Annotated in this window: 99 protein-coding genes and 3 tRNA genes (1 of these 102 running past the window's edge); 44 read left to right on the plus strand and 58 right to left on the minus strand. The window is 73.1% G+C overall.

Annotated elements, in window-relative coordinates; all coding sequences use genetic code 11:
• The first annotated feature begins 106 nt into the window (after window positions 1-106).
• From ACLQ14_RS13935 to ACLQ14_RS13945, 3 genes are all read left to right on the plus strand, one after another.
• Window positions 107-277 (plus strand): hypothetical protein, encoded by a 171-nt coding sequence (locus ACLQ14_RS13935; protein ID WP_425814006.1) that lies wholly within the window; start codon window positions 107-109, stop codon window positions 275-277.
• Between the two features lie 59 nt (window positions 278-336).
• Window positions 337-660 carry a GNAT family N-acetyltransferase gene (locus ACLQ14_RS13940; protein ID WP_425814008.1) on the plus strand — a complete coding sequence of 108 codons (324 nt, stop codon included), beginning with the start codon at window positions 337-339 and terminating at the stop codon, window positions 658-660.
• A gap of 85 nt (window positions 661-745) precedes the next feature.
• A complete protein-coding gene (locus ACLQ14_RS13945; RefSeq protein WP_425814010.1) occupies window positions 746-1,078 on the plus strand; it encodes a GNAT family N-acetyltransferase in 333 nt (110 codons plus the stop codon).
• Between the two features lie 126 nt (window positions 1,079-1,204).
• On the opposite strand, the gene ACLQ14_RS13950 is transcribed toward ACLQ14_RS13945, so the two are convergent.
• Window positions 1,205-2,881, minus strand: a complete 1,677-nt coding sequence (locus ACLQ14_RS13950; protein WP_425814012.1) for an esterase-like activity of phytase family protein — start codon at window positions 2,879-2,881, stop codon at window positions 1,205-1,207.
• Between the two features lie 142 nt (window positions 2,882-3,023).
• Between ACLQ14_RS13950 and ACLQ14_RS13955 the strand changes: the two genes are divergently transcribed.
• Window positions 3,024-3,218 (plus strand): hypothetical protein, encoded by a 195-nt coding sequence (locus ACLQ14_RS13955; protein WP_425814014.1) that lies wholly within the window; start codon window positions 3,024-3,026, stop codon window positions 3,216-3,218.
• Window positions 3,219-3,309: 91 nt separating this feature from the next.
• Window positions 3,310-3,771: a hypothetical protein gene (locus ACLQ14_RS13960; protein ID WP_425814016.1), complete on the plus strand. Its 462-nt coding sequence runs from the start codon at window positions 3,310-3,312 to the stop codon at window positions 3,769-3,771.
• 553 nt (window positions 3,772-4,324) lie between these two features.
• Here the strand turns inward: ACLQ14_RS13960 and ACLQ14_RS13965 are convergent.
• The 4 genes from ACLQ14_RS13965 to ACLQ14_RS13980 form a co-directional block, all read right to left on the minus strand.
• A complete protein-coding gene (locus ACLQ14_RS13965) occupies window positions 4,325-4,975 on the minus strand; it encodes a G1 family glutamic endopeptidase (protein ID WP_425814018.1) in 651 nt (216 codons plus the stop codon).
• A 906-nt stretch (window positions 4,976-5,881) separates the two neighbouring features.
• Entirely contained in the window at window positions 5,882-6,340 is a 459-nt protein-coding gene (locus tag ACLQ14_RS13970; protein ID WP_425814020.1) for a hypothetical protein, read from the minus strand.
• Window positions 6,340-7,074, minus strand: a complete 735-nt coding sequence (locus ACLQ14_RS13975; protein WP_425814022.1) for a hypothetical protein — start codon at window positions 7,072-7,074, stop codon at window positions 6,340-6,342. The genes ACLQ14_RS13970 and ACLQ14_RS13975 overlap by 1 nt, the downstream gene beginning before the upstream one ends.
• A gap of 153 nt (window positions 7,075-7,227) precedes the next feature.
• Window positions 7,228-7,725: a MarR family winged helix-turn-helix transcriptional regulator gene (locus ACLQ14_RS13980; protein WP_425814024.1), complete on the minus strand. Its 498-nt coding sequence runs from the start codon at window positions 7,723-7,725 to the stop codon at window positions 7,228-7,230.
• Window positions 7,726-7,889: 164 nt separating this feature from the next.
• On the opposite strand from ACLQ14_RS13980, the gene ACLQ14_RS13985 reads away from it, so the two are divergent.
• Window positions 7,890-8,648, plus strand: coding sequence for an SDR family NAD(P)-dependent oxidoreductase (locus ACLQ14_RS13985; RefSeq protein ID WP_425814026.1), 759 nt, complete (start codon window positions 7,890-7,892; stop codon window positions 8,646-8,648).
• 75 nt (window positions 8,649-8,723) lie between these two features.
• On the opposite strand, the gene ACLQ14_RS13990 is transcribed toward ACLQ14_RS13985, so the two are convergent.
• From ACLQ14_RS13990 to ACLQ14_RS14035, 10 genes are all read right to left on the minus strand, one after another.
• Entirely contained in the window at window positions 8,724-9,479 is a 756-nt protein-coding gene (locus ACLQ14_RS13990; RefSeq protein ID WP_425814028.1) for a Clp protease N-terminal domain-containing protein, read from the minus strand.
• Window positions 9,480-9,510: 31 nt separating this feature from the next.
• Window positions 9,511-10,782 carry an RNA polymerase sigma factor gene (locus ACLQ14_RS13995; RefSeq protein ID WP_425814030.1) on the minus strand — a complete coding sequence of 424 codons (1,272 nt, stop codon included), beginning with the start codon at window positions 10,780-10,782 and terminating at the stop codon, window positions 9,511-9,513.
• The gene (locus ACLQ14_RS14000) at window positions 10,763-11,173 is read right to left on the minus strand and encodes a YciI family protein (protein ID WP_425814032.1); all 411 of its coding nucleotides are present in this window, start codon (window positions 11,171-11,173) and stop codon (window positions 10,763-10,765) included. Before ACLQ14_RS14000 ends, ACLQ14_RS13995 begins: the two co-directional genes overlap by 20 nt.
• A 235-nt stretch (window positions 11,174-11,408) precedes the next feature.
• The gene (locus tag ACLQ14_RS14005) at window positions 11,409-11,888 is read right to left on the minus strand and encodes an HIT family protein (protein WP_425814034.1); all 480 of its coding nucleotides are present in this window, start codon (window positions 11,886-11,888) and stop codon (window positions 11,409-11,411) included.
• Complete coding sequence (locus ACLQ14_RS14010) at window positions 11,885-12,736, minus strand: macro domain-containing protein (RefSeq protein ID WP_425814036.1); 852 nt, start codon at window positions 12,734-12,736, stop codon at window positions 11,885-11,887. The genes ACLQ14_RS14005 and ACLQ14_RS14010 overlap by 4 nt, the downstream gene beginning before the upstream one ends.
• The gene (locus ACLQ14_RS14015; protein WP_425814038.1) at window positions 12,737-13,246 is read right to left on the minus strand and encodes a TIR domain-containing protein; all 510 of its coding nucleotides are present in this window, start codon (window positions 13,244-13,246) and stop codon (window positions 12,737-12,739) included.
• 159 nt (window positions 13,247-13,405) lie between these two features.
• Window positions 13,406-15,046: a peroxidase family protein gene (locus ACLQ14_RS14020; protein ID WP_425814040.1), complete on the minus strand. Its 1,641-nt coding sequence runs from the start codon at window positions 15,044-15,046 to the stop codon at window positions 13,406-13,408.
• A 101-nt stretch (window positions 15,047-15,147) separates the two neighbouring features.
• The gene (locus ACLQ14_RS14025; RefSeq protein WP_425814042.1) at window positions 15,148-15,792 is read right to left on the minus strand and encodes a TMEM175 family protein; all 645 of its coding nucleotides are present in this window, start codon (window positions 15,790-15,792) and stop codon (window positions 15,148-15,150) included.
• Window positions 15,789-17,495, minus strand: coding sequence for a phosphoglucomutase (alpha-D-glucose-1,6-bisphosphate-dependent) (gene pgm / locus ACLQ14_RS14030; RefSeq protein WP_425814044.1), 1,707 nt, complete (start codon window positions 17,493-17,495; stop codon window positions 15,789-15,791). The genes ACLQ14_RS14025 and pgm overlap by 4 nt, the downstream gene beginning before the upstream one ends.
• Before the next feature lie 50 nt (window positions 17,496-17,545).
• A complete protein-coding gene (locus tag ACLQ14_RS14035; protein ID WP_425814046.1) occupies window positions 17,546-19,057 on the minus strand; it encodes an MFS transporter in 1,512 nt (503 codons plus the stop codon).
• Between the two features lie 64 nt (window positions 19,058-19,121).
• Here ACLQ14_RS14035 and soxR point away from each other — a divergent pair, with 64 nt between their 5' ends.
• Window positions 19,122-19,634, plus strand: coding sequence for a redox-sensitive transcriptional activator SoxR (gene soxR, locus ACLQ14_RS14040; RefSeq protein ID WP_425814048.1), 513 nt, complete (start codon window positions 19,122-19,124; stop codon window positions 19,632-19,634).
• Here soxR and ACLQ14_RS14045 read toward each other — a convergent pair.
• Window positions 19,600-19,995, minus strand: a complete 396-nt coding sequence (locus ACLQ14_RS14045; RefSeq protein WP_425814050.1) for a type II toxin-antitoxin system VapC family toxin — start codon at window positions 19,993-19,995, stop codon at window positions 19,600-19,602. The two genes, soxR and ACLQ14_RS14045, sit on opposite strands and share 35 nt — an antisense overlap.
• Window positions 19,992-20,258: a type II toxin-antitoxin system VapB family antitoxin gene (locus ACLQ14_RS14050; protein ID WP_425814052.1), complete on the minus strand. Its 267-nt coding sequence runs from the start codon at window positions 20,256-20,258 to the stop codon at window positions 19,992-19,994. Before ACLQ14_RS14050 ends, ACLQ14_RS14045 begins: the two co-directional genes overlap by 4 nt.
• 81 nt (window positions 20,259-20,339) lie before the next feature.
• Between ACLQ14_RS14050 and ACLQ14_RS14055 the strand changes: the two genes are divergently transcribed.
• Window positions 20,340-21,419 carry a M15 family metallopeptidase gene (locus tag ACLQ14_RS14055; RefSeq protein WP_425814054.1) on the plus strand — a complete coding sequence of 360 codons (1,080 nt, stop codon included), beginning with the start codon at window positions 20,340-20,342 and terminating at the stop codon, window positions 21,417-21,419.
• A 24-nt stretch (window positions 21,420-21,443) separates the two neighbouring features.
• Here ACLQ14_RS14055 and ACLQ14_RS14060 read toward each other — a convergent pair whose 3' ends face one another.
• Window positions 21,444-22,358, minus strand: a complete 915-nt coding sequence (locus tag ACLQ14_RS14060) for a hypothetical protein (protein ID WP_425814056.1) — start codon at window positions 22,356-22,358, stop codon at window positions 21,444-21,446.
• An 83-nt stretch (window positions 22,359-22,441) separates the two neighbouring features.
• On the opposite strand from ACLQ14_RS14060, the gene ACLQ14_RS14065 reads away from it, so the two are divergent.
• Window positions 22,442-23,224, plus strand: coding sequence for an LLM class F420-dependent oxidoreductase (locus tag ACLQ14_RS14065; protein WP_425814058.1), 783 nt, complete (start codon window positions 22,442-22,444; stop codon window positions 23,222-23,224).
• 1,277 nt (window positions 23,225-24,501) lie between these two features.
• Here ACLQ14_RS14065 and ACLQ14_RS14070 read toward each other — a convergent pair.
• A complete protein-coding gene (locus tag ACLQ14_RS14070; protein WP_425814060.1) occupies window positions 24,502-25,539 on the minus strand; it encodes a DUF4037 domain-containing protein in 1,038 nt (345 codons plus the stop codon).
• Between the two features lie 266 nt (window positions 25,540-25,805).
• The gene (locus ACLQ14_RS14075; protein WP_425814062.1) at window positions 25,806-26,561 is read right to left on the minus strand and encodes an MBL fold metallo-hydrolase; all 756 of its coding nucleotides are present in this window, start codon (window positions 26,559-26,561) and stop codon (window positions 25,806-25,808) included.
• Between the two features lie 223 nt (window positions 26,562-26,784).
• On the opposite strand from ACLQ14_RS14075, the gene ACLQ14_RS14080 reads away from it, so the two are divergent.
• Window positions 26,785-27,330, plus strand: a complete 546-nt coding sequence (locus tag ACLQ14_RS14080; protein ID WP_425814064.1) for a TetR/AcrR family transcriptional regulator — start codon at window positions 26,785-26,787, stop codon at window positions 27,328-27,330.
• A 101-nt stretch (window positions 27,331-27,431) separates the two neighbouring features.
• Window positions 27,432-29,546, plus strand: coding sequence for an elongation factor G (locus tag ACLQ14_RS14085; protein ID WP_425814066.1), 2,115 nt, complete (start codon window positions 27,432-27,434; stop codon window positions 29,544-29,546).
• Window positions 29,547-29,571: 25 nt separating this feature from the next.
• Here ACLQ14_RS14085 and ACLQ14_RS14090 read toward each other — a convergent pair whose 3' ends face one another.
• Window positions 29,572-30,201 carry a GNAT family N-acetyltransferase gene (locus ACLQ14_RS14090; RefSeq protein WP_425814068.1) on the minus strand — a complete coding sequence of 210 codons (630 nt, stop codon included), beginning with the start codon at window positions 30,199-30,201 and terminating at the stop codon, window positions 29,572-29,574.
• Window positions 30,202-30,252: 51 nt separating this feature from the next.
• Between ACLQ14_RS14090 and ACLQ14_RS14095 the strand changes: the two genes are divergently transcribed.
• Entirely contained in the window at window positions 30,253-31,074 is an 822-nt protein-coding gene (locus tag ACLQ14_RS14095; RefSeq protein WP_425814070.1) for a DUF5926 family protein, read from the plus strand.
• A gap of 238 nt (window positions 31,075-31,312) precedes the next feature.
• Window positions 31,313-32,107 (plus strand): glycosyltransferase family 2 protein, encoded by a 795-nt coding sequence (locus tag ACLQ14_RS14100; RefSeq protein WP_425814285.1) that lies wholly within the window; start codon window positions 31,313-31,315, stop codon window positions 32,105-32,107.
• Here ACLQ14_RS14100 and ACLQ14_RS14105 read toward each other — a convergent pair.
• Window positions 32,046-34,481 (minus strand): hypothetical protein, encoded by a 2,436-nt coding sequence (locus tag ACLQ14_RS14105; RefSeq protein WP_425814072.1) that lies wholly within the window; start codon window positions 34,479-34,481, stop codon window positions 32,046-32,048. The two genes, ACLQ14_RS14100 and ACLQ14_RS14105, sit on opposite strands and share 62 nt — an antisense overlap.
• A 108-nt stretch (window positions 34,482-34,589) precedes the next feature.
• The gene (locus tag ACLQ14_RS14110; protein WP_425814074.1) at window positions 34,590-35,729 is read right to left on the minus strand and encodes a diacylglycerol/lipid kinase family protein; all 1,140 of its coding nucleotides are present in this window, start codon (window positions 35,727-35,729) and stop codon (window positions 34,590-34,592) included.
• Window positions 35,730-35,827: 98 nt separating this feature from the next.
• On the opposite strand from ACLQ14_RS14110, the gene serS reads away from it, so the two are divergent.
• The 7 genes from serS (at window position 35,828) to ACLQ14_RS14145 (ending at window position 43,603) form a co-directional block, all read left to right on the plus strand.
• Window positions 35,828-37,108, plus strand: coding sequence for a serine--tRNA ligase (gene serS, locus ACLQ14_RS14115; protein WP_425814076.1), 1,281 nt, complete (start codon window positions 35,828-35,830; stop codon window positions 37,106-37,108).
• Window positions 37,105-37,929 (plus strand): HAD family hydrolase, encoded by an 825-nt coding sequence (locus ACLQ14_RS14120; protein ID WP_425814078.1) that lies wholly within the window; start codon window positions 37,105-37,107, stop codon window positions 37,927-37,929. The genes serS and ACLQ14_RS14120 overlap by 4 nt, the downstream gene beginning before the upstream one ends.
• Window positions 37,930-37,946: 17 nt before the next feature.
• Window positions 37,947-38,972 (plus strand): LacI family DNA-binding transcriptional regulator, encoded by a 1,026-nt coding sequence (locus ACLQ14_RS14125; protein WP_425814080.1) that lies wholly within the window; start codon window positions 37,947-37,949, stop codon window positions 38,970-38,972.
• Between the two features lie 211 nt (window positions 38,973-39,183).
• A complete protein-coding gene (locus tag ACLQ14_RS14130; protein ID WP_425814082.1) occupies window positions 39,184-40,587 on the plus strand; it encodes an ABC transporter substrate-binding protein in 1,404 nt (467 codons plus the stop codon).
• A gap of 90 nt (window positions 40,588-40,677) precedes the next feature.
• Entirely contained in the window at window positions 40,678-41,658 is a 981-nt protein-coding gene (locus tag ACLQ14_RS14135; protein WP_425814084.1) for a carbohydrate ABC transporter permease, read from the plus strand.
• The gene (locus tag ACLQ14_RS14140) at window positions 41,658-42,599 is read left to right on the plus strand and encodes a carbohydrate ABC transporter permease (protein WP_425814086.1); all 942 of its coding nucleotides are present in this window, start codon (window positions 41,658-41,660) and stop codon (window positions 42,597-42,599) included. Before ACLQ14_RS14135 ends, ACLQ14_RS14140 begins: the two co-directional genes overlap by 1 nt.
• A gap of 104 nt (window positions 42,600-42,703) precedes the next feature.
• Window positions 42,704-43,603 (plus strand): EamA family transporter, encoded by a 900-nt coding sequence (locus ACLQ14_RS14145; protein WP_425814088.1) that lies wholly within the window; start codon window positions 42,704-42,706, stop codon window positions 43,601-43,603.
• Window positions 43,604-43,627: 24 nt separating this feature from the next.
• Here ACLQ14_RS14145 and ACLQ14_RS14150 read toward each other — a convergent pair whose 3' ends face one another.
• The gene (locus ACLQ14_RS14150) at window positions 43,628-44,341 is read right to left on the minus strand and encodes a proteasome activator (protein ID WP_425814090.1); all 714 of its coding nucleotides are present in this window, start codon (window positions 44,339-44,341) and stop codon (window positions 43,628-43,630) included.
• 18 nt (window positions 44,342-44,359) lie between these two features.
• Entirely contained in the window at window positions 44,360-45,349 is a 990-nt protein-coding gene (locus ACLQ14_RS14155; RefSeq protein WP_425814092.1) for an NAD(P)H-quinone oxidoreductase, read from the minus strand.
• A gap of 277 nt (window positions 45,350-45,626) precedes the next feature.
• On the opposite strand from ACLQ14_RS14155, the gene ACLQ14_RS14160 reads away from it, so the two are divergent.
• The 5 genes from ACLQ14_RS14160 (at window position 45,627) to ACLQ14_RS14180 (ending at window position 51,670) form a co-directional block, all read left to right on the plus strand.
• On the plus strand, window positions 45,627-49,670 hold the full coding sequence (locus ACLQ14_RS14160; RefSeq protein WP_425814094.1) for an ATP-binding protein: 4,044 nt from the start codon (window positions 45,627-45,629) through the stop codon (window positions 49,668-49,670).
• 78 nt (window positions 49,671-49,748) lie between these two features.
• On the plus strand, window positions 49,749-50,198 hold the full coding sequence (locus ACLQ14_RS14165) for a roadblock/LC7 domain-containing protein (protein WP_425814096.1): 450 nt from the start codon (window positions 49,749-49,751) through the stop codon (window positions 50,196-50,198).
• A gap of 23 nt (window positions 50,199-50,221) precedes the next feature.
• Complete coding sequence (locus ACLQ14_RS14170; protein WP_425814098.1) at window positions 50,222-50,644, plus strand: DUF742 domain-containing protein; 423 nt, start codon at window positions 50,222-50,224, stop codon at window positions 50,642-50,644.
• Between the two features lie 217 nt (window positions 50,645-50,861).
• Window positions 50,862-51,419, plus strand: a complete 558-nt coding sequence (locus tag ACLQ14_RS14175; protein WP_425814287.1) for a GTP-binding protein — start codon at window positions 50,862-50,864, stop codon at window positions 51,417-51,419.
• A gap of 166 nt (window positions 51,420-51,585) precedes the next feature.
• Window positions 51,586-51,670, plus strand: a tRNA-Ser gene (locus ACLQ14_RS14180).
• A 17-nt stretch (window positions 51,671-51,687) separates the two neighbouring features.
• On the opposite strand, the gene ACLQ14_RS14185 is transcribed toward ACLQ14_RS14180, so the two are convergent.
• The gene (locus tag ACLQ14_RS14185) at window positions 51,688-52,443 is read right to left on the minus strand and encodes an SDR family NAD(P)-dependent oxidoreductase (RefSeq protein WP_425814100.1); all 756 of its coding nucleotides are present in this window, start codon (window positions 52,441-52,443) and stop codon (window positions 51,688-51,690) included.
• 74 nt (window positions 52,444-52,517) lie between these two features.
• Here ACLQ14_RS14185 and ACLQ14_RS14190 point away from each other — a divergent pair, with 74 nt between their 5' ends.
• Window positions 52,518-54,095, plus strand: a complete 1,578-nt coding sequence (locus ACLQ14_RS14190) for a gamma-glutamyltransferase family protein (protein WP_425814102.1) — start codon at window positions 52,518-52,520, stop codon at window positions 54,093-54,095.
• Between the two features lie 28 nt (window positions 54,096-54,123).
• The gene (locus tag ACLQ14_RS14195; RefSeq protein WP_425814104.1) at window positions 54,124-54,780 is read left to right on the plus strand and encodes a uridine kinase; all 657 of its coding nucleotides are present in this window, start codon (window positions 54,124-54,126) and stop codon (window positions 54,778-54,780) included.
• A gap of 9 nt (window positions 54,781-54,789) precedes the next feature.
• Here ACLQ14_RS14195 and ACLQ14_RS14200 read toward each other — a convergent pair whose 3' ends face one another.
• Complete coding sequence (locus ACLQ14_RS14200) at window positions 54,790-58,569, minus strand: LamG-like jellyroll fold domain-containing protein (protein WP_425814106.1); 3,780 nt, start codon at window positions 58,567-58,569, stop codon at window positions 54,790-54,792.
• A 231-nt stretch (window positions 58,570-58,800) separates the two neighbouring features.
• Between ACLQ14_RS14200 and ACLQ14_RS14205 the strand changes: the two genes are divergently transcribed.
• Window positions 58,801-58,889 (plus strand) — tRNA-Ser (locus ACLQ14_RS14205).
• A gap of 35 nt (window positions 58,890-58,924) precedes the next feature.
• Here the strand turns inward: ACLQ14_RS14205 and ACLQ14_RS14210 are convergent.
• The gene (locus ACLQ14_RS14210; protein ID WP_425814108.1) at window positions 58,925-60,985 is read right to left on the minus strand and encodes an MDR family MFS transporter; all 2,061 of its coding nucleotides are present in this window, start codon (window positions 60,983-60,985) and stop codon (window positions 58,925-58,927) included.
• A gap of 84 nt (window positions 60,986-61,069) precedes the next feature.
• On the opposite strand from ACLQ14_RS14210, the gene ACLQ14_RS14215 reads away from it, so the two are divergent.
• On the plus strand, window positions 61,070-62,119 hold the full coding sequence (locus ACLQ14_RS14215) for a zinc-dependent alcohol dehydrogenase family protein (RefSeq protein ID WP_425814110.1): 1,050 nt from the start codon (window positions 61,070-61,072) through the stop codon (window positions 62,117-62,119).
• Window positions 62,120-62,137: 18 nt separating this feature from the next.
• Here ACLQ14_RS14215 and ACLQ14_RS14220 read toward each other — a convergent pair whose 3' ends face one another.
• A complete protein-coding gene (locus tag ACLQ14_RS14220) occupies window positions 62,138-63,511 on the minus strand; it encodes an FtsX-like permease family protein (protein ID WP_425814112.1) in 1,374 nt (457 codons plus the stop codon).
• A complete protein-coding gene (locus ACLQ14_RS14225) occupies window positions 63,508-64,299 on the minus strand; it encodes an ABC transporter ATP-binding protein (protein ID WP_425814114.1) in 792 nt (263 codons plus the stop codon). Before ACLQ14_RS14225 ends, ACLQ14_RS14220 begins: the two co-directional genes overlap by 4 nt.
• Before the next feature lie 226 nt (window positions 64,300-64,525).
• Here ACLQ14_RS14225 and ACLQ14_RS14230 point away from each other — a divergent pair.
• A tRNA-Arg gene (locus ACLQ14_RS14230) sits at window positions 64,526-64,598 on the plus strand.
• A gap of 77 nt (window positions 64,599-64,675) precedes the next feature.
• Here ACLQ14_RS14230 and ACLQ14_RS14235 read toward each other — a convergent pair.
• A complete protein-coding gene (locus ACLQ14_RS14235) occupies window positions 64,676-65,884 on the minus strand; it encodes an FAD-dependent oxidoreductase (RefSeq protein WP_425814116.1) in 1,209 nt (402 codons plus the stop codon).
• Window positions 65,885-66,010: 126 nt separating this feature from the next.
• Between ACLQ14_RS14235 and ACLQ14_RS14240 the strand changes: the two genes are divergently transcribed.
• Complete coding sequence (locus ACLQ14_RS14240; RefSeq protein WP_425814118.1) at window positions 66,011-66,604, plus strand: TetR family transcriptional regulator; 594 nt, start codon at window positions 66,011-66,013, stop codon at window positions 66,602-66,604.
• Window positions 66,605-66,631: 27 nt separating this feature from the next.
• On the opposite strand, the gene ACLQ14_RS14245 is transcribed toward ACLQ14_RS14240, so the two are convergent.
• From ACLQ14_RS14245 to ACLQ14_RS14260, 4 genes are all read right to left on the minus strand, one after another.
• Window positions 66,632-67,345 (minus strand): MBL fold metallo-hydrolase, encoded by a 714-nt coding sequence (locus ACLQ14_RS14245; RefSeq protein WP_425814120.1) that lies wholly within the window; start codon window positions 67,343-67,345, stop codon window positions 66,632-66,634.
• Window positions 67,346-67,419: 74 nt separating this feature from the next.
• The gene (locus ACLQ14_RS14250; RefSeq protein WP_425814122.1) at window positions 67,420-67,932 is read right to left on the minus strand and encodes a TspO/MBR family protein; all 513 of its coding nucleotides are present in this window, start codon (window positions 67,930-67,932) and stop codon (window positions 67,420-67,422) included.
• Window positions 67,933-67,979: 47 nt separating this feature from the next.
• Window positions 67,980-69,479 (minus strand): DUF6297 family protein, encoded by a 1,500-nt coding sequence (locus tag ACLQ14_RS14255; RefSeq protein WP_425814124.1) that lies wholly within the window; start codon window positions 69,477-69,479, stop codon window positions 67,980-67,982.
• Window positions 69,476-70,210 carry an ABC transporter ATP-binding protein gene (locus tag ACLQ14_RS14260; RefSeq protein WP_425814126.1) on the minus strand — a complete coding sequence of 245 codons (735 nt, stop codon included), beginning with the start codon at window positions 70,208-70,210 and terminating at the stop codon, window positions 69,476-69,478. Before ACLQ14_RS14260 ends, ACLQ14_RS14255 begins: the two co-directional genes overlap by 4 nt.
• Before the next feature lie 188 nt (window positions 70,211-70,398).
• On the opposite strand from ACLQ14_RS14260, the gene ACLQ14_RS14265 reads away from it, so the two are divergent.
• Window positions 70,399-71,454 carry a hypothetical protein gene (locus ACLQ14_RS14265; RefSeq protein ID WP_425814128.1) on the plus strand — a complete coding sequence of 352 codons (1,056 nt, stop codon included), beginning with the start codon at window positions 70,399-70,401 and terminating at the stop codon, window positions 71,452-71,454.
• A gap of 24 nt (window positions 71,455-71,478) precedes the next feature.
• On the opposite strand, the gene dinB is transcribed toward ACLQ14_RS14265, so the two are convergent.
• The 3 genes from dinB to ACLQ14_RS14280 form a co-directional block, all read right to left on the minus strand.
• Entirely contained in the window at window positions 71,479-72,744 is a 1,266-nt protein-coding gene (gene dinB / locus ACLQ14_RS14270) for a DNA polymerase IV (protein WP_425814130.1), read from the minus strand.
• Between the two features lie 166 nt (window positions 72,745-72,910).
• Window positions 72,911-73,573, minus strand: a complete 663-nt coding sequence (locus tag ACLQ14_RS14275) for a response regulator (protein ID WP_425814132.1) — start codon at window positions 73,571-73,573, stop codon at window positions 72,911-72,913.
• Window positions 73,570-75,237 carry an ATP-binding protein gene (locus tag ACLQ14_RS14280; RefSeq protein ID WP_425814134.1) on the minus strand — a complete coding sequence of 556 codons (1,668 nt, stop codon included), beginning with the start codon at window positions 75,235-75,237 and terminating at the stop codon, window positions 73,570-73,572. Before ACLQ14_RS14280 ends, ACLQ14_RS14275 begins: the two co-directional genes overlap by 4 nt.
• A gap of 200 nt (window positions 75,238-75,437) precedes the next feature.
• Here ACLQ14_RS14280 and ACLQ14_RS14285 point away from each other — a divergent pair, with 200 nt between their 5' ends.
• From ACLQ14_RS14285 to ACLQ14_RS14305, 5 genes are all read left to right on the plus strand, one after another.
• A complete protein-coding gene (locus tag ACLQ14_RS14285; RefSeq protein WP_425814136.1) occupies window positions 75,438-76,268 on the plus strand; it encodes an ABC transporter ATP-binding protein in 831 nt (276 codons plus the stop codon).
• Complete coding sequence (locus ACLQ14_RS14290; RefSeq protein ID WP_425814138.1) at window positions 76,258-77,145, plus strand: ABC transporter permease; 888 nt, start codon at window positions 76,258-76,260, stop codon at window positions 77,143-77,145. The genes ACLQ14_RS14285 and ACLQ14_RS14290 overlap by 11 nt, the downstream gene beginning before the upstream one ends.
• 47 nt (window positions 77,146-77,192) lie before the next feature.
• The gene (locus ACLQ14_RS14295) at window positions 77,193-78,236 is read left to right on the plus strand and encodes an ABC transporter substrate-binding protein (RefSeq protein WP_425814140.1); all 1,044 of its coding nucleotides are present in this window, start codon (window positions 77,193-77,195) and stop codon (window positions 78,234-78,236) included.
• A gap of 193 nt (window positions 78,237-78,429) precedes the next feature.
• On the plus strand, window positions 78,430-78,921 hold the full coding sequence (locus ACLQ14_RS14300) for a hypothetical protein (RefSeq protein WP_425814142.1): 492 nt from the start codon (window positions 78,430-78,432) through the stop codon (window positions 78,919-78,921).
• Between the two features lie 174 nt (window positions 78,922-79,095).
• Window positions 79,096-79,905 carry an HpcH/HpaI aldolase/citrate lyase family protein gene (locus ACLQ14_RS14305; RefSeq protein ID WP_425814289.1) on the plus strand — a complete coding sequence of 270 codons (810 nt, stop codon included), beginning with the start codon at window positions 79,096-79,098 and terminating at the stop codon, window positions 79,903-79,905.
• Between the two features lie 17 nt (window positions 79,906-79,922).
• On the opposite strand, the gene ACLQ14_RS14310 is transcribed toward ACLQ14_RS14305, so the two are convergent.
• The 8 genes from ACLQ14_RS14310 to ACLQ14_RS14345 all read right to left on the minus strand — a co-directional run bounded on the left by ACLQ14_RS14310 (window position 79,923) and on the right by ACLQ14_RS14345 (window position 93,399).
• Window positions 79,923-80,969 (minus strand): hypothetical protein, encoded by a 1,047-nt coding sequence (locus ACLQ14_RS14310; protein ID WP_425814144.1) that lies wholly within the window; start codon window positions 80,967-80,969, stop codon window positions 79,923-79,925.
• Window positions 80,970-81,085: 116 nt separating this feature from the next.
• Window positions 81,086-84,340: a TIM-barrel domain-containing protein gene (locus ACLQ14_RS14315; RefSeq protein ID WP_425814146.1), complete on the minus strand. Its 3,255-nt coding sequence runs from the start codon at window positions 84,338-84,340 to the stop codon at window positions 81,086-81,088.
• Window positions 84,341-84,410: 70 nt separating this feature from the next.
• On the minus strand, window positions 84,411-86,507 hold the full coding sequence (locus ACLQ14_RS14320) for an MGH1-like glycoside hydrolase domain-containing protein (RefSeq protein ID WP_425814148.1): 2,097 nt from the start codon (window positions 86,505-86,507) through the stop codon (window positions 84,411-84,413).
• A 303-nt stretch (window positions 86,508-86,810) separates the two neighbouring features.
• Entirely contained in the window at window positions 86,811-88,976 is a 2,166-nt protein-coding gene (locus tag ACLQ14_RS14325; protein WP_425814150.1) for a biotin/lipoyl-binding protein, read from the minus strand.
• Window positions 88,969-89,967 (minus strand): hypothetical protein, encoded by a 999-nt coding sequence (locus tag ACLQ14_RS14330; protein ID WP_425814152.1) that lies wholly within the window; start codon window positions 89,965-89,967, stop codon window positions 88,969-88,971. Before ACLQ14_RS14330 ends, ACLQ14_RS14325 begins: the two co-directional genes overlap by 8 nt.
• Before the next feature lie 71 nt (window positions 89,968-90,038).
• Window positions 90,039-91,271 carry an ABC transporter permease gene (locus ACLQ14_RS14335; RefSeq protein WP_425814154.1) on the minus strand — a complete coding sequence of 411 codons (1,233 nt, stop codon included), beginning with the start codon at window positions 91,269-91,271 and terminating at the stop codon, window positions 90,039-90,041.
• A complete protein-coding gene (locus ACLQ14_RS14340) occupies window positions 91,268-92,056 on the minus strand; it encodes an ABC transporter ATP-binding protein (RefSeq protein WP_425814156.1) in 789 nt (262 codons plus the stop codon). The genes ACLQ14_RS14335 and ACLQ14_RS14340 overlap by 4 nt, the downstream gene beginning before the upstream one ends.
• The gene (locus ACLQ14_RS14345; protein ID WP_425814158.1) at window positions 92,053-93,399 is read right to left on the minus strand and encodes an efflux RND transporter periplasmic adaptor subunit; all 1,347 of its coding nucleotides are present in this window, start codon (window positions 93,397-93,399) and stop codon (window positions 92,053-92,055) included. Before ACLQ14_RS14345 ends, ACLQ14_RS14340 begins: the two co-directional genes overlap by 4 nt.
• Window positions 93,400-93,674: 275 nt before the next feature.
• On the opposite strand from ACLQ14_RS14345, the gene ACLQ14_RS14350 reads away from it, so the two are divergent.
• Window positions 93,675-93,824 carry a hypothetical protein gene (locus ACLQ14_RS14350; protein ID WP_425814160.1) on the plus strand — a complete coding sequence of 50 codons (150 nt, stop codon included), beginning with the start codon at window positions 93,675-93,677 and terminating at the stop codon, window positions 93,822-93,824.
• Between the two features lie 78 nt (window positions 93,825-93,902).
• On the opposite strand, the gene ACLQ14_RS14355 is transcribed toward ACLQ14_RS14350, so the two are convergent.
• The 7 genes from ACLQ14_RS14355 to ACLQ14_RS14385 form a co-directional block, all read right to left on the minus strand.
• A complete protein-coding gene (locus tag ACLQ14_RS14355; protein ID WP_425814162.1) occupies window positions 93,903-95,498 on the minus strand; it encodes an MFS transporter in 1,596 nt (531 codons plus the stop codon).
• Between the two features lie 337 nt (window positions 95,499-95,835).
• Entirely contained in the window at window positions 95,836-96,795 is a 960-nt protein-coding gene (pip, locus tag ACLQ14_RS14360; RefSeq protein WP_425814291.1) for a prolyl aminopeptidase, read from the minus strand.
• Between the two features lie 40 nt (window positions 96,796-96,835).
• Window positions 96,836-97,150 (minus strand): DUF4235 domain-containing protein, encoded by a 315-nt coding sequence (locus ACLQ14_RS14365; protein ID WP_425814164.1) that lies wholly within the window; start codon window positions 97,148-97,150, stop codon window positions 96,836-96,838.
• Window positions 97,151-97,167: 17 nt separating this feature from the next.
• Complete coding sequence (locus tag ACLQ14_RS14370) at window positions 97,168-97,689, minus strand: nitroreductase family deazaflavin-dependent oxidoreductase (RefSeq protein WP_425814166.1); 522 nt, start codon at window positions 97,687-97,689, stop codon at window positions 97,168-97,170.
• 59 nt (window positions 97,690-97,748) lie between these two features.
• The gene (locus ACLQ14_RS14375; RefSeq protein WP_425814168.1) at window positions 97,749-98,192 is read right to left on the minus strand and encodes a VOC family protein; all 444 of its coding nucleotides are present in this window, start codon (window positions 98,190-98,192) and stop codon (window positions 97,749-97,751) included.
• Between the two features lie 156 nt (window positions 98,193-98,348).
• Entirely contained in the window at window positions 98,349-101,072 is a 2,724-nt protein-coding gene (locus ACLQ14_RS14380) for a helix-turn-helix transcriptional regulator (protein ID WP_425814170.1), read from the minus strand.
• Window positions 101,073-101,135: 63 nt separating this feature from the next.
• Complete coding sequence (locus tag ACLQ14_RS14385) at window positions 101,136-101,753, minus strand: VOC family protein (RefSeq protein WP_425814172.1); 618 nt, start codon at window positions 101,751-101,753, stop codon at window positions 101,136-101,138.
• A gap of 343 nt (window positions 101,754-102,096) precedes the next feature.
• Here ACLQ14_RS14385 and ACLQ14_RS14390 point away from each other — a divergent pair, with 343 nt between their 5' ends.
• The 4 genes from ACLQ14_RS14390 to ACLQ14_RS14405 all read left to right on the plus strand — a co-directional run bounded on the left by ACLQ14_RS14390 (window position 102,097) and on the right by ACLQ14_RS14405 (window position 108,043).
• On the plus strand, window positions 102,097-103,206 hold the full coding sequence (locus ACLQ14_RS14390) for a thiamine ABC transporter substrate-binding protein (RefSeq protein ID WP_425814174.1): 1,110 nt from the start codon (window positions 102,097-102,099) through the stop codon (window positions 103,204-103,206).
• Between the two features lie 526 nt (window positions 103,207-103,732).
• Entirely contained in the window at window positions 103,733-105,499 is a 1,767-nt protein-coding gene (locus ACLQ14_RS14395; RefSeq protein WP_425814176.1) for an ABC transporter permease, read from the plus strand.
• Window positions 105,496-106,599, plus strand: coding sequence for an ABC transporter ATP-binding protein (locus tag ACLQ14_RS14400; protein WP_425814178.1), 1,104 nt, complete (start codon window positions 105,496-105,498; stop codon window positions 106,597-106,599). Before ACLQ14_RS14395 ends, ACLQ14_RS14400 begins: the two co-directional genes overlap by 4 nt.
• A gap of 61 nt (window positions 106,600-106,660) precedes the next feature.
• Window positions 106,661-108,043, plus strand: a complete 1,383-nt coding sequence (locus ACLQ14_RS14405) for an MFS transporter (RefSeq protein WP_425814179.1) — start codon at window positions 106,661-106,663, stop codon at window positions 108,041-108,043.
• A gap of 9 nt (window positions 108,044-108,052) precedes the next feature.
• Here ACLQ14_RS14405 and ACLQ14_RS14410 read toward each other — a convergent pair whose 3' ends face one another.
• The gene (locus ACLQ14_RS14410; RefSeq protein WP_425814180.1) at window positions 108,053-109,297 is read right to left on the minus strand and encodes a CAP domain-containing protein; all 1,245 of its coding nucleotides are present in this window, start codon (window positions 109,295-109,297) and stop codon (window positions 108,053-108,055) included.
• A gap of 203 nt (window positions 109,298-109,500) precedes the next feature.
• Between ACLQ14_RS14410 and ACLQ14_RS14415 the strand changes: the two genes are divergently transcribed.
• Window positions 109,501-110,382 (plus strand): CPBP family intramembrane glutamic endopeptidase, encoded by an 882-nt coding sequence (locus ACLQ14_RS14415; RefSeq protein WP_425814181.1) that lies wholly within the window; start codon window positions 109,501-109,503, stop codon window positions 110,380-110,382.
• Here ACLQ14_RS14415 and ACLQ14_RS14420 read toward each other — a convergent pair.
• The 3 genes from ACLQ14_RS14420 to ACLQ14_RS14430 are packed head-to-tail and all read right to left on the minus strand — an operon-like array spanning window position 110,372 to window position 113,374.
• Entirely contained in the window at window positions 110,372-111,283 is a 912-nt protein-coding gene (locus tag ACLQ14_RS14420) for an ABC transporter permease (RefSeq protein ID WP_425814182.1), read from the minus strand. The two genes, ACLQ14_RS14415 and ACLQ14_RS14420, sit on opposite strands and share 11 nt — an antisense overlap.
• Window positions 111,270-112,232, minus strand: coding sequence for an ABC transporter ATP-binding protein (locus ACLQ14_RS14425; RefSeq protein WP_425814184.1), 963 nt, complete (start codon window positions 112,230-112,232; stop codon window positions 111,270-111,272). The genes ACLQ14_RS14420 and ACLQ14_RS14425 overlap by 14 nt, the downstream gene beginning before the upstream one ends.
• Window positions 112,229-113,374: a LolA family protein gene (locus ACLQ14_RS14430; protein ID WP_425814186.1), complete on the minus strand. Its 1,146-nt coding sequence runs from the start codon at window positions 113,372-113,374 to the stop codon at window positions 112,229-112,231. The genes ACLQ14_RS14425 and ACLQ14_RS14430 overlap by 4 nt, the downstream gene beginning before the upstream one ends.
• 128 nt (window positions 113,375-113,502) lie before the next feature.
• On the opposite strand from ACLQ14_RS14430, the gene ACLQ14_RS14435 reads away from it, so the two are divergent.
• Window positions 113,503-113,820 (plus strand): DUF4235 domain-containing protein, encoded by a 318-nt coding sequence (locus ACLQ14_RS14435; protein WP_425814188.1) that lies wholly within the window; start codon window positions 113,503-113,505, stop codon window positions 113,818-113,820.
• A 1-nt stretch (window position 113,821) separates the two neighbouring features.
• On the opposite strand, the gene ACLQ14_RS14440 is transcribed toward ACLQ14_RS14435, so the two are convergent.
• Window positions 113,822-114,155, minus strand: the 3' portion of a protein-coding gene (locus ACLQ14_RS14440) for a dihydrofolate reductase family protein (protein WP_425814190.1). It continues 227 nt past the right edge of the window; 334 of the gene's 561 nt are visible here — the last part of the coding sequence; the start codon falls outside the window, past its right edge — the gene reads right to left on this strand; the stop codon is at window positions 113,822-113,824.

Below are 114,155 nucleotides of genomic sequence, written 5' to 3' on the forward strand. Positions count from 1 at the left end.
CTGTCCACGATGTCGTGAGACACCATGCCCGGAATGTCACCCGAAGAAGTGTCCACGATGTCGTGAGACTTCACAGAACGGATGCCGTTCTACTTCGGCGTCAGGGGTGGGGCGACTGTCTCGCGGGGGCGGCGCCGGCAGTTCGGCGCTGTTCTGGCTCGCGACCGTCGCCGCACTGGCAGCCGTCGTCGCGGCGGTCCTGGTCCCTCGGGTCGGGCACCGTGCGGCGGATGCGGAGCAGCAGGCGGGGCTGGAGGAGGCCGTCACGGCGGCCTGATCCGCCCCCGATCCGGACCCGCTTGGTCAGCAGGGCGGTCGAGGGAGCATCATCGGTCCATGGCCCCCTCTGCGCGCACTCCCGACATCGAGTTCGAGGTCGTCGACAACCCCGACGAGTCCCGCTACGAGGCGCGCACACCGGACGGCGACGTCGTCGGGGTCGCGGACTACCGGCGCAGCTCGACCCCCCGCGGACCGCGGATCGTCTTCCCGCATACCTTCGTGCCGCCCGAGCTCGAAGGGCACGGCATCGCGGCGTCGCTCGCGCGGCGCGCGCTCGACGACGCGAAGGCAGCCGGGGCCCGTGTCGTCCCGGTGTGCTGGTTCATCGAGGGCTACATCGAGCGCCACCCCGAGTACGACGCGCTCGTCGAGCGCTGAGCCGGCGACGCCCCGCGCCGTCGGGCGAGCACCCGTGCCCGGCGGTCGCCGGGACGCGGGTGACGCCGTCGGACATGATGGGCGGGTGACCGACGCCGACGCACTGCACCTGGTCGTGACCCACAACCGCGAGCACGAGCGGTACGAGGTCCGTACGGGCGACGGCCGGTTCGCGGGCTTCACCGCCTACTGGGTGCGCGGCGACCGGGTCGTGTTCCTCCACACCGTCGTCAAGGACGAGTTCGAGGGCCACGGCGTCGGCTCGTTCCTCGCGGCCCACGCGCTCGACGACGTCCGGTCCCGGGGGATGCGCGTCGTCGCCGTCTGCCCGTTCATCCACGCCTACGTGGAGCGGCACCACGAGTACGACGACCTCGTCGAGCCCGCCCGGCCCGAGGACCTCGACCCGGACGCCTGAGCGGGCGCCGTCGTCGTCCGACGACTGTCGCCGAGCGTGCGCGCCCCGCCCGACGCGAACGCGACCGTGGCCCGTCCGGTTGCCCGGACGGGCCACGATCTGGTTCTCGGCGAGGGGGGTCCGCGATCAGCGGACGGTGATGGTCACCTTCGCCGAGCGGGGGGCGTCCTTGCCGGACAGCACGTCCTTCGCCTTCGCGAGGTCGACGACGAGGTACGCGCCGTCGTCCTGCACGCCGTTCGGCTGCAGCTTGGTGTGCAGGGCGAAGGGCGGGGCGACGTCCGTCGAGGCCTCGCCGTTCGCGTCGGAGAGCCCGTCGATCCCGAAGTCCGAGTCGTTCGACACGAGCAGCTTGCGGCCGCCGTCGACGAGGTCGATGCCCTCGATCTTGTCGTGGCCGAAGAACCCGCCCGAGGCGTCGAGCTTCGTGACGAGGGCGCCGAGGTCCAGGGAGAGCGACTTGGCGACCGGGGTGACGCCGGCGGCGCGGAGGACCGCGTCGCCGTCGGGGCTCTGGGACTTGTCGGTGAACAGGTACTCGAGCGGCCCCACGCCGGTGCTCGTGCCGGGGACCTCGAGGCCGTAGGTCGCGTCGTAGTGCGCCCCCGCCACCTTCGCGGACGGCCCGATGTCGGTCGCCTTCGACAGGTCGACCTCGTAGACCTTCTTGTACGCGCCGGGCTCGGCTGCGCCGTCGCGCTCGTCGACGAGGAACCGGGTTGCCGTGATCGCTGTGATCTCGCTGACCGCCGTGCCGTTGGTCGCCGGGTCGTCCAGGACGTACGCGTACTCGTGCGTCCGGTGGGTCGCCAGGTCGAACGTGACGATCCGCGTGAACGGGATGTTCTTGCTCTTGGCCTGGTGCGAGGAGTCGATCGTGAGGGCCGCCTGCATGATGCCGACGAGCGTCTTCCCGTCGGGCGTGATCGTCAGGCCCTCCATGCCCTTGTTGGGCTCGCGGAACTTCAGCTCGCGGGGGAGCGACCCGTCGAACGGCGAGAACCGCTCGAGCTCCTTGCCGTTCTTGTCGAAGTGGACGACGAACGGGCCGTACTCGTCGGACACCCAGAACGTGCCGTCCTTCGCCGCTACGAGGCCCTCCGAGTCCAGGCCGTTCGCGGACGTCGGCAGGGCCTTGCCGTCCAGGCCGAGGATCGTCTCGCCCGCGTCGGCCTGCGGGTTCTCGAGCCCGTTGAGGGGCGTGCCGTCCGTGGCCTTGAGCGGGATGGTCCGTAGCAGCGTGGCCTGGCCGTTCGCGCCGAGCCGGAGCTCGCCGATCGACGGTGTGAAGCCGGGCAGCGGCTCGACCTTGCTCCCGTCCGGCCCGTCGACGTTCGGTCCACGGTCCGTCAGCCCGTAGACGACGTCGTCGCTGCCCGGCTTCGCGACGACCGACGAGCCGTACCCGGCGCCCGAGATGTCGACGTCGCCGACCTTCCCGAGCGGGGTGACGTCCGTCGAGTACAGGGTCGCGGCGTCCGTCGTCGTGTAGGTGAAGGAGTCGGTGCCGTGGAAGCCCTTGTCGGGCGTGTAGAGGAACGAGCCGTCGGCCTGCTGTGTGACCGTGCCGTGCGCGGCCTGGGTGCTCGAGACGAGCTGGAGGCCCTTCGGGTCGTTCGCGAGGGGCGTGAGGACGCTCGTCACGCCACCGGCGACCGTGACCTTGTCGGCGCGCGGGGCCGACGACGTCCCGTGCGACGGGGCCGGGTGCGACGGGCGGCCGTGGGCGAGCGCGGGCGCGGCGACGCCCGCGAGACCGAGACCGAGGAGCGCCGCGACCGCGGCACTGCGGGACCTGAGCATGGGGTGACCTCTCGTGCGAGGGGCTCCACCGGTCGGGCGGCCGTCCGTCCGGCGTCGGCGGAGAGCGACGCTCGGACGCTAGGCCGCGCGACGGAGGTCCGGGCGGCGAGCCGGTGGCGGTCGCCTGTCGCGCGGGTGAACGTTGGGCGTCGACGCCGACGCCTGGGCCGCCGAGCGCGACGAGGCCCGCACCGCAGCCATCGAGGCCGACTACGACCTTGCGGACCTGCTGCCCACCCCCGCCGAGGTCGACGGAGACGCCGCCATGTACGCCGCCCGGATGGTCGCCGACCCCTGGCTCGATCCGTGGGGCGCCGAGTCCAACGCGACCTGGTGAACACCGCCCCGGCCTGCCCATCGGCGGGCCCGGGGGCCTACCACCCGCCCGCCTGACCAGCCACGACACCCCGGAGGACACCGTGAGCGTCATGCTCCTTCCCCACGATCACATCGACCTGCTCGTCACCGCGGCCGCCACCTGGGACCTCGAGCTCGGCACCGAACCCGCCGAGCACCCCCTGGGCAAGCGCATCCTGCGCGCCGCCCGGGAACCCGACGTCGTCGGAGCGCTGCTCATCGGCCTCAACGTGCGCGCGTTCCGCGACCGCTACATCCCCGCCACGGCCGCACACGAGCCGGCCCGACTGCGCGAGTTCGAAGGCGAGGCCGGCGAGTACGCCAGCGCGTACACCTACCGCCCGGTCCACCGCACCGACCTCGTCCCCCTGCACGTCCTCGCCGCCGTTCGCGCCTGGCGCTACCAGTGCCTCGACGCCGAGAACTACCGCGAGACCCTCGCCTGGCGCTTCAGCGAACTCATCCGCTCCGCCGCCGAGGACGAGCTGCCCGGCATGGACCTCGCGCCCTTGGCTTGGACCCGCACGTCGTGACAGAGCGACGACGGCCCGGCTCCATGATCAGAGGCCGGGGCCACCAGTCGTCGGGTTGTGCCCAGTGTCCTACGTGCAGCCGGTCGTGCCCACCGTCAAGAGACACGCGTATCCGACCGGCTTTCCGCGGTCATACGCTATGACGCGTGCCCACGCGCCGGCCTCGAGTCGAAGCCCAATCGCCACAATTCCCGACCCATTCACACCTCGAACTACCGTTGTCGTGTACACCGGGCCGGAGCTGGAGAAGACCAGCTCCGGCCCGGTAGAACACGTATTCGAGGATCGGATGTAGTAGTTCGGGTGGACGTCGTGCGCTGCGGCGGGCGGCAAGACTGAAGTCGCACTCGGGTCTCGATCCTCCGCGCCCGCAGGGACCGAGGTCAGATGAGTAGGCGCGAGCGCTACTCGCTCCGCATCGATTTGTGCGCCGCACGCAGAGAGGGTCGGACCGGTAATTGCGTCCTCGCCGCAGCCGCTCAGGAACGGGCCCGCCAGAATCCCTATCGCTACGAGCTCGGCCAAGATCGTCCGCCGTTTCATGCCCCTGATACTAGAAGCCGCAGGCAGGCGAGTCCGGATCGTCCGACGTTCCCCGGTTGTGCCACGTGACATGGAACCCGTCCGCCGTCAACGTATCCGGCGCCGCCATGAGCGTGTTGTCGCCGCAGTTGAGCATCTTCCATGCGCTTGGATTCAGGCCCACCGCGTCACCGCCAGTAACGCCGTCGGACTGATAGGCCTGCGGGTAGCGGATCCATATCGGTGCGGTCTGCGGCAGGGACGGATAGCGTGTACTGCCGAGGGTGGTGTGCGTTGGACGTTCCACGATCCACTCCGCCTGGTTCCCGACGGAGCCCTCGACCTGCTGCTCGGCCCACACACACCCGGCGTCTACATCCCCGCACATTTCGAACTCCGCCCACCCCGAAGCGGCGTCGTAGGCGACAAAGTTGGTCAGCTCCTCGCCGTAGTATGCCGAGAACCCGTCGAGGTCGACCTCGTGTTCCTGCGGGTAGATCTCGTACCAGGCTACCTCCTGTTGGTCCAAAGTGCCCGCATACCAGTATTGCGCCTGCTTGTAGCCATCCTGTACCAGTTCGTCGGTGTTGGAATTTGGGTCCCCAGCGCCCAGGCCGGCCCAAATTGATTCCGCCTCGGAAGTCGCGGGCTCCCACGTCGGCCACGGGTTGTACCACTCCATCGAAGCGCTAGCCGGGTCGGGTAGTGGGACTTGGTATCCGGCCCAGTTGCGGGACGGTGAAGCAGCTTCGGTTGTAGAGGCCGAGAATACGTGATCGGTGGACTTTGATCCCCGGGAAGGGTTTGGGTGAGTTCGATCGGTGATGGTGCAGGTGGTGGATGTCGTCCAGTGGACCTTCCGATTGCCCATCGCCTTCTGGATAAACCTGCCAGCCTGAGCGCGGATGGCAGGCGAAAGATGAGTCGGCGCTAGGTCCTGCGGCGCAACACTGGAGGGGCTGTCGGTCTGCGGCACGACGAGGCGCATACCGGCTGGACAGCCGGCACCACCCGCACGAGTCTGTGCGGCAGCGACGTGTCCTGCGGGAGGGGTCGACAGGGTGGGCGACGGTGTGGCCTCGGCGGGGACGCCAGCGAGCGCGCCGGCTCCAACGGCCAGAACTGCGAGCGCAGAGAGCGAGAGACGAGAGGCGAGGGCCCTCACAAGGTCCCCTTTCTGTATGCCCGCGACCAGGATGCTTCGCGGATGACAACAATGTCTGGCGCAACATAACAACAGTCACGCAACGCCGTCAAGGGCTGCGTCCAAATTCAAGAGTTGGGCCAAGGCTCCAAGGCTGAGCCGGGGGCCGCGACACTCGCCGTCCGCCCCCCCCCTGGCGCTACCAGTGCCTCGACGCCGAGAACTACCGCGAGATCCTCGCCTGGCGGTTTTGCGAACTCATCCGCTCCGCAGTTGCGGACGAACTGCCCGGCACAGACGAGGCACCCGAGCCGTGGACCCGAGTGGCGGGATGAGGAAGAGGGCGGCTCATTCCCCTTTGAGAAGGAATGAGCCGCCCTCTATTCGAATGGGAAGCGTGGAGGCAAAGACTTGGTCCGTCGTCAGTATTGCTCGGTCCAGGTGCTAGATCGGACGCGATACCAAGTGAATCGTCGCGATAGTCGGAGCAAACGCAACGAGATGGCCTTCAGTAATCGTTGAAGCGAAGACCGATATTGTGCCCATTTGCCACCGCAAAGCCAGGCTCACGGAACCGTCAAGGGTAATAGGAACCGGAACGCCTGGACCAATCCTGTCGGCCGGAACGTCGCGGTGGAGGGCCCACTTCGTGATCCGCTCCGGAAGCGCGACGCCGGCATCCGCGAGGACTGCGCCGAGCCCTCCAACGCAAGCTCCGTAGGTACCGAGCAGCCCCTCACTCTCCGCTTCAACGGTGTCGTAGCCAGGCTCGGCGATCGTTACAGCCCAGGCCATGCCGCCTTCGGCCGCCGCGTAACTGAATGCGCCTACCGTCTGGGGAGCACTCTCGATGTGGCTGAACCAGAGACGGCGACGGTGGCCGACGTCCCGGTTGAAGTCCATCAGTTCCCGGTGCCGCTGGAGGAGGCGAGCTTGGTCGTTGAAGCCCTGCTGAGAGTGTCGTACCCGCGGAACCCAAAGTCGCCAAGGAAACGCTGCGACCCGTAGTAGAAGATGATCTGCGCCTTGACCATCGGGAAGACCGTAATGCTGTTCTTCGATCCCCAGGGCTTCTTCACGAGCGTGTCTACACTCATGTCAACCCCACTGGGCGCAGCGCCGCTGCTGTCGCAGATGGTGTCGCTACCACCCGAGACGTTGACGCCACACCAGTACCTCGAGGTCTTAGTCGCGGTAACACCGCCGACGTTTGAAACGGTCTTCGATGAAAGGGTCAATTCCCAAGCGTGCGAACTACCTCCAATTGCTGTCTGCTTCAACTGGAAATCGACCCGAGCCTCGGTATGGCAGTCCGTACCATTTTCAGCGCAGTCTGCGACCGTGAACGGATACCAGTCCGAATAATAGACGTAGTCCGACTTTCGTTGACCCTTGTTCCAGAGCTTGAAGCCATCAGGTGTCGATGACAGCGGTTGGATGGCGGCGCCGTCAGATGCGTCCAGCACTGTCAGCTCGCCGGCTGCCTCCATGCTCGCAATGTCAGCCTCGGTAGCGCTCTCTGGCAGTGGCGCGCCCTCCAGAAGGTAGGAGTGCGACTCCGGGGGAGCTGGCGAGTCCGCGATCGCGGCCGAGGGGACAGCCGTCGCGGCGAAGGCTGTGAGCAGGGTGATGACCACCCGTGAGGTTCGTTTCATGGAGCAGACAGTCCTCCTCTTGATTGGCGGTGTCAATCATTTCGACTGCTGGGGGCGTCCGTGTCCCGGTCGCGGCCATCGGAGGTTTCGAGGCGGCCCGCGCAGCGCGCCTGAGGAGAGCTAATGCGTGCTGGCTCAGCGAGAGCCCGTGGGTGGCGTCCAGCCGTCCTCGTCGCGGATCGCCCGCATGACGCGTCGGGTGATCTCGCGGAGCTGGCGGGCCTGCGCCTGCGTGAGGCGGTCGAGGACCAGCCGGTGGACCGTCTCCACGTGACCGGGGGTGGCCGCGTCGACCTTGGCGCGCCCCGGCTCGGTGAGTGTCGCGAGCGTGAACCGGCCGTCGGCGGGGTCGGTCGAGCGCCGGACCCACCCGTGCGACTCGAGGCGTGTCACCGCGCGCGAGAGACGCGAGAGCGAGCTGTTCGCGTACCCCGCGAGCACGCTCATCCGTAGTGCGCCGTCGGGCGCCTGCGCGAGCGCGTACAGCACGCCGTACTCGAAGTGCGTCAGCTGCGCGTCCCGCTGGAGCTGGGCGTCGAGGGCGGCGGGCAGCCACTCGAGCACGGTGGCCAGGGAGGCCCAGGTCGCGAGGTCGTCGCCCTCGAGCGCGGCGGGGCTGCTGGTGGCCGACATGGGTGCAGCGTACCGGGGTGCTGGCTCCGACGCCGCCGAGTTTCACTTGCTCAGTCAAGTCAACTGGCCTAGCCTTGACTTGACTGAGCAAGTGAAATGACGCCCGAGCGGCGTCCGGACGACGGGACGAGATGGACCTGGGACTGGCAGGCAAGAGGGCCTTCGTGAGCGGCTCGACGCGCGGCATCGGCTTCGCCGTCGCGGAGGCTCTGCTCCGCGAGGGAGCCACCGTCGTGCTCAACGGGCGCGACGACGACGGTGTGCGCACGGCGGTCGCCGCGCTGCGGGACGCCGTGCCGGGCGCCGCGGTGTCCGGGATCCCCGCCGACTTCGAGGACCCCGAACAGGTGCGCCGCCTGCTGGAGGACCTGGGCGACGTCGACGTGCTCGTCAACAACGTCGGCGTCTTCGAGGTCGCGGACTTCGAGCGCATCACCGACGACGACTGGCAGCGCTACTTCGACGTCAACGTCATGAGCGGGGTCCGGCTGTCCCGGCGCCTGCTCGGCGGCATGCTCGCCCGGGGGTGGGGACGGATCGTCTTCGTGTCGAGCGAGTCGGGCGTCAACGTCCCCGCGGACATGACGCACTACGGCGTGAGCAAGGCCGCGACCCTGGCACTGAGCAACGGGCTGGCAAAGCTCACGCGCGGCACGGAGGTCACCGTGAACACCGTGCTCGGCGGGCCGACCTACTCCGACGGCGTCGCGCAGGCCGTGGAGCAGCTCGCGCGGGCGCAGGGCGTGCCGGTCGACGAGCTCAAGAGCGCGATCGCCGCCGGCAACCGGACGTCCCTGCTGCAGCGCTTCATCGAGCCGGCCGAGATCGCCAGCCTCGTCGCGTACCTCGCGAGCCCGCTCTCGTCGGCCACCAACGGCGCCGCCGTCCGCGCCGACGGCGGCGTGCTCACGACGATCGTCTGACCGGGCCCCCAGCCCCGCGAGATATCCCGGTACCTCGGCGGAGGGTGGGCGGGCGCGGGCGCGGGGCCGGACGGGTCAGGCGTTCCCGGCGCGCTCGGCCTGGATCCGTGCGATCGCGGCGGCGACCGCCTCCTCGATCTGCTCCGTGGTGACGCCCAGCCGCTCGAGCACGGCCGCGGCCTCACCCTCGGTGCGCAGCACCCCGAGCAGGAGGTGCTCGGTGCCGACGTAGTTGTGGCCGAGGCGCAGGACGGCGGCGAGGGTCCCGCGGAACACGTCCTCGGCCGACGCGTCGAACCCGATCGCCCGCAGCGCCGCGGGGTCCGCGTGGTCGGCGCCGAGCTCCGGCTCGGGGACCGCGACGCCCAGCGCCCCGCACAGGCGCTCGTCGTCGAGCCCGGCGTCGTGCAGCACCTTCGCGGCGAGCCCCTCGGGCTGGGCGAGCAGTCCGGCGGTGAGGTGCGCGTCGGTGACGAGGGAGCCGCCGGCGAGGGCGCCCGCTGCGGCGAGCGCACGGCGCGAGCGCTGGGTGAACCGCGAGAAGAGCTGCCCCTCGCCGATCGCCTCGCTGCCGCCCCAGCGCGGCACGAAGCGCTTCTGGGCTGCCTGCTTGCTGACGCCCATGCTGGTGCCGATCTGGCTCCACGACGCGCCCGACCGGCGCGCCTGGTCGACGAAGTGGCCGATGAGGGCGTCCGACTGCTCGTCGAGCTGCTGCCCGACGACGACGGCGTCGGTGAGGTGGTCCAGGGCGCTGCCCTCGCCGTGGAGGGCGCGGACGTAGGTGATGAGGTGGTCGAGCGGGACGGGGAACGAGGCGTTGTCGGTCATGCGTCAACCTTAGGTTGACGCCAGCCAGGCGTCAACCGTCCGTTGACGGTGTCCGCAGCGCGGTCGCCCGCCCGTTGAGGTAGCGCTGCTCGACGACGCTCGTCGTGAGCTCGGCGGCCACCTCGTACTCCGCGCGCGCCTCCTCGGTCTCGCCGAGCCGCTCGAGCAGGTGGGCGCGCACGGCGTGCAGGCGGTGGTGGCGACGCAGGGCCCGGTCGGCCCGCAGCGGCTCGACCATCTCGAGCCCGGCCCGCGGGCCCGCGACCTCGGCCACGGCGACCGCGTGGTTCATCGTCACGACCGGGCTCGGCGCCACCTGGTCGAGCATCCCGTACAGCACGTCGATCTGGACCCAGTCGGTGTCGCCCGCCGTCGCGGCCTCGTCATGGACCGCCGCGACCGCCGCCTGCAGCTGGTACGGCCCGACGGGCCCGACCGGCAGCGCCGCCTCGACCAGCGCCGTCCCCTCCGCGATCAGCGGCCGGTCCCACAGCCGCCGGTCCTGGTCGGCGAGCGGGACCAGCGAGCCGTCCGCCGTCGTCCGGGCCGCGCGCCGCGCGTGCGTGAGCAGCATGAGCGCCAGCAGACCCGCGACCTCCCCGTCGCCCGGCAGCAGGCGGTGCAGCTCGCGCGCGAGCCGGATCGCCTCGTCCGCGAGCGACACGTCGACGAGGCCCGTGCCCGACGTCGTCGTGTGGCCCTCCGTGAAGACGAGGTAGAGCACCTGCGCGACGGCGTCCACGCGCCCGGGCAGCTCCTCCGCCGACGGCGGCACGAACCGCGCGCCCGCGTCCCTCAGCCTGGCCTTCGCGCGCGAGATCCGCTGCGCCATGGTCGCCTCGGGGACGAGGTACGCCCGGGCGACCTGCGCCGTCGTGAGCCCCGCGACCGCGCGCAGGGTCAGCGCGACCTGCGACGCCCGTGGCAGCACCGGGTGGCAGCACAGCACGAGCAGGGTGAGCGTGTCGTCGCGCTGCGGGACGGCGCTCGCGGACTCCGCGGACGGCGCGAGGAACGCGTCCGACGGCGACCGCGCGGCCGACATGAGCTCGCGTCGCTCGCGGGCGGAGTCCGAGCGCCAGGCGTCCACGTACCGGCGGGACGCGACCGTGATCAACCAGGCCTTCGGGTCGTCCGGGACGCCGTCGGCACGCCAGGTCCGGGACGCCGCGGCGAGCGCCTCCTGCACCGCGTCCTCGGCGCGCCCGAAGTCGCCGTGGTGCCGCGCGACCGCGGCGAGGACGTCGGGCGCGCACCGGCGCCAGACGTCCTCGACGTCGCGGTCAGAGGACGTCGTCGGCACCGAGCCGCTCGTCCTCGAACACCATCCCGGGACGGAGCTCGACGGTGTCTCCCGGGCCCGCGAACCGGGCCGCGACGGCCTCGGCGCGCTCCCGCGTCTCGCAGTCGATGAGGAAGAAGCCCGCGAGCTGCTCCTTGGTCTCCGCGAACGGGCCGTCGGTGGCGACGTGGTGGTCGCCGTCCCAGCGGTACACCGTCGACGACGCCGGCGACGCGAGCGCCTCGGCGACGACGAACTCGCCGCTCTGGTTGAGCTCGGTGAGCAGCGCGTCGAACTCGCGGTCCATGGCGGCCCGCTGCTCCGCGGGGACCGCCCGCCCCTCGGGCGTGTGGCTGATGGTCGGGTGACCCCACGGGTCGGGGTTGGAGTGGATCAGGACGACGTACTTCATGGTGACTTTCCTCCGTGCGTTCCTGCGGTGCCGGGCGCCGAGCGGCGCCCTTCACCACGGACGTCGGAGCCGGCCCGACGTTCTCGACATCGAGTACCCGGATCCATCGTGTCGTGTCGCGACGGTGCCGCTCAATACTTCGGCTCGTCGGGCGCCAGGACTGGTCAGTATGGCGAGGAAATGCGGCGGTGGTCGACCCCCCGAAGGGCGGACAAAGCGTGGCGCGACCCGGATCTCACTCATCCACAGTCCGGAACTCCTTGATCCCATGCTCATTCCGCCATGAGGCTCGAATGCGTTGCGCAATCCGTCGCGCTTTCGCCAGCGAAATTTCCGGAACGTCGCCCCATTCCGTACCTCCTGAGTCGAGCGTGCCCGCAACGTGGAAATGGACGTGTCCAATGGATTGGCTCGCCGATATCCCGTTATTCTGCCAGACAGATATCCCGGGCCTCTGATAGGCCTCGTTGATCGCGAACGCGGCATGTCGCACTGCGATGCCTAGTGCTGCGCACTCCGAATCCGTTAGTTCGAGGATGGTCATGCGATGCTGGACAGGAATGACTAGGAGGTGCGGATAGCCTCGCTGCTCGCGGGTAACCATAACCGCGGTCGTTTGATCCCTCGCAACAAAAGCATACGGCCGTGATCCTCTGAGATACGCGCAGAACGCACATTCGCGAGCGTTGGGTGCCTCTAGTGCGGAGTCGGTCACGACGGCCTCAGAGAGCGGAGAAATGCCTGCAATTCTAGACGGTCCAGCCGATCGAAGTCGGCCGGGCGGACCACGATCGTCAACTTGTCGCAGACCCTCCTGGTACGGGAAGCAAACATGAACGACATGATGGTGAAGCGGATGGAGTCTTGTGCAGGCATCAGTTGCGAGAGGCGTGACTGGCCTCCGCCGATAACGGGAATTGCGACCGGGGTTCCGTTGGATGTTCGCGACACCTCCGCCCAAAGCGACTCGAGGCTTCGCCAGATCCCGTCGGGAGTGCTCTGGGCCTCGTTATGGCGATTCATTTCGCTGTATGCCAAGAAGTAGATTTGTCGAGGACCATTTCGGAGAGTCGCGACTGTACCGATTCCATATTTGGCAGTCTTTCCGGGCTTGGATATTTCGGACTCCTGGTCCTTCCCGGCGAGCGCGGTGTCGAGCTCACCGTTGAGCCGCTCGACGTCGCCCCCGTAGAGACGACTCAAGGCCTGCCCTTGGACGCTCGTAAGGGCGATTATGTTGGGCACGGATGTGTCAAATGTGTCGCACGTGCCAATCACGAGGTTGCATTGTTGGGCGAAGAGGTCGCCCTTGACTATTTCAACCGTGGTGTTTGGCGAGTTGTAGTCCTGTCTAATCGGCCTTGGCCATGCGCGAATGGTTCCATATGCCATGGAGACGAGCGTGACGACTAGAGCGAGTGGCCATCCTTGGGCGACGGATCGGCCAAGGATGAAGTTGGTGACTTCGAGCAGCACCGCTAGGATGCCCACCGCCGAGAATGCCTCGATGAGGAACGAGCGCCAGAAGCGCCAGGTGCGCAGATCGTGCGCGACGGTGTTCACCTAGAGCCCGAGCCGCGTATAGGTCTCTGACCCGTACTGGTGCGGTCCGGCCTTGTTGCTCGCGGAATGCCCTGGCGCGTAACTGTCAAGCGCGTATTGAATGATCTTTGGTTGAAATGAGACGGAGAGGGTGTAGTAGTCCATATCGAGCAGTGGTGCGGGAATGAAACCCCTGTCGACCGTCCGATCGCCGTCGAGATTCGCGACTACGACCGGCAGGTCAAATTCAATCATGACCTGCACTTCGTGCGCGAGGAAGGAGGTGCCGTCCCCTCCCTTCCTTTTGCCGTCCGTGCTGCCGAGAAGGACAACTTGTTTTGCGTTCTTCATCCGCTCGCGTAAGTTTCGCTTTATCGTATCGGGCTTGCTTGTGTCGCGAGAGATGTAGAGATCATGCGCGTCGTAGAAAGAAAAGTCAATATGCGCGTTATCTCTCCATGCCTCCATCAAGCGGTAGCTGCCGATGTTTTCGCTCGCGAACGCGACGTACGTTTTGTTGCGGTAACTCATCATGTCCCTTCTCGTTGCGGACATCGTGGCCTTGAATCTCCCGCGCGTCAAGGGTGAGAGGGCGGCTCTCAAGATGTCGTCGTCAGGACGCTGTTGCTGGTGGGGGTGTGTTCGCATTTGGCACGCGACCGCGCACAGGCACGGGCAGCGTCGTTGTCGTCAGGCTCCGTGCACGGCGAGGTTCACCAGGTCGGACAGCGTGAAGCGCCCGGGCTCGCGGCTCGGCAGCGTCGGCCTCCACGTCGGGTCGACGGACAGGAACGAGAGCGGGTCGCCGTGGAGCAGCCCGACGAGCACCTCCGCGACGATCCGCCCACCGACGGGGCCGAGGTGCGCGCCGCCCGCGAGGACGTCGGCCTCGCGCAGCACGTAGAACCACAGCGGGGTGTGCCCGGCGAGCCTGGCGCGGACGGCGTCGGGCAGCTCGACGGCGTCGTCGGGGAGCACCTGCTCCGGCGCCATCGGGGTGATCGACATGGCGCGCGCGACGTCCTCGCCGCACGGGATGCCCAGCTGCAGGCCGCGGAGCAGGTTGCGGACCGCGAGCTCCTGGGCCAGCGCCTTCGGCATCCCCGAGACGACGGTCTCGCGCCCGGCCACGGAGTCGGGGAGCGTCGACAGCGGCCGCGCGAGGACGTGGTCGAGCCGGTAGCTGGGCTGCGGGAGGTGCGCGTCCTGGGGGCCGGCGGTGTCGTCGATGCCCGGCAGGAAGTACTTCCACTGGAACCCCCACTCGCCGGGGAGCGTCCGGAACCCGTTGAGGTTGTGGAGGGGGTCCGCGTCGTGGGAGAAGATCGGGATCCGCGCCGCGTCGGTCACGCCGGCCACGGGCAGCGGGATGCGGTCGTTGATCGCGTAGGACGGCCGGACCATCGTGTGGCCGTAGCGGTACGCCGCGACCGAGAACTCGACCGGCATGAACGGCTGCTCCCGCCAGTCGTAGAACCGGAGCCGCGGGACGAGCGTGTCCACCGTGCCGCCGCCCGGGACGGCGTAGCCCTCGGTCGCCAGCACGTCGTCGACGACGGCCTGCCCGACGAGCCGCGGCAGGAAGTCGTGGACGACGACCCACTGGTAGTGCCAGCGGACCTCCTGCTGGGCGAGCTTGAACACGTCGTCGCTGCTGAGCCCGCTGCCGTGGGTGTCGTGCGCCACCCGGTCGACGACGACGTTGTGCAGCCGCAGCATCGCGGACTGGAGCTGGGAGACGACGAGGTTCTCGTCGTTGCGCGGGTCGCCGATGATCGCGATCTGCGTGGTCTCGGTGCGCGGCAGGTCGGGGCCCCGGAACTCGCGGTCCGCGGACACGGCCTTCCCGACGGTCAGGTGGAGGCCGTCGTGCTCGTAGAGGAAGGGCTCGTCGGCGGGGCCGCGACCGTAGACGTTGTCCAGGTCGAACCGCGGGGTGCGGTAGTCGGTGAGCGCGTCGGGGTCGGACTGCCGCGTGAGGCTCGACGCCGGGTCGAACGTGATGTCGTGGTCGACGAACTGGCCGAAGTACGTGTACCCGGCGGGCAGGCGGAGCTCGCCGTCGTCGAGCGTGGCCGTGTTCTCGTCGTCGTCGACCTCGCCGAGGGGCTTGTCGATCGTCCCGCCCTCGAGCTCCTGGATCATCGACCTGCCCAGCTCGACGAGGTCCTTCGGGTCCTGCGACCAGACCGGGACGTGCCGGAACATGCGGCCGAACCGTCCGCGCGTCGTCGACGACGCGGGTGTGGTCGCGAGGCCGCGCAGCGGTGTGCCGTGCGGTCGGGGCGACGTCGACGTGGTGGGCAGCGGCTGCCCGGCTGGCGTGCTCATCCGATCCTCCAGGGTCCCGGAGGCGTGGGGCACGGGCGTGCTCCATGGTGCTCCCACTCTGGGGGAGGGCGCCGCGTGCGGAGTTGTGACGCGCGCGTCCCTCAGAGCGCCAGCGGACGCGGCCGCGCCGCCCGCGCCCGCAGCCAGCGCTGCAGCCAGCCCGCGGGCACGAGGACGAGCACCGGCCACATGCTCCACGACGGGAGGGCCACCGCCAGGACCAGGGCCACGGCGACGCCGGCCGCGGTGATCCACCGGGCGACGGGCGGGTCGGCGGAGACGGGGAGCAGGCCGTGCCGCTCGAGCTCGATCTCCTCCAGCACGAGAGCGACGACCGCGACGAGCATCGTGCCGATGTACAGCCCGTGGGCGGCGCGGTCGTCGCTCGACGCGTCCACGACGAGCACCGTCGGGACCGGCAGGAACGCCACGCACGCCAGCCACACGAGGTTGTACGTGACCGCGCGGCTCGTCGCGCCGGTGGCGTCCGCGAACACGCCGTGGTGGGTCCGCCAGAACACCCCGACGACGACGAAGGTCAGCGCCGCCGCGGCGAGCTCCCAGCCGCTGTCCGACAGGAAGGTGCCCACCGACCGGTCGTCGAGCTCGCGCGCGCTGTCCACGAGCGGCAGCACGACGAGCGTGATCGCGATCGCGACGACGGCGTCCGAGAAGAACAGCAGCCGGTCGAACGCGGCGCCCCGGAAGACCGTCGGGCCCTCCGGGGCGGTGGCGGGCTCCGTCACGCGGCTCCGCCGAGCGCGTCCGCGACCACGTCCTTCGCCTCCGACTGCACCTGCGCGAGGTGGTCGGCGGACACGAACGACTCGGCGTAGATCTTGTACACGTTCTCCGTGCCCGACGGGCGGGCCGCGAACCACGCGTTCTCGGTCGTGACCTTGAGCCCGCCGACCGGCGCGCCGTTGCCCGGCGCGTTCGTGAGCTTGCCCGTGATCGCCTCGCCCGCGAGCTCGGTCGCGGCGACCTGCTCGGGTGACAGCTTCGCCAGCGTCGACTTCTCCTCGAGCGTCGCGGGCGCGTCGACGCGCGCGTACCAGGACTCGCCGTACCGCTCGACGAGGTCCGCGTGGTGCTGCGACGGGCTGCGGCCGGTCGTGGCGAGGACCTCGCTCGCGAGGAGCGCGAGGATCAGGCCGTCCTTGTCGGTCGTCCACACGCGGCCGTCGCGGCGCAGGAACGACCCGCCTGCGGACTCCTCGCCGCCGAACGCGACCGACCCGTCGAGCAGGCCCGGGACGAACCACTTGAACCCCACCGGCACCTCGACGAGCGTCCGCCCGAGCCCGGCGACGACCCGGTCGATCAGCGCCGACGACACGAGCGTCTTGCCCACCGCTGCCGACGACGGCCACCCGGGCCGCCGCGCGCCGTCGTCGCCCGAGCCGTACAGGTAGGAGATGGCGACGGCGAGGTAGTGGTTGGGGTTCATCAGCCCGGCGTCCGGGGTGACGATGCCGTGCCGGTCGGAGTCCGCGTCGTTGCCGGTCGCGATGTCGTAGGGCGTGGTGCCGTCCGCGGCGGGCTGCATCCGCTCGCGCAGCGACGCCATCGCGTAAGGGGACGAGCAGTCCATGCGGATCTTGCCGTCCCAGTCGAGCGTCATGAAGCCCCACGCCGGGTCGACGGCGGGGTTCACGACCGTGAGGTCGAGGCCGTACCGCTCGCCGATCGCGCCCCAGTACTCGACGGACGCGCCACCCAGCGGGTCCGCCCCGATGCGCACGCCCGCACCGCGGATCGCGTCGACGTCGACGACGTGCTGCAGGTCCTCGACGTACGCGGCGAGGAAGTCGTGCTTCTGCGTGCTCGGGACGCTCACCGCGACCGAGAGCGGGACCCGCTTGACCTGCCCGACGCCGGTCCGCAGGATCTCGTTCGCCCGGTCCGCGATCCAGCCGGTCGCCTCGGAGCCCGCGGGCCCGCCGTGCGGCGGGTTGTACTTGAAGCCGCCGTCGCGCGGGGGGTTGTGCGACGGCGTCACGACGATGCCGTCCGCGAGCCCGGACCCGCTCGTGCGGACGCCGCCCGGCGACGTCGCGCCGTTGGCCGTGAGGATCGCGTGCGACACGGCCGGCGTCGGCGTCCACGAGTCCCGCGCGTCGATGCGCACCTCGACGCCCGCCGCGGCGAGCACCTGGAGCGCCGACTCCCAGGCCGGCAGTGACAGCGCGTGCGTGTCGCGCCCGATGAACAGCGGGCCGTCGGTGCCCTGGCCGCGACGGTACTCGACGATCGCCTGCGTGATCGCGACGATGTGGTCCTCGTTGAACGCCGAGTCGAGGCTCGACCCGCGGTGGCCCGAGGTGCCGAAGACGACCTTCTGGGCCGGGTCCTCGGGGTCGGGGTGGCGGTCGTAGTAGGCACCCACCACGGCGTCGACGTCGATGAGGTCCTGGGGCTGAGCGGGGGTTCCTGCACGCGGATCCATGGCGCCATCCTGCCAGGGCCGGGAGCCCTCTGCTCGGGCCGCGCCGGACGTCACGCGACGGTCGGCACGACCTCCCGACGACGCGGCCCGAGCCGGGTGGTGAGTGCCAGTCCGAGCGCCGCGGTCGCCACCGCGAGCCCGCACACCACCACGAAGGCGCCCGTCGGCAGTCCGCCGACGAGCCCGGCGAACGCCGCGGCACCCACGGCGAGCACGAGCGACTGCACCACCACGTCGTTGGTCTGCATGGCCGCGCTGTTCACGCCCTGCGCCGTCGGTCCCGACGCGTCCATCACCAGGACGGCGAACGTCGGGTTCGACAGCCCCATGCCGAAGCCGGCGAGCGTCCAGAGCGCCACGACCGGCCACAGGGGGAGAGCCGGGGCAGCCGCGAGCGCGGTCCCGGCCGCCCCGACGACGACGCACAGGGACCCCAGCCGCACGCGCCGGGCGGGCGACGCGAGGACCGGAGCGTGCGCGCCGAGCCACGCGGCCGCCGACCACGCCACCGCCGACGCCGTGAGCAGCAGGCCGGCGGTCGTGAGCGACATCCCCCGGTGCTCGACGAGCGACAACGGCAGGTAGGTCTCGGCGCCCAGGTAGCCCGCCGCGACCAGGCTCCGCGCGCTCATCGTGCTCGGCAGGCCGCGACGCCCGGTCCACGTGCCGGCCGGGAGGAGGCGCGGCGCGGCGACGACGACGGCCGCGACGGCGGCCACGAGCAGCACCGGGCCGAGGATGCCTCCGCCCTGCCCGGACCCGCTCGTCACGAGGAGCGCGACCGAGACCGGGAGCGACCACCCGAGGGCGCGGCGGCCCGTGGCGGGGCGCTGGTCGCGCGGCGGGAGCGTCGCCGGGCCGGCGTCGGGGGTGTCGGTACGGGTATCGGTGCCGGGGTCCGCGGGCTCTGCCTCCCGCTGGCGGGCGAAGGCCTCGTCGACCCGGCGCAACGCGCCCCGGAGCAGCCCGAACGAGGCGAGCGCGAGCGGCGGAACCGACAGGAACACCCACCGCCACCCCGCCAGCTCCGAGACGAGGCCGGCGATCCCCGGCCCGACGAGCGCGGGGAGCACCCACGCCCCGGCCATGACGCTGAACACCCGGGCGCGCAGGTGCTCGGGGAACACGCGACCGACGAGCACCCACAGCCCGACGCCCGTCAGGCCCGTCGCGTACCCCTGGACGGCGCGGGCCAGCAGGAACACGGGCATGCTCGGGGCGAGGCCCGCGGCGACGAGCCCGACGACGAACAGCGCGACGCCGAGCCGCAGCCCGCGGCCGGGGCCCGTCCGGTCCATCGAGCTGCCCGCCGCGGCGCGGGCGACGACGCTGACGGCGAGCGGGACGGAGAACGCGAGCGCGATCGCGCCGACGGCGTGCAGCTCGCGCGCGACCGCCGGCATCGCGGTCGAGACCGCCATCGCCTCGAACGCCTCGAGGAACGCGAGCACGAACACGCCGACGAGCACCCGGCCCTGCGCCCCCGCCCAGAGGCGGTCGTCGGTGTGGTGCCCGCCGGTGTCCTGCCCGGTCCGCCCGTCGAGGGCCGTCGCGTCCGCCATGGACCTATCGCACAACCTCAACCATGGTTAAGGTCAAGAGGTGTCGACCAGCGGAGGTGCCGTCATGAGCAACGCGGAGGTCCGACGTCACGAGCTGACGCCCGGGCAGGTGGCCGAGCGGGCGGGGATCAGCGTCTCGGCCCTGCACTTCTACGAGCGTGAGGGGCTCGTGACGAGCGTCCGGACGAGCGGCAACCAGCGCCGCTACCACCGGGACGTGCTCCGGCGCCTGGCGTTCGTCCGCGTCTCGCAGCGCGTCGGGATCGCGCTCGCGGACATCCGGGCCGCGCTCGCCACCCTGCCCGACGGCCGCACCCCCACCAAGGCCGACTGGGCGCGCCTCTCGCGGGGCTGGCGCGACCACCTCGACGCGCAGATCGACCAGCTCCAGCGGCTGCGCGACGGGCTCGACGGCTGCATCGGCTGCGGCTGCCTGTCCCTGCGCACCTGCACGCTCAACAACCCCGACGACCTGCTCGCGCGCACCGGGCCGGGACCCCGGCGGTTGCTGACCGAGTCGGCCGCCGAGGCCGACGCGGCCGTCAAGGAAGCGTGCGCCGGACGTCCGTCTCGCTGAAGTCGTCGCCCTTGAACAGGAGCGGCTGGTCGGTGGTCACGGCCAGCGCGTAGCCGAAGGTGTCGCCGAAGTTGAGCTTGGCACGATGCCCCGATCGTCGCCCGTAGTCGCGATATGCCGCGGCGGCGGTCGCCGCCTGGAGGGCGCTGACGGGGACGATCTCGATCCCGTAGGCACGGATGAGCTGCTCGAGCTGCCGAGCGAGGACGGGATCTCCGATGTTCTCCGCGACGACGAACGCCTCGACGTAGTTCGCCGCTGACATCGCCAGATGCTCGGCCTCGGTCATCGCGTGTTCGAATGCGGCAGCCTCCGGCTCGTCCAACGCCAGAGCGATGAGCGCGGACGTCTCGACGATCACAGGACCGGGAGCCCGTTCTCGTCGTACATGTCCTCCATGATCTGGCGGGCACGAGCCCGGTCCGCGTCGGTCACTCGCGCGTGCATCTGAGCCAAGAGCTCCGAGACCCGGCGGTCGCGCTCCTCCCGCTCGGACTCGCGCTTCTCGCGTTCCAGGAACTCCTCGAGCGCGCGCTCGATGACGCTCGTCTGGGTCTGGCCCGTGAGGCGCGCCGCCTCGCGCGCGAGCTCGTGCACGTGCTCGTTCTTGATGTTGAGGCTCACGTGCCGATTCTACCCTGGTAGACGTCGCGTCTACCAGGGTAGAAGCGCATCGGTCCAGGTCCGCTCCGTACCATCGACCCCATGACCACGACGGGCCGGCAGCGGCCGGCACCGCCGCACGTCGCGCGCGCACCCCGTCCCGCCGCGGTGCGCCGCGCCGAGGCCGCCGCTCGCGCGAAGGAGCGTCGTCAGGTCCGGCGCCGCCGGACGTTCCTCGTCGCCGCCGTCGTGGTGCTGCTGGTCGCGGCGCTCGCGGTCGCCGTCCCGACGCTGCTCGGGCGGGATCACGGTGCCGCGCCGGAGGCCGCGCCCACCGCCATCGCCTCGTCACGTCCGACCCCCACCCCGACGACGCCGCCCGCACCGACGGCCCGCGAGCTCGCCGCCGCGACGATCACCACCGCCTGGGACGACCGCTGGCGCGGGGCGAAGGGCTTCCTCGGGAAGGCGAGCGGGCCGGCGTCGTGCACGGGGAGCGCCGCGGACCCGACCCGCTGCACCCAGAAGTTCGCGGGCGGGACGCTGGTGTGGCTGCCGTCCAAGAAGGCGACGACGCCCGGCACGGGCGGCACCGTGACCGTCGCGCAGACGGACGACGCGACCACCGACCTCGTCATCGTCAACAAGCAGCGGCCGCTCGACCCCAAGACGTTCGCGCCGAAGAAGCTCGTCGCGGTCGCCGGGCCCGGCGAGGTCATGCGGCCCGAGGCGGCGTCCGCGCTCCGCGCGATGTTCCGGGGCGCCTCCAAGGCCGACGTACCGCTCGCCGTGCACAGCGCTTACCGGGCGTACGAGGTGCAGGCCAGCACGTACGAGGGCTGGGTCGCCGCGCACGGCAAGAAGCAGGCCGACAACGAGTCCGCCCGCCCCGGCTACTCGGAGCACCAGACCGGGCTGGGCGTCGACGTCGTCGCCGGGACGGGCTCGTGCACCGCGATGGGCTGCTTCGGGTCGACGCACCAGGCCGCGTGGGTCGCGAAGAACGCCTGGCGGTACGGGTTCGTCGTCCGGTACCCCAAGGGCCAGGAGAAGACGACCGGCTACATGTACGAGCCCTGGCACGTGCGGTACGTCGGCAAGCAGGTCGCCGCCGACGTCCGCGCGACCGGGGCGAAGACGCTCGAGGGCTTCTTCGGTCTCCCCGCCGCCCGCACCTACTGAGCTCCGCGCCCTGGCCCGACGACGTCACCCGCCTCCCGGCACCGGGTTCAGCGTGTCGCCTGCGAGCGAGAGGTCGTCGTCCTCCGTCACCTCGAACGCCTCCAGGGTCTCGTCGCCGCAGATCGCCTCGACCAGTGCCCGAGAGCCGCCGACCAGGGTGGAGTCGAAGTCGATCTCGCTCGCGACGCACCACGCCAGGTCGGCCGGCCACAGAAGGTTCGGGCCGGCGCCCGGAAGCCCGCGGAACCACCCGAGGCCCGACGTCCGGGTCCACGAGCCGTCGACGAGCTCGCCCGTCGTCCCGTCGAGCAGCACGTAGTCGCGGCCCGGAAGCTCGAGGAGCGGGCCGTCGTCGGCCGCGGACGTGGTCTCCGGGTCGACCGACGCGAACAGGGCAGCCTCCGCCTCCGCCTGCAGACTCGCGCGTCGCGGCGGCACCGCGGCGGGATCGTGGCGCTCGTGGTCGGCGATGCCGTCGTCGTACACCGACACGAAGGCCTGAGACGTGGTGCCGGGCCGCAGGGAACCGTCGCCGCTCCAGACGCCGGCGGTGACCAGGTCGGGCTCGGACGTGTGGACAGCCAGGTGCCGGGCCAGCCGACCGAGGGTTCGCACGTCGAGGGAGCCGATCCTAGGCGGACCGGCCTGGCGCCCGTCGGCTAGGGGCACGGTCCCGTGCGGCTCGCCGGAGACGGCGGCCCACTGGACCAGCGGGTGCACGACGGCGCGGGGCCGGTGCGTCGACCGCACCGCGACCTCGGACCAACGCAGGTCCTCGGGCTCGACGTCGGTCCGGATCGCGGGGACGTGCGCCGTCACGGGGTGCAGCACCCGCGCGTACGCCTCGAACCCGCGCGGCACCGTGCTGCCCACGACGCCCCAGCCGTGCAGGCGGGGCAGGATCCAGTCGCCGCGGGCGACGTCGGGCGTGAAGCGCATCGTCACGGTCTACCACTCGAACTCAACCCTTGAAGTCGGCGACGCGGGGCGCCGGGCCGTGCGCGGACCGTAGGCTCGGCATCATGTCTGACCTCCCCTACCGCATCGCGGTCCAGCTCCAGCCCCAGCACGCCGACTACGGCCAGATCCGCGACGCCGTCATGCGCGCCGAGGAGATCGGCGTCGACGTCATCTTCAACTGGGACCACTTCTTCCCGCTCTCGGGCGACCCCGACGGCAAGCACTTCGAGTGCTGGACGATGCTCGGAGCGTGGGCCGAGCAGACGAGCCGCGTGGAGATCGGTGCGCTCGTCACCTGCAACTCGTACCGCAACCCCGAGCTCCTCGCCGACATGGCCCGCACCGTCGACCACATCTCCGGCGGGCGCCTGATCCTCGGCATCGGCGCGGGCTGGTTCGAGAAGGACTACGACCAGTTCGGCTACGAGTTCGGGACGCCCGGGACGCGCCTCGCCGACCTCGCGGACGCGCTGCCCCGCATCGAGCGGCGCCTCGAGGCCGGCAACCCGGCCCCGACCCGCCACATCCCCGTCCTCATCGGCGGCGGCGGCGAGAAGAAGACGCTCCGGATGGTCGCGCAGCACGCCGACATCTGGCACAGCTTCGCCGACGCCGAGACCCTCGTCCGCAAGTCGGCGATCCTCGACGACCATGGCGCGGCCGTCGGACGCGACACCGCGAAGCTCGTCGAGCGGTCCGTCGAGGTCAGCCGGCACAGCCCCGCCGAGGTCGCCGACGCGTTCGTCGCCGCCGGGGCGACCCTGTTCACCGTCGGCGTGAGCGGGCCGGACTACGACCTGACGCGTGCGGAGCAGTGGGTGGAGTGGCGCGACACGCAGCGCTGACGCTGGCCGGCGTCGCGGCGGCTGCTCGCCACCGGGGGCTTCGGAGGGACTGGTGTAGACGTGGAGCCTACGTTTCCGCATGTAGCACGCTTGTTGCCTGCGGATTCCTACCATCGGGTGGTTGTCGACCTGCGTTGAATGCTTGCCGCGGCTGGTGAGCACGGCGCTCGCGCAGCGGCGGGCTCCGGGGAGGCGGCGTGTGCGGTTCCAGGTGGGCGACTACGGCCGCACGCCGGGGTCCCGCCGCGGGCCCACTAGGTCGTTGGGGCGCGGTTGGTAGGTGGCGGGCAGTCGCGAAAGCGGCTGCGCCGTATCGAGCACGAACGAGGACGCTAGGGCTGGGTGCGCCACAGGAGCGCGAGTCGCGTTCGAGTTCCTGCGATCGTGGTGGCCCCAACCCGGGCGCAGAACTCGACCGGGTGAAAAAGTTCCCCGACCTATCGGATCGAGAGCTCACCAGGTCTAGATTCTGCTCACCATCGTGAGCCAGGTGTACCCAGGCAGAGCGCTCTGGGGATCGCCCGAGGGGTGAGGTTCGGTAGTGCTGGCCGATATCGACCGGCACCGAGAGGTCGGAGCGCTAGATGGGGCTACCGCGGAAGCAACTGCCGACATGGCGATTCACACCGCTACTATCACCGTTACTCTCACCGCCTCTACTAGTAGTTCTCTTGACGCTGACGGTGGCACTGGTCAGCGCAGGATGCGACCCGGCAGTTCCATCGGTGGGCGCCCGCATGGATGGCGGCGTCCTGGAGCTCGTGCTACCGGTCTGCAGAGGCGAGCAGATAGACGGCGCCGAGGTGACGGAGTTCTCGGCAGACAGCGAACCGCCGCCTTCGTGGAAGGCGACACGGTACGAAGGAGACCCACGCGACGTCGTGCGGCTGGAGTCATCAAGGTGGAAAGAAGCGAGTGGTTCGTACTCATCATTGGAGGCGTTCAGTGTTGACATCTCCACGGGATGGCGGGCCACAGGACTGGCGATTGACGACGTGCGCCAAGTCGAAGGATTGCCCGACTCTGAATTCAACGTGGACGGGGAGTTGATGACTCTCTCCAGATATCGGTCCATGATCGACTCCAGCCTTACATGCCCGACGGGCAGTGGGTCTTGAGTGAGGGGCGAAGATTGTGTGTGGTCTTATCCGGCTGAGTAGCCAATGAGCAGGGCCGTGCCTGTCTTTGGTGCGGCCCCGCTTGCTTTCGACGGCGGCGGCCCGCCGCCTTCTGACGTCGCTCCCGGTCTTCAGCGTGGCTCCGCGCGGCAGGGGTGATCAGGCGAGCAGCGCGCGGGCGGTCGCGAGGCGGCGCTTCGGGTCCATGAGCACGTGCGGGTCGTCGACCCATTGTTCGACGCAGCCCACGCCGACGGGGAGGGCCAGGATCACCGGGTCCTCGATCGACTCGCGCACCGCCTCCGGTACCGGCGCGACCCCGCGGAACGGTCGGTCGAAGAACGGGACGGTGGCGCCGCCGTCGGGCACGGGAAGCCCCGCGGCGGCCTGGACGTCGAGGAGCACGTCGAGCGCGCGGGCGAGCGCCGCCTCGCGCTCGCGCCACGCGGTCGCCGCGAGCGCGTCCCGCAGGTGCGGACCGGCCGCGGACGCCGCGGGGAGCGTCGCGAACGACGTCCCGAGCCACTTGGCGTAGGGAGCCCAGCGGCCCTCGAGCACGTGGCCGAGGTGCATCGCGACCCGCGCGAGCCGCCCGGCGAGCACCGCGGACCCGAGCTCGTCGCCGCGGCTGGCGGTCCGCCCGACGAACGGCAGCTCCTGCCCCAGGTGCGCCCACCCGGACGCGACGACGTAGCGCCGGACGTCGTCGGGATACCCGGCGAGGCTCGCGCGGAGCGCGGTGAGCTCGCCCGGGCCGTCGTGGAACACGGGCCCCGCGCACACCTCGAGGACGCTCTGCCCGGTGAGGGCGAGCCACTGCCACGCCTCGAGCCCGCCGGTCGGGTCGACGCCGAGCCGCGCGACGGCGAGCCCCGGGACGCTCACGACCTCGGCCCGGTGCCGGACGGTCGGGTCCCAGGTCGTCGGGAACCGCACGTCGTGTCCCCGCCACGACGACGGCAGCCGCGTCTCCAGCAGGTCGTCGACCTCGGCCACCGCGTCGCCCGCGACGAGGACCGTGAGCCGCAGTCCCCAGTCGTGGTCGCGGGACGTGTCGTCGTCGAACCCGAGGACGTCCGAGCCGCTGCCGAGCCGTCCCGCGGCGTGCGCGACGCCCGCGGCGTCCAGGACGGGCGCGACGGCGTCCTCGTAGTAGGCGCGGGCCAGCTCGACCCCGGGCAGCGGTGGCGACGTCATCCGCGGAACGTACCAGCGCTGCTCCGTGGACACGTGCCGGCGCATTCAGCTGGGGCTCGGCGCCCTGATCCAGCGCAAAGGCACTGCCGAACGTCGACAGTTCGACATGGTGTCAGCCGGGGGATCCCCATGGCATGAGCGGAACGGGCACCACGAAGAACCGCGCGCAGTGCGGCGCCTCGTGGCGTCATCCTTGCCGAGATGCATGGCGTGGGGCGACGGCTGCTCGCGTCGGGCAGGTTCGTCCTGTCGCCGTGATGCTCTGGTCAGGGGGCCACCGTGAGCGGTTCGCCGGGGTTGATGACCTGGACGGGGACGTCGGGGACGAGGCGGCGGGATGCGTCGACGAACAGGGTCGGGTTCTTGTCGCTCTTGAGGAAGAGCTTGTCGCCGATCCTCCCGCTGGTGAAGGCGTAGTGCTGCGGGACGGCGAGTTTCGGGCGGAGGGCGGACGTGAGCTCCGCGGCTTCTTCGGCGTTCATGACGACCTGCTTGTTGCCGGCCATCCGAATGTGGAGTCCGTTGACCGGGAGGAGGGCCACGTCGAGCGGGCCGAACCGGTCCGTGAGGGTCAGTAGCTCCGGGATGAGGAGGGTGTCGCCGGCGAAGAAAACGCTGCGTCCGCCGCCCGAAATGACGTAGGTGACCTCGTGGACGCCGTGCTTGCCGGGGGCTGCGTTGATGGTGAGGTCGCCGACCTGGGCCGACTCCCACGCCTCAAGGGCACGGACGTTGGTGAACCCGGCCTTGCGGGCCTTGTCGACGACCGGGCCGGCGACGAGCATCGGCGCGTTCTTGTCCTGGTAGCGGCGGAAGGAGTCGAGGTCGCAGTGGTCGTAGTGCTCGTGGCTGATCACGACGGCGTCCAGGTGCGGGAGGTCTTCGGGCATCATCGCGATCGGCTCGCCAGGGTGGTAGAGAGGGCGCTGGGAGAACCAGGGGTCGGTGAGGACCGTCTGGCCGCCGACCCTGATCAGGTGACAGCTGTGGGTGATGCGGGTGATGGTCAGCGACTCGGTCATCGTTCTTCTTTCTCCGTGCAGGTCGGCGAGCGGCGGAACCGGGGATCTCAGCCGGCGAGAGCGCCTGCGTGCAGCGATCCGTCCGCCACGATCAGCAGGCGTTGGTACTCAGTACCGTAGCGTATTGAGTACCTCCACGCACTGAGTGCCGTCCTGCTAGGATCGCCCGATGTCAGGTCTGTCAGCCACGTCGCCATCTCTTGTGGAGCGCAAGCGTCAGCAGATGCAACAGCGCCTCCTCGAGGCCGCGGACGAGCTCTTCTCGGCGAGAGGCTTCGACAACGTCTCGGTGACGGACATCGCGGCGCGTGCCGAGGTCGGGCGGACCACCTTCTTCCGGTACTTCGGCGACAAGCAGGAGGTCGTCTTCGCGAAGCAGCAGCAGATGCTTGACGCGATCGCCCGCGCGGGTGAAGACACCTCCGTCGGCGCCGCGACGACGGCGACGGACGCTCTCGAGCAGCTGCGTCCCATCGTCCTGGGTCTCTGTGAGATGGCGACGGCGAACCTGGACTCGTACTCGCGGCATCTCCTCCTCCTGGAGGAGCACGTCGACCTCCGTGGTCGGGACGCCCTGAAGGTGCAGGAGATCGCGGCCGCTCTCTGCGCGGTCCTGATCGCCCGTGGTACCGCCGAGGGCGTCGCTGCGTTCGCATCCCAGGTGGCGTTGGCCTGTTATCAGACAGGCAAAGGACGCTCGGCCGCACCGTCGTCTCTTCGCGACGAGACGAGCGCCGCTTTCGACGAAGCGCTCGCACTCGGGCAGTGAGTGCCCTCCACCGCTGAGTGGAAGGACGCTCGGCGAGGGGTCGCGCGCCGTCCCCCGCAGCGGGAGACTGGGGCCATCCGGCGGCGCGGCGGGAGGCCCCCATGAGCAGCGCGAGCACCCAGACCCAGGAGACCGGCCCGGGCGGTGCGCCGCCGGGGTCGTCGACCCGGGTCGTGGCGCTCGTCGGGCACGGGGGCGCCGGCAAGACGACGCTCGCGGAGGCGATGCTCCACGTCACCGGAGCGATCCCGCGCCCGGGCCGCGTCGAGGACGGCTCCACCGTGACGGACGCGGAGCCCGAGGAGATCGCACGAGGGATGTCGCTCACGCTCGGCGTCGCGCACGCGACGTGGACCGGGCCCGACGGCGCGCCCCGCACCCTCACGATCCTGGACGCGCCCGGCCACCCGGACTTCGCCGGCCAGATCGACACGGCGCTCGCGGTCGCGGACGTCGCGGCCGTCGTCGTGAGCGCAGCGGACGGCGTCCAGGCCGGGACCCGCGCCGCGTGGGAGGCGGCGCGCGAGGCGGGGGTGCCGCGCGTCGTCGTCGTGACGCAGGAGGACAAGGCGCGGGCGGACTTCCAGGCCGTGCTCGACGGCCTGCGCACCGCCCTCGGCGCGGACGGCGACGAGCTCGTCCCGCTCGAGCTGCCGCTCGGGGAGGAGGCCGCGTTCCACGGGATCGCGGACGTCCTCACGGAGGCCGGCTACGCGTACGACGACGACGGGCACCACCACGACGAGGCCCTCACCGACACCGAGGCCGCGCAGGAGCACGCGCTGCACGTGGAGGTGACCGAGGACATCGTGTCCCACGACGACGCCCAGCTCGAGGCGTACCTGAGCGGCGACGAGCCGGAGGCCGCCGAGCTCGAGCGCACGCTGGCGCACGAGGTCGCCGCGGGGGCCGCCTTCCCGGTGCTGGTCGTGTCCGGGCTGACCGGGACGGGCGTGGACCGTGTCGCAGACCTGCTCTGGGAGCTCGCGCCGCCGGCCTCCGAGCGGGACCGCGCCGTGCTGCTGGGCGACGAGCGGGTCGCGGTCGCCGCGGACCCGTCGGGCGAGGCGCTGGCCCACGTCTTCCGGACCGTCGCCGACCCGTTCGTCGGGCAGGTCTCGCTCTTCCGCGTGCTGTCCGGGACCGTGCGGTCCGGCGACCGGCTCACCAACGCGACGACCGGCGCGGCCGAGCGGCTCCACGGCCTGTTCCGCGTGCAGGGCAAGGACCACCACCCGGTCGACGCCGTCGGCCCGGGGGAGGTGGGCGCGGTCGCGAAGCTGGTGGGGACGCCGTCGGGCACGATCCTGTGGGCGCGCCCGGCCGGCGCCGCGGGAACCGGCGCGCGGCCGCTGGCCCCTCCCGGGCGGCAGCCCGTCTACGGGCTCAGCCTCGTCCCCGTCTCGCAGTCCGACGACGACCGCATGTCGACCGCCCTCGCCCGGCTCGCCGCCGAGGACCCGACGCTGCTCGTCGAGCGGGTTGCCGCGCCCGGCGGGGACGCCACCGTGCTCCGCGGCCTCGGCGACACGCACCTCGCGGTGGCACTCGAACGCCTCGCCCGGGTGTTCGGCGTGCACGTCACGACCGGCCCGGTCCCGGTCGCCTACCGCGAGACGCTCGCCCGGCGCGGGCAGGCCGAGGGCAAGGTGAAGAAGCAGTCGGGCGGGCACGGGCAGTTCGCGGTCGTCGAGCTGCGCGCCGAGCCGCTGCCGCGCGGCGGCGGGTTCGAGCTGGTCGACAAGGTGGTCGGCGGCGCCATCCCGCGCACGTACCTGGCCGCCGTCGAGAAGGGCCTGCGCGACGCGCTCGCCGCGGGCGGCCCGCGCGGGTACCCCGTCGTCGACGTGCGCGTCGAGGTGTACGACGGCAAGGCCCACTCGGTGGACTCGTCCGAGATGGCGTTCCGCACCGCCGCCGCCGCGGGCCTGCGCGAGGCGCTCGCCGAGGCGGGGACGGTGGTGCTCGAGCCCGTGTGCCGGGTCGTGGTGACGGTGCCGTCCGAGGTGCAGGGCGTGGTGCTGACCGACCTGTCCGGGCGGCGGGGCCACGTCGCCGCGACCGAGGGGCCCGACGACGCCGGCCGGGTGAACGTCGTCGCGAGCGTCCCCGAGGCGGAGCTCGCGCGCTACGTCCTCGACCTGCGCTCGCTGACTGGCGGGCAGGCGGAGCTCACGATCGAGCCCGAGCGGTACGACGTCGCCCCCCGCCACTGACCGCGCGGTATACCGGGCGGCCTGTCTACTTCGCGGGAGGGGCGGGGCGGCGGACCACGGCGCGGCCCGGGCGAGGCCGCGCGACGATGCCGAACCCGTGCGCCTCGAACAGGGACACGGTGCCGCGGTACAACCCCGACGACGAGGTCTTCGGCTTCTCCGCCAGGTCCACGGGGTACGCCTCGACGGTGGAGGCGCCGTGGCTGAACGCGTGCTCCACGGCGGCGTCGAGCAGCACCCCCGCGACTCCCTGGCGCCGGTGCCCGGGCCGCACGACGAAGCACGTGACCGACCAGGTCCCGTCGTCGCCGCGCTCGCCCTCGGGGAGCGCCTTGAGCGCCGACGGGCTCGTGAACAGCCGCGGCAGGTCGCGGCGTGGCGCGACCGCGCACCAGCCCACCGGCTCGTCGCCGACGAGCGCCACGACACCGGGGCCGGGCGCGGAACCGGCCTGGGCGTCGTCGAGCAGGCGCGCGGTGAGTGCGCGCCGCTCCGACCGTTCCAGGTCGTCGAAGGCCTTGCCCCGCAGCCGGTCCCACTGGCACCAGCAGTACGCGGCGTCGCCCCGGGCGAACACGACGTCGAGGTGCTCGACGTGCACGTCGGCCGTGACCGTCGGGCCGCCCGCCGGTGAAGAAGTCGCCGTCGTCCCCATGCGCCCCCACGGTAGCCGCGCGTGCTCCGCGCGCCACTAGACTCGGGCCCCATGGCGTCCTCTTCTGCGACCGACTTCGTGCTGCGTCCCTTCGAGGGCCTCCCCGGCGAGCCGGACTGGGTCGCGCTGCGCGAGGTCGTCCCCGCCGCGACCGCGACCGCCCGCACGACGGCGGAGCACGGGTCCCGCGACGTCGTCGTGACCACGGTCCTCCCCGGGGGCTGGCAGGCACTGCACCGCGAGGACGGCGTCGTCCTGCTCGCGCTGCAGGGCGTCGGCGCCTCGAACGACACCAGCCGCTACCTCGCCGCCGCACTCCTCGAGGCGCTCGCGAGCGAGCCGGGGACGTCGGTGCTCCTCGACCCGCCGGCCGACGGCCCGCGGCTGCAGGACGTGCTGGACCCGACGGTGCCGTTCGAGGTCACGGTCCAGGAGGGCTTCGAGTTCTGGCTGGACGGCGGGGCCGAGCGCACGGACGAGGTCGAGGCGTCGCTCCAGCAGGCGGCCGAGTCGATCATCCCGACGGTCAAGCTCGAGTCCGTGCCGTCGGCGTACTGGTGCCGCATGAACCGGGAGTTCCTCCGCTGGGCGCTCCCGCAGGACGAGGACACCGTCATCGACGCGCTGGCCCGCCTCCAGGCGCGCCGCGCGAGCGGCTTCGCGGGCGGCAAGTTCGTCGGCGCGTTCCGCTCGTCGGGCCTGGTCGTGCCGGTGTGGGAGCTGCCGCGCGGCACCGCGGCGGCGGACCTCGAGGAGCCCGCCGCGGCCTTCAGGGCGACGCTCGACGGGGCGCTCGGCGACGACGCCCCGCTCGACGCGAACGAGCGACGGGCGCGCGCCGGCATCGTGGCGCGCCAGGTCACGCTGCGGTGAGACACGCCCTCTTGCCTGTGCACAGGGGAATCTGCGTCCATCTCTTGACTCGACTAGGCTGATCATCGTGACGAAGAAGCAGCGCGACAGCATCGACCTCGGCGCCGCTCCGACGTCCGGCGCGACGGGGGAGGCGGGCGTCGAGACGGGCGCTCCCCACGCCCCCGCCGGGGCCGGGGAGGCTGCGGCCGACGACACCGGGAGCCCCCGGCCCGGCAGCAGGTCGGGCGAGCAGCCCGTGCTCCCGGTCGCCAAGACCCCTCGGCCCCGGACGGCCGAGGGGCCGCAGCCCGGCCGGTTCCGGCAGCGCGTCGCCGTCGTCATCCCGGCCAAGGACGAGGCCCGCCGCATCGCCGCGACCGTCCGCTCCGCGCGGGCGATCCCCAACGTGGACCTCGTGCTCGTCGTCGACGACGGCTCGGAGGACAGCACCCAGCACGTCGCACGCGAGGCGGGCGCCGTCGTCGTCCGGCACTCCCACAACCGGGGCAAGGCCTCCGCGATGGAGACGGGCGCCGCCGTCGTCGCGATGCGCGACGTCCCCGGGCGCCCCGAACGGGTGCTCCTGTTCATCGACGCCGACCTCGCCGACACGGCGGTCAACACGGCGCCCCTCGTCCCGCCGGTGCTCGAGGGCGTGGCCGACATGGCGATCGCGATCATCCCGCCGCAGGTGGGCGCGGGTGGGCACGGGTTCGTCGTGGGTGCCGCACGCCGCGCGATCACGAGCATGACGGGCTGGACCCCGACGCAGCCGCTGTCCGGCATGCGCTGCATGACCCGGCAGGCGTTCGAGGCAGCGACCCCGCTGGCTCGGGGCTGGGGCGTCGAGGTCGGTCTGACGATCGACCTGCTGCGGCAGGGCTACGTGGCCGTCGAGATCCCGTGCGAGCTGCGGCACCGCCCCTCGGGCAAGGACTTCAAGGGCCAGCTGCACCGCGCGGCGCAGTACCGCGACGTCCAGCTCGCGATCAGTGCGCGGCGGGTGCGTCGGACCGTGGACGTGGTGCGGCCGCACCACCACGCGTCCTGACGTCCCGCAGCCAGTTCGCGTAGACGGCGAGCAGCACGGGCAAAGCCAGGACGATGCCCGTCGCCGGCACGAGGATGCCCGAGTCGTTGACGAGGAACCCGATCCCGAGCACCACGCCCGTCGCGATGATCCCGGGCCGCAGCATGGGCGCGTAGGCGTTGAGCTGGCTCAGCGGCGCGTCGGTGGTGATCCACTCGAGCGGCCCGCCGGCCGGGTGCGCGAGCGCGCCGCGCAACGGCCGGCCGAGCACGTAGACCACGACGAGCAGGCCGGCGATCGCGACGAGCGTCAGGTTGTTGCTGAGCGTGTCCACGTTCTGCGCGAGCTTGCGCTGCACGACGTGCCACAGCTCCCCGTGCAGGACGTCGTCGACGAACCGGCCGAGGTGGGTGCGCTCGTCCGCGGGGCGGAGCCAGTCCGCGACGGCGAACGCCACGACGACCACGACCGCCGCGCCCAGCACGGCAAGCACGCGCTGCCAGGTGAGCCTGATGCCCGCGGCCATGAGCGCGAGCATCGCGAACCCGGCGACGAGCCCGGGCGGCCCACCGAAGTCGGCGCCGATCGACGGCAGGCCGTCGAGGGCGGTCGCGACCACGCCGACGCCGGCGACCACGGCCGCGGCCGCCACCCGGCGCCCGCGCAGCACCAGCGGGTTCACGAGGGCGACGGTCAGCATCACGCACGCCGTCCCGAACAGCGCGTACGACGTGTTGTTGATGCCGTAGAACCGCCCGGCGACCAGCGGCTGGGTGCCCATGAGCCCGGACAGCTGCAGCGGCGCGCCGCCGATCACGTCGATCGCGAGCACGACCGCGGTGATCCCGCCGACGACGCCGAACGGCCAGAGCGGCGCCCGGCGCCACGGGACGAGCATCGCGACGGCGGTGATGACGACGTCGAGCGCGATCACGATCCCGGTGAGCGTCCACGCGGGCGCGCCGGTGCGCCACCAGGGGATGGCGTTGGCGAGCGTCGTCGAGACGGGGATCGAGCCGAGCGCGATGCCGACGGCCACGAGGCCCTTGAGCACCCCGGAGGGGTTCTCCCGCAGCCACCGGCCGGGCGCGCCGAGGCGCTTCGCGTCGAGGCGCAGCACCACCGTGACGAACGCGTAGAGCGCGAGGTTCGCCAGGATGAGGAGCAGGTAGAAGTTCGCGATGAGCGGCTTGACGGCCGACGCGTGCCGGCTGACGTCGACGAGCCCGTCGAGCCGGTCGGTGCCGCTCGCGTCCGAGCGGGCGGTGCCGATGGTCGTGCCGACGGTGGCGCTGTCGGGGACCTTCGCCTCGATGCCCAGGGCGTGCACGACGGTGGGCAGCGCGTCGGTGTCCTGCACCATGCCCGGCTGGCGCGTGGAGGTGGCCGAGAGGATCGCGTCGCCGCCGCTCGCGTCGGCGTGCGTCGACAGCGCCGGGCCGCCGCCGAGCGCCAGCTGGAGGTGCGAGACCCACGACGAGTCGGCGAGCGACATGACGAGGACCGAGGCGCGCGAGGCCTCGGGGAGGCCGGCGTCGTGCGTGGCGAGGGCGGCGAGCACGGCGCCGACCTTCGCGTCGACCTGCTTCACCTGCTTCGCGTGCGACGCGGCCACCGCGTCGGCGGTCAGGGGCTCCTCGCCCGGCTGGGCGGCGGGGTCGAGCACCGCGCCCGCGTCGACGACGACGAGGCGCGACGACCCGAGCGCCGTCGACACGTCGTTCTGGAGCTCCGCGGGCTCGGCGGGCGCGTCGACGTGCGTGCCGACGACCCTCCCGGTCCGGTCGGCGAGCGCGATCGCCGCACCCGGGCCGATCGACGTGGCGGTGGTCCCCGACGCCTCGACCGCGTCGCCGAGCACGCCGAGCACCGCGTCGAAGCTCTGGTGCGTGACGGCGTCCTGGTACTCGGCCCAGCTGGGCACCGTCCCGCCCGTGCCCGACGACGACGAGTCCGCGGGATCGTCCGGCTGCCGGCAGCTCGGCTGGGTGTGGGGCGCGATGTCGCCGGCCCGGCGACCGGAGGACACCGCGAGCCACCCGTCGACGGGGCACGTGCTCGAGCGGACCGAGCGCACGACGTTGACGCCGGGCGCGACGGGAAGCGTGGACGCGTCCGAACCGTCCGCCGAAGTGCCGCCCAGGGCGCGCCAGATGTTCGGCGTCCTGGTGGCGGAGACGTCCTCGGGCTGAACGCCGCCCGTCCCGACGAGCACGAACGGGGCGTCGGCGGTCGTGCTCGCCACGGCGGTGTCCTCCGTGCTGGCCGTCGCCCTGCCCGCGCCGAGCGCGCCCGCGAGCCCCAGGGCGACCGCGACGCCCACGACCAGGGCCGTCGTCCGACCGAGGAACCGGCGTCGGGGGCGGGAGGGGGGCGTCGAGAGGGCGGTCGGCACGGCCCCCAGCCTAGGCGAGCGAGTCGTCGCGCCCCGGCCGGCGTCGAGCACGGAAGGACGCATCCGCACCGCATCCCCACAGATTCCTCGCGGGAACGGCGGCCACGGTCAGGCCGAGCGCACCACCAGCGTCCCGGGCTCGACCCAGGAGGTCACCCGGCGTGCGCGGCCGAGCAGGTCGCCGTCGACCTGGACGTGCTCGCCGGCGCTCGACTCGACCTCGACCTTCACGCGGCGGGCGGGGGTCGTGTCGATCCGGCCGGCCCGGCCGGGCAGGTTGTCCGACGACATCCCGATGCCCTGCATGACGACCTCGCCGAACACCTGCGCCCATCCCACCAGCCCGGCCCGCGCGTCGATCGCGACGACGTCGAGGCGGCCGTCGTCGATGACGGCGTCGGGGATGAGCGTGATGCCGCCGGGCAGGAGCCCGCAGTTGCCGACCATGAGGCTGCGGACGCGCGTGTCGACGGGGGGCGCGTCGTCGATCTCGATGCGCAGGCGCGTGCGCCGCCCGTGCAGGTGCCGGACGCCGGCGAAGAAGTACGCCATCCACCCGACCTTCGACTTCAGGGTGGGATCGGCGTCGGCGACCATGGCGGCGTCGAACCCGAGGCCGGCGATGACGAGGAAGAGGTGGTCGACGTCGCGCGCCCCCTCGCTGCCCGGCTCGGGCTCCTCCGCGTACTCGTCGACGCGGAGGCGGCCGACGTCGACGTGGCGGTCGTGGCCGGACAGCACCGTGGCGAGCGCGTCGTCGACGGACGTCGTCGAGATGTCGAGGTTGCGGGCGAGCAGGTTCCCGGTGCCGCGCGGCAGGATCCCCATGGCCTTGCCGCTGCCGGCCATGCTCTCGGCGACCGCCCGGACCGTCCCGTCGCCCCCCACCGCGACGACGACGTCCGCGCCGGCGGCCAGCGCGTCGCGCGCCTGGCCGCGGCCCGGGTCCTCGACGGTCGTCTCGAACCACAGGGGCTCGGGCAGCGCCGCGTCGAGGCAGGCCTCGACGAGCGTCTCGCGCAGCTCGGAGACGCCGGGCTTGGACGGGTTGGCGACGAACGCGACGAGACGCTCCGAGGGCGCCTCCTGCTCCCGGGGCCCGAGCCCGGTCCCGTAGCGCCGGGCGGGGCGGCCCATGCGCCGGCCGGCACGGCGGGACTGGAGGTAGACGACCAGCGCGACCACGAGCGCGGAGAGCGCGACGACGAGCGCCGCCACCCCGATCCAGGTCTCCCAGCCCGCGCTCATGGGCCCCACCGTATCCGGACGGGCCCTCCGTGACCCGGCGGATTCCCGCGGACGGGGACGCGGTCGGCTGCGTCACCCCGCCCCGATACGCTGGGTCCGTGATCGACCTCAAGCTCCTCCGGGAGGACCCGGACACGGTCCGCGCCAGCCAGACCGCTCGCGGTGACGACCCGTCGCTCGTCGACGCCGCGCTCGACGCGGACTCGCGCCGCCGCTCCGCGCTGACCGACTTCGAGTCGCGCCGCGCCGAGCAGAAGGCGCTGGGCAAGAAGGTGGCGCAGGCGCAGGGCGAGGAGAAGCAGGCGCTCCTCGCGCACACCAAGGAGCTCGCGGAGCAGGTCCGGTCGCTCGACGCGGACGCCAAGACGGCGGGCGAGGAGCTCGACGCCCTGCTGTTCCAGATCGCCAACGTCGTCGAGGGCGCGCCTCCCGGGGGCGAGGACGACTACGTGGTGCTGCGCCACGAGGGCACGCCCCGCGACTTCGCGGCCGAGGGCTTCGCGCCCCGGGACCACCTGGAGCTCGGCGAGGGCCTGCGCGCGATCGACACCGAGCGCGGGGCCAAGGTCTCGGGCGCCCGGTTCTACTACCTGACCGGCGTGGGCGCGCGCCTCGAGCTCGCGCTGCTCAACGCGGCCGTCGACCAGGCGGTCGCGGCCGGGTTCACGCCCGTGATCACGCCGACGCTCGTCAAGCCCGAGGTCATGGCCGGGACCGGCTTCCTCGGCAAGCACGCGGACGAGGTCTACCACCTCGGCACGGACGACCTGTACCTCGTGGGCACCAGCGAGGTCGCGCTCGCGGGCTACCACAGCGGCGAGATCGTCGACCTGTCGGACGGCCCCAAGCGCTACGCGGGCTGGAGCGCGTGCTACCGCCGCGAGGCCGGCTCGTACGGCAAGGACACGCGCGGCATCATCCGTGTGCACCAGTTCCACAAGGTCGAGATGTTCAGCTACTGCCGCCCGGAGGACGCCGCCGACGAGCACCAGCGCCTCCTCGCCTGGGAGGAGCAGATGCTCGCCAAGGCGGGCCTGCCGTACCGCGTGATCGACACGGCGGCCGGGGACCTGGGCTCGAGCGCCGCCCGCAAGTTCGACTGCGAGGCGTGGCTGCCCACGCAGAACCGCTACCTGGAGCTGACGTCGACGTCGAACTGCACGACGTTCCAGGCCCGCCGCCTCGGGGTGCGCGAGCGGGTGGAGGCCGACGGGCGCACCGAGACCCGCACGGTCGCGACGCTCAACGGGACCCTCGCGACGACCCGCTGGATCGTCGCGATCCTGGAGAACCACCAGCAGCCCGACGGCTCGGTGGTGGTGCCCGAGGGCCTGCGCGGCTACCTCGGCGGCCTCGAGGTGCTCGAGCCGGTCGGATGACCCGCGTGCCCTCGCCGTACCTGGTCGCCCTCGACGTCGACGGCACCCTCCTGTCGTGGGAGGAGGAGCCGCCGCACCGCGAGCTGATCTCCGACGCCGTGCGCGAGTCGGTCACCGCGCTCCGGGACGCGGGGCACCACCCGGTCATCTCGACCGGGCGCGCCGTGCTCGCCGCGGCGCCCGTCGCGCGAGAGCTGGGGCTCACGGAGGGCTGGCTGGTCTGCTCGAACGGCGCCGTCACGGCGCGGATCGCACCCGACGACCCGGCGGGCTTCGTGGTCGAGGACCGCGTGACGTTCGACCCGGCGCCCGCGCTCCGTGCGGTGCTGGACGGCATCCCGGGCGCGCTGGTCGCGGTCGAGGACGTGGGCCTGGGCCACCGGGTCAACGCGCCCTGGCCCGAGGGCGAGATCACGGGCCGGCAGGACGTCGTCCCGTTCGAGGAGCTCGCGGCGGAGCCGGTGACGCGCGTCGTCGTGCGGAGCCCGGAGCGCACCCGCGACGACTTCCACGACCTCGTCGAGCGGCTGGGCCTCGAGGACGTCACCTACGCGATCGGCTGGACCGCCTGGATGGACATCGCCCCGCAGGGCGTCACCAAGGCGACCGCCCTCGAGGGCGTCCGTCGACGGCTCGGCGTCGAGCCGTGGGCGACCGTCGCGATCGGCGACGGGCGCAACGACATCGGGATGCTCGGGTGGGCGGCGCGGGGCGTGGCGATGGGCCACGCCGACGACGTCGTGAAGGACGCCGCGGACGAGGTCACCGGCACCATCGACGACGACGGCGCCGCAGACGTCCTGCGCAGCCTGCTGACATAGCGGCAGAATCGGGGACCGTGGCGAGCATCGAGGACGTGGCGCGCACGGCGGGGGTCTCCACCGCGACGGTCTCGCGCGCGCTGCGGGGCCTCCCGAACGTCACGGAGGCGACGCGCGTCAAGGTCCTGACGGCCGTCGCGGAGCTCGGCTACGTACCGTCGCCGTCGGCGTCGTCCCTGGCCTCCGGCCGCACCCGCACCATCGGCGTCCTGACGCCCGGCATCGCCCGCTGGTACTTCGGCGAGGTGGTGGACGGCGTGGAGCACGCGCTGCGCGGGCTCGGCTTCGACGTGCTCCTCTACGCGCTGGGCTCGCCCCGCGACGAGCTGCCCCGCCCGCGCGTGGACCCGAACGTCCTGCGGCGGCGCGTCGACGGGACGATCGTCGTCGGCCTCCCGCTGGAGGCGCAGGAGGTCTCGTCCCTCGCGGCCCTGGGCGTACCGCTGGCGTTCGTGGGCTCGGGACCCCGCGGCCAGGTGACGCACCGGGTCGACGACGTCGCGACCGGTCTCGCCGCGACGCGATACCTGACGGCGCTGGGGCACCGCGCCGTCGGGCACGTGGCGGGCGTCCAGGACCCGGTCTCGGAGTGGTCGCCCGCGATGGGACGCCGCGCCGGCTGGCGGCGGGCGCTGGCCGAGGTGGGGGTGGAGGCTCGGCCGTCGTGGGAGGTGGACGGCAACTTCGACCTGGACGGCGGTCGCGTGGCCGGGCGCGCGCTGCTCCTTGCGCACCCGGAGCTGACGGCGGTGTTCGCGGCGTCGGACGAGATGGCGATGGGGGTGATTCTCGCGGCCCGCGACCTCGGGTGGGGCGTGCCCGCCGACCTGTCGGTGATCGGGGTCGACGGTCACCCCTTCGGCGAGCTCGTCGGGCTGACGACGATCGCGCAGGACGCCTTCCAGCAGGGTCAGGACGCGGCCCTCGTGCTGCTGCAGATGGTGCTGGGGGAGCGGGCCCCGGAGTCGGTGACGTACCCGACGCGTCTGGTGGCCCGCGCGTCGACGGCGATCCCCCGCGCGCGTCGTCGCTCGGAGGGCTAGCGTCGAAGCAGAGGTGTGGGAGGGCTCCCACACCTTGCGCGCGACAAGACCGCTGCGTGACGCAATCGTTACGTGTCGGGACTTGAACACCGGCCATGTAAACGCTTGCATGGCAGTAGTGGCTCGAAGGCGGGCGTCACGCCGTGCCTCGGGCCTCAGACGGTGGCTGTTCGCCGTCGTCTGTGATGCACCACGACGTTGTGGAGGGGATATGGCACGCACACGACTCCGCGCCCGCCAGGGCGTGGCACTCGCCGCCGGGGCAGCTGCGATCGCACTCGTGATCGCCGGCTGCTCGAGCGACGACAACGGTGGAGGCGGCGGCTCGGGCTCCGGCACGGGGAGCGCCGGCGGCTCGGACTGCGCCGACTACACGCACTACGGCGACCTCAAGGGCAAGACCGTCACCATCTACGCGGGCATCGTCGCGCCCGAGGACCAGCCCTACGTCGACTCGTTCAAGCAGTTCGAGAAGTGCACCGGCGTCACCATCAAGTACACCGCCGACAAGAACTTCGAGCAGCAGATCCTCGTCCAGGCCAAGGCCGGGAACCCGCCGGACATCGGCATCGTGCCGCAGCCCGGCCTGCTCGCCCAGCTCGTCGCCACGGGCAAGGTCGTCAAGGCACCGGACGCCGTCGGAGCCAACGTCGACAAGTGGTTCGGCGCCGACTGGAAGAAGTACGGCACGGTCGACGGCACGTTCTACGCCGCACCGTCCGGGGCGAGCGTGAAGTCGCTCGTCTGGTACTCGCCCAAGCAGTTCAAGGACGCCGGCTACGAGGTGCCCAAGACGCTCGACGAGCTCAAGGCGCTGTCCGACAAGATGGTCGCGGACGGCAACAAGCCGTGGTGCGTGGGCATCAACTCGGGCGAGGCGACCGGCTGGCCGCTCACCGACTGGGTCGAGGACTTCGTGCTCCGCGACGCCGGCCCCGACGTCTACGACCAGTGGGTCGCCGGGAAGGTGAAGTTCTCCGACCCGAAGATCGTCCAGGCGTTCGACGACGTCGGCTCGTACGTCAAGAACCCCGACTACGTGAACGCCGGCATCGGCGACGTCAAGTCGATCGCGACCACGACCTTCCAGGATGCCGGGCTGGGCATCGACCCCACGCAGGGCGGCGGCACCTGCTGGATGCACCGCCAGGCGTCGTTCTACGCGGCCAACTTCCCCAAGGGCACGAACATCGCGCCCGACGGCGACGTGTTCGCGTTCTACCTGCCGGGCAAGGCCGCGGCGGACCACCCGGTGCTCGGCGCCGGCGAGTTCGTGACGGCGTTCTCCGACCGTCCCGAGGTCCAGGCCGTCCAGGAGTTCTGGTCGACCGACATCTGGGCCAACCTCAAGGCGAAGGCCAGCTCCGACGACACCGGCGGCGGCTGGATCTCCGGCAACAAGGGGCTCGACGAGGCGAACCTCGTGAACCCGATCGACAAGCTCTCGGTCGAGATCCTCAAGGACAAGAACACCGTCTTCCGCTTCGACGGTTCCGACCAGATGCCGGCTGCGGTCGGCTCGGGCGCGTTCTGGAAGCAGGCGACGTCCTGGATCACCGGCCAGTCCACGCAGGACACGGTGTCGAAGATCGACGCCGCCTGGCCGAAGTCGTGATCTGAGGAGAGCGAGGGGCGGGGGGGGGGGGGGGGGGGGGCCCCCCCGCCCCTGCGCACCTCACCGGACCTGGCTCCTTCAGGAGGAACGATGGATGTAGCTCCCAAGCTCCTGGACATGGTGTGGGCAGTCCTGATCTTCGGGGCGGTCATCGCTGTGATCCTGGGCCTCGCGGCCCTGTACGAGAAGCGCGGTGGACGCCGGGCGGGCTGGTGGTTCGTCGGACCGTCGTTGGCCCTGCTCGCGGTCGGCCTCGTGTACCCCGCGCTCAAGACCCTGTGGAACTCGTTCCGCGACGCCGGCGGTGGGTCGTTCGTCGGGATCGACAACTACACGGCGATCTTCACGAACTCGGACGAACTGGTGGTCCTGCGGAACACAGTGCTGTGGACGCTGGTCACACCGTTCGTCGCGACCGCGATCGGCCTGCTGTACGCGATCCTGGTCGACCGCGCCAAGGGCGAGGCCGTCGCGAAGGCCGTGATCTTCCTGCCCATGGCGATCTCGCTCGTCGGCGCGTCGATCATCTGGAAGTTCATGTACGACTTCCGCGACCCGGCCGGCGGGACGTCGAAGCACCCGATCGAGCAGATCGGCCTGATCAACCAGGTCATCGTGTGGCTGGGCGGGAAGCCGTACAACTTCCTGCTCAACAGCCCCTGGAACACCTTCTTCCTCATCGTCGTGATGATCTGGATCCAGGCCGGGTTCGCGATGACGATCCTGTCGGCGTCCATCAAGGCGATCCCCGCCGACATCGTGGAGGCGGCCCGCCTGGACGGCGTCGGCGGCTTCCAGATGTTCCGCTTCGTCACGTTCCCGAGCATCCGGCCCGCGGTGGTGGTCGTCCTCACGACGATCGCGATCGCCTGTCTGAAGGTCTTCGACATCGTCAGAACGATGACCGGCGGGAACTTCGACACGAACGTGATCGCGAACGAGTTCTACTCGCAGACGTTCAGCGCCGCCAACCAGGGCCTGGGCGCGGCGCTCGCCGTGATCCTGTTCGTCCTGGTCATCCCGATCATCGTCTACAACGTCCGCCAGCTGCGGGCATCGGAGGGTCGATGATGTCCGAGCTCCTCAACACCGGCGCAGCGTCCGACGTGAACATCGACGGTGCGACCGCAGGCGGCCCGCCGCCCGTGCGCACCCGGGGAGAGATCGCGAAGCGAGGCCTCACGTCGCCGTGGGCGTCGCTCGTCGCGGTCGTCCTCGCCGTCGTCTGGACCATCCCCACGGCCGGCCTGCTCATCACGTCGTTCCGGCCGGCGCTCGACATCAACAAGACCGGCTGGTGGACCGTCTTCACCAACCCGGACTTCACGCTCGACAACTACAAGCAGGTCCTCGACACCAGCCAGTCGTCGTCGCTGACGCCGTATCTCATCAACTCGATCGTCATCACGATCCCGGCGGTGCTGCTGCCCATCCTGCTCGCCTGCCTGGCCGCGTACGCGTTCGCGTGGACCAAGTTCAAGGGCCGGAACGTGCTGTTCGTCGCCGTGTTCGCGCTGCAGGTCGTGCCTATCCAGGTCACGCTGCTGCCGCTCCTGACGCTGTACGTCAAGCTCAACCTCAACGGTACGTTCTGGGCGATCTGGCTCTCGCACACCATGTTCGGGCTGCCGCTCGCGATCTTCCTGCTGCACAACTTCATGCGGGAGATCCCGGGCGAGCTCATCGAGGCGGCGCGGGTCGACGGCGCCGGGCACGTGACGATCTTCTTCCGGATGATGCTGCCGATGCTCAAGCCCGCGCTGGCGGCATTCGCGATCTACCAGTTCCTCTGGGTCTGGAACGACCTGCTCGTCGCCCTGACGTTCGCGGGGCCGGGCACCGCGACGGCACCCATGACGAAGTTCCTGTTCGACCTCACCGGGTCGCGCGGGAACGCCTGGTACCTGCTGTCGGCGGGAGCCTTCATCTCGATGATCATCCCCGTCATCGTGTTCCTGTCGCTGCAGCGGTACTTCGTCCGCGGGCTCCTGGCGGGGTCCGTCAAGGGCTGATCCGCCGCCTGGCACGCGGCGCACGGACGGCCGTCCTCCTCGCCCGAGGAGGGCGGCCGTCGTCGTCCGCGCTGCCCGCCCGACGGCGCACGTAGGCTCGGGCGGTGAGCCCTCGGACCCTCGACCGCGTGCCCGCGCCGGTGGTGCTGGTCGGGTCGGGCACCGCGATGTACGTGGGCGCCGCCGTCGCGGTCGGCCTGTTCGCGGCGGTCGGCGCGCCCGAGGTGGCCTGGCTGCGGACCGCGATCGCCGCCGTCGTGCTCGTCGCCTGGCGTCGCCCGTGGCGCGAGCGCTGGACCGGCGCGCGCTGGCGTGCGGCCGTGGCGTTCGGGCTGGCGCTGGCCGTCATGAACGTCGCCTTCTACGTGGCGATCGACCACCTGCCGCTCGGGACGGCCGTCGCCATCGAGTTCACCGGGCCTGTCGCCGTGGCCGCGCTCACCGGACGCGGGTGGCGCGAGCGGGGAGCGATCGTCGTCGCGGCCGGCGGCGTCGTCCTGCTCGCGGGGGTGGCGCTCGAGCCCGGCCCGGGGCACGACCGGCACGACGTGGTCGTCGGGCTCGTCGCGATCGGGGTCGCCGCTGCCGCGTGGGCGGCCTACATCCTCCTGGGGCGCCGGGTGGCAACCGCTGGGTCGGGGGTCACGACGCTCGCCGTCGCGATGAGCGTCGGTGCGGTCGCGCTGGCGCCCGCCCTCGCGGTGCCGTCGGCGGTCGTGCTCACGGACCTCGGGCTCGCGTGGCGCGCCGTCGTGGTCGCGCTCCTGTCGTCCGTCGTGCCCTACGCGCTCGAGCAGGTCGTGCTGCGGCGGGTCGGCGCGGCGACGTTCTCGGTGCTCATGGCGCTGCTGCCCGCGACCGCGACCGTCGTGGGCGTCGTCGCGCTGCAGCAGGTGCCGTCGGCCCCCGAGCTGCTGGGGCTCGCGTGCGTCACCGGCGCGCTCCTCATGACGGGGCAGCTCCGACGGCGCACGCCGCCCCGCGACGCCCCGCCCCTCGTCTGAGCAGCCCGGGCCGCCCGCGGTCGGCTACAGGTACTGGCCGGGCGTCGGGCGCTGGTCGTCGCCGCCCTGGGGACCGCCGGGGACGCCCGGGGTCTGGCCAGCCGGGCCACCCGGACCGCCCGGTCCGAACAGCCCCGGCGGAAGCCCCCGGCGCATCTGCGAGAGCTGGTTCTGCGCCGCGATCTGCTGCGCCACGAGCGCCGTCTGGATGCCGTGGAACAGGCCCTCCAGCCAGCCGACGAGCTGCGCCTGGGCGATCCGCAGCTCCGCGTCCGACGGCGTCGCGTCGTCCGTGAAGGGCAGCGTGATCCGGTGCAGCTCGTCGATGAGGTCGGGGGAGAGGCCGTCCTCGAGCTCGTGGAGCGAGCGTTCGTGGATGGACGCCAGGCGCGCCCGCGCGGCCTCGTCGAGCGGCGACTCGCGCACCTCGTCGAGCAGGCGCTTGATCATGGTGCCGATGCGCATGACCTTCGCGGGCTCCTCGATGGAGGTCCGCTCCTGGTCCGACTCTCCCGCGCCCTCGGCCTCGCCGTCCGCGGCCGTGACCCCGGGCGGCAGGATGAGCTGTGGTGCGACCTGGGCGGCTGCCGCCTCGCGGACGGCGTCCTCGGCGGCCTTTTCGGCCTCCCGCTGGGCGTGGTCCTCGGCCGCTCGCTCGTCCTCGGCCGTCTCGTCCGGTGCGGTGCCGTCCTCGGTGCCGGGGGCGTCCGGGACCTGCTGCTGTGCGTCGTCGGGCATGGCGTCCAGTCTGCCCCGTCAGGGCACCAGCAGCACCTTGCCGAACACCGTCCCTGCCTCCACCAGCTCGTGGGCGTGCGCGGCCTCGTCGAGGGGGACGCGGGCGCCGATCACGGGGTGCAGCCGGCCGTCGTCGAGCCACGGCCACGCGTGCGCGGCGACGTCGGCGACGATCGCGGCCTTGGCTTCGCGGCTCCGCGCGCGCAGGGTCGTCCCGGTGACGGTGAGGCGGCGCGCCATCACGGCGCCGAGGTCGAGCTCGGCGCGCCGGCCGCGCTGCGTGCCGATCACGACCAGCCGTCCCTCGTCGGCGAGGACCTCGAGGTTGCGGGCCAGGTAGGCGCCGCCGACGACGTCCAGGACGACGTGAACGCCCCGGCCGTCCGTGGCGTCGCGGACCGCGGCGACGAAGTCCTCGGTCCGGTGGTCGATCGCGAGGTCCGCGCCGAGCTCCCGGCACCGCGCGACGCGCTCGGGCCCGCCCGCCGTGGTCGCCGTCCAGGCGCCCAGCGCGGCGAGGAGCTGGAGCGCGACGGTCCCGATCCCGCCCGAGCCGCCGTGGACCAGCACGCGCGCGCCCGACGCCGTCACCCGCCCCAGGCGGCCCGGTCCGGTCAGGTTGCTCCAGGCGGTGCAGACGGCCTCGGGCAGGCCCGCGGCGTCGACGAGGTCGAGCGAGTCCGGCACCCGCAGGAGCTGGCCGGCCGGGACGACCAGGCGGTCCGCGTAGCCCCCGCCCGCGACCAGGGCGGCGACGCGGTCCCCGACCGCCCAGCCGTCGACGTCGTCGCCGAGCGCGGCCACCGTTCCCGACGCCTCGAGCCCGGGCCACGACGGCGCGCCCGGTGGCGGCGGGTAGTGGCCCTCGCGCTGCATGAGATCTGCTCTGTTGATGCCGGCGGCCGCGACGTCGACGAGGACCTCGCCGCGTCCGGGTACGGGGTCCGCCACCTCGCGGACGGCCAGCTGCTCGGGTCCACCGGGTCGGACGATCTCGACGACGCGCATGCCGAAGAGCCTAGGCCGGGGGGCTTGCGCCGGGGTGTCCTCATCGTCGAAGGTGGGAGTCGCTCGGACGCCCGTCAGCACCGCGGGGCCCGACGCCGAAGGGGGCTGATCCGGACCGCGGTCCGGATTAGGTGTTCGCGGTCCGATCGCGGATAGTTAGCGGGAAGTTCGTTCGTGGCGTTGCCCTACGCGCACGGTCCCGTGACGCGCGCGAGCCGTCCCGGCAGATGAAGGCGCTGATCAGAGCGCCGACAGGAAGGTGCGTATGCTCCGCAGGTTGAGCGTTCGAGGGAAGATCCTCGCCGCCCTCGCTGTGCCGGTCCTCGTCCTCTTCGTGGCCGCCGCGTACATCTCGTCCCAGGCGATCGGGGACGCCCGCCAGGCGCGCGCCGTCCACTCGCTGACGTCCGTCTTCGCGACCCAGGACGCGTTCCTCGACGCGGTCCAGGCCGAGCGGTTCGCGACGTGGCAGGCGACCGGCGGCGACAAGGACGCGGTCGACGCGCTGGCCAAGGCCCGCAACCTCACCGACACGACGCTCGCGAACCGCGACAAGGCGCTCCGCGCCCTGTCGCTCGGCCAGTTCAACGACCAGCTCGCGAAGGCCGTCACCACCTCCCTCGCCGCGAAGGACCGCATCGAGACGGTGCGCCGCCAGGTCGACGTCGCCGAGTCCACGGGCTCGATCGACAAGACCGCGAACTACATCGACAACTCGTACCAGAACGTCGTCGGGCTCGCCGCGAACATCGGGTCGCTCCTGTCGGAGACGGCGTCCGACCGTACGCTGGCGCAGTTCGTGGACGCCTACAACGCCGCCTCGACGCTGACGACGCAGATGGCCCTCGAGACCACCGGCGGCTACCAGGTCCTCGCCGACCCGTTCGACAAGAACGCGTCGCTCGAGGACCTCGTCAAGGCCGGCGTCGTCGCCAACGCCGTGCAGATCTCCGGCCTCATCGAGGACGACACGACGCGCGCGAGCCAGCTCTCCAACACCCTGTCGGCCCTCGGCATCCACGCCGACGTGCCCACGGTCTCCGGGATCTACCAGATCCTCCGCAACGCGATCCGCTCGTCCGAGGTCTCCGCGGCCAACAAGGCGAACGCGGGCCAGTGGCTCGAGACGTCGCAGAACCAGACCGTCGCCACGGCAGCGATGCGCGACGAGGTCGCGTCCGCCGTGGACGCCAAGGCCGGTGACCTGCAGACGTCGGCGACGACGCGCGCCGCCGTGACGATCGGCATCGGGGTGCTCGCGTTCGCGCTCTCGGTGATCATCGCGCTCGCGATCGCCCGCACGATCGTGCGCCCGCTGCGCCGCCTCACCGACGCCGCCGCGACTGTCCGTGAAGAGCTGCCGACGCTCGTCGAGCAGGTGGCCGAGCCCGGCCGCGGCCCGGACCTCGCGCTCGAGGAGATCCCGGTCGAGTCGAGCGACGAGGTCGGCCAGCTCGCACGCGCGTTCAACGACGTCAACGCGACGACCATCTCGGTCGCCAAGGAGCAGGCCGCGCTCCGTGGCTCGATCGCCGAGATGTTCGTCAACGTCGCGCGCCGCGACCAGGTGCTCCTCAACCGCCAGCTCTCGTTCCTGGACGACCTGGAGCGCACCGAGGAGGACCCGGGCTCGCTGTCGAACCTGTTCCGCCTCGACCACCTCGCGACCCGGATGCGGCGTAACGCGGAGTCGCTCCTCGTCCTCGCCGGCATCGACTCGGGCCGCCGGGTCCGTCAGCCGATGCCGACCTCCGACGTGGTCCGCACGGCGTCGTCGGAAATCGAGATGTACGACCGGGTGCGCCTGATCCTCCCGGTCGACCCGCTGATGCTGGGCCACAACGCGCTGTCCGCCGCGCACCTGCTCGCCGAGCTGCTCGAGAACGCGACCCGCTTCTCGGAGCCGCACACCCCTGTCGAGGTGTCGACCAACCGCACGTCGTCCGGCGTGCAGGTCATGATCCGGGACTACGGACTCGGCATGGGCCCCGAGGAGCTCACGGAGGCGCGGTCGCGCGTCGCGTCGTCGGGCGCCTCCGAGGTGCTCGGCGCGCAGCGCCTCGGCCTCTACGTCGTCGGCCGCCTGGCGCAGCGCCTCAGGGCGACGGTCGAGTTCACGTCGTCGGGCGACAGCGGCCAGGGCACCACCGTCGTCGTGTCGTTCCCGGCGGTCCTGTTCGTCAGCGACACCAACGTCCCGCTGCCGGAGCCGACCGACCCGCTGGCCGCGGAGACCCAGGCCGCGGTCGGGCAGCTCGGCCGCGGCGCCGCCCCCGACAGCCTTCCCGCCCGGACGCCCGCGCCCGCGCACCCCTCGGGACCCCTGCCGCTGCCGCAGCCCGAGCCCGAGGTCGCCGTCCCGGTCGACCTGGCCGCGCTCACCGACGGCACGACCGCGACCGGCATGCCCAAGCGCCGGACCGCGAGCCCCGAGGGCGCGCCTGAGACCATCGGCAGCGGGCTCCCCGTGCGCGGCGCCGCGCCGTCCGCCCCCACGCACAGCGCCGCGAACCTCGTGCTCCCGCCGCTCAGCGCGCCCGAGCTCGCCGCCGACCTCGGTGGCGAGGGTGCCCGCTGGGCGCCGCCGACCGAGGCCGCGTCCGGCGCCACCGCGCTGCCCAGCCGTCGTCGCGAGACGTCGGTCGCGCCGGAACCCACGCCGCTGCTCTCGCCGGACCCGGCATCGGCGGCCCTGCCGCTGTCGCTCGAGCCGTCCGCCGCGTCGCCGCACCAGCTGCCCGACGAGACCGCCGTCGACCTGGTGGCCGTGCCCGACGACGTCGTCCGCACGTCGATGTTCTCGGGCTTCCGGTCGATGAGCCAGCTCAGCCAGCGCGCCGAGTCCGGCGAGCCGGCCGCGGCCCCGGGGGAGCCCGTCTCGGACGAGCCCTCGTACGAGGCGCTGGTCGCGCGGGACGAGCCCGAGCCCACGGTCGCCCAGCCCGAGCCCGCGTCCTCGTGGGCGCCGCCGGCGCTCGTCAGCGACGTGCCGCCGCCCCCGCCCGTCGAGCCCGCGGCAGCTTCCTACGGCTACGCGCCGGCCGTCCCCGACGTCGACGCGACCGCGTTCGAGCTCGAGGACACCAGCTGGGAGCCGCAGTTCGTCCAGGGTGAGCCGTCGCTGCCGTCCCGGGGCGAGCAGGGTTCGGCGCTCTCCGAGGCGCAGGCCGCCTCCGCGCTGTGGGAGCCCCCCACGGAGGGTGAGACGGCGTCGCCCTACTCGGACCTCGGCGGCTACTTCGGCCGACAGCAGGACGACGCGGCCGAGGCTGCGCCCGAGCCGGCCACTGCCTACGAGCCGGCGGCCGCGTACGAGCCGGCGGCCGCGTACGAGCCGGCGGCCGCGTACGAGCCGGCGGCCGCGTACGAGCCGGCGCCCGCATCCGGCCAGGAGGTCGACACGTCTGCGGCGGAGCTCGACGACGCCGCGGCGTTCGACCAGGCCCTGCCCGCGTTCGACGACCTGCTCACGAACCTGCCGACGCGCCGCGACGTGCGCGAGGCCGCCAAGCGGAACCGCGGCTGGTTCCGGCGCGGCTACTCGCAGCAGGCCTACACCGAGGCGCTCCGCACCCTGACGGAGCCGACGCCCGTCGTGCCGGCGTCGTCCATCCACTCCGCCGAGGCCCTCGGGCTCACCGGCGTGACGCGGACGTCGGCGCTGCCCGCGCCGGCACCCGCCGCGGAGCCGACGCCGTCCGCCACGCCCGCGCCGTCGTTCGGTGCCGAGACGCCCGCGCCGGTCGCGGCCCCCCAGGCCGAGCCCGCGGCCGCGGCGTACGAGCCCGCCGGCACGGCGTACGAGCCGATCGCGGATCCGGTGCTCCCGGCTCGTCGCGAGGACCCCCGTCCGACGCTCACGAGCGCGGAGCTCACGGGCCGGACGCTGCGCCCGCGATCGCTCGACCCGCTCGACGCGGAGTACGTCGTCGACCCCGTGACCGCGAAGTCCGAGTGGCTCGCGTCCGCGGTCCTGTACGAGGAGATGACGACGCTGCTGCGCACGAGCTCGTTCGACCCCGCGCCCACGGGCGCCACCTACCAGCCCGTCGTCGAGCTGACGACCGGGCCGACGCTCACCCGTCGGGCCCGCCGCCAGCAGGAGTCCACGGGCCAGCAGAGCGCGAACGACCGGATCGACCGCGACGCCGAGGTGCTGCGCGAACGGCTCCGGGCGTTCCAGAGCGCGACCCGCCGGGCGCGCGAAGATGCGGTCGGCCAGCCGTCCGTGGACCTCGACGCCGAGTTCGAGGCCGCGTTCGGAGGGCCGTACGGTCGCACCGACGGGCCGGGGACCGCGGGGGACGGCTCCCGCGCCTAGCACCGCCCGGCCGGTCGTGGACGTCGCGACGGGCGAACGAAGACGTGCTGCAACCGCAGCACCTGACCTGGAGGAAGAGTGAACGCACTCAGCACCGAGGCAACCACGTTCGGGTGGCTCCTCGACAACTTCGTGCGCACGGTGCCCGGGAGCCGTCACACGCTCGTCGTGTCGGCCGACGGTCTCCTCATGGCGATGTCGGAGAAGCTGGACCGCACCAGCGGCGACCAGCTGGCGGCGATCGTCTCGGGCATGTCGAGCCTCACGCGCGGCGCTGCCCGCCAGCTCGGTGGCGGCAACGTGCGCCAGGCCATCGTCGAGATGGACAACGGGTTCCTGTTCCTGATGAACATCTCGAACGGGTCTGTTCTGGCGGTCGTCGCTGAGTCAAACTGTGACGTCGGCCTGATCGGCTACGAGATGGCCATGCTCGTCTCGCGCACCGAGACGACGCTGACACCGCAGCTCATCTCGGAGATGCGGGGCAACCTGCCCGTCGACGGCGCCACGCGCACGTCGCAGGGCTGACCACCAGGGACGAGGTGAGGTCGGTGACGAACACGGTCCCGGGCGGCATCCCCGCCGTACCCGTGCCACCCGGCGAGGTGTACGAGGCCGCCACGGTGCGCCCGTACGCCGTCACGGGCGGCCGCGTGCGCTCGGCGACGTCGGACCTGCCGCTCGAGGCGCTCGTCGAGGTGATGCCGGGCGCGGTGAACGGCTACGGCCTGCCGCCCGAGAAGCGCGCGATCCTCCAGCACGCCGCTCACAACTACGTCTCGGTCGCGGAGCTCTCCGCGCTCCTGCGCCTGCCCCTCGGCGTCGTCCGCATCCTCGTCGCGGACCTGTCCGACGAGGGCTACGTCACCGTCCACACGTCCGCCCCCGTCAACGTCCACACCGGCCACGGCCACAACCCGGGCCTGTCGCTGAGCGTCCTGGAGAGTGTTCTCAATGGCATTTCCTCCCTCTGAGTCCGCGCCGTCCGGCGCGCCCGTGCGGACCTCGGTCGGCGTCGGGGGTGGGTCCGGCGCGTCGTTCGCCGGGCAGCCCGTCGCGACGCAGCCCGCGCCGCCCGTGCTCCGTGGCGTCCCGAACGAGAGCGGCCCGACAGGCCAGCCCGCCCCGGCCGCCGCCCACGACGGTTCGCAGGGCACCGCGGCCGAGGTCGGCCGCGCCGCCCCGACCGTCGTGAAGATCGTCGTCGCGGGCGGGTTCGCCGTCGGCAAGACGACGTTCATCGGGTCGATCTCCGACGTCGAGCCCCTCAACACCGAGGCCGCGATGACGGAGCACTCGGTCGGCGTCGACGACGCCGGGGGCGTGAGCGACCGCAAGACCACCACGACCGTCGCCATGGACTTCGGCCGCGTGGCCCTTCCGGGCAACCTGTGGCTGTACCTGTTCGGGACGCCCGGCCAGGACCGCTTCCTCTTCATGTGGGACGACCTGGTGCGCGGCGCGATCGGCGCCGTCGTGCTCGTCGACACCGAGCGCCTGGACCAGTGCTTCCCGGCGATCGACTACTTCGAGTCGCGCGGCATCCCGTTCGTCGTGGGCGTGAACTGCTTCGACGGCGTCGCCAAGCACCGCCTCGAGGACGTCCGCGAGGCCCTGCAGATCGGCGGCCACGTGCCGATGCTCTACACCGACGCGCGCTCGCGCGCCGCGACCAAGCAGACGCTGGTCGCGCTCGTGCAGCTCGCCATGCAGCAGCTCCGCGCCCAGCAGGGCGCCGCGGCGCAGTAGCGTCCCGCCCGACGCCGGCCCTCACCTCCCTCCGGAGGTGGGGGCTGTCGTCGTCCCCGGTCGTCTCGCGGGTGGCGGGCCCGCAGGCGGGGTCCGGCTTGCGCGTCGCGCGGTGGCGGACCGGTGTCGTGCGCATGGAAGAATGGCGGCGCGCGCTCCGGCGCGAGGAGGGTTGACAGAGCGGCCTAATGTGACGGTCTTGAAAACCGTTGTCCCGCAAGGGACCGGGGGTTCGAATCCCTCACCCTCCGCTCCCTGCGGCCCGTGCTCAGTGCACGGAGAACCCGCCGTCGACGGCGATGGCCTGCCCGGTGACGTACGCAGACGCGGGGCTCGCGAGGAACACGGCGGGCCCGGCGAAGTCCTCCGGGAGGCCGTTCCTGCCGACGAGCGTGCGTGCCGCGAGGGCCTTGACGGCGGCGGGGTCGGAGCCGAGCCGCTCGTTGAGCGGCGTCAGCACGAACCCGGGGACCAGCACGTTCGCCGTGACGCCGTGCGCTGACCACGCCTCGGCCTGCGACCGCGCCAGCCCCTCCAGGCCGGCCTTCGAGACGCCGTAGGCGCCGCTCGCAGCAAAGGCGCGGTGAGCCTGCTGCGAGCTGATGTGGATCAGCCTCCCGAACCCGCGCTGCGCCATCCCGGGTGCGAGGCGCTGGCCGAGGACGAAGGGCGCGTCGAGATTGACTGCCATCGTCGCGTCCCAGGTGGCGTCGTCGAGCTCGGCCATGGGCGGGCGCAGGTTGATGCCGGCGGAGCTCACGAGGACGTCCACGTCGCCGACGGAGTCGGCCAGCGCATGCGCACCGGGGCGGGTCGCCAGGTCCGCCACGACCCCGTCGGCAGACCCGCCGCCGACCCGGATCGCGGCTACCGTGGCGTCGATGGTGGCACGGGTCCGCGCGGCCACGACGACGTGCGCCCCCGCCGCTGCGAGCGCGACGGCGATCGCGCGTCCGATGCCCGAGCTCCCGCCCGTCACCAGGGCGGTACGGTCACGGAGCCTGAACAGGTTCTCCAGCTGCATCGGGTCAGGCTATCCGGGGCGTTCAGCCTGGGGCACGGTCTCGGTCCGCCTGCCGCGGGTCTACTGTCGACCCCGTGACCAGCGCGTTCCCCACCGCCACCCGATACGCACCTCGCGGGATGGTGTGCACGGTCGACCACCTCGCCACCGCCGCCGGGGTCGACGTCCTCGCGGGCGGCGGCAACGCCGTTGACGCCGCGATCGCCGCGCACGCGGTGCTCGCCGTGACGGCGCCGCACCTGTGCGGCCTGGGCGGCGACCTGTTCGCGCTCGTCCACGGCGCGGGCGGCGCGCCGGCGGCGCTCGACGCGTCGGGCCGTGCCGGTTCGGGCGCCGACCCCGAGCGCCTGCGCGCCGAGGGCCGCACGTCCATGCCGTTCCACGGCGACATCCGGTCCGTCCCGGTGCCCGGGTGCGTCGACGGGGTGCTCGCGCTGCACGCGCGCTACGCGACGCGCGACCTCGCGGCCCTCGTCGCGCCGGCGGTGCGACTCGCCGAGGAGGGGTTCCCGGCGTCCCCGATCCTGGTCCGGCCGGCGTCGCGGCTCGAGGACGTCGAGGGGGCGGGCGACCTGTCGGCGGCGACGCGCCCGGGCGCCGTCGTGCGTCGGCCCGGGGTGGCGCGGACGCTGCGCGGGATCGCCGCGCACGGGCGGGACGCGTTCTACGGCGGGGAGTTCGGGGCGGGCCTGCTGGCGCTCGGGGCGGTCGACGCGCGCGGCGGCGTGCGCCCCGAGTACGACGCGTCCGACCTCGCGCGGAACCTCGCCGACTGGGTGGCGCCGATCTCGACGCGGGCGTGGGGGCACACGCTGTGGAGCACGCCGCCCGCGTCGCAGGGGTACCTGCTGCTCCTCGCGGCCGAGATCGCGGACGGCCTCGACCTGCCCGACGACGCCGACGACCCCCTCTGGGCGCACCTCCTCGTCGAGGCGTCCCGGGCGGCCGGGCACGACCGGCTCGACGTCCTGCACGAGGGCGCGACGGCGCCGCTCGGCGAGGCGGACGCGCTGCGCGCCGAGATCGACCCCGCCCGCCGCACGCCGCGCTTCGACCCGCCGCAGCGCGACGGGGACACGACCTACCTGTGCGTCGTCGACGGCGACGGGCTGGCCGTCTCGCTCATCCAGTCGAACGCCGCGGGCTTCGGCAGCGGGCTGTTCGAGCCGAGCACGGGCATCAACCTCCAGAACCGCGGCGTCGGGTTCACCCTGCGCCCCGGTCATCCCGCGGAGTACGGACCCGGCCGCCGCCCGCCGCACACCCTCACCCCCGCGCTGGTGACGCGGCCGGACGGGTCGCTGCGCGCCGTCGTCGGGACCATGGGCGGCGACTCCCAGCCGCAGCTGCTGCTGCAGGTCCTCGCCCGCCTGCTCGCCGGCGGCGCGACCGCCGGGGAGGCGATCGGGGCGTCCCGCTGGCGCCTCGACAGCGGCGCCACGGGCTTCGACACCTGGGAGGACGCGGTGCGCGTCGAGGTGGAGCACGGCAGCCCGTGGGCCGACGGACTGCGTGAGCGCGGGCACGAGGTCGTCGAGGCGGCCGCCGGCGTCGGGTTCGGTCACGCCCACCTGATCGACGTCACCGACGAGGGCGTGCGCGCCGGCGCCGCGGACCCCCGCGCGGTCATCGGTGCGGCCTCCGGCGTCTGACCTGGCCCCGACCCGGCATGCTGGGGGAGTGGTGGTCGAGCCGACGAGTCGTGACGGGGTCGTCGAGCTGGTCGTGGCCCGGGTGCTGGGGCTGGTCGGCCGGCACGGCTCGGCGCAGGGCCGCGTCCGCGTGCTCGTCGACGGGCACCCGTCGACGGACCCGGAAGGCTGGGCGGACGCCCTGGTCGAGCCGCTCCGGGCCTCGGGTCATGCGGCGTTCCGGGTGGGCGCGGGGGCGTTCCTGCGCGCGGCGTCGCTCCGTCTCGAGCGCGGGCACGAGGACCCTGACGCCCTGTACGAGTCGTGGCTCGACGCGGCCGCGCTGGAGCGCGAGGTGCTGCGGCCCTTCGGTCCGGGCGGCTCGGGCCGGTTCACGCCGAGCCTCCGCGACCCGACGACGGACCGGCCCACCCGCGAGCCCGCGCGCGACGCCCCGCCCGGGTCCGTGCTCGTGCTCGACGGCGCCCTGCTCCTCGGCCAGGGGCTGCCGGCGGACCTGACGGTCCACCTCGCGGCACGCCCGGCGACGCTGCGCCGGCGTACTCCCGACGACGAGCGCTGGACCCTGCCCGCCTACGACCGCTACGAGCGCGAGGTGGGTCCCGCGGAGGAGGCGGACCTCGTCGTGCACGTGGACGACGCACGCCGCCCGGCGGTGCTGGACCGCACCACCGGGCGACGTTGACGCCGGAGGTCACTGCGAGGGCAGGACCGACTTCGACAGCGACGGCCCGAACACCTGGCCGATCCTGCTGACGCCCAGCCCGCCCGCCGCGAGCACGGACGCCGCGTCGATCCGGACGCCGTCCTGGAGGGGGACGCTGAACCGGTGGCTCGTGCTGCGCCCGCCGACGACGGCCTCCACGGACACCGTCACGTCGACCTGCGCCCCGCCGGACACCACCTCGACGCCGCCGATGCCGGGCTTCGCGTTGATCTGCGCGGCCTGGCCGCCGGTGAGCGGGACGCCGTCGAGCGTGAGCCGGAGCGAGTCGCCGGTGACGCCGAGCTTCTGGTCGATGCGGAGGCTCGCCGCCTTGTCGTGCTGGGCGGTGACGCCGAGCACCGTCCGCGCGGTCCCGACGCCGCTCAGCGCGAGCGACGCGGTCTCGCCGGAGGCGACGGGCGCCGTCAGGTGGAGCTTCGAGAGTCCGTGCCGGACGGCGTAGTCGAGGCTGCCTGCCCGGACGGCCCGGACCTGGTGGACGTAGTCGGACGAGGCGGCGGCGAGCTGGAGCGCCCCGAGCGCGGCCTGCGCCGTGGTGCCGAGCCGCGCGACGAGCTTCGGGTTGCTCACCACCTCGTGGACCGTCGCGTCGCCCAGGGTGCCGTGCACCGCGGGGTCCTGCGCGAGCGCGGCCGCGACCCGGCTGCGTGTGACCCCGCCGGCCGCGACCTGCTTGAGCGTGACCGAGCCGAGGACCACCCGGATCGGCGGCCGGACGCCGAGGGTGACGTCCCGCACGCTCGCCCGACGGCGCAGCCTGAGCTCGCCGACGACGGGTCGCGACTGCGCCGGGGTGCCGACGGTGCCGGTGACGACCGGTCCGACGACGGGCCCGGTGTGGATCGGGCCGGTGTGGACCGGGACGCCGTGCACGGGACCGTCGTCGATCACCGGGCCCGTGCCGACGGGACGCAGCGCTGCGGCGCGGTCGACCGCGACCCGGGCGGCGTCGGACGCCCCGGCGCCCGGCACGAGCCGCCCGGCGTTGAACCCGTGGACCCCGAAGAAGAGGTCGTCGAGCGGGGCGCCCGCCGCCTCGAGCCGGCCCGCCCGCGACCCGAACGCGTCGAGGTCGTTGCCCTGCGCGTCGGTGAGCGAGACGGTCTCGGCGTCGGACCCGAGGATCAGGACGGTGCCCGCCAGGATCAGCAGGATCGCGTCCCACACCGGCGTGTGCTCGCGCGAGCTGAGCAGGTGGAACGGCATGTAGTGCAGCCGGCCGCCGCTCGACGACGTGCCGTCGTAGGTGGCCCCGGCGCCGGCGTAGTGGAACGTGTTGGCGTTCGGGTCCACCTGGAGGGTGCGGCTCGTGCTGGGGAAGTTCGGGTCGTGGACCGTGATGGTCCACGGGCTCGTCGACGTGTCCCAGCCGATGGGCCGGATGCAGTGCGGCGCCCCGCTGAAGTCGGCGTTCTGGGCGAGGCAGAGCACGGGGTCGTCCCCGCGGGCGGCAGCCGCCTGGGTCTCGAGGAACACGGCCTTGGGGTCGTGGGTGCGACCCGAGACGAACTGGTCGACGAACCACCAGATCGGCGCGGAGCCCACCTGGTACTGGTGCTTGACGTTGAACGTCTGGCGCAGCTGGTCCCAGTCGCGGAAGCGCGAGAGCGGCAGGCTGAACGCGCTCTGCCCCTTGTCCGCGTAGATCGACTCGAGGCTCATCCCGAAGCAGTTCCCGCCCCGGGCGAGGCCGTCGACCACGAGCGCGTAGAAGAGCCGGTCGAGGTCGTCGTCGAGGTCCCACCACTCGGGGTCGGAGTCGACGTCGCTGAACGCGGTCGCGTAGTCGGTGAACGCGATGTCCTGCGTGCCCTTGTTCTGCACCGCCCACCAGTGGTCGTTCGGGGCGAAGCCCCCGGGGGGCGGCGTCGGCTGCACGGACAGCACGATGTCGTTGATGTTCGAGAAGTGCCCGGAGTGGAGTACACCCCCGGACTCGCGCAGGCCCCAGCCGTTCGCCATCGTGAGCTGCGTGGTCCACGTGCCGAGGTGGTCGTCGCCGCCGCCGAACGGGGCGCCGTCGTCCGAGTCCCAGACGTCGATCGTGACGGTGAGGACCTGGTCGGCGCGGTTCGTCGTGATGCCGCCCTGGGCGGGCAGGCGCAGGTTCGGCTGGACGACGTTGTGGTCGTCGGAGTCGCCCGACGCGGGCCACCGCTGGTTGACGATCATCGCCGCGCCGTCGGCCACCATGGCCCGCAGGTAGACGTCGTTCTGGCCCATGAAGAGCCCCTCGGACTCCACGGTGTTCACCGTGCTGAGGAACAGCGAGAACGAGGTCGCCACGATCATCCCGTCGAACGTCCCGAACCACAGCAGGCTGCCGTTCTGGAACGTGTTGAACCGGGCCGGCGCGGGTGCGCCGGGGATGTCGCCCTCGTCCGACGTCGGGAAGCCGAGCTGGCCGCCGGGGCCGCCGAGGTCGCGGTACTTGCGCCGGATGTCGCCGTGCACCTCGAACGCGCCCGTCGCGCCGGACCAGTAGATCGTGCAGTTCTCCAGCTCGTTGTACCGGCCGAGCGCGGTGCCGTCGCGCACGACGTCGCTCTCGTCGGTGAGCGGGAAGCCCCACGTGCCCGTGGCGCCCGTCGCGAGGAAGTGGCCGAGGATCGCGCCGTGCAGCTCGTGGGCCACGCTCGCCCCGGCCCTGAGGTACAGCCGCGCGTTCTGGAAGACCTGCTCGAGGCCGCCGGGGACGGCGTCGGCGAACGCGGTCGGGAAGCCGAGACCCGCGGCCTCGTTCAGCCGCTCGTAGCTCAGGTACAGGTGCCCGACGACGGGGAACGCCCCGGTCCCCGCCGACCAGTAGATCCCGCCCGACGTGAACAGGGACTTGCGGCCACCGGCCGCCCGGCTGTTCGTCTCGTCGCTGACGAGCGCGCCGAGCGGGGCCGTGTCGGCGAGAGCCGCGTAGAGCTGCCAGATCGCGCCGTGCATCTCGAACGCGACGCCCGCGTCCTCCGAGTACATGAGCAAGCCGTTCTGGAACGCCTGCGTCGAGGCGCCGATCGCGGCCGACCAGGTGATGGGTGACCGGGGATCGCCCAGGTCGAGGCCCGCGAGCACGAGCGACTCGTCCTTGTAGCTCAGGTACCACTCGGGGGCCGTGCGCCGCGCGTCGAGGAGCGCCTCGAGGTCGGCGGGGACGTCGTCGGACCAGCGGACGGCCGCCAGGGCGCCGCCGAAGTGCGAGCCGCCCTGCGCGTCGGTGCCGAGGAACAGCGAGCCGGCCGCGGCGACCGTGACGGCCCCGTTCGGGAACGCGTGCACCGCCTGGAGCGCCCCGTCGACGTACACCCCGATCGTGTCGGTGTCGTACGCGAGGGCGACGACGTGCCAGGTCCCCGGCGCGATCGCCGTCGCGAACGTCGTGCTCGCGCCCTGCTTCGCGCCGGCCGCGGGAGTCACCCGCCCGACGACGGCGACGCCGGTGGGCGTGCCGACCGAGCGCTCGACCGTGAGCGAGAACGGCAGCAGCGTGGACGCGAGGACGGTCTGGGCGCTCGCGGGGAGCGCGTCGACCTTGAGGGCGACCTGGACCGTGAACCGGGCGGCGTCGGGCGTCAGGCCGGCGAGGTCGACCTTCGCCTTGCCGGCGGTGCCGAGGTCGAGCGCCTTGGGGAAGTTCCCGAGCGCCGTGTGCCCGGGACCGGCGACGACCGTGACGCCGGTGAAGGTGGCGGCTCGTGAGCCGCCGGGGTTGTGGACCTTCGCGCGGTCCAGCGTGTAGTCGATGAGCGCGGACATGGGATCCCTCGCGGGGTTGCCCGTCGGGTCCCCGCCGACAGGTCGGGCGCTGGTGCGCCCGGCATCGCGGGGAACGACCCCGGCGACCGTCCCCGTGATACGTGCTGCGCCGCGCGTCGGCGGGTGAGTTTTGCTCCGGGGCGGCCACCACGGGTAGCCTGGCGTCGCCTGGTCCGTAGCCGTGCCGCCCTGGGACTCGTCCCGCGGGTGGTACGGAACCGCGATCGGCGAGGAGACGTCGCATAGTCAGGTCTAGTGCGCCACCCTGCTAAGGTGGTAACGGGGCAACCCGTTCGAGGGTTCAAATCCCTCCGTCTCCGCTCAAGAAGCGGTCAAGGCTTCCGAGAGGGCCCGGTCAGGCATCGCCTGCCCGGGCCTTTTCCACGTCCCGGGGACGTTCGGAGTCGGCGCCGCCCAGCGCCTGGGCGAGCGTGCTCAGCATGGCCGCGAGCTCGGCGTGCTGCTCGGGGTCCCAGCCGTCGAGCAGCTCGGCGAGCGAGTCGCGACGCGCGGCGGCCAGCGCGTCGGCGGCGGCGAGCCCGCTCTCGGTCAGCACCGCCGTCCCGGGCGGGTCCTCGCGCGTGAAGCCGCGCGCGCCCAGCTCCGCGTAGGCCTCCTCCAGCCGGGGCGTGCGCGCCCTGCCGCGCGCCTCGACGTCGGCCCAGGTCGTCGGCCCGAAGTGGTGCAGCCTCAGCAGGGCCCAGGCCGCGAGCGGCCTGAGGTCGACGCCCGCACGGTCCGCGACCCGTCGATACAGGTCGTGCCGGGCCTCGCGGCTCCCGAGCACGCTGAGCGACCGCTGGATCTCCTCGAGCGACGTCCGCTCCGTGGGCGAGCCGCCCAGGCCCTCGCCCATGTCAGCGACCCCGACGGTCTTGCGCAGCGGCTGCTCCTTCACGAACCAGGCCAGCACGAACGCGATCAGCGCGATCGGCGCCGCCCACTTGAAGACCGTCGAGATCGAGTCGGAGTAGGCCCCGATGATCTCTCCCGCGAGCGCCGGCGGGAGGTCGGCGACGGCCTTCGGGTCGCCCTGGACGACGGTCGGGTCGAAGCCGGCCGGCAGCTGCTGGCCGGCGAGCGCGTCGGTGATGTTGCGCGCGAGCTGGTTGGAGAAGATCGACCCGAAGATCGCGACGCCGAACGAGCCGCCGATCGAACGGAAGAACGTCGCCCCCGCGGTCGCGACGCCCAGGTCCTCGTACGGCACCGCGTTCTGCACGATGAGCACCAGCACCTGCATGACCAGCCCGAGGCCCAGGCCGAGGACGAGGAACGCGAGGCTCATCTCGAGGGTCGTGCTCGCGACGCCCAGCAGCGACAGCAGCCACAGCCCGATCGCCGTGATGGCCGTGCCGAAGATCGGGTAGATCTTGTAGTGGCCGGTCTTGCTGATGATCTGGCCCGTGCCGATCGACGTCAGCAGCATCCCGAGCACCATGGGCAGCATCCGCACGCCCGACGTCGTCGCCGACACCCCGTGCACCACCTGGAGGAAGGTCGGGATGAAGGTCAGCGCGCCGAACATCGCGAACCCCACGATGAACCCGATGGCCGCGGTGACGTTGAAGACAGGCAGTCGGAACAGCTTGAGCGGCATGACGGGCTCCGCCGCCCGGCGCTCGACGGGGACGAACAGCACCAGCAGGACGACGGCGATGCCCGCCAGCGCGAACGTCTGCCACGAGCCCCACGGGTAGCTCACTCCGCCGAGCGACGTCATGAGCACGAGCGATGTCGCGATCCCCGCCAGGACCAGCGTGCCCAGGTAGTCGATGACGTGGCGCTGGTGGGAGCGGCGCAGGTGCAGCACGGAGCTGATCACGAGGAGTGCGACGATCCCGATCGGCAGGTTGATGTAGAAGACCCAGCGCCACGACAGGTGGTCGACGAACAGGCCGCCGAGCAGCGGGCCGCCCACCGACGTCACGCCGAACACCGCGCCGAAGAAGCCCTGGTACCGGCCGCGCTCGCGGGGCGGCACGACGTCGCCGACGATCGCCTGCGTGAGCACCATCATGCCGCCGCCGCCGATGCCCTGGATCGCGCGGAACGCGATGAGCTCGGGCATGTTCTGCGCGAGGCCGCAGAGCGCCGAGCCGACCAGGAAGATCACGATGCAGGCCTGGATCATGCCCTTGCGGCCGTACATGTCGCCGAGCTTGCCCCACAGCGGCGTCGACGCGGTGCTCGCCAGCAGGTAGGCCGTCACGACCCACGACAGGTGGTCGAGGCCGCCGAGGTCGCTGACGATCGTGGGGAGCGCCGTCGAGACGATGGTCTGGTCGAGCGCCGCAAGGAACATCGTGAGCATGAGGGCGCCGAAGACGACCCACACGTTCGCGCTCACGTGCTCGGGCGCCCCCTCGGCAGCGGCGGGGGATCCGGCGGGTTCGGTCTGCGGCGTCGCGCTCACGGTTCCACTGTGCTCCCGGCAACCGTCGGGCGCGCGTGGAAGCCCCACGACACCATCCCCGGGTGACGCGGGCAGAATGGGGCCATGCGAGCTGCCGTCATCCACGGGCCCCGCGACGTCCGCGTCGAAGAGCGCCCCGACCCGAAGATCCTCACGCCGGCCGACGCGGTGATCCGCGTCGTCGCCGCCTGCGTCTGCGGGTCCGACCTCTGGCCCTACCGCGGCGTCCGCGAGACGCGGTCACCCCACCCCATCGGCCACGAGCTCGTCGGCGTCGTCGAGGAGGTCGGGGCCGACGTCACCGTCGCCGCGCCCGGCGACTTCGTGATCGCGCCGTTCTCGCTCTCGGACGGCACCTGCCAGTCGTGCCGCGCCGGCTTCACGTCGGCGTGCGACCACGTCACCATGTTCGGCGGCCCCGACCGCGACGGGCACCCGGTCGACGGCGCGCAGGGCGAGTACGTGCGGATGCCCCTGGCCGACGGCTCGCTCGTCCGCGTGCCGGGGCCCGTCGACGACGCGCTCGTCCCCGACCTCCTCACCCTCTCCGACGTCATGTCGACGGGGCACCACGCCGCCGTGAGCGCCGGCGTCGGGCCCGGCTCGACCGTCGTCGTCGTGGGCGACGGCGCGGTCGGGCTCAGCGGAGTCCTCGCGGCGTCCCGGCTGGGCGCCGAACGTGTCATCGCCGTCAGCCGGCACGCCGACCGCGCCGAGCTCGCGAGCGAGTTCGGGGCCACCGACGTCGTCGCGGAACGCGGCGACGAGGGGATCGCCGCGGTCCGCGACCTCCTGGGCGGCGACCTCGCCGACAGCGCCCTCGAGTGCGTCGGCACGAAGGAGTCCATGCGTCAGGCCCTCGGGTCCGTGCACGGCGGCGGGCGCGTCGGCTACGTCGGCGTCCCCGCCGGCGGCTCCGAGCTGCCCATCGGCTACCTGTTCTCCCGGAACCTCACCGTCGGCGGCGGCATGGCGCCCGCCCGCGCCTACATCCCCGAGCTGCTGCCGGACGTCCTGTCGCGCGCCATCGAGCCCGGGCGCGTGTTCGACCTCGAGCTGGGTCTGGAGGACGTCGCCGAGGCGTACGCGGCGATGGACGAGCGGCGGGCGATCAAGGTGCTGCTGCGTCCCTGACCGAAGCCGGCTCGGTGGTCAGGCCAGGGTGTGGGCGATCCTGCGGGTGGTCCAGGCTGCCGCCAGGACGAGGAGCGAGGCGGCCAGGACGCAGGCCAGGAACTGGGCGACGACCGCCACGTTGGCCAGCGCCGTGACGCCGAGGACCGGGAGCATGAGCATGAGGGCGGCGATCGTCGCGACGCCCACCGCGACGAGGAGGGGGACGAGGGTCTCGTCCAGGCGGGCCCGGTCGAGGGTGCGCTCGTCGGTGCCCGCGAGGCGCAGCGCGCGGTACTCGGAGCGCTGGTCGATCACGCGGCCCGCCTGAAGGACGCCCGTCGACACCGCGGCCAGGACTCCCGCGATCGCGAGGGTGAGGAAGCCGCCCGTCTTGAGGTCCGTCAGCAGCACGCGGTCGGCCGGCGCCTGGTCGGAGGGGTCGATCAGGGCGAAGATGCTGGTCAGGCCGGCGACGAACGTCGCGAGCGCGACCCCGCCCACCGAGCGCCACGCCGTCTTCGGGGAGTCGACGATGCGTCGCCCGGCGAGCAGCGCGGGGACCCGTCGGGCGCGGCCCGCGGTCACCCGGCCGGCCAGCGACATCACGAACGGCCCGATGACGTTGAGGGTCGCGAAGCCCCCGACGAGCACGGTCGTGAGCACGGCGATGACGATCGCCTCCGACGCCCACGACGTGTTCACGGCGACGACCATCGCGAGACCCGCGAAGAGGAACGGCAGCAGGCGCGTCCACCGCAGGCCGGGCGGCGTCACACGGGCGGCGACGCCGAGCGGCGTGATCGCCACGCGACGCAGGCTGACGAGCGCCGAGACCAGCGCGACCAGCACCACCCCGGCCAGCGCGGCGAGGACCACCCACGGGCCCACCCACAGCTCACCGAGGTCGAACGTGCGGCCCTGGAACCGGAGCTGCGCCACCAGGGGCAGCAGCGCGAGATAGGCGCCCACCCCGAACGCCGCGCCCACCAGCGCCTGCGCGCCGGCGTCCAGCGCTGCCAGGAGCGTCACCTGCCCGGTCGTCGCGCCCGCCAGCCGCAGGGACGCGAGGCGCGCGTCCCGGCGCGCCGCGGCGAGCCGCGCCGCCGCGCCGCCCAGCGTGGCCAGGGGCACCACCAGGAGCAGCGACGCGATCCCCGCGTAGAGCGGGTACTGGGTCGTGTACGAGGTGGTGTCGGCGTCGAGGCCCTCGGCGATGCCCGTCGACCCGCCCGCCCGCGCCACGAAGGCCATGAACCCGCCGACGACCACGAGCAGGATCGCCGTCGTCGTCGCGAACGCCACCACAGCGAGCGCCGTGGTCAGGCGGGCCGGTTCGCTGTCGCCCGCCGCTCCCCGCGCACGACGGCGTAGCAGCCACCACAGCGCGACCGTGGCCTTCAGGCGGGTCACCGGTCGGCCTCGGTGGCGGCCGTCGTCGGGGCGACGAACTCGCGGACGACCTGCCCGTCGCGCATCGCGAGGGTCCGGCCGCAGTGCCGCGCGACGCCAGGGTCGTGCGTGACGATGACGAGCGCCGCCCCCGACGCGCGCACCGCCGACGTCAGCACCGCGAGGACCTCCGCCCCGGTCGCCTGGTCGAGGGCGCCGGTCGGCTCGTCCGCGAACACGACGCCCGGCGACCCCACGAGAGCGCGCGCGATCGCGACCCGCTGCGCCTGGCCGCCGGACAGCTCGCCCGGCCGGCGCTGCTCGAGACCGGCCAGCCCCAGGTGGGCGAGCCACCCGGCGGCGACGCGGGTCGCCTCGGCCCGGGGGACGCCGTCGAGCATGAGGGGGATGGCCGCGTTCTCGACCGCGGGGAGCTCCGGGAGCAGCTGGCCCGACTGGAACACGAACCCGAAGTCCTGCCGGCGCAGGGCCGTGCGGCGCGCCTCCCCGAGGGAGGCGAGGTCCTCGTCGCGCCACAGCACCGTGCCCGACGTCGGCGCGATGATCCCGGCGAGGCAGTGCAGCAGCGTCGTCTTCCCGGAGCCGGACGGGCCCATGATCGCGACCGACTCGCCCGGCGCGATCGTGAGGTCGACGCCGGCCAGGGCCTGCGTCGTGGCGCCCGACGTGCCGTAGGTCTTGGTGAGACCCGTCGCGACGAGCGGGGTCGGCGTCGTGGGCCGCTGGCCGACCGGCAGCCCGGGCGGTGTCGCGCGTGTGGGGGCGGGGGAGAGGAGGGGCTGCGTCATGGTCCCAGCCTTCTGCCCGCGGGGATCCTGCGCGTCGGGCGGTGGGCTGGACCTGCGTCGTCGCGGGTGCGACCGGGGGTGGACCCGCGCGCCCCAGTGGGTCCCTCGAGGGTGTGACGTCCGTCTCGGACGGGCGCTGGCGGGCGTCTTGCGGGTTATCCGGTTTGGGGAACGCCGCCGGGGCACGGTAGTCTTTCCGTCGGCCGGTTCGAGAGAACTGAGCCACGCGCCCGTAGCTCAACGGATAGAGCATCTGACTACGGATCAGAAGGTTGGGGGTTCGAATCCCTTCGGGCGCACACACTGGAAGGCCCGGAACCGCAACGGTTCCGGGCCTTCGTCGTTCTCGCAGTACCCCTTTCCTCTCGCACACCCCTCACGATCGCGTCGGGCGGGCCTCTGGGCTCGTAGTGGTGCGCGGGGGCCGAGCCTCGTCGTCCCGGTCGCCGGGGCCGTCGTCGGCTCCGAGCTCCCATGCCCGTCCGTCGAAGAGCATCTCGACGCCGCCGTCCAGCATCTGCGCGATCTCGGACGACCGCGGGATCATGGTCGACTCGTAGGCCGTCACGGCCTCGTCCAGGCTGGATGCCGAGGCGATCGCGACGGCCAGCTCGGCCGCGTCGAGCATGGCCAGGTTGACCCCGACGCCGAGCGGCGGCATGAGATGTGCGGCGTCGCCGAGCAGCGCGATGTTGGGCGAGTGCTGCCACGTCAGGGGTACGGGGAGGGCGAAGAGCGGCCGGTCCACGTAGGGGCCGACGTTGTCGGTGATGAGCCGCACCAGCGCCGGTGACCAGGACGCGAACTGCGTGGTCAGGTGGGCGCGGATCCCGGTGGTGTCGTCGGGCTGGAGCCCGGCTTCGGCGATCCAGTCGGCTGTCGCGCGTTGGATGACGTAGACGCGCATGCGGCCGCCGCTGTTGCGTTGGGCGAACAGGGCGCGGTCTCCGTCGGAGGCCGTGGCGCTGCCGCCTCCGACGAGCTCGACGAGCTCGGGGTGCTCGGTGTCCATCTCGTCGAACCAGGCTTCGAGGAACGTGCCGCCGGCGTAGGCGGGGCGGGCAGCGGAGACCGCGGCCCGGACGCGCGAGCGGGCACCGTCGGCCCCGATGACGAGATCCGCCTCTTCGGTGCGGCCGTCGTCGAAGGTCAAGGTGCGTGGGCCGGCGTCGTTGCCGCTGACCGAGACGAGCTCGTGTCCCCACCGAATGGTGCCCGGTATCAGGGAATCGAGCAGGAGCCCGCGCAGCTGACCGCGATCGATCTCCGGCGAGATCGCTTCGCCGGCCTCGGGGACGTGATGGGAGATGATGCCTCCGTCCGGCTTGAGGATGCGCATCTCCTGACCCTCGAATCGCGCGAGGGCGAAGAACTGATCGATGAGGCCGGCTTCTCGGAGTGCGACCTGCCCGTCGTCGTCATGGAGGTCCAGGGAACCGCCCTGGTTCCGGGCGCGGGGGCCGCTGTCGCGGTCGTAGACAGTGACGTCGATGCCGCGCTGCTGCAGGATCCGGGCGGCCGTGAGCCCTCCGGGCCCGGCGCCGATGATGCTGATGCGTGCTGCGGAGAGTGTGGGGGTGCTCATGAGCCTGCCGTTCGTTCGGCGATGAGAGCGGACCCCTTCCGGAGCCGCCTCCGTGGGATCAACGTAGCACCAAAATGGAGTCACTCTAAGTTTGGATCCAGTCGATAAACCGGTACGCTCGGGTTCATGGGTGACAAGCTGAACGTCGGACGCCGGGGCCGCAAGCGCGCCGCCACGCGCAGCGCCATCGCCGACGCCGCGCTCGAGCTGTTCCTCGAGCGAGGGTTCGCCGCCGTGAGCGTGAACGAGGTCGCCGAGCGGGCGGACGTGGCGACGGCGACGCTCTTCAACTACTTTCCGAGCAAGGAAGCCCTCGTCTTCGACCGCGACGACGACCTCGACAGCACGCTCGAGCGGGTTGTGCGCGAGCGGCCGCCAGGCGCGACGATCCTCGAGGCGCTTCGCGACCACGCGCTCGCGACCTGGGTCCCTCTCGCTCTCGATCCGAAGCTCGCGGCGCGCAGACAGCTCATCGCCGGCACCCCGACGCTGCGTGCCTACAGCGAGCGTTCGTGGCTCGAGCACGCGGATGCTCTGGCCGCGGTCATCGCCGGCGAACTCGGTCGGCCGGCTGACGACATCGCGAGTGCCGCGTTTGCTCGATACGTCCTTGACACAGCGATCCTGACGGCCGGCCGCGACGACGTCGAGGTCGCGGTGCGTTCGGTGTTCGAGATCCTCGCTCAGGGATGGCAGGCCGAGGCCTCCCCAGCGGGGTGAGTGGCGTCGCAGGGGTCACCGCGACGATCAGGCGACCGCCGCCCGGACTGCCGTTGCAATCTCGGACGGGCTCCCGTGCCAGGGCGTGCCGTGACCGGGCAGCACCCAGGACGCCTGGAGGCCGGCGAGCCGGTCGAGCGACTCGCCGGCCTCGGCGGGGTCGTCGGTGAAGGGTGCGGGCTGCGCGCCCGCCCGTCCGGTCAGCACGTGCCGGGTGGTGAGGGCGTCGCCGACGAAGACGGCGCCCACGGCCGGGACGTGCACGGCGATGCTGCCGGGCGAGTGGCCGGGCATGCCGATCACGACGGGTGAACCGGGGAGCGGCAGGACGTCGCCGTCGGCGACCTCCTCGACCTGCTCGACGTAGGCGGTGCGGTAGCCCTTCTTCCGCAGGCTGTAGGCGAAGAAGCCGAACGTCGGACCGACCTTGAGGTGGCCCATCGGCGTCTTCGGCTTCTCGCCCGTGCGTGCCCGGGCCGCGTCGGCGGCGTGCACGTAGACCGGTACGCCGGCCTCGCGGCGGAGCCGCTCCGCGAAGCCGATGTGGTCGCTGTCCCCGTGCGTCAGGACCAGGCCCTTGATGTCGGACGTCTGCTTGCCGAGGGAGGCGAGCTCCTCCTGCAGGTCGTCCCAGTGGCCGGGCAGTCCGGCGTCGATGAGCGTGATCCCGTCGGGCATGTCGACGAGGTAGGCGGCGACGATGTCGTTGCCGAGGCGGTGGAGGTGCGGAGCGAGCTTCACGGTGGCGCTTCTTTCCGTCGGGCTGACCTGCTGCCTCGAGACTACATAGCCCTCAGGCTAATGGCAATAGCCAATCAGGAGTCGCCGTTGCGGCGCCAGATGTCTGCGGAGAGCGCTGTCGCGAACGTGCACCACGCTGCGTAGGGCGCCAGTGCCACGCCGTGGGCCGGGTCGGCGGCCGCGGCTCGACGGGTGAGGTCCGTCGAGCTGACGGCGAGGGCGAGCGCGCCGACGGCGCCGAGCGACGGGCGACGGGCCCGGAAGAACAGGGCGGTCCAGCCGGCGTTCATGGCGAGGTTGACGCCGAGCGCGGTGCCGAACCGGCGAGCAGCCCGGGGATCGGTCTGCCGCAGGCGGGTGAGGGTTGCCGCCGAGGTCACCGCGATGTCGGCGTACAGCGTCGTCCAGACGATCGGGAACGCGAGGCGGGGCGGCTGCCACGGCGGCAGCTCGCGCCGCCGGTACCACCGGCCGTCGACGTCCGTGGCGAGGCTGCCGACGACGGCCGCCGCGGCCGTCGCCCCGGTCGTGGCGACGATCGTCGCGGGCTGGCTGGCGAAGCGGCGGACGACGTCTCGAAGGCTCATCCGGTCGACGGTAGGCGCCCTCGGCGACCTGGGCAGTGCGAGCCGGGTCAGGGCCGCGTCGCCCACCACAGAGCGCCGAGGGCCACGACGACCTGCGCACCGAGCCACGCCGGCGTCGGGCCGGTGGCAGCGGCACCCAGCAGCGGCAGCGTGCCGAGCAGGGCGCAGTCCGGTCCCGTCAGCACGTGCGCCACGTACCCGGCTGGGATGCCACCCGCCGGGCTCGCCAACAGCGGTGCGGACCAGTTCGGCGGCTTGCGGTAGGCGGCCCGCACCGCTGCCGCCCCCAGGGCGAGGCCCGCGACCAGCGCCGTCGGGAGCAGCCCGGGCTCACGGGCCGCCGCGACTGCCAGCGCGACCACGGCGGACACGGCAGGGACCACGGCCTTGACCCCGCGCGCAGCCCGCGCTCCCATCGGAAGCAGACGTTCGAGGGCGGGCCTCTCGTCCGCGACGCGCGCTCCCGCCGCCGCGACGTGGGCCGCCGCGTAGCCGGTCAGGGCGAGCACCGCGTAGAGGCCGGCGCCCCTCCCGAGCGCGCCGGTGTGCTCGGCGACGACCGCCAGCCCGGCGATGCCGACGAGCCGGGCGAGCGGGGCCGGGCCAGCGAGGAGCAGGGCGGCGTCGGCGGTCACGAGCGCGCTCGCCGGTCCACGGACCACGCGCAGGCGGCGCGACCGTCGGCGGCGTGCTCGCCCGGGCGTGAGCTCGACGGCGCTCGCGAGCCCTCGCGCGTCCATCGAGAGCAGCGAGCTCCACGCGCGGGTCGTCGCCGCGGCGGTTCGACGTAGCTCCGGCACGCCGAGCCGGCCGATCCGCCCGGCCCAGAGGCACGCACCGACCACACCGAGGGCGCCGAGGGCCCAGGTCACGACGAACGTCGGGGACCACGCCTCGTCGTGGCCCCCGAGCGTGCCGAGCATCGCAGCGACGACGGGGAGGGCGGCCAGCGCGATGTCGAGCGCGAGCGTGGCGCGCGGCGCGGAGCCCGTGCCCTGGATCAGTCCCGCACCGGCCACGACGAGGAGACCGCCGGCCGCGCCGAGCGCCCCCGTGGCCACGAGCGGTCCCGTGCTCGCGCCGACGACGGCCGCGACGCCGGCCGCCCCTGCGGCTCCGCCCACGATGCCGATCGCGAGAGCCCGCCAGGCGGGCGTCGCCAGCAGGCCGCGCCTCTCCACGGGCGTCGGGAACCACCAGGTGAGCTGCGCCGTCGTGGTCACGACGGGGCCCAGGCGGAGCGCGAGCGACGCCCCGGCCAGCACGAGGGCGACGAGCCCGAGGCCCTGGAGCAGGCCGGCCCCCCACGTGCCGTCGGCCCCGGGGGAGACGGCCTGCCTCAGCCCCCGCACGACGGCGGACACGAGTCCGACGGTCAGCAGGCAGCTGATCGCGGCGAACAGGACGTCCGTGAGCGGCTCGGGCGACCGGGGGGAGTGTGCCGCGGTCGTGCGGGCGGTGAGGAGTCGCAGCCGCCGTCCGCTGACGGACGCGTCGGCGTCGGTGCGCGGCCGAGGGAGCGGACGTGGCGCGTCGTCGTCGGTCACCGGATCCTCGCCAGCTCGCCCCGCCCGTCGTGCGGATCGAGGAGGACGCTGCGGCCCTCGCCGAGGGCGAGGACATGGGCCCCGGTGGCAGTGAGGAGGCGCTCGTCGTGGGTTGCGAAGAGCACCGCCACGCCGGCGTCGGCCTCCTCGCGCAGGAGCTCCGCCAGGCGGTCGCGGAGGTGAAGGTCGAGGCGCTGTTCGGGCTCGTCCAGGACGAGCAGCTCGCGCGGGCGCACGAACGCGGACGCGAGCAGGAACCGGCGGCGCTGGCCCGACGAGAGAGCATGCGGGAAGGTCTCCTCGAACGCTCCCAGTCCCAGCGCGTCGACGGCCGCGTCGACGACGGCGTCAGTGTCGGACACCCGGTGCGCTCGCGCGACGAGGGTCAGGTGCTCGCGGACGGTCAGGCCGGGGAAGGAGGCGTCGTCGTCGAGCACGCTCACGACCCGCGCCCGCAGGTCGCGTGACCGCTCGTCCACGGCTCGCCCGAACGCCGTGACGGCCCCGGTCACGGGCAGCTGGAGGCCCAGCACGGTCCGCAGCAGCGTCGACTTCCCGGTGCCGTTGGCCCCGATCACCGCGACGAGGTCTCCCGCCGCGAGCTCGACGTCGACCGGGGCGGCCACGGGGATGTCCGCGTAACCGATCGTGAGCCGCTCGCACCGCAGCACGGCAGTGCTGCGCGGGGTCGGGTCGTCGTCTGCGGGGCGCGGGGTCGGTCGCGGTGCCATCGCGGCCGAGCCTAGCCGCGGCCGGTGCGGTCGGGTCGTTGCGTCCCCTGGACACCGGTGCGAGGGAACGTCGCGGAGCGGCAGTCGGCACCGTACGAAACGGCGCCCGTGGGCCCTCCTTCCTGTACGTGGCACCCCTCTGACCGCGCGGCGCGCCGTCGCGCCGCGGGGAGCCCGGAGGAGGACCGATGATCCGCACCGGCAAGAAGGCGCAGGAGTTCGCACTCGGCCGCGTCGGCGGCCACATGCCGCAGGCCGGGCTCTGCCTGCAGTTCACGCGCACCGTGTTCGGGGTCGGCCCGAAGTTCGGGTCCGCGATCGCGGCCTGGAACCATGCCGCGCACCGGCACACCGGCAGGCCGCCCGCGGGGGTCGTCGTCCCGGTGTTCTTCCGGACGCCGTCGAAGTTCCGGCACGTGGCCGTCGTCCTCGGGAACGGCAAGGTCGTGTCGACGAACGGCGCGAAGATCAGCCTGTGGTCGAGCGTCGACCAGGTCGCATCGCTCTTCCAGGGCCCGTACCTGGGCTGGTCGGAGGACCTCAACGGAGTGCGCGTCTACACGCTCGGCGGCCCCCGCACGATCCCGGTCACCGGCGTCTGGGGCTCCATGACGACCAAGGCCCTGCAGCGCCGGTTCGGCACGAGGCCGGACGGCGTGATCTCCGGCCAGGTCCGGACTGACGCGAACAAGAACGTCGGCGGCCTCAAGGCCGGTCCGGGGGGATCGCTCCTGGTCATCGCGATGCAGCGGTGGCTGGGGATGGCGCCGGACGGCCAGCTCGACGGCGCCACGGTCCGCGCGCTGCAGAAGCGCTTCGGGACGCACGTGGACGGCGTCGTCTCCAGCCCGTCGAGCCTGGTGACGGCGATGCAGCGCGCGCTCAACAAGAAGGCCTCGATCTTCCCGGCCGAGGAGATCGTCGGCGCGCCGACGCCGGTCGACGACGACGTCCTGCCCGACGGATCCACGCTGCCGCTGGATCCCGACGACCTGGAGATCGCCTTCGTCGACCTCGGCGTCGATCCGGTCGACACCCCGGTCGCGGAGGTCGAGGCGATCGCCGACGACTCCGACGACGTCCTCGACGATCCGGCGGCGGACGCGGCGACGGCCGACTCCGACGTGGTCGACGAGGCCGACCCGGACCTTGACGACGCGCACGAGCTCGCCGACGCGCCCCAGGACGTGGAGGTCGACCCGGAGGCCGGAGGTGACGTCGACGGCCCTGGCGGAGCATCCTGAGCGGGCTGTCGCCGGACCGTCCCCTCACGCGTCGTCGTCCGCCTCCGGGAGCTGTGGCGCCGCGAACCCCTCGCCGTGGCGCAGCAGGCTCGCGCGGCGCACGCTGCCCGACCCGAAGCGCTCCGCGACGTGGTCGACCGCGAGGTCGAGCCCGTGCGTCTCCCGCCGGCTCCCGTCGATGACACGCGGCGCGTCCGACCCGGTCCCGGCGACCCCGCGGAGGTCGAGGGGGAGCGCGGGCTGGACGACGTCGTCGGGCGCGAGGTTCGTCAGCGCGACCCCGACGAGCGTGAGCCCGCGCTCCCTCACCAGCCCGGCGACGCCGTCGAGCAGCAGCAGCGCTGCCGGGGCGAGGTCGTCGCCGGAGTCGGTGGCGTGCGGGAACGTGTGCGACCGGGTGGCGCGGGTGTAGTCGTCGAACCGCAGGCGCAGCACGACGGTCCGGGCGATCCGGTGCGCGCCCCGCATCCGGCGGCAGACGCGGTCGACGAGCCCGAGCAGCGCGGCACGGACGAACCCCTCCCCGTGCGGCCCGCGCCCGAGCGCCCGCTGCGCCCCGATCGAGCCGCGCCGCCGTCCCGTGTCGACGCGCTCCGGCGTCAGCCCGTGCACGACGGCGAACAGGTGCCGGCCCGCCGCGGGGCCCAGCATGGAACGCAGCGCGACGTCGGGCAGGGCGGCGACGTCGCCCGCGGTGAAGAGCCCATAGCGCCTCAGCTTGGCGGCCGTGACGGCACCGACGCCCCAGAGCTGCTCGACGGGGAGGGGGTGGAGGAACGCGTCCTCGGCGTCCGGCTCGACGAGCAGCAGCCCGTCGGGCTTGGCGACGCGGCTCGCGACCTTCGCGAGGAACGGCGTCCGCGCGACGCCCACCGTGATCGTCAGGCCGACCTCGGCGCGCACCAGCGCCCGCAGCCGGGCGCCGATCTCCACGGGCGGCACGTCGATGTGCCGCAGCCCCGCGACGTCGAGGAACGCCTCGTCGATCGACACGCCCTGCACCTCGGGGGTCGTCCGGTGGAACACGTCGAAGACCGCCCGGCTCGCTGTCGTGTACGCGTCGAAGCGCGGCCGCACGACGATCAGCCCCGGGCAGAGCCCGCGCGCCTCGCGCAGCCCCATCGCCGTCCGGACCCCGGCGCGCTTGGCCTCGTACGAGCACGCCAGCACCACGCCGCCCCCGACGGCGACCGGCCGGCCTCGGAGACGGCGGTCGTCGCGCTGCTCGACCGACGCGTAGAAGGCGTCGAGGTCGGCGTGCAGCACGGCGGCTCGGCGGGAGCGTTCCATAGAACATATGTTCGAACGCGGACCACCCTGGCGTCCAGCCCGTCGCGGGCCGCCGACGGGCCCGTCCCACGCCTGGCAGCCGCCGAGATACCGAGATTCGGCCGAGATACCGGGTCCGCATCGGTATCTCGAGCGGAACTCGGTATCTCGCGGGGCCTCGGGCGGCTCAGCCGCGCCAGCGGTACTCGTGCTCCGGGCGTCCGGTGACGCCGTAGCGCAGCGTCATGGTGGCGTGCCCGTCGGATGCGAGCGCCGCGAGGTACCGCTGCGCGGTGGCCCGGGCGATGCCGAGCTCGTCCGCGACCTCGGACGCGGACCGGGCGTCGGGACACCGTTCGAGGGCCTCGCGGACGAGACGGGCGGTCGCGGCGGACTGGCCCTTGGCGGGAGCCCGCCGGTCGCCGGAGCGCAGTGCGTCGAGGGCGGCGTCCACCTGTTCCTGGTCCACGGGTCCCTGAGCGAGCCGGCTGCGGTAGCGCGCGTACGCGCGGAGCCGGGCGACGAGATCGGCCCGCGGGAACGGCTTGATGAGGTAGTTGAGCGCGCCCGCGGCGACGGCGGCGCGCACGGTCTCGGCCGAGTCGTCGGCGGTGACCATCATGACGTCGACGCCGAGCCCGGACAGGGCGGCCGTGACCAGGACGCCGCCCTCGTCCGGCAGATAGTTGTCGACGAGCGCGAGGTCCGGCCGGTGCGCCTCGGCGAGCGCGCGTGCCTCCGCGCCGGTGCGCGCCGTCCCGACGACGTCCATCCCGTCGACGGACGCCACGAACGAGGCGTGGATCTCGCCGACGCGGAAGTCGTCGTCGACGACGAGCACGCCGATCACCGGGCGCCCTCGAGCTCGGGGACGACGCTGGCGGGCCGGCCGACGAGCACGCCGGGCAGCGTCCCGACGAACACGGTGAGGTTGCCGTCGCCCCCGGCGGCGGTGACGCGCAGGTCGCCGCCGAGGTCGCGGGCGGTCCCGCGCGCGACCGCGAGGCCGAGCCCGCGTCCTTCCCCGTGGGACGTGACGCCGCCGGCGAAGATCGCGTCGATACGGTCGGCCGGAATCCCGTCGCCGGTGTTGGCGACCGACACGACGAGCTCGGAGCCGTCGGCGAGCAGGTCGATCTCCACCCGCGCGGGGCGGACGGTCGAGCCTGCGGCGGCGTCGATCGCGTTGTCGACGAGGTTCCCGAGGACGGTCACCACCTCGACCGGCGCGGCGAGCTTCGCGGGCACCCAGCTCCCCTCCGACACGGCGAGCCCCACGCCGAGCTCCCCTGCCCGCGCGGCCTTCGCGGCGACGAGCGCGCGGACGGTGTTCGACGCGACGGTCCGCGGGCTCACGACCTCCGCGGTCGCGAACCGCGTGCAGCCCTGCAGGTAGTCCACGGCGTCGTCGACGGCGTCCGCCTCGAGCAGCCCGAGGACGGTGTGGATGCGGTTCGCGAACTCGTGGCGCTGGGCCCGGAGGGCCGTGGTCATGGTCCGCACCGCGGCGAGCTCGCTCGTGAGCTGCTCGAGGTCGGTGCGGTCCTGCATCGTGAGGACGCTGCCGAGGTCGATGCCGTCGAGCACCACCCGCCGGTGCTGGGCCACGACCACCCGGTCCCCGGCCACGGCGATGACCCGTCCGCCGTCCTCGTCGGCGAGCGCGGCACGCAGGCGCTCGGGCAGGCCGAGGTCGTCGACGTGGCGCCCCGGTTCGATCCGCCGCCCGAGGAGCCGCTCGGCCTCCGCGTTCGACGTGGTGACCCAGCCCTTCACGTCGACGGCGAGGACGCCGTCGCCGATGCCGTAGAGGACCGCCTCGCGCTCGCGGACGAGCTCGGCGACGTCGGCCGGCTCCATGCCGAACGTGGCGCGCTTGAGCCGCCGGGCGAGCAGCCAGGCCAGGGTGCCGGCGACCGCGACGCCGACGAACCCGACGGGCACGGCGGCCCACAGCACCCGGCGCCAGGCGTCGCCGATCTCGTCGGCCGAGAACCCCACGCTCACCTCCCCGACGACGGCGCCCGCGGAGTCCCGCAGCGGCACCTTGCCCCGGGCGGACAGGCCGAGGGTGCCGCGGCTGACGTCCGCGACCTCGCGGCCCGACAGCGCCTCGTCGGGCGAGGTGCTCACGGGACGCCCGACCTCGTCGGGGTTGGGGTGGGCGAGCCGGATGCCGCGGTCGTCGGTCACGACGACGAACAGGGCGCCCGTCGCGCGTTCCTGCTCCCCGGCGATCGCGCGCACCGCGGCGCCGTCGCGCGCTGCGACGAGGTCCCCGAGCCCCTGATCCTGCGCGACCGTCCGCGCCACGGCGAGGGCGCGCTGCTGGAACTGCGTCGACAGGTAGGAGCGCTCGACGAGCACGAAGGCGACGAGCGCCACGAGGCCGAGCCCCAGAACGACCGCGATCTGCGCCGCCATCACCTGTCGCGTGAAGGGCATCCGCGCCCGCCACCACGTGCGCCGTGCGGCGCGCCGGTCGTCCCGGCCCCGCGTCATCGCCTGGACCATCGGGCCACTGTACGTTCCCGGTCCCGCGGGGAGACCCGTGAGCAGAACGCGCAGAACGTTGCCATCGCGCTAAACGTGCGCAACCGACGCAAGCGAGACAGCGCTGCCGCGCGCTGCGTACGTTCCCGGGGTCGCGGCGCTCGTCGCCGCGGCCTGCGGGCACGAGGACGTGCCGGCAGGGACCGACCGAGGAGCACCCCATGTCGAGCCTGGTCGAGCTCGAGCACGCGACCAAGAGGTTCCCGGACGGCTCCGGTGGCCTGCACACTGCCGTCTCGGACATCACCCTGAACATCGAGGAAGGGACGTTCGTCGCGATCGTCGGACCCACCGGCTGCGGCAAGTCGACGACGCTGTCCCTCGTCTCGGGACTCGAACGGCCGAGCGGGGGCGACGTCCGCGTGGACGGCGCACCCGTCGACGGGATCCCCGAGGGCGTCGGCTTCATGTTCCAGACCGACGCGATGATGCCCTGGCGGACGGTCCTCGGGAACGTCTGCGCCGGCCCTCTGTGGCGCGGCACGCCCAAGGCGCGGGCCCGCGAGCTCGCACAGCAGTGGATCGAGCGGGTCGGCCTCGCCGGGTTCGAGGACTACTACATGCACCAGCTCTCGGGCGGCATGCGCAAACGGGTCGCGCTCGCCCAGACCCTCGTCAACGAGCCTCGGATCCTCCTGATGGACGAGCCGTTCTCGGCGCTCGACGTGCAGACACGTGCGCTCATGCAGACCGAGCTCCTCACCCTCTGGTCCGGGACCGGCGCGGCGGTGGTCTTCGTGACGCACGACCTCGAGGAGGCCATCGCGCTCGCGGACCAGGTGGTCGTGATGACCGCGAGCCCCGCACGCGTCAAGGACGTCTTCGCGATCGAGCTCGAGCGTCCTCGCAACGTCGAGGAGATCCGCATGACGCCCGAGTTCACCGACATCTACAGCCGGGTCTGGCGCTCGCTGTCGTCCGAGGTCGAGACCGCCCGCCGGCAGGGACGCCCCGCCCCGGCCGCCACCGAAGGAGCGACCAGTGCCGCATGACGTCGCCGTCCGCCCGGACGCCCCCACGACCCGCTCCGACGGGAGCGCCGACCGCCCCCTGCTCGACGCCCGGACCCGCCGGCGCCGTCGTCGGCTCACGGTCTACGGTCTCCGGCTCGCCGTCCTGGTCGGCGTGCTCGCCTTCTGGGAGATCTCCGTCGACCTGTGGTTCGACCCGTTCTTCTACTCCAAGCCCAGCCTGATCTGGGACAAGCTCGTCACCTGGTTCACTGACGGCACGGCCCACGGGCCCATCTGGCAGCAGATCTGGTACACGCTCCAGGAAGCGGTGTACGGGTTCGTCCTCGGCGCGATCATCGGCATCGTCCTCGGGATCCTGCTCGGCCGCGCGCGGCTGCTGTCCGAGGTCATGCAGCCGTTCATCCAGGCGCTCAACGCCGTCCCGCGCATCGTCCTGTCCGCCCTGTTCATCATCTGGTTCGGGCTGGGCATGGAGTCGAAGATCGCGACGGCGTTCGTCCTGGTGTTCTTCCCCGTGTTCTTCAACTCGTTCCAGGGCGCGCGCGAGGTCGACGGCAACCTCGTCAACAACGCCCGGATCCTCGGCGCGAGCCGCTGGCAGGTGATGCGGTCGATCGTCGTGCCGAGCGCGACGTCGTGGATCCTCGCGTCCCTGCACACGGCGTTCGGCTTCGCGCTGATCGGCGCGATCGTCGGCGAGTACGCGGGCGCCACGCACGGCGTCGGCCTCCTGATCTCCAGCGCGCAGGCGTCGTTCGACTCGGCCGGCATCTACGCCGGGATGGTCATCTCCACCGTCATGGCGCTCGTCGCCGAGATCTTGCTCACCGCGCTCGAGCGCCGCGTCCTGCGCTGGCGCCCGCCGTCGGAGAGCGCGTCCGCGGCCGCCGACTGATCCGCGCCGTCCCCTGACACCCCGCACCCGCTCAACGAGGAGTACCCATGAAGAAGACCCTTGCCGCGACGGCCGTCGCGACCACCGCCCTCGCCCTGGCCCTGACGGGCTGCGCCACCCAGGGCTCGTCCGGCTCGCACGAGTCGGGCGGCAGCTCCGACAGCGTCGACATCATGGTCGGCGGCATGAGCAAGATCATCTACCTGCCGGCGGAGCTCACCGAGAAGCTCGGCTACTTCAAGGAGCAGGGCCTCAAGGTCAACCTGATCGACACGCCCGCCGGCGTCACCGCCGAGACCGCGCTCGTCGCGAACAAGGCGCAGGGCGTCGTCGGGTTCTACGACCACACCATCGACATGCAGACCAAGGACAAGTGCCTCGAGAGCGTCGTGCAGTTCGCGAACGTGCCGGGCGAGGCGGAGATGGTCGCCAAGAAGGCCGCCCCCGGCCTCGCCTCGACGGCCGACCTCGCCGGCAAGAAGCTCGGGGTGACGAGCCCGGGCTCGTCGACGGACTTCCTCACGCAGGCGCTCACCGCCAAGGCCGGGATCAGCACCGACGGCTACACGACCGTCAAGGCGGGGGCCGACCAGACGTTCATCGCCGCCATGAACTCGGGCGGCATCGACGCGGGCATGACGACGGACCCGACGATCACGATGCTCACGACCTCGGGAGACGGCTCCGTGCTGCTCGACATGCGCACGGAGCAGGGCACCCGCGACGCGCTCGGCGGCCTGTACCCGGCGAGCTCGCTCTACATGTCGTGCGACTGGGTCGCGGCGCACAAGGACACCGTCCAGAAGCTCGCGAACGCGTTCGTCAAGACGCTCGGGTACATCGGCTCGCACTCCGCGAAGGAGATCGCCGACCAGATGCCCGCCGACTACAAGGGTTCGGACGAGGCCCTCTACGTGAAGTCGCTCGACGCCTCGAAGGGCATCTTCACCAAGGACGGCGTCATGGACGAGAGCGGCGCGAAGAACGCCCTCGCGGTGCTGGGAGCGTCGTCGCCCAACGTGAAGCCGGTCAAGGACACGGTCGACCTCTCCAAGACGTACACGACGGAGTTCGTGAAGAACGCAGGCTGAGAGGTCGCACGACCGCCGGTCGCGGCCCCGGGGCAGGCTGCCCCGGGGCCGCGCCGTCGTGGTCGTCGACGGTCCGGTCGCCGTGCGCAAGGGGTGGGCGCAAATTTCACCCGCTCCCCGGCGCGCACGCCCGCGGGCGGTGCGCGTGGATAGGGGAGAGGGTCAGCGGGGGCCGGCCCGACAGGGAGGCACCATGACACCGTCGGAGCACCAGCGCCGCGCCCAGGAGGCGGACGCGATCCTCGACCTCGTCGCCGCGGTCGAGGCCGTCCGCGGGGGCCGGGACTCGGACGTGCGGTTCCTCGTGGGAGGGCGGCTGGACCCGACGTTCCACGACCTGCTCGTCTCGACGGTCGCCCGCGCGGTCGCGGCCGCGGACCGGCCGCTCCCGGTCGAGCTGAGCGGGCTGAGCGCGCACACCTGGGTCGAGGTGCGCCGTCGGGCGCGCCAGCACGCGGGGGAGACGGTGCAGCTCCCGGGGCGCTCGTCGCACCTGCCGCGCCACGTGGCCGAGACGGTGCCGGGCTCGGTGGAGCCGGTCCCGGTCCAGACGCGCAACGCCGAGCTCGTCGAGGCGTTCGGCGCCCTGCTCGACGCCGACGACGCCGTCCACGGCCAGGGGCACTCGGCCCGCGTCCTCGCGACGGCCCGCGACATGGCGCTGCGCGCGGTCCTGCCCGCCTGAGCCTCTCGGAACTCCCGGCCGGGTGTGAGACGCTGCCCGGACGGCGCACCGTCGCGCCGACCCCCTCCGCAGGAAGAGCGCATGACGATCGACGAACGCACCACCGCAGAGCACGCCCGCGCGTCGGCCGGGTCCGACGACGCGGCCGGTCCGCGCCGACCGCGGCCCGTCGCCATGGAGATCGCGCGGTCCTGGCTGCTGGTCAACGCGCTGAGCGGGGACTACGCGGCCGCCGCCCGGTCGCGGGCCGACCAGGTGGTCCTCGACATCGAGGACTCGGTCGACCCCGCCGCCAAGGCCGAGGCCCGCGACCGCGTCCTCGCGTGGCTGCGCGACGGCGAGGGGCACACCTGGGTCCGTATCAACGACCGGTCGACGCCGTTCTGGTCCGACGACGTCGACGCCCTCGCCGGGCTTCCGGGCCTCGCGGGCGTGGTGCTCGCCAAGACCGAGGCCGCCCAGGACGTCACGGAGACGTTCGACCGGCTCGGCGGCCGGACACCGGTCCTCGCGCTCGTCGAGTCGGCGCTCGGCATCGAGGAGGCCGTCGCGATCGCGCGGGCGCGCGGCGCGTTCCGGCTCGCGTTCGGGTCGGGCGACTACCGCCGGGACACCGGCACCTCCGCCGACGACCTCGCCATGGCCTACCCCCGCTCCCGCCTCGTCGTCGCGAGCCGGATCGGCGGCCTGCCCGGCCCCATCGACGGCCCGACGACGTCGCGCAACCACCCGGTCGTCCGCGAGCAGTCCGGCGTCGGGGTGTCGCTGGGGCTCACCGGCAAGCTCGTGCTGGACGTCGAGCAGGTGCCCGTCGTCAACGAGGTCATCAGCCCGACGCCCTCCGACGTGGCGTGGGCGCGCGACTTCCTCGCCGACTTCGAGGCTCGCGGCCGCGTGATCCGCGACGGCTCGGACCTGCCGCGGCTGGGCCGCGCGCAGAAGATCGACCGGCTCGCCCGCGCGTTCGGGGTCAACCCGAGCTGAGCCGACGGCGCTCGCTGCTACCGCGGCGCCAGCTGGGTCGACGACGGCGCCTCGCGGGTGGCGTCCGTCGCGTCGTCGTCCTGGGGTGCCTCGTCGAGGCGGTGGTCGGCGTCGAGGCCGGGGTCCTCGTGATCCGCCGCGTCGAGGTCGGGCACGGCGGCGTCGGCGGCCGGGTCGAACGGCACGAGGTCGCCGGTGACGAGGCCGAGGTCGATCGGGTCGGGCGGCAGCGAGGAGCCGTCGGCCAGCACGGCCGGGTCGTCGGGCGGGACCGGGACGAGCACGCCCGGGACGCCGGGCAGGAACGGCGGGACGCCCTCCAGCGGCGGCGCGAGCGTCTCGGCGGGAAGCGCCGACGACGGGGCGTCGAGCGCCCGCTGCATCGCCGCGACGAGGCTCGACGGCTTCGAGATCGCGCCGTCCGCGTGCGTCCCGAAGCGCCGCTGGAGCGCGCGGATCGTGGGCCCGTCCAACTGGCCGGTCGACTCCACGCGCAGCCACCGCTGGATCGCCACGACCAGCTGGGAGCCGCCGGTCCCCGCGCGCAGGCACGGCACGTTGGCGTTCGCGCGGAGGCGCACCTGGCCGGTGACGAGGCCGTCGGCCGGGGTGCCGAAGCGGCGCTGGAGCGCCGTCGTCGTGAGCGAGCCCCAGAGCCCCGTCACCGGGACGTGCCGGTGCGGCGCACCCACGTGGACCCGGGCGCCGTTGAGCTCCTCCGACCACCCGAGGTACGGGCCGTGGAACACCTCGGCGACGCGTTCGACGCTCGACCACAGGCCGATCGCGGACCCGTTGGTCGAGACGACCTTCCCGTTGCCGAGCGCGACCGCGACGTGCCGGTACGGCGACGGGGTGCGGAAGAACACGGGCACGACGGCGCCGCGCGGCGGTGCGGTCGTGTGCCGGTGCGTCGAGTGCTCCCACGCGGCGATCGCGGAGCCGTACCGCGGGCCGACCCCGAACACGGTCCGCGTGAACTGCAGGCAGAGGCCGGGGTGTGCCATGTGGCCGCCGATGCGACCGAGTGCGAACGCCTGCGCGGCAGGACCGGTGCGGACCATGGGGACACCTTCTCTCGGGCGGGGCCGCCGTCGCCCCCTGGACGGGAGAGAGCACCGGGGTGCCCGGTCTCGTACGAGACCGGACACCCCGGTGGCGACCCGCGGCGGCGGCTACCTCACTGGTAGCTCACCGTGAGCCGGTGGTCGACGGAGCGGGTGCCCGCGTGCACGGTCACCGTGCGCGTGGCCGCGTCCCAGCTCCAGTCGTGCGCCGACAGCTTGTGGCCGTCGACCCGGACGGTCCGGGGCTCGGTGGCGTTCGTGAACGCGACCGTCCAGGTCCGGTCCATCACCTGGCCGTCGAACGAGCCGCGCGCGGCCCCGACGGTCACCGTGTGGTTCCGGCCCGTGGTCCGGTAGTCGATCGACGTCGTCGCGCTCTGCGACGGGTCGGTCGACGTGCCGTCGTCCTCGTAGAGCGAGCTCGACCCGTCGGCGCCCTCCGCGACGGTGACCGTCACCTGCGTCAGCGGGTTCTGGACGTCGTTGCTGACGTGGTCCGTGCGGGTGGTGAGGATCCCGCCCGAGCGCACGAACACGGGCATCGTGTCGAGGCCGGTGGTGATCTGCGCCGTCGTGCCGCCCTGGTACGTCTTCCCGGTGAAGTAGTCCGTCCAGGTCGAGCCGGCGGGGAACCAGACCGACGTGGTTGCCGTCGATCCGGCCGCGGTGACCGGGGCGACGAGCACGTCGGGCCCGTAGAGGTACTCGCTGTCGGTCTGCGCGTACGCCTCCTGCTGGTCCGGGTACTGCAGGTAGAGCGGGCGGACGATCGGCAGCCCGGTCGCCGTGGCCTGCCGGGCCAGCGTGTAGGTGTACGGCACGAGGTCCTCGCGCAGGTTGAGGAACTTCTCCGCCGACGCCTTGGCGTCCGTCCCGTACTGCCACGGGAGCCGGTCGCTGTGGTTGGAGTGCAGGCGGTCGATCGGCTGGAACGCGCCGAGCTGGACCCAGCGGGCGTAGAGGTCGTCGGGGAGCTTGGTGCTGCCGGGCTCGGCGCCGGGCTGCTGGACGCCGCCCGTGTGCCCGCCGATGTCGTGGCTGATCGACGCCATGCCCGTCGCCGCGGACTCGCCGCCCGTGTACCCGACCTCGTACTTGAGCGTCGCCCAGCTCGACGTCGTGTCACCGGTGAAGTGCAGCGTCGTGCGCTTGTCGGCCCACGGGCCGGTGCTGACGGGAGTGACGTTGCCGTACCCGCCCGCCGCGAGCGTGCCGTAGGCGCGGGAGAACGCGAAGCCGCGTCCCACCGTCTTGTCGGTCGCGTTCGCGTACTGCAGGTTGATCCACGCGTCGCCCGTCACGCCGGCGAGCGACGAGTACGAGGAATCACAGCACCAGTCGAGCCACCACAGGTCGTTGCCCTCCGCGCCCATGGCGTCGTGCAGGTCGAAGTAGGCCTTGAGCTGGTCGGGGTCGCCCCAGTCGAACACCCCGTTCTGGAGCTTGCCCTTCGCGGTGGCCTGCGCCTGCGCGAAGTGCGGGTCGTTCGCGTCGATGCTCGGGTGGATGTTCAGCGCGGTGTGCAGACCCTCGCCGTGCGCCCAGTCGAAGAAGCCCTTCGGGTCGGGGAACTTGCTGGTGTCCATCTCCCAGCCGTTCCACGTGCCCGGGCTCTTGAAGTCCGTGTCGACGACGAGCGAGTCGAGCGGGACGTTCTCCGAGCGGAACTTCGGCAGGATGGTGTCCTCGAAGTCGGCAGCGGTCCGGTCGTAGTACTCCGAGTACCAGACGCCGTACGCCCAGCGGGGAAGCAGCTCCGACGGGCCGGTGAGGGCCGCGAGGTCGCGCAGGCCCTGCGCGTAGTCCTGCCCGTACGCGAAGAGGTAGCCGTCCTGGTACGGCTTGCCGCCGTGGTCGGACCGCTGCGTCACCTTCTGCGTGTCCGGGTCGAAGGCCGCCGACGTGGTGTCGTCGAGCAGCGACCAGCCGTCCTGGTACAGCAGGCCCGGGTTGGTCAGGGCCGACCCGTCGACGCCGTCGATGCTGCGGCGGTAGCCGCCGAGCGCCGCGTGGGGCGCGAGGAGCGGGCTCCGGGTCGTCGTGACGGCGACCGTGTCGACGTTGACGTTGCACGTGGTGTCGTCGGTGCACGCCACCCGGACGTCGTTCGTGCCCCGGGCGAGGTGCACGGGGACCCGGACCGTCCGCCACGTGTCCCAGCTGCTGGTCGCCGGCAGCGTGGCCGCCGTCGTCCTGTCCCCGGTCACGACGGCGAGCGTGCGGGTCTGCACGGCGGCTGCCCCGGCAGCCCAGTTCGCGTACCGGAGCTGCAGCGTGTAGTCGCCCGCCTTGGGCACGTCCGTGACGGAGATCGTGTCGGACGAGCCGGGCTTCTCGAGCCCGGCCGTGAAGCCCTCTCCGGCGTAGTCGTTGTGGTCGTGCGCGAGCTTCGCGCCCCCGGTCAGGGCGCCGGTCTCCGCCTGGCACACGTCGCCGAAGGCGCACGGCACGACGACGGCCGCGCCCCCGGGAGCCGGGTAGGCGGTGCCCGGCGTCACGACCGCCAGGCTGTCGAGGTTGACGTTGCCGGAGTCGCTCGCGGTGCGCTCGACGGTGACCGTGTGCTCGCCCGCGGACAGGTCGAGGGCGGCCGTCGCGACCTTCCACGTGTCCCAGCTGCCGGTGGAGGGCAGCTGCACGACCTGCGGGGCGCCGTCGTCGACGCGCACGCTCAGGGTGCGGGTGGTGTTCTGGCCGTCACCGCCCTGGGCGTTCGCGTACCGCAGGTCGAGGTCGTAGGCGCCGGCGGTGGCGGCGTCGACCCGGAAGGTCACCGCGTTGCCGACGTCCTGGAGCCCGGCGACGAAGCCGTCCCCGGTCGCGCCCGAGTGGTCGTGGGCCGTGCCCACGCCGACGAGCTGCAGCGACTCGGCCTCGCAGAGCGTTCCGATCGCGCACAGCGGGGCCTCGGTGGAGGCCCACGGCGTCGCGGTGACGTCCTGCTTGCCGGCTCGCAGCGACAGCGTGAGGTTGTCGGGCGTGAACGGCCCCGAGCCCACCTTGTAGCGCAGGGTCGCGGCGTCGGTGCTGATCGTCAGCCAGCCGTGGCTCACCTTCGAGGTGAAGCGGGTGCGCGCGAAGCCGTCCCGCCCGACAGCGTTGAACGTGCCCGCGTCGAGGAACTTCGCGTCGCCCGCGTACTCGGTGCGGATCAGCGTCGGGGACAGGACCTCGAAGCGTGCGTCGCCGGCGACGACGGCGGAGCTGGCCGCGCTCGACCCGTGCGCCGTGGTCGCGGCGAACGACGGCGCCGCGGTGGCGACCGTGGTGGCGGCGAGGGCGGTCGCGGCGATCAGGCCGAGCGCCCTTCGTCTGCTCGCGTACGGTCGCGCCGAGGCGCGCGCCCGCCGGGGTGGTGCTGAGGACATGAGGACTCCTTCGTCTCGTGCGGGATGACAGTCGTGCTGGAGGGGAGTGCGGTGGGGCCGGGGGCGGTCGTCAGGACCCGAAGCCGACCCAGTCGAGGTTGACGCGGCCGGAGTCGCCGTCGTCCATGCGGAGGCTGACCGTCGGGTGCTGGCCGTGCAGCGTGAGCGCGGGGAGCCGGAACGTGGACCAGGTGTCCCAGCTGCCGTCGTCGTTCGCGGGCAGGCTCAGCTGGCGCACCCTCGTCCCGTCGACGTAGAGGCTGAGCGTGGCGTCCGCACCGTTCGCGTTCGCGTAGCGGACGGTGAGGGTTCCGGTGCTCCGCGCAGGGCGGAGGTTCAGCCGGTACGTCGACGACGCGCCCGTGCTCCAGACCCCGTCGACGAACGCCTTGCCGTCGTAGCCCGTGTGGTTGACGTTCGTCTTGACGCCGCCCTCGTTGAGCGCGTCCTCGGCCTGGATCCTCTGCGAGGCGGGGCAGCCCTGGAGCGCGTGGGTGCCCGCCTGGTCCGGGCAGCGGTCGGCGCGGTCCTCGAGGCCGTCGTCGTCGCGGTCGCCGTTCGTGCCGCCGACGAGCGTGACGTCCACGACGTGCCGCCCGCGCAGGTTGGCGGGGATCTCGGCGGACGCGCGGTGCCTGCCGTCGAGGCGCACCGAGGCGATCCGGTCGCCCGCGCCGTGCAGCCGGACGGTGAGGTTCGCGTCGCGGTAGCGCAGGTCGGAGAGGGTCACGTCGCCCCAGCCCATGGGCAGCGTCGGCGTCAGCTCGAGGCCGTGCTCGGTGTAGCCGATCCCGAAGACGCCGTCGTAGATCTGCCTCAGGTACGCCGTCGCGGACCAGGTCTGGTCCGGCTGGGAGCCCCAGTGGAACGTCAGGTCGTCGCCCAGGCGCTGGTAGCCGCCGTCGACGACGCCGGTGCTCCCGTTGTAGATCTCCCAGAAGCCGCTGTTGGCGTCGGCCTGGTGGGCGAGGCCGGCCAGGTTGGTCGCGAACGCCGTCTGGTCGCCGCCCTGCGCGGCCGCGGAGCCCCAGAAGCCCTCGACGACGGGCCACACGATGGCGTTGTGGCGGCCCGGCTGGTCCGTGCTGTAGCGCTCGAAGTCCGGGTAGACGTCCGCGACGCCCTCGTCCATGAGGTGGGTGTTCTTCAGGATGGACCGGGTCTGGCGCTCGTCAGCGATGCCGAACAGGATCGCGAACGCGAGGCCGGTGCCCTCCTGGTAGTCGCCCGTGGTGCCGTCGGGCAGGACGAAGTAGCGGTAGAGGCCAGTCTTCGGGTTCCAGAACCGGGCGTTGATGGTCGCCTTGAGGGTCGCGGCCCGCGAGAGGTAGCCCGTGACCTCGCTCGCCGGACGCCCGAGGGCCCGCGCCATGTTCGCGGCGTTCTCGAAGGCCGCGTAGTAGAGCTCGTTGGTGCTGAGGAACATCCCGGCGCGGATCCCGGGGTAGGAGAAGGAGCCGGAGCCGAGCGACTCGGTCGGGTCCGCCGGCGGCGCCGGGTAGCCCGCGACGCCGTCGTTGAAGAACGAGGGACCCGTGAAGAGCCCGAAGTCCGGGTTGAGGCCGGGGTCCGAGTTCGCGAGCCGGATGGCGAGGGTGTTCTTGGCGGTCTGGAAGGCGTCCGCGAGGAAGCTGCGGTCACCGGTGACGAGGTAGTGGTTCCACGCCGAGGTGACCCACACGACCTGGTCCCAGGTCTGGTCGTCCTGCTTGACCTGCAGCCGGCCCTGGTCGTCCTTGTCGACGGCGGACCACAGCGTGTTCCGCGCGACCTCCGGCTCGAGCAGGCTCGCGGCGTTCCAGGAGTTGACCGACGCGTCCCGCGTCCACGGCTGCGGGTAGCCGCCGCCGGCCTTGACGAACGTCGCCGGGTCCGCGGTCATCAGGCCGCTCTGGTTGTACGTGGCGTCGTCGAACGGGACCGTGTTGGTCACCAGCAGGTTCTTCAGCGCCGCCTGGTACGCCGGGCCGAACGTGGCCTCGGTGGTCGGGTCCGCGAACGAGAGCCGCGGCGCGGTCGTGGCGGACCCGGTCCCGCCGCCGTTCGCGGCGGAGGCTGCGCCGTCGTCCGCGCCCGCAGCGGCGGTGCCGAGCGGGACGAGCGAGCAGGCGACGAGCGTCGAGCCGACGAGCAGCCCGAGGCGTGGTGCGATGCGGTTCCTGGTCATGCGTCTCCTTCGACTCATGCGCTAGGGCCGTCGTGCCGCGACCTCGCGACACTGCTTCCGACCTGGTCGGCGCCGCCCTGTGCGCGGTCTGGCTCCACGCTGAGACGACGAATCGGACGCTAGTGAGTTCAGGACGCGAAGTCAACGCTGTCAGGCAGCGTTGTCAGTCGTGTCGGGGACTCCGGTATCACCGCCGGCGACCTGAGATCACCGTCGGCGCGACCGGGCACGACGATGGGGCCCTCCGTGCGGAGGGCCCCATCGTCGTGCGCGCTGGGCCGGAGTCTGCCCGACGGGTAGGCCTCAGGGGCCGTTGCCGCCGAACCCGCCCGGACCGCCGCCGCTGAAGCCGCCGCCCGAGAACTGGCTGCCGCGGTCCTGGCTGCCGCCGAGGCCGGAGAGGCCCGACGTGCTGTCCGAGCTGCCGCTCGTCACGTCCTTGTCGAGGTCCGCGAGGATCACGGTGTCGCCCTTCTTGAGGCCGGACGTGATCTGGGTGACGTCGTCGCCGACGGCGCCGACCTCGACCGCGACGGTCGTGGCCTTGCCGTCGCGCAGCACCTGCACCGTGTGCTTGGTGCCGGAGACCGTGACGGCCGACGTCGGGACGACCGTCGCGTCCTTGGCCGCCGCGACCGCGATCTGGAGCTGCGCGGACGAGCCGTCGTAGAGCTTCTTCGACGCGTCGTCCAGCGTGATCGACACCGTGTACGAGGGCGTCGACGTCTCCGACTGGTTGACGACGCCGATGCTGCTCACCGTGCCGCCGAGCTTCTTCGTGGCGCCGACGATGCTGACGTCCGCCGTCTGGCCGGTCTTCAGCAGGCTCACCTTGCTGAGCGAGACCGTCGCGTCGACGACGTACCCGTTCTTGCCGACGACCGTGACGACCGCGCTCGACGACGACGCCGAGACGGAGTCGCCCTTCGCGAGGGCGACCTGGGCGACGGTGCCGGCGATGCGGCTCGTGAGCTGGTAGCGCTGCCGGGCGTCCTCGGCGATCGTGACCTTGGACGTCGCGAGGTCGACGCTCGCCTGGTCGGCGAGGATCTGCTCGGCCGTGATGGTCTTGCTCGTCGACGCCTGGCCGCCGGAGCCGGTCGAGCCGGAGCCCGACTGACTGCCCGACCCGGTCGCCCCCGAGGTCGAGCTCCCCGAGCCCGAGCCCGCGTCGGAGCCGGACCGGCTGCCCGAACCGGACGAGCCCGTGCCCGAGCCGGACGGCAGCCCGGAGCCCGCGGCCCCGGACCCCGTGGAGCCCGCGCCCGAGGCACCCGAGCCCGCGGACCCGGATCCCGCGGACCCGGATCCCGTCGAACCGGAACCCTTCGACCCGGAGCCGCCCGATCCCGAGCCCGACCCCGTGGAGCCGGACCCGCTCGACCCGGAGCCCGTCGAGCCGGAGCCCGTCGAGGGCGTGCCCGTGGAGCCCGACCCGCTGGACCCGGACCCGGACCCGGAGCCCGAGTCCGCCGACGCCGCGACGGCCTTCTGCAGCGCGGCGACGGCGTCGTCGAGGTCCGTCGCGAGCGTCAGGAGCTTCTGCTGCGCGTCGTCCACGGTCTGCTGGTCGGCGAGCACGCCCTTGACGGCGGTCTGGCACTCGGCGAGGGCGTCGGCGAGGCCGTCGTCGTCCGACGAGGTACCCGAGGTCGCCGAGGCGGAGGCCGCGGGGCTCGAGGTGGGCGTCGAGCCCGACGACGTCGTGCCGGCGAGGAACGTGGCGCACGTCGTCCCGGAGGAGCTGATGCCGTCGGAGCTCGCGGCCAGGGCCTGCTTCACGGTGTCGTACTGGGCGAGCAGCGCGTCCTGGGCCGCCTGGACCTTCTTCTTCGCGGCGGCGACCGTGTCGGTGCTGCTCGTCGCGACGGTCGTCGCGCGGGCGACCGTCGTCACGTACGCGACGGTGCTCGTCGTGCCGGCGTCGCTCGCCGCTCCCGACGACGACGGCGTCACGTACGCCGCGCCCTCGGTCGACGACGAGGTCGTGCTCGAGGTGGAGCCGGACTGGGCGTCCAGGTCGTCCGCGAGCTGCTGCTGCGCGGTCGTGAGCGTGTCCTCGGCGCTGTCGACGGCGTCGTCCAGGTCGGACGTGTCGAGGGACGCGAGCACCTGGCCGGCCTTGACGGTGTCGCCCACGGCGACGTCGACCTTGCCGACCGTGCCGGCCACGGAGAACGCGGCGTCGTCGCGCGCTGCGGACGCGACGGTGCCCGTGGCGGAGATCGTCTGGTCCACCGTGCCGGTCGCGACGGTCGTCGTGCGGTAGTGGGCGCCGTCGTCCCGGGTGAACGCGTACGCGCCCCCGGCGACGGCGACGAGCGCGACGGTCGTGACGCCGCCGACGATCACGCGTCGGCGGCGCGCGCGGCGCTTCTTGGCCCGCGCGTTGCTCCGGGCGCTGCCCCGGTCATTCACGGGCATCGACGGCTCGAGCCCCTCCGTGTGGATCGGCTGGACCTCAGGCATCGGTGCCGCCCTGGTCGCCGGACTGGTCGCCCTGCGTGCCACCCTGGCCGCCGCGGAACCCGCCCATGCCGCCGAACCCGGTCGAGCAGCCGTCGTCGCCCTTGGTGCTGAGCGCGATCGTCGTCGCCTCGACGGTGCCCTTCGAGTCGGTCTGGCCCTGCGCGGTGAGGCAGAGGCCGACCTTGATGGCCGACGACTTCGCGGTCTTGGTGACCGTGTACGTGGTGGACGAGCCGACGGTGACCTCGCGGTCGGTGGTGGTCGCGTCCTGGCCGAAGCCCGTCTGCTCGACCGTGAAGCCCGAGCCTGAGACGGCCTTGACCGTGCCGGTCGCGAAGCCGCCGAAGCCGCCCGCGCCGCGCCCGCCGGTGCCGCCGGTCGGGGCCCCGGAGGGTCGGTCGGTCGGCATGCCCTGCGGCATCTCGCCGGTGCCGCCCGTGGGCGCCCCGGACGGCCGCGTGCCGCCGGCCCGGCCGGCGCCCGTCGTGCAGCCGGAGCCTGACGCGGCCTGCACGACGACGGTCGCGGCGGCGATCGGGTCGTCCGACGAGGTCGAGCCCGAGCTGCTCTGCGAGCCCGAGCCGTCGCTGCTCGACGACGTCACGACGACGCACGAGCCGACCGTGACGTTCGCGAGCTTGCCGGCGACCTGCTGGGTGACCTTGGTGGACGACGACCACGACACGGCGGTCTGTGCGTCGCTCGACTGGACCTGCGCCGTCGTGCCGGAGATCGCGGCGATCTCGCCGGAGGTGCCGGGGCGCTGGCCGGTGCCGCCGGCGCCCTGGCCCGGCGCGCTTCCCTCGCCCTGCTGGCCGCCCTCGCCCTGCGCGGCGCCACCCTGGGCGGCGCCGGCCTGCGCGCCGCCGTCGGACCCGGAGCCGGACGAGCACGCGGCGAGGGAGAGCGCGACGGCTGCGAGGACGCCGGTGGCGGCGAGGACGACGGACGGCCGGGACGCCCGGCGGGAGGTGGGACGGACGGGTGACATGGCAGCTCCAGAGTCGACGGAGTCGGGGGGAAGGTGGGGTGCGGCGGGCACCGCGGGGCGGTGGCGCACGACTACTCGCTCCTGAGGGCGTCGATCGGCGCGAGGCGCGCCGCCCGGACCGCCGGGTAGACGCCGAAGACGAGGCCGATGCCGACGGCGATGACGATCGAGCCGACGACGGCGGTCGGGGACACGACGATCGACGAGTCGAGGACGCCGGGCAGGAGCTTCGCGGCGGCGATGCCGAGCGCGGCCCCGACGAGCCCGCCCCCGAGGCCGAGGACGGACGCCTCGGTGAGGAACTGGCGCCGGATCGCCACGGGCGGGGCGCCCAGCGCCTTGCGCAGGCCGATCTCGCGGGTCCGCTCGGTGACGGACACGAGCATGATGTTCATGACCCCGATCCCGCCGACGAGCAGCGACAGCGCCGCGATGCCCGTGAGCAGGACGGTGAGCGTCCGGTAGACGGACGTCGCCGTGGAGACGAGCGCGTCCTGGCTGCTGACCGTGAAGTCGGCGCCCGTGGCATCGGTGATGCCGTGCAGGTTGAGCAGCAGCTGCTGCGTCTCCTGGTAGGCGGCGGAGATCTCGTCCGTGCCGACGGCCTTGACGTAGACGGTCGACACGGCCGTCCGGCTCGTCCCGCCGACGATCGTGTTCTGCATGGTGCTCATCGGCACCACGGCGGTGTCGTCGAGGTCGTCCGAGCTGCTCGAGCCCGCGGACTCGAGGACCCCGACGACGGTGAACGTGACGTCGTTGATCGTGAGGGTCCGCCCGACGGCGCGCGGGCTGCCGAACAGCTCGGTCGCGGTCTCGGAGCCCAGCACGATGGTGTCGGTGCGGTCGGTCTCGTCGGCGGCGGTGAGGAACCGGCCCTGGGCGACGGTCCGGGACCGGACGTCGAGCCACGAAGGCGTCGTGCCGACGACGGTCGACGTCCAGTTCGTGTCGCCGTTGACCAGCGACTCCGACGCCGTCTTCTCGGCCGCGACGGCCTCGACGTCGGGCGCGGCGGTCTTCGAGGTGAGGGCCGCGGCGTCGGACGTGGTGAGCGTCGTCGACGACCCGAAGCCGCCGCGCACGCCCGCGGACGACGTCGTCGAGCCCGGGGACACGATGAGCAGGTTGGAGCCGAGCGAGCTGATCTGCGCGCTCACGTCCTTCTGCGTGCCCAGGCCGAGGCCGACCGTGAGGATGACCGCGGCGATGCCGATGAGGATGCCGAGGACCGTCAGCAGGGAGCGCATCGAGTGCGCGCGGATCGCGTGCCAGCCGGTCGCGAGGGTCTCGCCCCAGCTCATCGGATCTCCTGGGTGTCGTCGTCGTGGTGCAGGTAGCCGCGGTCGTCGTGCAGCGCGGACGCCGGTCCGTCGCCCTGGATGAGGCCGTCGCGCACCCGCACGACCCGGCGGGCGCGCTCGGCGACCTCGGGCTCGTGCGTGATGAGGACGATGGTGCGGCCCTGGGCGTGGAGCTCGTCGAACAGGGCGAGGACGTCCTCGGTCGACGCGGTGTCGAGGTTGCCGGTGGGCTCGTCCGCGAGGATGAGCGCCGGCTCGCCGACGAGCGCGCGCGCCACGGCGACGCGCTGCTGCTGGCCGCCGGACAGCTCGCCCGGACGGTTGTCGAGGCGGTCGCCCAGCCCGACGCGCTCGAGCGCGGCCGCGGCCCGGTCCCGCCGCTCGTTCCGCGGCACGCCGCGGTACATGAGCGGGAGCTCGACGTTCCGCCACGAGGCGAGCGACGGCAGCAGGTGGAACTGCTGGAAGACGAACCCGATCTCCTCGTTGCGGATCTGGGCGAGCTCGACCTCGTCGAGCTCGCCGACGTCGTGCCCCGCGAGCCGGTACGTCCCCGAGGTCAGGACGTCGAGGCAGCCGAGGACGTTCATGAGCGTCGACTTGCCCGACCCCGACGGGCCCATGATCGCGACGTACTCGCCGCGCTCGATGCGCACGTCGACGCCGCGGAGGGCCTCGAAGGTGATCGTGCCGGTGGTGTAGGTCTTGCGACCGCCCCGCAGGTCGATGACCGGCGGCGTCGCGGACGCCGTCCAGGGCGCCGGGCCCGCGAGGGTCGCGGTCACTTGCCGCCCCCCTGCTGCCCGCCGCCGAACCCGGCCGGCGGGCCGCCCTGGCCGCCCGTGCCGCTGCCGTACCCGCCGGTGCCGCCGTAGCCGCGCCCGCCGTAGCCGCCGGCGGGGAGCTCGCCGTTCTGCTGGGTGGTGCCGCCCCGGTTCGACGTGCCGCCCGGCGTGATGACCGTCTGCGTGTACTGGATCTTCTGGCCCTCGCTGAGGCCCTTCGTGATCTCGACGTTCTGGCCGCTGGTCTCGCCGACCGTGACGGTGGTCTTCGTGGTCTTGCCCTCGTCGCCGACGACGAGCACGGTCGAGGTGCCGTCCGACGTCGTGACCGCGGCGGACGGGACCGACAGCACGTCGCTGCGTCGCTCGTAGACGATCTTGGCCGTGACCGAGACGCCGTCGTGCAGGCCCTTCGGGGAGCCGGTGACCTTGACGGTGACCGGGTAGGTCACCGAGCCCGAGCTCGACGAGGGGAGGAGGCCGACCGACGACACCGTCCCGTAGACGGTGTCGGAGAGGTCGTCGCCCGTGAGCTCGACCTGGTCGCCCTTGGCGACGTTCGCGACGTCGTCCTCGCCGACGTCGACCGCGACCTCCCACGAGCTCGTGCCGACGATGGTGAACTGGGCCGACGACGAGCTGGTGCTCGAGCTCGACGCGTCCGTGCCGCCGGCTCCCGTCCCCGCGCCGGTGCCGGACCCGGAACCAGCGCCCGAGCCGGAGCCGGAACCCGAACCGCTCGACGAGCTCGACGTGCCGGTGACGGCGTCGCCCTTCGCGACGTCGACGGCGGTGACGAGGCCCGCGGCGGGGGCCGTGAGCGTCGCGCCGTCCATCGCGTCCTCGGCGTCGTCTGCTGCGGACTGCGCGACCTCGACGGCCGCCTTCTTCGCGGCGACCTGCTGCTCGGCGGCGTCGGTGCCGTCGTCGGCGTCCTCGGCGGACGCGAGGTCCGCCTTCGCCGACGCCAGGTCAGCCTTCGCGGAGAGCAGGTCCGCCTTGAGCTGGAGGGTGTCGATGGTCGCGAGGACCTGGCCCTTCTTCACGGTGTCGCCCTCGGCGACCTTCACCGACGTGACGGTGCCCGACGCGGCGAAGCTCACGTCGTCGTCGACGGTGGGGGTGAGCGAGCCGGTCGCGGAGACCGACTTCTCGAACGTGGACGTGCTGACGGTCGCGGTCTGCGTGACCTGCTTGATGCTCGGCGACGCGGACGCGTCGTCCGCGGGTCGCAGGACGAGCCAGCACACGATGCCGGCGGCGACGAGGATCGCGGCGACGATCCCGACGGTGAGCGCCCGGCCTCGTGGCCGGGCCCAGACGCTGTGGATTGCGGCTCCCATGATCTCCCTCGGCGGTCGAACGACGCGGGAGCGTTCGTCCCGGCCGGACCGACCGTAGGGAGCGGCGCTGGCACGGTACTGTCGCGTACCTGTCTGCCACCTGTGCTCCCCGCGGGGAGGCCTGCTTCGCGCGGTACCCCGCGGCCACCGTCCATCGCGGCGAGCTTCGGCGGGTGCCCGGAGCGACCGACTTCGTCCAAGATGCGTAGCACCCGGACCCGTGTGAGGGTCGATCGGTCGCCGCACGTCGCGGCGGTGTTGAGAGGAGGGCCTCCGTGCCTCTGTGGTTGATCATCCTGATCGTCGGTGTCGTGCTCGTGATCCTCGGGTTCCCGCTGGGACACCTGCTGCTGTGGATCGGAATCATCGTCCTGGTCGTGGCGATCATCCTGGGACTCGTCGGACGAGGCCGTAGCCGTACCTGACGACCTGTACGCACGACGACGCCCCCCACCGCCCGCGTACGGGTGGTGGGGGGCGTCGTCGTGCGCGGGGCGGTGGCCTCAGGCCGCGGCGACCGCGCCCTCGGCGGGCAGTGCGTCCTTCTTGGCGTTGATCAGGAAGACGGCGACCAGGAAGCCGATCGCGAAGAGCATGGCCCCCCAGAAGTAGCCGACGTGGAAGCCGTAGACGCTGGCGGTGTGCTGGACCGCGAGGTCCTTCGGGTCGCCGCCGCCCTGGACGAGGTCCGTGAGCTTGGTCGACGCCGCGGAGACCGACAGCGTGCTCAGCAGCGCGAGCCCGAGCGAGCCCCCCACCTGCTGCGCGGTGTTGAGCAGCGCGGACGCCACGCCCGCGTCGTGCGGCTGCACGCCCACGAGCGCCGTCGAGGACGCCGGGATGAAGACCAGCGCCATGCCGAGGCTGATCACGATCATGGCCGGGAGCGCGGTGCTGGCGTACGACGAGTCGGGCGTCGTGCGGATCAGCAGGAGCATGCCCGTGGTCGCGAGCGCGAGGCCCGCGATCATGAGCGGCCGCGGGCCGAACCGGGGCAGGAGCCGGGACACGAGCCCCGCCATGACGATGATCCCGAGGCTGAACGGCAGGAGCGCCAGACCGGACTTGAGCGGCGACCAGGCCAGGACCTGCTGGAGGTAGAGGCTGAGGAAGAAGAACATCGCGAACAGCCCGGCGCCCACCAGCAGGAAGATCAGGTAGGAGCCGCCGCGGTTGCGGTCGAGCGCGACGCGCATGGGGAGCAGCGGGTTCGCGACGCGGGTCTCCACGACCACGAACGCGACGAGCGCGACGACGGCGACCGCAAGGAGGGTCACGACGAGCGAGTCCGTCCAGCCGACGGTCGTCACGGAGCCGTCGGGCAGCACCTTCTGCTTCGACGCCTCGGTGAAGGCGTAGACGAGGGTCGCGAGCCCGACGATCGAGAGGATCGCGCCCGGGATGTCGAGCTTCGTGTTCCCGTGCGCCTTGGACTCCGGCACGAGGCGGAGGGCGAAGGCCGCCGCGATGATCGCGATCGGGACGTTCACGAGGAGGCACCAGCGCCAGTTCAGCGAGTCCGTGAGGACGCCGCCGAGGATGAGGCCGACGGCGGACCCCCCGCCCGCGATGGCGCCGAACACGCCGAACGCCTTGGCGCGCTCGTGCGCCTCGGTGAACATGACGGTGATGAGGGCGAGCGCCGCGGGCGCGAGCAGCGCGCCGAAGGCGCCCTGGATCGCACGGGCGCCGATGAGCATGCTCTCGTTCTGGGCGATGCCTCCGAGGGCCGACGCGGCCGCGAAGCCCAGCAGGCCGACCAGGAAGATGCGCTTGCGGCCGGCGTAGTCGGCGACGCGCCCGCCGAGGAGCAGCAGGCCGCCGAACGCCAGGGTGTAAGCGGTGACGACCCACTGGAGGTCGGAGGTGGGGATCGCCAGGTCCTTCGCCGCGGACGGCAGCGCGACGTTCATGATGGAGGTGTCGAGGATGATCACCAGCTGAGCGACGGCGATGACCGCGAGAGCCGCCCAGCGGCCGGGATAGTTCGACAGCTCCGTGGGCGCCGTCCCGGTGTCGGGGGCGACGTGGTCGACGGCGTCCGCGACGGCCGTCGGGGCGGGCTCCTCCACGGAGCTCGCCGAAAGGGGTTCGGACACACGTCCTCCAGGGACTCGTCATCGGGTGTTGGCCGGCCGGGCGCCGTCGTGAAGAGGCGGCGGAGAGGCGGTGAGGTTCCAGCACAGCAGCCGCTCAGGCACACGTCAACAGTAAATGGACACTGCCTCCGTTTGCTGGCAGCGTAATGTTTCGGCTGGTCAACCTTCTGTCGGTCGTCGCGGGCCGCGAGCTGCGGCTCCCTACCGAGAAGACGGTCCGGCGGGGCGGGACGTGACGCGCCCCACGGGTGATCTCCCGGCGGACGACGAACGCCGCGGCGCCCGTGGCGGGCACCGCGGCGTTCGCCGTGGTCAGGCCGTGGTCAGCAGGAGCGGCTCAACGCACGGCGAAACGGTCCGTGGCCTCGATGAGCTGGTGCAGCGTCCCCGGCTCGTCGAACGCGTGCCCGGCGTCGGGCACGATGACGAGCTCCGAGCCCGGCCAGGCCCGGTGCAGCTCCCACGCCGTGATCGGCGGGCAGACGACGTCGTACCGGCCCTGGACGATCACGCCCGGGATGTCCCGGAGCGCCGGGGCCTCGTCGAGGAGCTGGCCCTCCCGGAAGAAGCCGTGGTGGACGAAGTAGTGGTTCTCGATCCGGGCGAACGCCGTCGCGTGGGCGGCCTGCGCGGACTCCTCGATGCGGTCCGGGTTCTCGAACAGCGAGGACGTCGACGACTCCCAGGTCGTCCACGCCTTGCCGGCGGGCACGTGCACCGTGGGGTCGGGGTCGAACAGCAGCCGGTGGTACGCGGCGATCCGGTCGCCGGGCGCGACGCCCGGCACCTGCTCGAGGAAGTCCGCGTACCGCTCGGGGAAGAGCTGGCCGGCCGCGCCCTCGTAGTACCAGTCGAGCTCGCGGCGCTGCAACGTGAAGATGCCGCGCAGCACGAGCTCGGTGACTCGCTCCGGGTACGTCTCCGCGTACGCGAGCGCGAGGGTCGAGCCCCAGGAGCCGCCCAGCACGAGCCAGCGCTCGATGCCGAGGTGCTCGCGCAGCACCTCGAGGTCCTCGACGAGGTACCAGGTCGTGTTGGTCGCGAGGTCCGCGTCGGGCTCGCTCGCGTGCGGGATGCTGCGGCCGCAGCCGCGCTGGTCGACCAGCACGATCCGGTACTTCGCGGGGTCGAACAGGCGCCGGTGCGCCGGGGACGTCCCGCCGCCGGGGCCGCCGTGCAGGAACACGGCCGGCTTGCCGTCCGGGTTGCCGGACGTCTCCCAGTAGATCTGCTGCCCGTCACCGACGTCGAGCATCCCGCTCGCGTACGGCTCGACCTCCGGGTAGAGACCGCGCAGGTCGTCGAGCGGGGTGGCGTCGTTCAGGATGGCCACGCCGTCAGCGCTCCGAGTCGCGGAGCGTCGACTCGACGGCGCGTGCGCCGGGCGCGTGGATCCGACCCGCGACCTTCTCGGCGCCACGCGTCGCGGCGCGCTGCGCGATCGCGCCGACCGCGGCAGCGACGGCCGCGAAGACGACGGCGGCCACCGCGGAGACGTTCGGGTCGGCGGCGTTCTTCGGGGCGGACCCGGCGCGTCGCGCCCACACGGTGCGCACGAGCTTCTGGGCCGCCCAGCCGGCACCGGCGGTCAGCACCGCCGTGAGGATCTGCGACGTCGCGGTCGGCTTCGGTTGGGGCTTGTGGTCGGCCACGGCCTGCCTCCGGTGGGTTACGGGCTGTCGGGTCCCACCGTAGTGCCAGTTGGGCCAGCAGGCCGGAGCTCGAGCCGGACGATCGGGATCTTCGAGTGCGCGTCGCCGGTCGCGTCCGTGATGGCGCGGCGCAGCTCCTTCCACGAGCGCGGGTAGCGCGCCGCGTACCGGTCGAGGGCGGCCGCGCTCTCGTCGTCGGACAGGAGGCGGGCGACCGCGGGCACGTCGGTGCGGACGCCGACGCTGACCAGGCACCGGGGTTCCGCCTCGAGGTTGCGGTACCACTGGGCGCGCTCGCCGAACCCCGACGCGATCACGACGGCGTCCCGCGACGGGCGCTCCACGACCTCGAGCACGGCGTACCGGCGCCGCCCGCTCGCGCGGCCCCGGTGCGTCAGCATCATGAGCCGGCCCGCGAACACGAACCCCAGCCCCCACCGGAACAGCACGATCGGCGCACGCACGACGAACCGCGTGTTGAGCAGACGCGACGCCAGGAGGGCGACGCCGTCGCGCGGCGGGAGGTCGTCGTCGGGCACGGTCCGAGCGTCCCGCGACCGGCGGGATCGCGCGCGGCGAGCGGGCCGCCGCCGGTGCGTCAGCGGCCCGGATAGCGCTCCGTGACCTCCTGCAGGAGGAACTCGTTGCCGTCCGGGTCGCGGAAAGAGGCGAAGGACCCGTACGACGCGCGGCCCGGGTACAGGCCCGGCACCCGCCTCTCGCCGCCCGCGTGATGGAACACGCCGTCCTCGTCGTGGAAGATCTCGCTCACCTCGACCCCGCGGCGCAGCAGCTCGTCGCGGGCCACCACGACGTCCTCGACGACGAGGTGCAGGTTCTCGACCGATCCGGGCTCGGCGGCGCTGATACCCGTGCCGAACGCGATCGAGCACGCCGACCCGGGCGGCGTGAACTGCACCATCCGGAAGTCGTCGTCCCCGACGTAGTCCGCGTCCTCGCGGAACCCGATCCGCCGGTAGAACTCCCGGGCGCGGTCGACGTCCTCGACCGGCAGCACGATCAGCTCGAGCTGGTAGTCCATCGCACTCCTCGTCCTCGATCCCGTGGGCGCCGCTGCAGCTCGGCCCCTGACTCGAGGATCGGTGGGACGGGACGGTGCTCGCCCCAGGGGGACACCCTGGCGCCTACCCCGGGGCGTACGGCGGTCCGGAAGGACGCGCGGCCGCGACGGGGCCGCTCAGGACATGCGGAGCGCCCCCGCGAGCTCGCGGCGCGAGGTGATCCCGAGCTTCGTGAACACCTTCCGCAGGTGCCACTCGACCGTCCGCGGGCTGAGGAACAGGACGGCGCCGATCTCGGGGTTCGTGCGGCCGGCGACCGCCAGGCGGGCGATCTGCGCCTCCTGCGAGGTCAGCTCGTCGGGCGTGCCCGGCGACCGCTTCCGCACCGTCTCGCCCGTCGCGGCGAGCTCGCGCGCGGCCCGTTCGGCGAACGCCTCCGCGCCGGACGCCGCGTACGACTCGTGCGCGGCGCGCAGGTGCTCGCGCGCGTCCGTGCGCCGGTTCTCCCGGCGCAGCCACTCGCCGTACTGGAGCTGCGCGCGCGCCCGGTGCAGCGTGAGCCGCGTGCTGCCGAGGCGCTCGAGCGCCTCGAGGAAGTGGCCCTCGACCTCGTGCGGCGCGCTCACGAGCGCGTCGACGCCCGCCTGGAGGCCGAGGCTCCAGTCGGTGCCGGCGGCCGTTGTCCGCACCGCGAGGCGGTCGCGTGCGTCCCGCGCCGCCGCGACGTCGCCCGTCCGCAGCGCCGCCTCGGCGAGCTCCGCGAGGGTCCAGCTGTAGACCGACAGGTCCTCGTACTCCGCACCCGCGCGGGCCGCCTCGAACGCGGCCTGGTAGCGGCCGAGCCCGTTGAGGAGCAGCGCCCTGCAGTACGACGCGAGGCCGATCAGGCGTCCCTGCCTCCGGGCCTCCGCGTCGGCGACGACGGCGTCGATCAGCTCGAGGGCAGGCCGCTCGATCCCGCGGTACGCGGCCAGCAGCATCGGCCCCGACGGGTGTGCCGCGCGCCCGGTCGCGTGGGCGAGCGCGTCGGCCTCGTCGGAGAGGCTGGACGCGTCCGCGAACCGGCCGGCCCACACGAGAGCGACGGCGCGGAACGTCAGTGCCGTCGGCAGGAGCGAGAGCGCCCCCGTGGCCCGCCCGTGGCGCACGGCCCGGTCCGTGAGTCGCCACCAGGCGGCGTCGTGGCAGATCTCCTGGCTCACGGGACCGGCGATCCAGAGCAGGTTCAGGTCCTCGTCGTCCCGGATCGCGTCGAGCGCCCGGCGGAACGGCTCGACGGCGTCGGCGAACCCGTCGAGGTACCGCGTCGCGAGCCCCGTCAGCATCAGCCCGACGACGTCGTCGCCCACCGGTACGGCGCGGGCCGCCTCCGCGACGCGGCGGGTGTCGCCGTCCTCGAACCGGCCCGCCTGCATCGCCGCGCCGAGGGCGGACAGGTAGGTCTCCCGGGCGGCCGTCACGTCGAGCTCCTCGAGCCGCCGGGCAGCCGCCAGCAACGGGGGCCCCGAACCCCGGCCGGGGTCGACCGCGAACGCCGTCTGGGCCCGCAGGCGCTCGAGGCTCGCACGCTGCACGGGGTCGAGCGGGCCCAGCTCGGCGGCGGCGAGGAGGTCGGGCACGTCGTTCAGGGCACCCGCGGCGAGCTGGGCGCTCGCGGCGGCGAGCACCCGGGTCGCGCGCTGCTTCGGGTCCGGGGTCAGCTCGGCCGCACGCTTGAGGAACGCCGCCGCCGCGGACCGGCCGCCGCGCGCCAGGGCCCGCTCCGCGGACCGCTCGAGCTCGGCGGCGACCGCCTCGTCCGGGCCGACGGCCGCATGGGCGCGGTGCCAGGCGCGGCGGTCGGGCTCGAGCTCGGGGTCGGTGACGTCGGCGAGCGCGGCGCGCACCTCGCGGAGCGCGGCCGGGTCGGCCGAGCGCCACGCCGCGGACCGGGCCAGCGGATGGCGGAAGCGGACCCGGGCACCGATCTCCAGGAGCCCTGCCGCCTCGGCCGGTCCCGCCGCGTCCGGCGCGACACCGAGCCGCTCGCACGCGCGCCACAGGAGCGTGACGTCGCCCACCGGCTCGAGAGCCGCCGTCAGCACCAGGCGCCGGGTGTCGGGGGGCAGCACGGCGATGCGTGCCGAGAAGCCCGCCTCCACCCGGTTCGCGAGCGACGCCGGGCTCGGGGAGCCGAACCCGAACGCGAGCTCCGCCGGGGAGAGGCCACGCGGGAGTTCGAGCAGCGCGAGCGGGTTGCCGTGGGTCTCGGCGACGATGCGTTCGCGTACCTGCTCGTCCACGGGCCCGATGAGGACCGAGTCGAGCAGCGCGCGGGCCTCCGCCGGCGCCAGGCCTCCGACCCGCAGGTCCGGGAGGTCGGCGAGGGCCAGGTCCTCACCGCTCGTCCGGGCCCCGAACACCAGCGCCACCGACTCGGCGTCGAGACGGCGAGCGACGAACGTCAGCACGACCTCCGACATGCGGTCGAGCCACTGGGCGTCGTCGACCACACACACGAGAGGCTTGTCCGACGCCGCCTCCGAGAGCAGGCCGAGGACGGCGAGCCCGATCACGAGCGCGGTGGGCGGCTCGCCCGTGCCCAGCCCGAACGCCGTCGACAGCGCGTCGCGTTGCGGCTGAGGGAGCGCTCCCAGGCGATCGAGCAGGGGCGCGCAGAGCTGTTGGAGGGCCGAGTACGCGATCTCGCTCTCCGGCTCCGCGCCCGCCGTCCGCACCACCCGCGCCGGCGCCGCGTGGTCGCTGACGTGGTCGAGCAGCGCCGACTTGCCGACCCCCGCCTCGCCCCGCACCACCAGGACGCGGCTCCGTCCTGCCCGCACGTCGCGCAGGACCTCGTCGAGCGCCCGGACCTCGGCCCGGCGCCCCACGAGTGCGGTTCCACTGCTGTGCTGCGGCACGGCGCCTCCTGGTCGACGGGGACGGAGCACCATCCTCGCCGGTCAGAAGGCGTCGCGCGAACCTCAGTCGGCGAGCCCCGCCAGACCGGCCTGCCGCGCCATGTGCTCCGCGTACCAGGCCGGCCAGTCCTCGTCCGCGTGGCCGAGCTCCTCCTCGTGCCGGCCGTGCGCCGCGGCGGCGTCCCGCAGGGCCGCCTCGACCTCGTCCACCGAGCGGTAGATCACGTGCTTGACGCGGCCCGGTCCGCGGCTCGTGACCTCCTGGACGTAGAGCTGGTTGCCGTCCGGGTCCGCGAACGAGAACCACGAGCTGTACGACCGGCGCTCCGGCTGCGGGCCCGCCACCCGGTCCGTCGTGCCGCTGTGGTGGAAGACGCCGCCCGCGTCGTGGAAGACCTCGCTCACCTCGACCCCGCGCGACTCGAGCCCCTTGCGGGCCTCGACGACGTCGTCCACCACCAGGTGGACCGCCGCCGACGTGCCCGGCGTCTCGTCCGTGATGCCGCTGCCGAAGACGAGCGACGCCAGCGAGCCCGGAGGCGTGACGTGCACGATGCGGAACCCGTTCGGGCCCGCGTAGTCGACGTCCACCGGGACGCCGAACGCCGTCTCGTAGAAGTCCTTCGCCCGGTCCACGTCCGAGACGGGGAGGACGACGATCTCGACCTTGAAGTCCACCATGATCAGCTCCTTGTCCTGCGATGGTCGGTGCGCCCTGCGGCGACCTGACCTCACCGTCTCGCGGCGCCGACCCCCGTCGCCCCAGGGAGACACCCTGGTCGGGCGGGCCCCGGGACCCGGGCCGCTGCGCCGTCGTCGGGCGGTAGGCTGGACGGCGAACGACAGGGGAGCGTCGTCCGCCTCGCGGCGGATGGGCGCTGAGAGTGCGGGACCACCGCAGACCCTCGAACCTGACCCGGTTAGGACCGGTGGAGGAAGTCGGGAATCTCTTCCGTCGTGGCGCCGTCGAGCAGCCGCCCGACGACCGCCACGCACGCCCCTCCAGCACCATGTGGAGGACACGTTGCAGCACACCACCCGCCGCGCCGCCCTGCTCGCGGGCGCCGGCACCCTCGCCCTGAGCCTCGCCCTCGCCGGCTGCACGTCCGACGACGGCGCAGCGTCCCCGTCCGGCAGCGGCACCGCCGGCGGTTCGACGGCCGCGGCGACGGGGCCCGTCACCCTCGTCACGCACGACTCCTTCTCCGTGGACAAGAAGCAGCTCGCCGCGTTCGAGAAGCAGACCGGCATCACCGTGAAGATCATCAAGCAGGGCGACGCCGGCCAGCTCACCAACCAGCTCGTCCTCACCAAGGACTCGCCGCTGGGCGACGCCGTGTTCGGCATCGACAACACGTTCGCGACGCGTGCCGTCGACGCCGGCGTCCTCGCCGACCACGTGCCCGCCTCGCAGCCGTCCGCCGCCGACCAGTACGCCGTCGACGGCGCCGACGGGAAGCAGCAGCTCACCCCGATCGACTACGGGGACGTGTGCCTCAACGTCGACCACGCCTGGTTCACGAAGAAGGGCGTCGCCGAGCCGAAGACCCTCGACGACCTCACCCAGTCCGCCTACAAGGACCTCACCGTCGTCGAGAACCCCGCGACGTCGTCGCCCGGGCTCGCGTTCCTCCTCGCCACCGTGGGCGCCAAGGGCGAGGACGGGTACCTCGACTACTGGAAGGCCCTCAAGGCCAACGGGCTCAAGGTCGACCAGGGCTGGGAGGACGCCTACTACACCGACTTCTCCGGCGCCGACGGCAAGGGGCCGCGCCCGATCGTGCTGTCGTACTCCTCGTCGCCCGCGTTCACGCTGAGCAAGGACAAGGCGTCCACCACCACCGGCGCCCTGCTCGACACCTGCTTCCGGCAGGTCGAGTACGCGGGCGTGCTCAGCGGCGCCAAGAACCCCGCCGCGGCTGCGAAGGTCGTCGACTTCCTGCAGTCGACCGAGGTCCAGTCCACGATCCCGGACCTCATGTACATGTACCCCGTCGACCCCGCCGCGACCATCCCCGCCGCGTGGAAGAAGTTCGCGCCGCTCGCGACCAAGCCGTTCGACGTGCCCGCCGCGGACATCACTCAGCACCGCGAGCAGTGGATCAAGGACTGGACGGCTGCTGTCGTTGGCTGATGTCTTTCGTGGTCGGGTTCCGGGCGCCGGACGGGGGTGTCGCGCGCGATCTTCCATCCGGCACCTCGTTCCTCGGTGCCTCCCGCCAGACCCGCCACGATCGCGCGCGACACCCCCGCCCGGCACCCGCCGTGCGCCACGTCGGCTCTGCCCGTGGTCCGCATCCGTCCCCTCGGGGGCCCGGGGAAGACGCGCGGGCGGCCGGTCCACTTCGCGAGGCGGGGCTCGGGGCGAGGGGTCACGATCGGCAGGAAAGGCGAGCCGTGAGTGCAGAAGCTGACCTCTCGATCGGTGTCGTCGGTGTCGTCGGGGACGTCGCAGCGCGACCCGTGACGGCGAACGCACCCGCGCGGGCGTTCGGGGCGCCCCAGCAGGAACGCGAGGCGCACGCGTCGGCGAGCCCAGCGGGGCCGCGGCACACCCGGGTGCCCGACGGCGCAAGCGACGGACCCGCGAGGGGGCGGGAGGGGAGTGTGCGCGCGACCGTGGCGGGTCTGGCGGGAGGACCCGAGGAACGAGGGTCCGGATGGTAGGTCGCGCGCACACGCCCTGTCCGGCCCCGGACCCCACCACGTCGCCTACGAAGCCCGGCCCCCCGGTCGCCCGAGTCGCCGCGTGGGGGCTCGCCGTCGCGATCCCCCTCGCGTTCCTCGTCATCTTCTTCGCGTGGCCCGTCCTCACGCTCGTCGGCAAGGGGTTCGTCGCCGACGGGCACCTCGACCTCAGCGGCTTCGCGGACGTGTTCAGCACCCCGCGCACGTGGCGGATCGTCGGGCTGACGCTGGGCCAGGCGGTGCTCGGGACGGCGCTGTCGGTGCTGCTGGGCGTGCCCGGCGCGTACGTGCTGTTCCGGTGCCGCTGGCCCGGGCGCGGTCTGGTGCGCGCGCTGGTCACGGTCCCGTTCGTGCTGCCGACGGTCGTGGTGGGCGTCGCGTTCCGGTCGTTGCTCGTGGAGGGCGGTCCGCTCGGGTTCCTGCACCTGGACGGGACGTTCACGGCGATCGTCCTCGCGCTGGTGTTCTTCAACTACACGGTGGTCGTGCGGACGGTCGGCGGGCTGTGGGCGCGGCTCGACCCGCGGGCGGAGCAGGCGGCGCGGGCGCTGGGGGCGTCGTCGTGGCGGGCGTTCCGGACGGTCACGCTGCCGGCGCTCGCGCCCGCGATCGCGAGCGCGGCGAGCATCGTGTTCCTGTTCTGCGCGACGGCGTTCGGGGTGGTGCTCGTCCTGGGCGGCATCCGGTTCGGGACGATCGAGACGGAGATCTGGATCCAGACGACCCAGTTCCTCGACCTGCGGACGGCGTCGGTCCTGTCGGTGGTGCAGCTGGTGGTGGTCGCCGTCGTGCTGCTGGTCGCGGCGAGGACGCGGAGCCGCCGGGAGCGGGCGCTGAGCCTGGGCTCGGACCGCGCGTCGGACCGGCGTCTGCGCCTGTGGGGGCGCGGGCCGGACGGGACGCGCTCGGTCCTCGGCGGCGACCTGGTGCCGTTCGCGGTGACGGCGGTCGTCGTCGTGGTGCTGCTCGCGACGCCCCTGGTGAACCTGCTGGTCCGGTCGTTGCACGTCGACGGCGCGTGGTCGCTGGGCAACTACCGCGCGCTCGGCTCGACGGGCGACCGGGGGGCGCTCAGCGTGACCGTGTGGGACGCGGCGTGGAACTCGGTGCGGATCGCGCTGGTCGCGACGGTGATCGCGCTCGTCGTCGGGGGCCTGGTGGCACTCGTGGTGTCGCGACGTCCGCGACCGCGCGCCGGACGCCGCGCCGTCGCGACCCTCGACTCGCTGTTCATGCTGCCGCTCGGGGTGTCGGCGGTCACGGTGGGCTTCGGGTTCCTCGTGACGCTCGACAAGCCGCTCGGGCTGCCCGTCGACCTGCGCACGTCGGGCCTCCTGGTGCCGATCGCCCAGGCGGTGGTCGCGGTGCCGCTCGTCGTCCGGACGGTGCTCCCGGTGCTGCGCGCCATCGACCCCCGGCTCCGCGAGGCCGCCTCGACCCTGGGCGCGGCGCCCGGCCGGGTGCTCCGGACCGTCGACGTGCCGCTCGCCGCTCGGTCGGTGGGGCTCGCGGTGGGTTTCGCGTTCGCGGCGAGCCTGGGAGAGTTCGGGGCGACGTCGTTCCTGGCGCGGCCCGACGCCGCGACCCTGCCCGTGGCGATCTTCGAGCTGATCGGGCGCCCGGGTCAGGGGAACTACGGCATGGCGCTCGCGGCGTCGTGCGTGCTGGCGGCCCTCACGGCCGCGGTGATGCTGGCCGCCGAGCAGCTGCGCGGCGAGCGTGACGGAGGTGAGCTGTGAGCGACGGCCGCGAGGGGCTGGCGGTGCGGGACGTCGTCGTGCGTTACGACGCGGGCAAGGACGGGGTGACGGCGGTCGACGGCGTCTCCCTGGACGTGGCGCGCGGCGAGACGCTCGCGCTGCTCGGGCCCAGCGGCTGCGGCAAGTCGAGCCTCCTGCGCGCGGTCGCGGGGCTCGAGCCGGTCGCCGCGGGGTGTGTCACGTGGGACGGCAGCGACCTGGACGGCGTGCCCGTGCACCGGCGCGGCTTCGGACTGATGTTCCAGGACGGCCAGCTCTTCCCGCACCGCACGGTCGCGGGCAACGTGGAGTACGGGCTCCGGGTCGCCCGGACGCCGCGAGAGGCCCGGCGGGAGCGGGTCGCGGAGCTGCTCGGCGTCGTCGGGCTCGAGGGGTACGGCGGGCGGCAGGTCGCGACGCTGTCGGGCGGGGAGCGGCAGCGGGTCGCGCTGGCCCGCGCGCTCGCGCCCCGGCCGCGGCTGCTGCTGCTCGACGAGCCGCTGTCCGCGCTGGACCGCGGCCTGCGCGAGCGCCTCGCCACGGACCTGCGCCTCGCGCTCCGGGAGACCGGCACGACGGCGGTGTTCGTCACCCACGACCACGACGAGGCGTTCGAGGTCGCCGACCGGGTGGCCGTCATGTCCCGCGGGAAGGTGCTGCAGGTCGCGGCCCCGCCCGAGCTGTGGCGCGCGCCGGCGTCGCGCACCGTCGCGGAGTTCCTGGGCTACCAGGCGTTCTGGCCGGCCTCCACGCTCGACCCCGGCGAGCTGTCAGAACCTGGTGGGCCTCGAGACTCACGAGCTTCTGACAGGTCGGTGGCGGTGGGGCCCGCGGGGCTGCGCGTCGTGCCCGACGACGGCGCCTCGGTCCCGGCGGCCACCTGGCGCGCGACCGTGGTCGGCTCGGTGTTCCGGCCGCGCGGCGTCGAGGTCACGGTGGACGTCGACGGGCCGGTGGGTCCCGAACGCCTCGTGGCCGTGACGTCCGGCGCGGCGCCCGAGGCGGGAACCGCGGTGCGCGTGGCGCTCGACCGGGCCGGCTGCGCCGTCGTCGGGGACGCGACCCCCGCGCCCCGCCCGTCCGCGCCCACGATGCCGTAGCCCGCCCTGGGTGTGCGCATGAGGGGTAGACCCCGCCCAAGACGCGATATATCGTGTCTGGATGGTCGAGCCGACGACGACCCCGGAACGCGCCGACGAGGCGGACGCCCCGTCCGTCGCGTCGGCCGCCACCGCCCAGGAAGCGGCAGCTCCCAACGTCCCGGCGGCCGGGGAAGAACTTCCCTCCCTCTGGCACAACCGCCCCTACCTGCTGCTCATGACGGGCAAGACCGTCGAGGTCGTGGGCTCCGGGATGGCCACGTTCGCGGTGCCGCTGCTGGCGCTCGCGCTCAGCGGCTCGCTGGTGGTCGCCGGGATCATCGGCGCGGTGGCGCAGGTCGGCGCGCTGGTCGCGACCCTGCCCGCAGGCGTCGTCGCCGACCGCTGGGACCGCCGCACGATCGTCGTCGGCTGCAGCGCCCTCGGGCTCGCGGCGTGGGCGAGCCTCGGCGTCGCGGCGCTCCTCGGCGGCATCACGACCCTCCACCTCGCGATCGCCGCGTTCTTCGCCGCGGTCGCGCGGTCGGTGTACGAGCCCGCGGAGTCGGCAGCGATCCGGCACGTCGTCCCGACCCCGCAGCTCGGGTCCGCGATGGCGGCCGTCCAAGGCAGGTCGGCCGTCGCGAGCCTCGTCGCGAGCCCGCTCGGCGGCCTCCTCTACGCGGTCTCGCGCGTCCTGCCGGCGCTCGCGGGTGCCGTCGGGCACCTGGTCGCGCTGGTGTGCGCGCTGGCCGTCCGCGTCCCGCTCGGCGAGCCCGTCAAGCACCGCAGCGAGCGCGAGCCGTTCCGGCGGGAGTTCGTCGAGGGCTGGCGCTACGTCATGTCCATCCCTTTCCTACGTGCGTCGCTCGGAGTGTTCGCACTGGTCAACCTGACGTTCAACGGGCTGTTCGCGGGCCTGAACCTCCACCTCGCCGACCTGCACACGGCGCCGTTCCGGATCGGCCTGATCGACGGCGTCAGCGGCGCCGCGATGCTCCTCGGGTCGCTCGCCGCGGGCCGTCTGGTCGCGCGGTTCCCGGCCGGGCCGCTCGCGATCACACTGCTGCTCGTCGCCGTCGTGGGGGCCGCCGTCGTCCCGGTGACCGGCACCTACGCCGGCTATCTCGTCGGCATGGGCATCACGGGCCTGGCCGCTCCTGCCGTCAACGCCGGCCTGATCGGGTACGCCGTGGCGATCACACCGGGCGCCCTGCAGGGCCGCATGAACGCCGTGATGATGCTCTGCACCGCGGGTCTCACGCCGCTCGCACCGTTCCTCGCCGGCGTCATGCTGCACGCGTGGGGTCCGACGTGGACCTTCGGGCTCTTCGTCGCGGGCCTCGCGGTGAGCTGGGTGCTGGCGGCGTCCGTGCGCTCCCTGCGCCGGATCGGCACGCCGGACACCTGGGCCGGCGACGTCGTCGTCTGGCCGCCCGCCCCGGTCGGCGACGCAGCGGCCTGAGCGCCGCCGTCAGGCCCGACGGCGGCGCACGGCCCACGCGGCAGCCGCACCCCCGGCCGCGGCCAGGACGAGGATCGCCCCGAGCGTCGCGGCGGCGCCCGGACCGGACCCCTCGGGCGTGACCGGCACGGCCGCGCCGACGGCCTGGGTGAACGCGACCGGGCTCGCGAAGACGCTGGGGGACGGGGTCGACGCCAGGCGGGCGGCCAGCGCGCCGCGGGCGTCCTCGGACCGGGCGGCGGCGTGGTCGCGCGCGGCGGTCGGCGTGGTCGGTTCCGGTGTCGCCCGCGGAGGAGCCAGGGTCGCCGTGGGCTCGGCCGACGCGCGCTCGGCCTTCGGGGTGGCGGCCGCACGCTTCGGCGCGGGCTTCGCGAGGGCGGCGCTGGTCCTCGCCCCGACGATCCCGTCGACCGTGAGGCCGGCGTCATGCTGGAACGCCCGGACCGCGTGGTCCGTGACCGAGCCGAACACGCCGTCGGCGCGCACCGCACGGCCGTGGACGCCGAGCCTCACCTGCATGGCACGCACCTTCGGCCCCACGTCGCCCAGGACGAGGCCGTCGGGGTGCGGGGGTGCGGTGGGCGACGCGGTGGACGTCGGGCCGGTCGCCGCGGAGCCCGCGCTCGACCTCGCCGGCGAGCCGGTCGACGACGAGGAGCCCCCGGCCTCGGACGAGGTCGATCCCGACGCTCCGGAGCCCGACCTGGATCCCGACGACGTCGACCCCGACGCCTTGGACCCTGACGCCTTTGACCCGGACTTCGTCGACCCCGACCCGGACTTCGTCGACCCCGACGCCTGCGGGTACGCGGCGAACACCTCGGCCACGTAGGTGTGCCCGTTCTTGGTGGCCCACCCCACGCCGACCGACGTGAACGACCGGTTGAGGATGTTGGCCCGGTGCTCGGAGGACGCCATGAACGCCTGGTGCAGGGTGCTCGCGCTCCCCGTCGTCGTGAAGCCGACGTTCTCGCCCCACGCCGACCAGCCGCCGCGGATGAGCGCTGGCGTGGACGGGTTGTGGGCGAGCTGGTCGGCCGCGGCCATGTGGTTGGCCCACGCCTGGGCGACACCGGCGAGCGAGCCGTCGTAGGAGAGCGCTCCCAGGCCCGCCGACGCGCGCGCGCCGTTGATGTCCGCGGCGAGCGTGCCCGCCCCGGACGCGTGCGCCGTCGTCGGCAGCACGAACACCGTGGAGGCCGCGACGGCGAGCGCCGCGAGCCACGTGCGAATTCCCCCCTGCGCACGGGTCATGCCTTCATCGTGTGGTCTTTCACCCGGTCGCGCGCGTCGAAGCGGTTCGCCGGACCTTGCGCCGCGTCGGCCGCCCGGCGCCGGCCCCGCCCCCGGTACGCTCTGGCCCGGCAGCGAGTCCTCTTCCCGGCGTGCGTGTGGCCCGGGCCGTGGCGCCCTCGACGCCGACGACGGAGCACGCCGGACGCGAGCAAGGAACCACGATGGCCGCAGACGAACGACTCGCGCCCGGATCCGACACGGGACCTTCCGGCGGGCCGCCGCCCACGGCCGCGGGACGCGCACCGTTCTGGTCGCGGCCGACGGCGTGGAAGGCCGTGCTGGTGGTCGTCGGCTACCTCGTCTTCTACCTGCTCGTGGGCACGCTCACCGGGCGCCTCTTCGACGGCTCGATCGACACCGACGACCTGCTCGCGACGCCGGCGAGCATCCTCCTCGGGCTCGCGCTGCCCATCGCGATCGGCGGTGCCGCCCTGACGGTCTTCGCCGTGCGACGCGGCTGGTGGTCCTCGATCGTCGGACGTCAGCCGGTGCGGGGCCGGCGCTGGATGTGGCTCGCGCCGGTCCTCGTGCTGGTTGCCGTCGTGGCGCACGTCGCGGCCACCGACTGGGGTGCGTGGAGCGGCGGGCAGATCGCTTCCCTGGCCCTGCTCGGCGTCTGCGTCGGCCTCACCGAGGAGCTCGCCACCCGCGGCATCGTGGTCACGATGCTGCGTGACGCGGGGCACGGCGAGCGCATGGTCATGGTGGTCTCGTCGTTGCTGTTCGCGCTCATGCACACGGTCAACCTGCTGTCCGGGATGGAGGCGTCGACCGTCGTCGCGACCGTGGTCTACACGTTCGGGTTCGGGGCGTGCATGTACCTGGCGATGCGCGTCACCGGGACGTTCTGGGCCGCCGTCGTGCTGCACGCCCTGACCGACCCGACGACGTTCCTCGCCAGCGGCGGCGTCGACACCAGCACGACGAGCCAGGGCGGGGCAGCCGTCGTCGTCGCGCTCCTCGCGACCCTCCTGATCGTCGCCCTCGGGATCGTGGCGATCTTCGCGGTGCGCGGGAAGGCCGCGCCGTCCGTCAGCTCGTGACGTCCTTGCTCGCGAACCGGGCCCACGCGGCGGCGAGGAACACGACGGCGTACGCGAGGTCGGTGAGCAGCCCGAGCGAGAGGTCGTGCGTGTAGACGGGGTCGCGCAGCAGGTCGATGAGCGCGAGCTGGTGGTCGACGAGGAGCCAGGGGTGCAGCCACGACAGCTGCTCGATCGAGTCGAGGATCCACATCGCCGTGCTGAGGATGATGACCCCGACGGTCGCGCCCATCGGCTGCTCGGTGAGCGTCGAGACGAACAGCCCGAGCGCGCCGAGCGCGGCGAGGTAGGCGGTCACGTAGAGGACGACGAGCGCGAGCCTGACGAGCCCGGCGCCGAGCCCGAGCGTCGTGCCGGACAGCGTGACGACAGGGTGCAGACCGAACAGCACGGCGCCCGCGACGAGCCCGACGACCGCCACGAGCACGACACCGAGCAGTGCGCCGAGGACGAGCGCCACGTACTTCACCGCGAGCAGTCGCCCGCGCGTCACCGGGACGACGAGCAGGCCGCGCAGCGTCCCGACGTTGGCCTCGCCCGCGACGGCGTCGCCGGCGAGCACCGCGACGGCGAGCGGCAGGAACAGCCCGATCTCGAGGGCGAGCGCGGCGAGCGCCACGAAGAACCCGTTGCCCGTGATCTGGGAGAGGAACGAGGAGTCGGCGCCTCCCGACGCGGGGTCCGCCACCTTGACGGCGATCGCGATCACCACGGGGACCACCGCGAGGACCGCGAGCCCGACCTGGTTGCGGCGCCGCCCGAGGATGAGCCGTAGCTCCGACCGGAGGAACCGCAGCCACGCCCCGGCGGCGCCCGGCCGCGCCTCGCGCTCGGGATGCCCGACGGCGGAGCTCGGCCCTGCGGCGTCCGCGGCGGCGGGGAGGGCGTCAGTCGTCGGCATCGAAGCCTCCGCCGGTGAGCTCGATGAAGCGGTCCTCGAGGGTGGCCCGCCGGACCGCGAAGCCCCGCACCGCGACGCCCGCCCCGACCAGCGCGGCGACCACCGCCTCGGGGGCCACGCCGTCGAGGGTGGCGGTGACCCCCTCGGGCGAGGGGCCGACGTCGGGCAGGCCGAGGCCCGCGAGGACCCCCGCCGCGCGTGCGGCGTCCGGGGTCGTGACCTCCGCCGTCGGGCGGGCGGAACCGAGGACGTCCGCGGACGTACCCTGCGCGACCAGCCGGCCGGTCCGCATGACGCCGAGGTGCGTGCAGACCTGCTCGATCTCGGACAGCAGGTGGCTCGACACCAGCAGCGTGACGCCCTCCTGGTGGAGCCGGCCGATCAGGGTGCGGACCTCGCGCGTGCCCTGCGGGTCGAGGCCGTTCGTCGGCTCGTCGAGCACGAGGAGGTCGCGCGGCTGCAGGAGAGTCGCGGCGATCGCGAGCCGCTGACGCATGCCCAGCGAGTACGCGCGGAACCGCTTGCGAGCCGCGCCGAGCAGGTCGACCCGGTCGAGCGCCGTGTCGATGCGCCGCGCGGACGTGCGCGGGTCGGCGAGGCGGTCGGCGGCGTCGAGCCGGGCCAGGTTCGCCCGTCCGCTCAGGTACGGGTGGAAGCCGGGCCCCTCGACGAGCGCGCCGACGCGCGGGAGGACGGTGGCGACGTCGTCGGGCATGCGGCCGCCGAGGAGCCGGACGTCCCCGGCCGTGGGGCGGACGAGGCCGAGCACCATGCGGATCGTCGTGGTCTTGCCCGACCCGTTGGGCCCGAGGAAGCCGTAGACCGCGCCGCGCGGCACGACGACGTCGATCCCGTCCACGGCCACCTGGCCGGCCTTGCCCCCGAACCGCTTGGTCAGGCCCGACGTCGCGAGGACCGGCGCAACCGCTTCGTCCGACGCGAGGCTCACTTGGTGTGCGCGAGGGCCGCCGTGACCACCGAGGTGGGCACCGCTCCGACCGCGACCCGCCCGTCGTCCGTGAGGACGGCCGTGAAGAGCGTGCCGGTCACGACGTGCCCGCTGCCCCAGTCGCCCGAGACGGTGGGCAGGGTCCGCAGGAGCGGTGCCGCCTCGCCGTTGGTGAGGGCGTTCTGCTGCTCGGTCGTGAGCGTCACGACGGCGACGGCGTCCCAGCCCGTCCCGACGACGTCGGGCTTCTGCGCGGTCTTCGCGCTCAGGCCCAGGTCGCCCGAGGGGAGCGTGAGCTCCTTGGTCGTCGCGCCCTTCGGCGCCGTGAACTCGAACGTGGAGGCGGCCGGGGTCGCGTAGCTCACCGAGGTGAAGCCTGCCTCGACGACCGGAGCGGTGCGCTTGGTCGAGTACACCTCGACGCGCAGCGGGACGTGGGTCTTCGCGTCCACCGCGAGCACGACCTTGTCGACGAGTGTGTCGGACGACTTCGGGTCGACCACGAGCTCGTACGCGTCGTGCCCCGCGACGCGGGTGGTCCCGTCGGCGGTGACCTTGGTGGTCGGGTCGACCGCGTCGAGCGCGGCGCGGGCGACGGCGTCGGGCGTGGTCAGCCCGGCGAGGCCCTCGAGGCTCTTCTGCTTCGCCGCTGCATCCTTGCCCGACGACGCCGGCAGCGTCGCGTGCGCGGCCGTGCGGTCCGCACCGGACCAGACCCAGAGGTCGGTGCCGTTGCTGACGACGTCGGACTCGCTGCCGTCGTCGAGCACCGCGACCTTCGAGCCGTCCTTGCCGTCGGTCCAGACGCGGACCGTGTGGGTGCCGCTGAGCAGCGACAACGCGCCCGACGTGCCCTGCGCTCCGGACGGGCCGGGGCCCGTCACGCCCGCCGCGCCGGTCAGGCCGGGGACGCTCGGGAGCCCGAGGTCCGCACGGACGGTCGCGGTGCCCTGGAGGGCCTGGGCCGTCGGCTGCTGCAGGTCCACGAGAAGCTGCTCGGCGGTCGTCGGCGGCAGGTCGGGGCTGCCGGACGAACGGGCCGTGGTGGCGGCGTTCGCCCCGACGGCGACGCCGGCGACGAGGACGGCGGCCGCGCCGGGCACGATCCACCGGGTGTGGGGGTGGCGCGTGAAGAGGCTCATACCCTGATCCTGCGCCTTGTGGCGCGCCCATGGCCAGGCCGGGCGTCACCTCCGCCCGGACCGCCACAGTTTCCCCACAGTCCTGCGCATCCCGTGCCGCGCGCACCGGGCGCGGTTACCGTCGAACCATGACCGACACCACCGAGGACGCGGCTCGTCAGAAGGACCGTCGCCGCGCCGCGAAGATCCTCTACCGGCCGTTCGGCATCGTCAGCTCGATCGTCGGCGGGCTCGTCGCCGCCCGCGTCTTCCGGCTGATCTACAAGCGGGCCGTCCCCGGCCCGGAGGACCAGGCGCCCAAGCCGCTCGAGTCGAGCTACAGCGCGCGGCAGGTCGTGCTCGGGGCCCTGATCCAGGGCGCGATCTTCGCGGGCGTCAAGGCGCTCGTCGACCGGGCCGGCGCGCGCGCGTTCGAGCGGTGGACGGGGGAGTGGCCGGGCGACTGAGTCAGACCGGGACCCGGTACCGCAGCCGGACGACGCCGTTCGGGAACCGGTCGACGTCGGCGAGCTCGAGGTCGTGGCGGGCGCCCAGCGGCAGCGCCGGCTTGCCGCCGCCGACCGACGCCGGCCACACGTACAGGAGGCACTCGTCGACCACGCCCGCGCTCATCGCCTGGGCGGCGAGGTCCGCGCCCCCGACCATGAGGTCACGCGTGGCCCGGTCCTTCAGCTCGCGGACCGCCGCGGGGTCGAAGCGCCGCTCGATCCGGGAGGCCGCGGTGGCGGTCGCGTCGAGGGTGGTCGAGTACACGACCTTGTCGGCCGCGCTCCAGGCGGCG

It is taken from the genome of Luteimicrobium sp. DT211, assembly GCF_049844995.1.
Taxonomy (GTDB): Bacteria; Actinomycetota; Actinomycetes; order Actinomycetales; family Cellulomonadaceae; genus Luteimicrobium.

Coding starts and splice junctions, on each gene's coding strand:
- ACLQ14_RS13940 (WP_425814008.1), top strand. CDS start 337: ATGGCCCCCTCTGCGCGCACTCCCGACATCGAGTTCGAGGTCGTCGAC.
- ACLQ14_RS13950 (WP_425814012.1), bottom strand. CDS start 2,881: ATGCTCAGGTCCCGCAGTGCCGCGGTCGCGGCGCTCCTCGGTCTCGGT.
- ACLQ14_RS13960 (WP_425814016.1), top strand. CDS start 3,310: ATGCTCCTTCCCCACGATCACATCGACCTGCTCGTCACCGCGGCCGCC.
- ACLQ14_RS13965 (WP_425814018.1), bottom strand. CDS start 4,975: ATGGAGTGGTACAACCCGTGGCCGACGTGGGAGCCCGCGACTTCCGAG.
- ACLQ14_RS13970 (WP_425814020.1), bottom strand. CDS start 6,340: ATGGACTTCAACCGGGACGTCGGCCACCGTCGCCGTCTCTGGTTCAGC.
- ACLQ14_RS13980 (WP_425814024.1), bottom strand. CDS start 7,725: ATGTCGGCCACCAGCAGCCCCGCCGCGCTCGAGGGCGACGACCTCGCG.
- ACLQ14_RS13990 (WP_425814028.1), bottom strand. CDS start 9,479: ATGACCGACAACGCCTCGTTCCCCGTCCCGCTCGACCACCTCATCACC.
- ACLQ14_RS14000 (WP_425814032.1), bottom strand. CDS start 11,173: ATGAAGTACGTCGTCCTGATCCACTCCAACCCCGACCCGTGGGGTCAC.
- ACLQ14_RS14015 (WP_425814038.1), bottom strand. CDS start 13,246: ATGAGTTACCGCAACAAAACGTACGTCGCGTTCGCGAGCGAAAACATC.
- ACLQ14_RS14020 (WP_425814040.1), bottom strand. CDS start 15,046: ATGAGCACGCCAGCCGGGCAGCCGCTGCCCACCACGTCGACGTCGCCC.
- pgm (WP_425814044.1), bottom strand. CDS start 17,495: ATGGATCCGCGTGCAGGAACCCCCGCTCAGCCCCAGGACCTCATCGAC.
- ACLQ14_RS14035 (WP_425814046.1), bottom strand. CDS start 19,057: ATGGCGGACGCGACGGCCCTCGACGGGCGGACCGGGCAGGACACCGGC.
- soxR (WP_425814048.1), top strand. CDS start 19,122: ATGAGCAACGCGGAGGTCCGACGTCACGAGCTGACGCCCGGGCAGGTG.
- ACLQ14_RS14055 (WP_425814054.1), top strand. CDS start 20,340: ATGACCACGACGGGCCGGCAGCGGCCGGCACCGCCGCACGTCGCGCGC.
- ACLQ14_RS14060 (WP_425814056.1), bottom strand. CDS start 22,358: ATGCGCTTCACGCCCGACGTCGCCCGCGGCGACTGGATCCTGCCCCGC.
- ACLQ14_RS14065 (WP_425814058.1), top strand. CDS start 22,442: ATGTCTGACCTCCCCTACCGCATCGCGGTCCAGCTCCAGCCCCAGCAC.
- ACLQ14_RS14070 (WP_425814060.1), bottom strand. CDS start 25,539: ATGACGTCGCCACCGCTGCCCGGGGTCGAGCTGGCCCGCGCCTACTAC.
- ACLQ14_RS14075 (WP_425814062.1), bottom strand. CDS start 26,561: ATGACCGAGTCGCTGACCATCACCCGCATCACCCACAGCTGTCACCTG.
- ACLQ14_RS14080 (WP_425814064.1), top strand. CDS start 26,785: ATGCAACAGCGCCTCCTCGAGGCCGCGGACGAGCTCTTCTCGGCGAGA.
- ACLQ14_RS14085 (WP_425814066.1), top strand. CDS start 27,432: ATGAGCAGCGCGAGCACCCAGACCCAGGAGACCGGCCCGGGCGGTGCG.
- ACLQ14_RS14090 (WP_425814068.1), bottom strand. CDS start 30,201: ATGGGGACGACGGCGACTTCTTCACCGGCGGGCGGCCCGACGGTCACG.
- ACLQ14_RS14095 (WP_425814070.1), top strand. CDS start 30,253: ATGGCGTCCTCTTCTGCGACCGACTTCGTGCTGCGTCCCTTCGAGGGC.
- ACLQ14_RS14110 (WP_425814074.1), bottom strand. CDS start 35,729: ATGAGCGCGGGCTGGGAGACCTGGATCGGGGTGGCGGCGCTCGTCGTC.
- ACLQ14_RS14120 (WP_425814078.1), top strand. CDS start 37,105: ATGACCCGCGTGCCCTCGCCGTACCTGGTCGCCCTCGACGTCGACGGC.
- ACLQ14_RS14130 (WP_425814082.1), top strand. CDS start 39,184: ATGGCACGCACACGACTCCGCGCCCGCCAGGGCGTGGCACTCGCCGCC.
- ACLQ14_RS14135 (WP_425814084.1), top strand. CDS start 40,678: ATGGATGTAGCTCCCAAGCTCCTGGACATGGTGTGGGCAGTCCTGATC.
- ACLQ14_RS14140 (WP_425814086.1), top strand. CDS start 41,658: ATGTCCGAGCTCCTCAACACCGGCGCAGCGTCCGACGTGAACATCGAC.
- ACLQ14_RS14150 (WP_425814090.1), bottom strand. CDS start 44,341: ATGCCCGACGACGCACAGCAGCAGGTCCCGGACGCCCCCGGCACCGAG.
- ACLQ14_RS14155 (WP_425814092.1), bottom strand. CDS start 45,349: ATGCGCGTCGTCGAGATCGTCCGACCCGGTGGACCCGAGCAGCTGGCC.
- ACLQ14_RS14185 (WP_425814100.1), bottom strand. CDS start 52,443: ATGCAGCTGGAGAACCTGTTCAGGCTCCGTGACCGTACCGCCCTGGTG.
- ACLQ14_RS14200 (WP_425814106.1), bottom strand. CDS start 58,569: ATGTCCGCGCTCATCGACTACACGCTGGACCGCGCGAAGGTCCACAAC.
- ACLQ14_RS14215 (WP_425814110.1), top strand. CDS start 61,070: ATGCGAGCTGCCGTCATCCACGGGCCCCGCGACGTCCGCGTCGAAGAG.
- ACLQ14_RS14225 (WP_425814114.1), bottom strand. CDS start 64,299: ATGACGCAGCCCCTCCTCTCCCCCGCCCCCACACGCGCGACACCGCCC.
- ACLQ14_RS14235 (WP_425814116.1), bottom strand. CDS start 65,884: ATGAGCACCCCCACACTCTCCGCAGCACGCATCAGCATCATCGGCGCC.
- ACLQ14_RS14240 (WP_425814118.1), top strand. CDS start 66,011: ATGGGTGACAAGCTGAACGTCGGACGCCGGGGCCGCAAGCGCGCCGCC.
- ACLQ14_RS14250 (WP_425814122.1), bottom strand. CDS start 67,932: ATGAGCCTTCGAGACGTCGTCCGCCGCTTCGCCAGCCAGCCCGCGACG.
- ACLQ14_RS14260 (WP_425814126.1), bottom strand. CDS start 70,210: ATGGCACCGCGACCGACCCCGCGCCCCGCAGACGACGACCCGACCCCG.
- ACLQ14_RS14265 (WP_425814128.1), top strand. CDS start 70,399: ATGATCCGCACCGGCAAGAAGGCGCAGGAGTTCGCACTCGGCCGCGTC.
- dinB (WP_425814130.1), bottom strand. CDS start 72,744: ATGGAACGCTCCCGCCGAGCCGCCGTGCTGCACGCCGACCTCGACGCC.
- ACLQ14_RS14280 (WP_425814134.1), bottom strand. CDS start 75,237: ATGGTCCAGGCGATGACGCGGGGCCGGGACGACCGGCGCGCCGCACGG.
- ACLQ14_RS14285 (WP_425814136.1), top strand. CDS start 75,438: ATGTCGAGCCTGGTCGAGCTCGAGCACGCGACCAAGAGGTTCCCGGAC.
- ACLQ14_RS14295 (WP_425814140.1), top strand. CDS start 77,193: ATGAAGAAGACCCTTGCCGCGACGGCCGTCGCGACCACCGCCCTCGCC.
- ACLQ14_RS14300 (WP_425814142.1), top strand. CDS start 78,430: ATGACACCGTCGGAGCACCAGCGCCGCGCCCAGGAGGCGGACGCGATC.
- ACLQ14_RS14305 (WP_425814289.1), top strand. CDS start 79,096: ATGGAGATCGCGCGGTCCTGGCTGCTGGTCAACGCGCTGAGCGGGGAC.
- ACLQ14_RS14310 (WP_425814144.1), bottom strand. CDS start 80,969: ATGGTCCGCACCGGTCCTGCCGCGCAGGCGTTCGCACTCGGTCGCATC.
- ACLQ14_RS14315 (WP_425814146.1), bottom strand. CDS start 84,340: ATGTCCTCAGCACCACCCCGGCGGGCGCGCGCCTCGGCGCGACCGTAC.
- ACLQ14_RS14320 (WP_425814148.1), bottom strand. CDS start 86,507: ATGACCAGGAACCGCATCGCACCACGCCTCGGGCTGCTCGTCGGCTCG.
- ACLQ14_RS14325 (WP_425814150.1), bottom strand. CDS start 88,976: ATGCCTGAGGTCCAGCCGATCCACACGGAGGGGCTCGAGCCGTCGATG.
- ACLQ14_RS14330 (WP_425814152.1), bottom strand. CDS start 89,967: ATGTCACCCGTCCGTCCCACCTCCCGCCGGGCGTCCCGGCCGTCCGTC.
- ACLQ14_RS14335 (WP_425814154.1), bottom strand. CDS start 91,271: ATGAGCTGGGGCGAGACCCTCGCGACCGGCTGGCACGCGATCCGCGCG.
- ACLQ14_RS14345 (WP_425814158.1), bottom strand. CDS start 93,399: ATGGGAGCCGCAATCCACAGCGTCTGGGCCCGGCCACGAGGCCGGGCG.
- ACLQ14_RS14375 (WP_425814168.1), bottom strand. CDS start 98,192: ATGGACTACCAGCTCGAGCTGATCGTGCTGCCGGTCGAGGACGTCGAC.
- ACLQ14_RS14385 (WP_425814172.1), bottom strand. CDS start 101,753: ATGGTGGACTTCAAGGTCGAGATCGTCGTCCTCCCCGTCTCGGACGTG.
- ACLQ14_RS14395 (WP_425814176.1), top strand. CDS start 103,733: ATGGTAGGTCGCGCGCACACGCCCTGTCCGGCCCCGGACCCCACCACG.
- ACLQ14_RS14405 (WP_425814179.1), top strand. CDS start 106,661: ATGGTCGAGCCGACGACGACCCCGGAACGCGCCGACGAGGCGGACGCC.
- ACLQ14_RS14410 (WP_425814180.1), bottom strand. CDS start 109,297: ATGACCCGTGCGCAGGGGGGAATTCGCACGTGGCTCGCGGCGCTCGCC.
- ACLQ14_RS14415 (WP_425814181.1), top strand. CDS start 109,501: ATGGCCGCAGACGAACGACTCGCGCCCGGATCCGACACGGGACCTTCC.
- ACLQ14_RS14420 (WP_425814182.1), bottom strand. CDS start 111,283: ATGCCGACGACTGACGCCCTCCCCGCCGCCGCGGACGCCGCAGGGCCG.
- ACLQ14_RS14430 (WP_425814186.1), bottom strand. CDS start 113,374: ATGAGCCTCTTCACGCGCCACCCCCACACCCGGTGGATCGTGCCCGGC.
- ACLQ14_RS14435 (WP_425814188.1), top strand. CDS start 113,503: ATGACCGACACCACCGAGGACGCGGCTCGTCAGAAGGACCGTCGCCGC.